Raw genomic sequence first — 115,343 nt, forward strand, 5'->3', positions numbered from 1 at the left:
AAGCGCGGGACGCCGTCGACAAATACTTGAAGACGAACTCGCGCCGGTATCTCGACATCCTCGAGAAAGCGAGCGACGTGGTGGAAACCATCCGCCGCGGCTCCAAAGGCATTCTCATCGCCGACGCGTACACGCGCGCAAAGAAGCAAGGCGGCGAGGAGTTTAAGGACCGCGCGAAGATCATCCACAAACTGATAGAAGGCCGGGCTGCGGACGCCAACTTTCGGATCGACAACATCGCCGACATGGTCGGAATGACGGTCGTAGTCTTCTATCCGGACCAGATCAACGCGTTCATCCAGGTCTTCTCGTCGGAAGCCAAGAAGGAAGGCTTGTTCCTGGACAAGTTCAGCGACGGGAAGATCAGCAAGATTCATAAGGATCGCGGATACCACGCCACCCATCTTCGCATCGGGTACAAATCGGTCGATACGGAAAGATTGAGGATGGAGATACAGGTCAAGACCATGCTTCACGATGCGTGGGGCGCTAAGACTCACGATCTGACCTATAAGCCCATCGGCGACCTGGACCCGCGACTGAAAGCTCTGATGGAAAGCTTCGGCGAAAGCCTTCAGGCGATCGAGGTGCAAAGCCAGACGCTGCGCGACTCGATTCTATCGAGGGTACAACTGATGCATTCCAAGCGGCGCGATGCGAGGTTGGAGCTGATGTCCAAGCTCACCCGCCATCGCATCAGCTCGCCGGAGGGCAGTGCGGCTTATGATGGGTTGATCGCACGCATCAAGATGGACCATGTCCACCTTTCAACGTGCGCGGCGCGCGATGCGGACTTGGCGGACCTGCTCGCGGCAATCGAGCGCCTCGAAGAGGTCGGCGTCAATGCAAAGGACCGCTTGAAGCTGACGGTTGCGTTGGCATCCTACCGAGACGACGGCATCCTCGACCCGCGGATCGACGACGCGATCGATGCCTGGAAGAAGGAAGAGCGCGATGAGGGGGTTGCTGAGCCGATCATGCAGGTATGGATCGAAAGCTCGGCACTGTACCAGACCAATCGGGTCTCGGACGCGATCGCCATCCTGCGACGATTTTTGGCCGAGAATCCGATCGACGAGCGGACAGCGGTGTTGGCCAACAACCTGGCTAACTACGTCACCGAAGTTTGCCTGGATCGGCCGAAACTCGACAAGGACGCTGAACAGGAGGTTGCGGCGCTACTTACTGGAATTGAGCCTTTCATCGACAAATTCGAGCGCACTGCGTATTTGAATACGAAGGGCGCCTATCTGGTGGTGTTCGGGGACGACAGCAAGCTCGATGACGGACTCGACCTCATTTGGGAGGCATCGAAGCTGCTGCTGTCATCCGGGGAGGCTGGGCATGGTTACTGCGAGCTCTATCAGGCTCACGGGTGGCGGCGCAAACTGCACCTATGAATACTACCAAGGGAAGATAGGACGACGAGCCATATAGCACCTTTTGTTCGAACCGGAGGGCAAGCCCCGTTTGGGCTTGTCTCGATTCACCTCGAATGTGGCGACCTCGACTCTACAAGTCAACGCGCTACCAAGGGGTTAACCCCTGTTTGTTAGAGGTTGTGTGCGGCTAAGCACACATCCTCGATCTGTCTAAACGATACTCTCACGCGCTGGCGAAACCGTGACGACAGTTTGTCCTGCGACAGCGTGACAATCACGTCGGCGCGATGTTGTTCGATCGAAGCTAGATCGCTGAGAAGGGATGTCGAGGCATTGCGACCCAGGCTTGCCCCAAGAATTTTCCTTAGGTTTCTCCGGGAAAGGATCACACCAAATAAGCCACTGACAATATTGGGATATTTGGTTTGGGGCACCGTGGCTCGAACCTGGGACCCGCTGATTAAGAGTCCTGAAGATCAGCAGTCTCAACAAGGTAACCGCAAACCAGAGCGATGAAGGCCCTTTGATAATTACCGGGAGAGCAAACCGGGATCATAGCGCCCATAGGCATGACGGCTTCCGGCTATCGCATCGATCTGGGCTCGAGGCCGTGCTCCCGGAGAACCTTGTGCATCAGCTCGCCCTTGATCTCACGTGCGATTTCGCTGAGGATCTGTGCTCCGACCATCCGCCGGGCATCAACATCATCCGTCAGGCCATGCTCCGCGAGCCGCTCGTTCAAGCGCGTCGGAAACTCATCTTCCAGCGCATCGGCAAGCCGGTCCTGCATAGCGGCATGATCATCGGGGGCGATTCGCCTCACCACCGTATCCCAAGGCTCCCAGCTCGTTGCTAGAAAATCCTCCAAACCCGTCGCTTCCTGTTCCCGCACCGACGTCTCTGCCCTGGCAACGTCCTCCGGAGTGACGTCAGAGAGATTCAAGAAGCGCATATCCGGGGCGATGTGACGCAGTTCCAGCCGATCCCGTAGCTGGGTCTGATAGGCAAGATAGACCTCGATCTCGTCGATATTGGCCTGCGGGTCGGCACGCCGAAGCGAGCTGACCGTCTCGCGTGCGATGTCGTCAAGCGCCCCCAAACGAAACATGACACGGCCATGTTGGAGCAGTTGGTCGAGCCGATTGTCATAGAGCCCATCTTTGACATCAGCGTTCAGGCGTGCGGTCTGCATGCCGTTCCAGGTCAAAGTGATGCGATCCTCGCAGGACGCAGTCGCTCCATTAGCCAGCTCGAAAAACTGCTTGCGCAGTCGCGGCCTCATCGCGGCCTGTAGCAGATTCTCGGCCACCTGGTCGCGGAACGCCTGATGACCATAGTTTACGGTGCCCGCAAGTCTTTCGAGAAACAGAGCGAAGTCCTGCGCACCCGGCTCTGCGGCGAAGCCCTGCCACGCGTCCACTGCGCCAGGCTGGTCCGCGAGCCAGTCCGCGACAACCTCGTGCAGGGGCCGCGACTGGTGTTCCATCGGTTGTAGCGACATCGACAGGAAGACCTGCGGGCCGGCATAGTCCGCGCCGCGCGTGGCTGTCGCCAAATCGGTCAGCACCGGGGCCGGTATCGGATTAGACCGCAGGTCGATGCTGGACGCGCTGCCGAGCTGCGTCAGCACGGTCGCGGGCAGGCCGGTCAGCTGGTTGTTACTGGCGCCGAGCATTTCAAGGCTGACGGGGAGTGTCTCGGGCAGATTGGTCAGCCGATTTTCGCTGACGTCCAGGTATCGAAGTCTGGCCGGAATGTCGGGCAGGCTTGTCAGCTGGTTGTCGCCTGCGTCCAGGTACAGCAGCCTTGCCGGAAGATCGGGCAGGCTCGTCAGCTGATTTTCGCTGACATCCAGGCGGCGGAGCCTGGCAGGAAGCTCGGGCAGACGGGTCAGCTGATTATTGCAGGCGGAGAACTCCTCGATCGTTGCCGGAAGGGCGGGCAGATCGGTCAGTTGGTTGCCATCGACGGTCAAGCTGCGGAGCCTGGACGGCAGCGCTGCCGGCAGGCTGGCCAGCTCGTTGGCCATGAGGTGGAGGTGCCGGAGCCTGCTAGGGAGGGCGGGCAGACTAGTCAGCCGGTTGTCAGAAGCGTAGAGGTCCCGGAGTCCGCCCGGAAGCTGGGCCGGCAGACTGCTCAACTGGTTACCGATGACATTGAGGGTTCGGAGCCTGGGCAGGAGTGAGGCTGGCAAGGCAGTCAAGGACAATGACGACAAATTCAGCTCGTCTCTGACATCACCCTCGTCCCGCCATGCCCTCGTCCGGCGGACTCCCTCTTGCCTATTCTCGCCTTCGCCCTGCCCCTCTTCCGCTGCCCAGCTCGCCAGGGTGCTGTCCTGCGACGAGACGAGGTCGGCGGCGGCCGCTCCTGTGGCCCACCGCGTCAGGGCTGACGCCCACTGGGTTAGGCACGAGGGGGACTGCCCGGCGGCCCCCGACGTTGGCTCGGTGCTTTCGGATTCGGAGGGTATGCCAGCGCGAGTCTGGGCCTGTTCTGTATTCATTGAACTTCATGACATGTTTGGTCTCAGCCGATAAGGCGGCTCTTTCGGCTAGATCGAGACGTTCGCATGCTAGGAAGCTCAGCTGTCGATAAGCTGACGAGGTCAGGTTATCCGATCGCCTGCGGCCCTACTTTGGCGCCGGGCCCCAAAGGAAGCAGGATCCGTATCATCCTCATCCCGATGACGCTCGCATCATCGATGGCATAGTCAATAAAACGCTGAGCAAGCTTAAAAAGAACGAGACTAACAAAAGGAAAGCTGCCTGGACGGCCAACATCAACGGAAGTTTAGTGCCGGCTGCAACTAAGAAGAAGGGGAGCATGCGCGAGCCGACAAAGATCGGCGGCACGAGCCTTTGCAAATTGGGTTATCGGCAACTCGGCGGCGAGGACTCCGCTCCCCGCGATGAATTGCAAGCAAGCTCAGCCGAGGAACTGACGGCGAACCACATGCTGTAGGCTCAGCTGCTGTGGATGCGAAGCCTCAAGTATGATCTCGCCTCTGTGGAGCCCTATCGGAAGTCATAAGGAACTGTTCGTGGTATAGTGAGAGCTGCCGCTAGACACAAATGGGCCGCCGTCGTCATCACTCAAATATCGTCGGCGCGAGAGTCTCCCCGATAAGGATTTACCTCGATGCACAGCTGTGTCAATGCAAGGCGGCGGAATACGTGGACACTTTCAGAATCTCGCGCCCATAGCGGGGCCGTCGTGCTTCGCTCGGCGCAATACGGCGACATTGGGTGCGGTTAGCCGACTTTGCCCAGCAAAGGATGCGAGCACGGCGCTGTGGGGAGAATGCCTCTAACAGGAGCCCGGCGAGCGCCGGGCGGTGTTGGAGCGCCTTCGCCGAGCCTTGCATGGCATCTCGACGAGGGATCATGATCGGATCCCGGTGAGAAAATGATCGGCTTCGCTTTTAAGGTGATGGCTGGTTCGGGCAAGCACATTGGCAGACCTCAACACCTGCGACGATGATGCACCTGTGATAAACGCCTTCTGCGCGACCTGCCGGATGTTGCCCGCGACAGTCATCGACATCGCGGCCGCATGCTGAATATTTTGGGCAATATCTTTCGTGACTGCGCCCTGTTGGTCGGTCGCCGCGGCAATCGCTGATGCAATTTGTGAGATTCTGCTAATGCTGTTTCCGATGTTTGTGATGGCGCTGGCCGACTCCAGTGTCGCTGCCTGAATGTCAGCAATCTGCTGTCCGATTTCAACGGTCGCGTTCGCCGTCTGAGTTGCTAACGACTTCACCTCGAGCGCCACAACTGCAAAGCCGCGGCCGGCGCCGCCGGCACGCGCGGCCTCGATTGTTGCATTGAGCGCCAGAAGGTTGGTTTGCCTGGCAATCGCTGCAATTAGGTCAACCACCCCACCCACTTTTGTTGCAGCAGCCGATAGCTGCTTCATCCGGCGATCCGTTTCTTCAGCCTGCCGCACGGCTTCGTGGGCGATTTCCGTTGATCGCGCGACCTGCCGGCCGATCTCGGAAGCGGACGCCATCATCTCTTCCGTTGCCGCAGCAACCAGCTGAACATTGGCTGACGCCTCCTCCGATGCCGACGCAACGTTATCAGAGATCTCCCGAGTAAGCTGTGCCGTCTCTGTCAGCTCCCGAGCGGAAGCCTCCAGTTCGGTCGATGCGGAAGACATCGTATCAATGACGCTGCTAACGGCTCGTTCAAATGTGCCGGCCAGCTCGCCAAGCTCCGCCTTGCGCCGCTTCGCGGCTACACGATCCTGCTCTTGATTCGCCGCAAGTTCCTCTTGCAATTTTTCCTTCGATCTCACCTTAAACGCTTCCATGGCCTGAGCCATATCGCCGATCTCGTCTGAACGGCCAAGACCCGGCAGCGTGACATCGAACTGCCCGGCCGCAAGTTGACGCATCGCCTCGCTCATCCGAATAAGAAGCCTTGCCAGCTTCTGACCGACAAGCACCGCAACGAAGCCGATCCCGAGAGTGGCAAGCCCGATTGCCCACCTCAAAGCCTCTCGAAGGCGCGACGCACGTTCTTCAGCAGAGCTAGCGCGAGCGTCCGCGCCTGCTATCGCTTTCAAAAGAAAGGGACGATTCCGACCGTAGATTTGGACGAGATCGTCAACTTGGTCGTCCAGCGCCTGCTGCGATACAAGAAACGCAAGAAAGCTCGATCGATAAGAAGCAACAAGCTTCTTCAGCTCACGCTTGGATTCCGGGGCAAGTTCTGAAGCAGCAAGTGCGGCCTCGAATTCGACGACGCGCTTTTCCAGCTCATCGCCATACCTCTCCTCATGACGTAGCATGAAATCCTTTTCATGCCGTCGCATCATCAACATCAACATCGTTAGGTGCGGCTCATTGAAATGTGCAAGTCGCGCTTCTGCCTGATGCACGGCTTCGCGAAGCTTACCTTGGAGTCCATCATTTTCCGTGAACCCGAGCACCCGCTGCGCGGAGACGACGTTCTTAAAACGAGTCGCATAAAGGTTGATTCCGGCGCGAAGGAACTTCACGTCTCTTAGGGGATCGTCCTCGGGCGAGGAAGCGGCCCGCTCTTCGATTTGGCCAAGGTCCGCCAGTGCGTTATTTACGCCCTCGGCTTGCCGCGCGACCACGGCTTCGTCGTTCTTGCGCAAAAACTCCAACGCCAGCTGCTGCGATTCAAGAAAGGCCTGAGAAAGAGACGTTAGATGGGCGCGAAGATTGGCGCTCTCGCTTACTTCACTCTGCGCCTTCGCGAGATAATTAAGTCCGGCAACGCAAGTCGCGCCAGTGACAAGCACGCCCGCGATCCCCAAAAACACAATCTGAGTTCGGAGGCTCGGTCGCAACCGACGAAGGACCGTTGATCGGAGCCGTTTCGCGATTGTAGGGGCGGTCATCAGACTTCCAATTGAATATGAGATCGACGGCGAACAAGGGGCCTGACAGCAAAGCAGCAACTTTCTTGGCTAGGGCCAAGAATGATGGCCCAGTCGGCGGGGAAGAAAGTTGTGACGCCGCTGTTGCGCCTTATGCGGTTGAGGCGTCAGCCGTCCTTCGGGCTAGATCAATCTATCGAAGAGGCCGTTGGTGCGCTCGGCCTGCAGAACTGACAAGGAGAACGCGGCAAGTTCGACCGCACCGCGAGGCCGGCAACTGAGTTCGATGGTGACAGGCGCTTTGTCCCTTCAGCAACGGACGGATTTGGGACCGTGATTACACATCGGCCGCGCCGCTCGTTCACATTTATTGTCGCCGTATCCATTGAGATGCGACCGCTTGGTCCATGCCTCTATGATCACCGTGACGAATCCGGGGCGCAAGCTTGTTGATCGGAGCTTCAACGGCCAGCCCGCTCTCGTTCGAATTCCGACGGTGAGGACCGCGAGCATTGCGGATATCTGGTGCGGTCCCGCCCGTCGACGCGACGCCTTCAGTGGCGCAATCATTGCCGGGCAGGTCCAGCTACGGCCATTCCAGTGAAGCGGATCAACGCTGTGATGCTGAGGGCAATGGCGCCCACGACGGCAAATATCGTCCGCCAGATTGGTGAAGGCACCGTCATCAGAGGCGATTCCATATGTGGCGCCATAGCCCGCTAGGGTAGCGGCGCGACGTAGAGAAGGATGGTCAGGAGCCGAACCCAAGCCCATGGCGCGAGAGCGAGCGCAAGCCGGGCGACACCAAAGCTCACACCGTCCGCCACAAGGCCCGTTACGATGCCTCCGTTCAAGCCGGCACGGGTATGGAAGCCGAACATGGCAATCATCATGCCAACGAAGACCGGGAGCGCAGAGGCAGCAAGCATGAACACCAGCCAACAGATCAAGCCGATAACAAGGATAATGAGTGGTGGTCCGAGGATGAACATGGCGGGTGGGTTCCGTCAGATAGAGGTCTGACGGCTGCGCCTTCCACCACCACCACGGCGCGCGCGATACTATAGCAGGACACTCAGCGATCCGATCGTCACAAATCCAGTTGCGGGATTTTTGTCATTAGCGCCGAGCTTGCGCTCAAAGGGCTCGTGCAATCGGCATTTGATCCTTTGATCTTAAAGTGGGCGCCTGCCTTTTGAAATCACCTAGCGCAATCAGTTTCAGAAAAGTCCCGTGTTCTTCTCCATTTCGGCTGCCACTCCGTCGTGTGTTGCTTTTGCGCATCCGGGGTCACAATCGCCATCACTCCCAAGCCTTGGCTGTCTTCCGTTTGGCGGCGCTTTGGCACGCAACTATTTCCACGCAAACATAAACGTTGCGCATTGGATCTGCCCTCGCAAATGTCGGGTGTGGAGAGACTGTCGAAAGCTCAGATTGTCAAATTTGACAACGTCGGCAAGTTGACGCGACAAACACTTCCGAAGACCCCGCAAAGCCTACGAGTTCATTCGGCACGCGGCTTGCCTATTCGGGAAATCATCACCAATCGTAGTGCGGTGATCTTGGGGACGGGCCCGGCGCGCCCGCGTGTCTGGTCTGCTCCGACGATTGTCGTGCGGCGATACTTGAGGAGGCGGGTCGTGAACTGGCAAGTTCCGGGGCAAACTTTGATGCGATGTAACATTTTTTTGTGGTGCGACAACAATTGCGCTCCTCGCAAGCAGCGCAGCGAAGCCGGCGGATCTTGAGCAACTTAAACCGCCACAAGCGGTGTGGAACTGGTCTGGAGGCTATATTGGCGGGCATGCCGGCGGTGGGTAGGAGAGCAAATGTCATGCCGCGATAGCAGAACGATGAAGGATAAAAGTTGTGACTGTCTCAGCTGGCTAGCGATTAGAACGATTTGGCTGGGCGTGTAGCCAATCTAACAAACTGGCGAGATATTGGCCGAATACAAACAGGTCCTCGAGCGAGAACCGGTCGAGCAGAGCGGAGCGCCAAGACCCCCAAACCGCTTCAATCCGCGCTTTTAGAAGTTGCAAACTACTCCTGGCGTCACGCTAGGAAAACTCGTTGTGAACGGCGGAAATGTTGGCACAAGCCGCGCCGCCCTGTGGCTGCCCTTGAGCTATTTCTTTTTTTTCGCAATCTTGCGCTTCGGCTTCCGAGCTCTGGTCGCAGATTTAGCAGACTTTGACTCGGAGGGGGCCTTCTTCGCTCGTGGCGATCTTGGGCCGGTCTTCTTAGTCACAGGACCATCTTGAAAAGCGCTCTGCACTCGTCCGGCCAACACCTCGACGCGGTGTTGTAGGCTCGCTGCTTCATTTGTGCGACCAGCGGCGCGGAAATGGTTTGCGGCCCGTCGGAAACACGCCTCTGCGGCTTTGCGATCAGTCACGCTCTCAGTAAGCTCACTTCTGAGCAAGAGAGTGTCACCGAGGTGGCTCTCCACGCGCGCAATTTCAAGCGGGTCCCGCTCGACTTTGGGATAATATTCCAGAAGGCGCCGGTAGTGCTGTATCGCCGCCGAGAGGTTTTTTGCTTGGTTTATCCGGGAGGAGACTTCGACATAGGCAGCGGCGAGCCGTGCTTCTAAATGCATCCATGGGATGTCTCGTTTGCCATCTCTCGACAACAACTTTGCGACGTGTCCAAGCTCGCTCTCCGATTCGGCTGGAGACTGCGGCAAAGCGGCCAGGGCCGCGGTGAGGCGGCGTTCGAGCTGTTGTCGAACATCGAGGGCAACTGACGATCGGCCTTGCTCCTGTTCCGGCGGCTCCAGCAGAGACTGAACAAGTGCGCGCACGAACAACGACGCAAGCTGTCTATTGACCGTTAGATCCTGTCGCGGCGCATCGCTCAACACGCATACTGCTAGAAGATGCGCCTGCGGAAACTCCTCCTGCAGCTCGGCGATTTCGTCCATGCCGGACGAAAAGCCGGCGGCGGACAAAGCCGACCGGCCCCTTTCCATTCGCATATCGGCGAGAGTCCCGAAGGCTACATGCGGCGCCCCAGTGTTTGGAATGGAGATATACCGAGACCAGTCGTCGCCGTAGGACACTCTGTGCGCAGCATTGAGAAGTCTCATTGAAGGAGCCAGCGTTTCGCGCTCCTCCCGGGCGAACTCGGTCGCGACCAATAGTCGACTTCGGTCGGACTCGTTTGCTCGATAAGCGGTCCCGACCACGATGATTGCCTGAGGAGGATCGGCACGCGGCATGCGAAATTTGCTTGGAAACAGTGACAAGCTCATCCCGCCATCAGGTCCTTTGAGTTCAAACGAATCGAGCTCGTCCCGCGAGCTCCCAGTCCGACGAAATTCGCGGGCAAGCAGTTCCTTCACTTCGCCGATACTGGTGACAATCCACGTAGATCGGATTGGGCCTTGGGTCGGAATCATTGCGGCTAAAGGTCCGCAAATCGTGAAATCATTCCCGGATAGGCGAATCGAGACCTCGCTACTCAGACGCTTATGCAACCTTTGGGTCAGGGATCGCGTCGTCACGTAGCCGTTCACGGTCGCCGTACGCAAGGCGTCCAGTATCTCCGCCGTAAAGGACCGTGGTGCAACAGCCCGCCGCCCAAATCCCTGGGCAACAATTGTCAGGATGTTTGGGAGCACGGGATGAGGTATCCGCTGCACGAAAGACAGCGGCATGATGGTCTCGCTCCCCAATAGGGGCGCGCCTTCTCCATCGATTATGCACACGATATCGTCAAACGAGCCGTGATTTGCTGACTGAGATACAATCTCCGAGAGCGCAGTATCTTCCGGTTCTGACGAGCCCATCCTCAGAAAGAGCTGCTGCTGGCCGTCGACAACCGTATGTCCAGCAAAATAGATGAAAACTCGGCGATGGTCGCCAGCGCCTTTGGCGTGCTTGGCTAAGCTTTCGACCGCATCCAGCAGTTGAATTCGGTCGGGCTGTTCCAAATAGAGAACCTGCTCGCGCGCGATGCCTATTTCGCCGAGCCACCTCACAAAACTTTGCGCGTCGGCGTGAGCGTCGGCAATCAGCGGCATCCCCGGCACGCCGGGAGCGCCAATGACCAGGGCGAACTGGCTAACGGTGTTGAGGGGTGCAGTTGGAGCTTGCTCACCTTCATCGTCGGCCAGCGGCTCGACCGCGATTTCCTCCCACACTCCGACCCTCAGCCGCCATTCGCCACTCGAGTTCTGCCGTACGAGTCCGTTTTCAAGCAGCGCTTTCCAAGCGTCATCCTCTGTGTTTTCTGGGTCAAGTGGTAGATGGCGCCCGTATCGGAGCTTATCCAGAACGTCAGCAAGCCGGCGCTCGGAAAACCTGTTTCTAAATTGGTGAGCCCTCGTCTTCAAATCAGCGGCCGTTGCTGGATCGCCAAGCAGAGCCCGGCTCACTCGGGCGAATGCTGATGCGAAATCGGGAATTGAATGTTCACCGCGTTCGTCGAGGTATCTCACGGCGTATCTGCCCACGCGATCCTGGATATTTTCCAGATGCATCGAGACGCGCGCCTCCAACTCGGACGCAGCAGCTTCGGCTTCAGACTTGCGCAGAGACCGCATTAAGATTCTTCGAGCGAGCGCACGGACCTCAAAATAGGTGTGCTCCGGATCGCTGTTCGCCGCCGCTTCCGCGGTGCCGACGATCCCACTCAGCATAACCTGCGCAAGCACATAGGGAGAGGTATCTCGTCCGAGAACTGCTTCTTGGATCAGCCGCGCGACGGGAAGCGTGAAGGGGGTCGTGCACAATAGACGCGCAAGCCTGAGCGCGTCGGGTGACTGCACCGCGAGAGCTGAGATGATCTGCTCGAAATCGGACTCGGAACGGTTGGCCTGGTTCGGCTGCAATGACGTGATGCGCGAGGAATCCAGGAAGATCACCGGATTGCTTCCGCCGAGCCCCATCTGCATCTTGGCAAATCGGTGTACGCTCGCGGGATCGAGGCCTAGCACCGGCACGAAGGGACTGGTCGTTTCGTCAGAGATCGTCCACCAATAACGGCGTACGTCGAGCTGCGCTACGGGAAGCCCCGGCTTCACAGCCGAACAGAGGCCTTGAGGCTCTCCCAAGGGGGAGCGCTTGCGATCACCCTCTGGCAGTAAATAGATGAGAGCGACCGACGATGTGTCCAGCCAATCGCGCAGAAGCCGATCATAACTGCCATTCGTCCAATTCGGCGAAGAACCGTGCGTGGCGAGAAGGACCAGCCTTGCAACTCCGCTGCCGGCGACGAACTTCGTTGAGACGCGGGCGCCGGCCTGTGACACGAGCACGAAATCAGAACCCTCCGCATCCGTCGCGCGCGACCGCTTCTCAAGGTGCCAGAAACGCACATCGTCGAAAGCGCCGCTTTCATGCAGGATCTTGAAAAATTCGCGAAGTGTTTGTCGCCAGATTGGGATCGCCGGATCGTCCTCGAGCACGAGATCGACGGTAAACCAGCGCTGCTCCGACGGCTTGAGGATCGGAAAGGGAAAACCGATGGTCGCGGATGCGTCGACTGTTTGCTCCTCGTCCATTTCTGACAGCTCGGCAGATTTTCTACGGAGCGTGAACGGCCGTAAAGCGCGCGAGAAGTCTAGGCGGTTTGGTAAGGCACGCGCTGAAGGAACGGAGCCGAGCGAGGCCCTGCGCGTCCCCACCCCGCTCGGCGCGTCGGCCCAGACTTGGGCGGGCGCGGCGCTTCGTGGACCGGCGGCGGCTTCGCTGGTCCGCTCGATGACGGCAGCACCACCGAGCGCCGGCTGCGTTTGGACGGCCGGCGTGCGTTGCTGCACGTCTTCCACGTCGTCGAATAACTTGTTTCTGACGTGGTGGGCCAGCCAAAAGCAGTCGAGCATATGCTCAGCGGCTAGATCTACACCGCCCGAGCGCAGCCCCCTCAAAAGGTCGGAAAGCTGCATATCAGCTCGCGGTGAGTGAGCGGAGAAGGTTTTGCTTCAGTTGTTCGAGTTCCTCGTTGTCGAAGGATCTTGTACCATCGGCTAGCGAGACCGTCAGGAACATGGCGTTCAACAGCTGGTCCGTTGCGAGATCCTCATTTTTAGCCAGCCGTTCCGCGAATTCCTGGATGAGGTGACGTCTCTTATTCGTGCGATCCTCATCCTCGTACTTGCCCAGCTGTGATTCGACGATGTCAGCCAGTTGTGTCTCGGAGGGCTGGGTAACGTTCAATCTGATGCAGCGGCGCAGAAAAGGAGCAGGAAAATCGCGCTCAGCATTCGAAGTGATGACCACAAAGGGAAATTCGCCGCACACGATCCTTCCGTCGGCGATCGTGACCAGATCTCCAAAGTAGTCTCGCACCCGGACTTCATGCGCATTCGTGCCCCGCTTCCGGGATCGGGCTGTCGTCGGCTTCGGCTTCAGGCGCACGAGCTCGGGGATTTCATAGGTACCCTCTTCAATAACGTTCAGCAAATCGTTGGCGAAATCCAGATCGGACTTGTCGATCTCATCGATGAGGAGAGGCCGCGGCCAGGTCTGGCCCATCAGCGCTGTACCCAAGGGGCCAAGGCGGAGGAAGTCCTCCACAGGCGGATCCTTTGTCTTGCTCGCTTGGAGGCGGCCAACCGCATCATACTCGTAGATCCCGCCCTTCACTGTAGATTTCGAGGAGATCGGCCAACGGATGACAGATCCAAGGCGGAGTTCGTAAGCAACTTTTGAAATGAGGGTCGATTTGCCAGTTCCTGGCCTGCCGGTAAGGAGCAGCGGGCGCCTAAGATAGAGGGCAGCATTGACAGCCATCCTCATCGGTTCAGTGGGAATAAAGGGGTCGGCCCTCTTCTTCTCGGAGGCCAAGTCCAGCCCCGCGGGACGCGATAATTGGCTGTTGCGGCCAGCGAACCGCCATGGCGGCGCCGGCGGAAGATCGTAGAGCCTGTCGGTCTGTTCTGCGTCTTTGCCGGTAAATATCTTCCAGTCTTGTGTCATGTGCTCGTTCGCGAAGGAGATGAGAGTTTCAAAAATGGCTTGAAATCAGGATCGTCCCATAGCAAGGCCCCGTGCACCGCCAACTCGTTGCATTCCTGCCGTCCGTTACGAATCCAGCTTGGAAGGTCTTTGAGCTGACCCACACCGGCTAGGGCGTCTAGAAGATATTTCTTCAGTGCGATCGTCCAGTCTCCGCCGCAGGCCGGCTCCTTCTGAAGCCAATAGGCGTAACCAACTCCGCGCAGCACCACGCGTCTTAGAATATCGCGGCGCCCTGTTTCCGCGTGAGGATCGGGCCCGCAAATGAAGCCGGCATAGCAGAAGCCTTGATCACCAGAAAACATCTGCGGCAGCTTGGTTGCTTCGCTCGGAATCTGTACGAGCTTGATCTTGTCCGGAGAGCATTTCGCCATTGCCTGCTTGTAAGCCAGAACGGCTTGTGGCGGCGGATCTTGATAGGCTCGGTACTTGTCGCGCAGCAGAACGACGTAGTGCTCACCTAGTTCGCCCTCGTTGGGCCGCGGTATTTTGTGGAATTCGTGATGAAAGAGGAAAGGCCGCACCACGAATTGGATCTCGCTGATCTGGACTCCTTTCTGAACCATGGAGTCGAGCGCGCTGTTCACGGCAGCGCTCAGCTCATCCCAATCCGCTAGCTGCCGTTGGAAAGGCGGAACATTCAGCCACTTCCCCGCCCGCGTGCATGCAAATGCGGAAAGAAGCGAAGGGTCTGCGCGTTCATTGCCGTCAATTTCAACGATAAGCAGCTTCTCGTCTGCTTCGGCGGCTAATCTTTCCCTGACCGAGTTTCGCCGGTACGCGAGAGGTGCTGGCAACTCCTCGAGCCACCGTTTCAGAGGCGCGCCCTCGGGATCGAAACTGAGCCTCGTCACGAATTGCAGGAAGGCGTCCGATATGTCCGTAAGGTCCTCGGCATCGAACATTTCCGCGAGCTCGGCGAGCATCTGGACCAGGTCGGGATCACCTTCCACTGGCAGTCTCAAATCTGCAAGGGTCGCCTCATAGGAGTTGCGGATTGCTTGCGAACTCAGATTTGCGCTGGCAAGCAACGCCTGCATCTCCAATACATGGGGCGGATATGACCGTGCGGAGGCTCCGCCGAACCGTCGGCCTGCGATCGTCGTCGCCTCGTCATCGGCATCAAGCGTGAACGGCTTCAGCTTGGCTCTATCCAGCTCAGGTAGGAGTGTCTTGAGCACAATACCCGTGTCAGGCCAGGTTTTCTGCCGACCAAGCCAATCCAGCGCGACGTCAGAAAATCCGCCTCTGGAGTACCCGCCTTCTCGTGTGGCGAAAGCTGCGACCTGTCTTGCGTGCCGTTGCCCGCTGACCGAAAGCTGGTCCGGATCAATCACGTCGCTGTACCTTGCGCAGACGTCGACCAGAAAGATCTGCTCGGTGAAACAAGTGTACTCCGGATGGGAGCCGAGCCGGCGGAATCTCCGTGTGGCATTGAAAGTGCGGTCATCGCATCTCGCGGCATCGTAGTCGCTGCAGAGAAGGATCCGATCTCCTGCGCCGGCATATCCATGTCCGCACCAGTATAAGAACAGCCGCGAGTCCGGCGGTATCCCAGCTGGAACGGAGGCCAGTTCATTGAGAATAGCCGCCTTCGTCGGTTCCTCCAAGACTGTTACGCCCTCGGCCCGAAGTCTCTCGATGTCCACTTCGCCCCTATACCCGTCCGACGATGAGGTCCGATTGACGAGAAGGTGAATGTTCTTTGCCTTGGCGCCCATCCCCAAGAGGTGACGAGCAGCAGTCATCGCATTAGCAAACGGCGAGGAGATATCGATTCCGCTACGGGAATATTTCTCAATTCCAACGATTACGGCCACAATCTCTCTCATTATTCCTGCCCGGTGATGAAACTTCTGATCCTGGTCCAGACGACTTCGTTGCCAAAGTAGGCGCTGTGAGATTCAGGGAAGGGTTGCCCTGAGGCGACCTCGAAATCGATCGCATTGGGAAAAATTCTCGAGGCGAAGAAACTCAGAAAATCATTTCTGTCGAAGACATTCAGCCATCTCGGAAAGCCTTCGCGCAGCTTCTCTCCAGGTTTCAATGAGGAAAGCGAACCTATTTCGTGCATGAACGACGATTGGGAGCCGAGGGTCACGAGACCATCGACCTGCGGAATGTCGCCTAAAGCCAGCAGATCCACACAGGCCATGCCGCCGAGGCTATGTGCGACGATGGTCACTGGCGCAGGACAGGACTCAATCTTGCTCTTAATGAACGAGCGGATCTTGGCTCCGTTGGTCTGATAAAGCAGGACGTCTCCGAGAGGGAGAGCCGCGACCGCATTGAGCGCGTTGCGACGATCTCTGACGTATCTCGTCCCGGCGCGCGCCACAAATTTGAGAAATCGGTCGCTTATCCCGAACACCTGTTGCTTCCAGTCAATCAAGAGCCGCTGCACCAGCTTCTCGCGGTGAACGGCGGACAGAGCGGGGCGCGAGCGAGAGATGGCTTCCACATGCAGCTGCGCCACCAAAGCTCGGGCGAGCGCGCGGAACGCTTCTTGAGGTTCATGCTCGGACGCCTCAAATGCGCGCTCGGTGACCTTATCGGATAAAATCCGGGTTCGGGCGGGCTCCCAAACATCCTCAAGGCCACCGCGAGCGAGCAATTGCCGGAACTCCAGGCTGGGAGCGTACGCCCTCACCTGTTCGAGATTTTGCTCGGCCGGCGTTGGTCCTTCCGGATTCAGAACGCCTGCATTTGCAGCACTTTCATCGGGAATTCCGAGCAAGGAAAGTTCGACAAGCGGATCATCTAGGATCCAGATCCACTGAGCGAGATCCTCTTCCGCCTTGAGCTCGACTTCCGCGGTCGGAACATCCGGAAGAGAAAGCCCTTCGAATTCAACCCCGAGGGAGTCTCCCCAAGCACAGGGGAACAAATTCCGTCCCAAGCTGCACTCGCTGGCCGTTTTCTCGGCGACCTCTAAGCTCTTCTCGTAATTGCCAAGCCGAACACCAGTGCCGTGCACGAGAAGAATAGATCCTTGCGGCATGATAGGACTCCGCTGATCACCACCTGCACGAGCCTACCGCGCCCCCTGCACGTCTTCAATCGGTGGCGTGCTGTTTGAACGCGGACGGAACGCGCACGCTCAACCTACTGAGCCAGGCTATTCCCTTGCCAGCCCACTCGTCCCGACGACAGGGACAAACGGCCGCCGCTCGCGCGGCCATTTTGCTTCGATGAGTCGCGTGCGCGTCCCAGAAACACTCTAGCTAACATATTGATCTTTAACTCGATTTCGTCGGAAAAATTGGGGCATCCCTGAGTAGAACCAGGGTGCCACCGCGCCCCACGCAGGTCAGCAGATCAGACCGCCGGGGTTCCGGACGCGCACGTCGTTCGCGGCTCCGCGCCTAGCTCGCCGGCTCGTCCGCCCCCTTTCCGAAGGCCAAACGCGAGCGGGAAGGTTTCGGCCGAAAGAGACTCGAGCGCGATCTGCTCTTCGGTGAGGCGTTTTTCGATGAACTGACGCTCCACATCCGACAGGTTCGACTTCAGCAGGCGACGATAGCGGTGGATGTTGTTGCGGTAAGCACGAATGCGGGCGAAGTATTCATCGAGCATCCTGGACGCTCCTGACGTCGTCGCAATGTCTACGAAGAGATATTCAGGCGAGCATGTCGCTGGTTAACGCGCTGCCTGTCGTCGCATCGCGGAAACCGTTCGGCATGGCAGCTCGTAATATCATTCCTAGCATTTCCATTTCGACGATCCGCAGCGTTTTTCGCTCGCCATGCGCCGATTTTCTGCTCCGCTAGTCCCTCAAACAGAGCTGGACGCTTGTAAGACGCAAGGAACGGTTGGCAGGCCGCGGGTGGCGGAGGCTTATCGCCAACAAGCTCGTCCGTCGGTATTCTCTCCCGGCGAGCTGAACATCATCTGCCGATGTGCTATACGGAGCTTCGGTGAGAACAGGTTTGTTTGAGAGTTTCGATGTCTCTTTCGATTGGATTGATTGTGGACGGTTATGTGAAACTAAACAACCGCAGCGCGCTGGAGAACCTTCTGACGCATCGGCGGGAGCTACTGCTGAAGTTGAACCGTGTAACCGGAATTGATCCGACGGAAGCGATCGCTCAGGTCAGTCAAGAAATCACAGTGATCGAAAAGGCACTTGCGGCGCTCGCACGGGAGTAAAACCTCTGCGCGGACGGATACACCCCTGCGAGCTAGCCGGGTCGCCATGCCGCAGGCGACGCGACCGCGACCGAACCTAGAGAACAGGCCAGGATCTTCAGCACTGCGACTTGTAAATTCACCTCAATGACAAGCGAGGTCCTAGATCTATCGCCACATCGTTGGCGCTTTGGAAAGAGCTTCCTGACCTATCTGTCTAAGCAGATCGGGCCGCGTCTCACCTCTGGTGGCGGCCTCCAGGATTTTGGAAGCAACGTAGGCGCGGACACCGGCGTCATACGGTGAGACGTTCTCGCAAACCTCCTCCAGGATCGTGCGCAGGAGCGCGGTCGTGACACCGTCCAGCATTGGGAGATCTCCCTCATCCCATCGAGGAAGATAATGGACATTTGCTGGGCCGCAACGCAAGCACATCAGATCGCGTGAGGCTTTGTGACTGCAGGTGAGCCGATTTTCACGGCGGTGCAAATTGCGGCAGCTCGCTTAATCGGCCTGCTTTTGCTTTTCTCGTCGCCCCTCTCTGGCTTAACTGACAAGCTTGGCGAAGCCCAGAGCCCAATGCGACGCCCTGCGATTACGCAAGGCATGCTGGGACTTCTATTGCGCGCCGGACTGGCTGACCGGCTGCGGCTGGCCAATGTGTTCGGACGGCGCCACTTCGGTTGCCGATCTCATCAGGTTCAATTGCGGTCAGAGGATTTGCCGCTTATCGCGCCTGCCGCGTCCAACCAAGCCCGAGCGCTTCGCATCTTGCACTGCAGAGGGACGTCGCGATCAATTGTTGGGATGAAGTATATCTTCGCGTCAAAAACCAGCGTCAGCCCTGTGTTTGGCGCCGAAATCGCGCCAAGATCTGACGCCACGATCAGTGACCCGTGACTTGCCCCCTAGCCGGTCGGCTCGCGATCGTGAAGCGATTTCATGGTTACGGACGTGTGGCGAATAATTCATCGCACGTATTGGCAGCACACGATTTTGAGCGATCCTCCTTTGGCAATGCCCGCTTACAGGCGGATGATCTCAGTAGCGACTTGCGCTTTGGAGATATAAGCCTGTCGTAGCCGAAGGCCCAAGCACGGGCACGCGAACGTCGTGTGAAAATTCATCGGAGGCGCTGCCGTAATGCAGGATTTGAGCGCGGGAGCGGGGCTCGTCGCATTAATCGATATTGCCATTTTGTTACAGTCTCCGCCCAGAGCGATCACACGCAGCCGGAGCGCGGCATATTCCGCGGCCACATTGTAAGCCATTACTGCAACTGAGCATGAGCCATGAGCCAGATGGCGTCGCCGAACGTGCGGTCGCATCAGCGAGCTGGGCGCGAACCCTTTGGAGGGAGTGAGCTAGCAAACCAGCTCGCCGCGGCCTGCATGTGAAAACTCCAATCTGACGGCGAGGCGCCTCGTTCAGCGAAGAGAAGCGACTGGGCTGTTCAGACTTTCTGCTGTGTTTGTCGAATCGGAAAGGGAGCCACATGAATCATCTCGGCAGCAGCCAACGTCGCACAACATCTGTGATGACGGCCGAACAGTACGAGCTGGAGCGCTGCAGGCAGGAAATTGCGCGCCTCAAACAGCTGGTTGTACGACTTTCTGAAATTGCTTTGCGCCACGTCGTAGAAAGCGTGCAAAGCAGTCAGAATGGCCCGGAACGTCTGAGCGAGCCGCCAAAGTCATAATACGAAAAGCGAACCCGCGCTTGGCTGCTCTCTGCAGAGTGGAGCGGCTCCGTCTCGCTCCACTTGAGCGGCAGAGCCGATCAACCGACATCAAGTGCTCGAGTGTGGGGCAGTTATTTAGGACGTAAAGGAGCAGTTTCGGATCGCGTTCGAGAGCTCTTTCAGGATGTTTGAGGATTTCAGCGCCAACTGATCGGATTCGACTGCTTCTGAGCGCAGTCGCTTGCGGATCTGGCTACGGGCTAGCTCAGAACTACATTGTCGATCAACCGAGTCGAGCCGACGTACGCTGCGACACAGAGCACCGCCGGATAGCGCAGCGGGCTCTCGGCAATCCTGAGAGTCCCAGCGTCGACAAGCTCAAGGTACTGCAATCGATCGATCAATTCCAAATGCTTTGTTGCAAGCGCAATCAGCGTTGCCGCGTCGCGCTCCCCTGAGGCAAACTCTTGCGCTGCGGCGAACAAGCCACGGCTGATCGCAAGGCTCCGACCGCGTTCTTCCGGGCTGAGATAACGGTTTCGACTGCTCATTGCCAGCCCGTCCGGCTCCCGCACAGTTGGCACGGTGACAATCTCGATCGGAAGGTTCAGATCAACCGTCATGCGGCGTATCACAGCGCATTGCTGAAAATCCTTCTGTCCAAAGTACGCGAGGTCCGGCTGCACGATGTTCAATAGTTTGCAGACGACAGTCGCTACACCACGAAAATGTCCGGGCCTGAAACCTCCGCAGAGCGGTTTTGCGAGTTCGCCCGGCTCGACAAAGGTCTCGAACTGAGCCGGATAGATCTCCTCTGCACCTGGCGCGAAGATGATGGAGGCGCCGGCATTACGGCACAAGGCTTCATCGCGCGCGAAGTCGCGAGGGTACCTGCTGAGATCCTCATTTGGGCCGAACTGAGTGGGGTTGACGAAGATGCTAACGACAGTGACGTCGCAGTGTCCACGGCTGGCCGAGATCAGGGACAGGTGGCCATCGTGCAGGTATCCCATTGTCGGAACGAACCCAATGCGCTTACCGGCGTCGCGGACGTCTGCAAGGGCCCGACGCAGCTCAGCGAGCTTCGTAATTACTTGCATTTCTTACCTTGCTTCAGATTGAATTGGAGGGCACCCAATTGGCGATGGCATCGCGAAGCTGATCAGGAAGCCGATAGCACTCCTCTGAGCCCGGGAATGCACCTTTGCGAATATCGGCAGCCCAGCGCGACAGCGCTTCCTGGAACAGCTGGAATCCATTTGTATAGGCACGAACGAATTTGGGGCGGTGGCCTTCGGTTAGACCCAAAACATCATGGAACACGAGCACTTGGCCCGAGCAATCGGGTCCTGCTCCGATTCCGATGGTGGGTATCGTGAGAAATTCGGTCGCTCGCGCCGCGAGCTCGGCAGGGATCCCCTCCAGGACCAAAGCGAAACAGCCGGCTTCCTGCAGACGGTGCGCGTCGTCGAGCAGCCGCAAGGCGGTATCCGTTGTCCTTCCCTGCACCCTGAAGCCACCCATGACGTTGACGCTCTGCGGGGTCAGACCGAGATGTCCCATCACAGGAATTTCGCAATCGACCAAGGCGCGTACCATCTCGACGCGTTTGGCACCACCCTCGAGTTTCACAGCATCGGCGCCACGCTGCAGAAAACCTCCTGCATTGTGAATCGTATCCTCAGAACCGACATGAAAGCTCAGAAACGGCATGTCGGCCACAAGCAGCGCATGAGGCCTCGTGCGCGCAACAGCCTCCAGGTGATGATTCATCATGGCCACGCTGACGGGCAGCGTGTTGTCGAATCCCAGACAGACGTTTCCAACGCTATCGCCGACCAGGATGATATCGACAATGGGATCCGCGATGCGCGCCGCAACCGCATCGTAGGCGGTGGTCATCACGACACGACGTCCTTCATCCTTCCACTGCTGCAGTTCCGGAATCGTGACACGTTCTAGAGGCTGCTCTGAACTGTGGCTCATATCGAATCCGCTCCCCACACACCGTCGGCGCTTCCTAGAGAAGGCAGGAGAAACCTGTCAATGGCATGGAGGATGGAGATCCCAGTTCTCTAAAACTGGAGAACAGCGCAAAAACAGTCCAATGGTCGCGCAACCATGAGCCAAGACCTTCCTCATCACGATTTCACCACCCGATGGCTCGTCTTCCCCTACAGTTTCAGCGACTATGCCGGCCGGAGCCTCTATCGAGGAGCGGCGCTCGCGACGAGCCACCATCTGCACGCGTTTCTGGGCTGATTGCAGTCTCTCCAAACGGTGACGGCTCGACCGGACCCAGCTGGAGATGCGCGCAGTGGGGACTCCGTTTTGGGGGCCCACCTCCGTGCCTGCCCTAGGGGTACTCGTGAGGCTCCTGCTTCGGCGCCAGCGCGCCGAGCAAAGCGAACGGATGGCAGGCCAGGAACGTCCAAAGCTGACAGGCCGCTGTGAACGCAGCGAGAGTCGCGGTCGAGTAGACGTCGTCGCGAAGGCGCTCAGACCGAGCCAACCTGCCGGCCCTGTAGGCCCTGAAGTCGATTATTTTTGCCGATGCTTCTGTCACTTGATTTCCACGCGCTCTATAGGGCCACTCGAATTCGCAACAAGTCCGACCAGGGCGGTACCGGCACAGCTCGGCCCAGTCCTAAGCCGCTCGCAACCATCGAAGCCATTTCTGATCGGCCTCCCGTCGCGCCTTGAAGCGGTTGACGCATTTCTTGGAGCAGAGGGCCGTTCGCCACCAATAATGGCGGATCAGCCCAAACTTTCCGCCGCATATCGCGCAGCATACGGCTGAATAGTCGAGGGAATTACGGGAGCCAACGTGCATTTCTCGCCTCCTGTCGACATTTACTTGGGAAACCCCGCTGCCCCTCACGGCAGCACCACGCACGCACCAACGGTGCGGCCGCCCGGCGGTCCGTCTTCCTGGTCTTGCAGCCATCAAAGAGCCTTGACTCTGATGTGCGGCTGCCTTGCGAAGCAGTACTTTCCACAGAATGCCTCGCCGAGAATTTCCTCAAAGATAGTGGATTTCTCTATCGTGATTGAGACAATTCGCCCGGCATTTCAGCTAAATGCTGCGCGTTCATAGCCAGTCCGCAGGATTGCTGCGCCAGTTGGGTCAGGAGCGATTAAAGCAAGTGCTCAAAGCACGATTAGCCTGGTAGCCGTGGGCACAGCATCCTCCTTGCAATTCAAACGGCAGCAATACGGACACGCCGTGCAAGATCCTGGCACTGCAGACGATTGCAAACTTTATGGCACCTCACATCAGCAAGTCCGCAGCGTCCCGGATCGCAGCATAGATTTCATCAAGATCGGCCGCCGTAACGCAGTAAGGAGGCATCACGTAGATCGTGTTACCGAGTGGGCGTAACAGCAGATTCCGCGCTTGGAAGAAAGCCAAAAGCTTCGGCCCGATGTCCGCTAGATAGCCGGCATCGCTCGTGTTGAGTTCGAGCGCTGTGACTGCTCCTGTGCGTCGGACGTTTGCGAACCGTGAATCGGCGCAAAATGGCGCGAGTGCCTGTTCTTGCATCCTGGCCAAGGATGCCACCCGCCTGCGATATTCCTGTTGCTGCCACAGGTCCAGATTGGCCTTGGCAGCGGCGCAGGCCACTGGATTGGCCGTATATGAGCTCGAATGGAAAAACGTACGCGTGCGATCTTCAGAATAATGCGCGTCGAAAATATCGGCACGACAGAGTGTGACGGCGAGCGGCAGCGCCCCAGCCGTGAGGCCTTTCGAATAGCAGGCAATATCGGGCGTGACATCGGCCTGCTCACACGCAAACAAGGTACCCGTCCGCCCCCAGCCGGTCATGACCTCGTCCGCAATGAACAGGACGTCGAAGGCTTCGCAGATTCGCTTCATCTCTCTTAGCACCGAGGGAGAATACATCAGCATTCCACCGGCACCCAATATCAGGGGCTCCACGATAAAGGCTGCCGGATGTGCGTTTCGACACGCGTTTTCAAGCGCATCGAGCGCTATTTGCTCACGATCTCTTGCCGGGAACGGAATCGAGGTCACCTCGAACATCAGCGCCCCGTAAGCCGCATTGAAGACGCCTCGGCTACCCACCGACATCGCCCCGATCGTGTCGCCATGGTACGAGTGCTGCATCACCACAATTTGGGTTCGCTGTCTTCCGGTATTGTGCCAGTAGCCGAGCGCCATTTTCAGCGCGACTTCGACGCTGGTTGATCCGCTATCGGAGAAGAACACATGCTCGAGCGCCGGGGGGGTGACCTTCAATAGTTCCCTCGCAACTTGCTCAGCCGGGTCGTGAGTGTATCCGGCGAAGATGACCTGGTTGAGCTTGCCTGCCTGTTCTCGGATCGCGTTCACGATGCATGGATGGCAATGGCCGTGGGTCACGACCCACCAGGAGGAGATTGCATCGATAAGGCGTCGGCCATCTTCGGTGTAGAGATAGGCCCCCTCTCCCCGCAGCACCTTCGTCATGTCCCGCTGTAGAGCATGCTGCGTGAACGGGTGCCAGACCGGCGACCTCTTGGCTATCGTCATAGGTTCAGGAAATCACTGCCAAGAAAGGAGTCTTTGAAAGCGGCCTGCAGCCTTTCGTCCGTGAGGGGAACAAGCCACGGGAGCCGTCCCAACCAACGCACTCTCCCGATCTCGCAAATCGCGCTTTCAGTTTCGGCGTTTCTTTCGCCAATGAACGCAATTCCAAGGATTCGAATCTGACGCTTCCGCAGAGCCTCTATGGAGAGCAGGGAGTGATTGATTGTGCCCAGTCCCGTCCTGGCGCAAAGCACGACGGGAAGCTGCCAGCGTTCGAAGATGTCAATGTAAAGAGTGCGCGCTGTCAGCGGCACCATGAGTCCGCCGGCACCCTCAATCACGAGCTGCCGCTCGCCGCTGTCCGGCAGTCCAAGCGTCTCTGTGTCTATGCGAACGCCATCGATCTCCGCGGCGTAATGGGGCGAGGCAGGCGTCCGAAATCGATAGAGCTCCGGGACAATGCGATCGGACGAGAGGCAGCCGAGGCGGCGGACGCACTCGGAGTCGGTCTCTTGTTCGAGCCCGGCCTGGACCGGCTTCCAGTAATTCGCGCCTAGAAGGCCGGCGAGCCCTGCGGAAAATACCGTTTTGCCGACTCCGGTGTCCGTACCAGCCACGACGATCCGCTTATTCATCAAAACGAGCCCCTCGTCACCTCAACAAGCGCATCGAGCATTGCGCGCACGTCCGCCTCCCCAACATTGAGTGTCAACGAAATCCGCAAACGGGCGGTGCCTGGTGGGACGGTTGGCGGCCGAATTCCGCGGATGTCGAAGCCGCGCCCCTGCAGAGCAGAGGCTAGTCGCATTGCACGAGCATTGTCACCCACTATGTACGGCACGATCTGAGAGGTCGACGGCGTGTGCAAACCAAGGGAGGTGATCTGCCGATGCGCGAACGAAACAAGTTCGGCCAGCCGTTGCTGCCGCTCCGGCTCCTCCCGCAGGATGAGGAGTGCCTCTCGAACGGCAACGGCCAGCAATGGTGATGGGGCCGTGGCAAAGATAAACGGACGGCAGCGATTGACCATGAAATCGCGCAGGATGCCGGAGGCTGTAACAAGTGCACCCGCCGCACCGAGCGCTTTGCCGCAAGTATGAACGACGATGAGATTGTCGCGCCTCTCATAAGGGGCCGTGAGCCCTCGTCCCTGAAGCCCGTAAGCTCCTGTGGCATGAGCCTCATCCACGATCAGAAATGCGTCATGGCGATCGGCGATTGCCACCAGCTCTTCGAGCGGAGCGAAGTCGCCATCCATACTGTAGAGACTTTCGGCCACAATCCAGACGCGGCCCGCTCCACCTTTGGTTCGCCAATCGCGAATTGCGTCTTCGATTGACTGGGGATCATTGTGCGCGTGAATTCGGCAATCTGCGCGGCCGGCTCGCGCCCCCTCGTGAATACTGGCGTGCACGAGCGAGTCGAGAACGAGCAGATCGCCGCGCTGCGGTAGCGTTGTCAGGACGGCAAAATTTGCGATATAGCCGCCTCCAAAGAAAAGCGCTGCCTCCGCACCAAAGAACTGAGCCGCCTCCGCTTCGAGCCGTTCATGCTCTTCGCAATTGCCGCGCAGAAGCCGCGACCCGCCGGCTCCAACCGGAGTGCCCGCCTCGAGCGCGGCGACCATCGCCTTTTTGATGCGCGGGGCGCACCCGAGCGCCAGATAGTCGTTTGATGCGAAATCGATTCCCACGCGCGGCTTGAGGCAGCGCAGCCGTTTTTCTTCGTTCAAGGCATTCAACGCTGCGACGTAGGGACTAAGTCTAGCTGCTTGCATTGACCGCATTCATTGCTCCCAGGATCGCATCAAATCACGCAAAAGATCCGTTGGCCGTTGAAGAAGGATGGATGGCCCTTGAGGCTCAACTTGCCAGGATGCGATTGTCTTGGTCCACACGCACAATGAGTGGCTTGAATATCTTTGCTTCGACCTCGTCGAATGAGGCATATGCAACGATAATGATCTTGTCTCCGGGCATTGCGAGTCGGGCGGCCGCACCGTTCAGGCTTATCGTGCCAGACCTCGGCGGCGCCTCGATCACGTAGGTGGCAAAGCGCGCCCCTGTTTCGACGTTGTAAATTTCGACGCGCTCGTTGATCAGCATTCCCGCCGCCTCCAGGAGCGTACGATCTATCGAGATCGAGCCTTCGTAGTGCAAATCAGCTTCGGTTACTGAGGCGCGATGGATTTTTCCCTTCATCAAGGTTATCTGCATTGTTCACCTAGGCGGGATGTAGGGGCAACTGCGCGCACTTCCCTCCGGCGAGCCCGGACGTGATGCCGAGCCGGGCCAGCAGATCCGCATCACGATCAACTTTCGGGTTTTTGGTGGTCAAGAGCACGTCGCCGATGAAGATCGAATTTGCTCCGCCCAAGAAGCAAAGCGCCTGCAATTCATCGCTCATGTATTGCCGCCCGGCGGACAAGCGAACCACACTCCTTGGCATCATGATCCGCGCGGTCGCCACCAGGCGGACCAGCGCGATCGGATCGGGAGGCTCCGCGTGGTCTTCCACCGGCACGCCTTCGATCTTGTTCCACAGGTTGATCGGCACGCTTTCGGGATGGTTGGGAAGATTGGCGAGCAGCACGAGCATACCTAGGCGGTCCTCGATGTGCTCCCCCATGCCGATAATCCCGCCGCAGCAGATCTTGATGCCGGCATCGCGCACATGCGCCAGCGTATCGATGCGGTCCTGCAGGCTACGGGTCGTAATGATCTTGCGGTAAAACTCGGGTGATGAGTCAACGTTGTGATTGTAGAAGTCAAGGCCAGCCTCGGCGAGGCGCGCGGCTTGGTTCGCTGTCAGCATGCCGAGCGTGACGCACGTTTCCATGCCGAGTCGCTTGACCGCGTCGACCATGTCGCAGACGGAATCGAGATCGCGATCTTTTGGCGTGCGCCAGGCCGCGGCCATGCAGAAGCGCGTCGCGCCCGCATCCTTCGCGCGCCGCGCGCTCGCAACCACATCGGCGCAATGCATCAGACGGGTGGCCTCCAGGCCGGTCTCGTAATGCGCGCTTTGCGAGCAGTAGCCGCAGTCTTCCGGACAGCCGCCGGTCTTGATGCTGAGCAGGCTCGCGGTTTCGACGTGGTTTGGATCGAAGTTCTTGCGATGAGCGCGCTGCGCCTGAAACACCAGGTCGGCAAAAGGCAGGTCGTAGAGCGCCTTCACCCGTTCGACGTCCCAATGATGACGTACCTGCGCCCCTTTGCTTGCCTCCTTCCGGCGGACTTGCGCAGCAGCATCCATGATCCAATCCCGCTCAATTGTAGATAATCGCATGAATTATCTATAGTCATCACTCTCGAAGAGATGCTAATCGAGCTGCCTCGCAAATGCACCGACTATTGCGGTAGATAATCTATGATCACTGCTGACAACATGACGACGGTCGCGCGCATCGCGGATTCAATCGCTGAGCGCATTATCAGCGGCGCCTTAGAGCCAGGCGCGCCACTGCGTCAGGATCACGTTGCACGAGAATTCAATTCCAGCCACGTCCCGGTGCGCGAGGCCTTTCGGCAGCTGCAGGCACAACATCTTGTTGTCGCTGTGCCACGCCGCGGTGTTCGGGTTGCCCCGCTCGATACCCATTCAGTGAAGGAGATCGCCGAAATGCGCGCTGCGCTGGAAGTGGTGGCATTGCGCCATTCGGGGCCAAGGCTCACAACAGCTCATTTGGCTCGGATCGAGCTCACCGTGATTGAAGGAGACAGCGCAAAGACGATCGAGGAGTTTGAGATGGCCAACCGCGCCTTTCACCAAGCCTTGGTCGCGCCGTGCGGAATGCCGCGTCTGCTCGCGAGCCTCGATGGACTGCAGCTTGCCAATTCTCGATTGGTGTTCGCGATGGCGCGATCGGTGGGCTGGCGACCGCGCTCCAATCAAGATCACCGCCTGATTCTGCAAGCCCTGCGAGCGCGCAATATCGATCAAGCCTGTAACCTGCTGACGCGGCACATTCAATCCATTGAGCGCCTTACCCTTCCGGCGTCCTGAACAAATCTGGCAAGCTTCATTGCGGATCGCAGACGATCGCAAGCGACGATCATGCGGTAAGCGACTGGCCTCATTGCAACGGGTTCTATTCCCAGATAGTTATGCCCCGCTAGCGACATCTCCGGACGGCCATGATTCGTCACATCGTCTTCTTCAGCGCCAAGGACAAGGCGCATATCGACCAGATCATCGAAGGTCTTTCGCGTCTCACCGCGATACCACATGCGCGCCGGCTTGAGGTTGCCCGCAACCGCAAGACCGATCAGCTCGGCAACGATATTGACATCGTGGTCTATGGGGAGTTTGACAGCGAGATGGAGCTCGCAGCGTACAAAGCGCACAATCTCTACCAGGAGGCGATCAAACGGGTCCGACCGCTCCGCGAGCTGCGGTTCGCGGCCGATTACGATGTATCACTAGATACTCCTTTCGCCTCAACGGCAGGATGATCGAGGTGCCGTGGCAGCAAAAGGTCCACCGCCGGCTTAACTTGGCAATGGCCTCAAGTTTCGTGCCATCGGAGACCGGCGTCGCTCTCATCGGGTGGGGCAACAGATGGAATGGCCCTTTCACGACGTCAGCGGCCGGCGGCCGATAATCCGATGTACGTTCGCGAGTTGCAGTGGGTTGAACCTTTCACAGCGATGCGACGTCTTGGGCATCGCTCGCATCTCACGTTTCTCGATAGCGCAGCAAGGCACGAGCTGCTTGGCCGCTACTCATATGTAACGTGCGACCCGTTCAGCACCTATAGGGTCGCGAACGGCCAAGCCAGATGGAACGGACTGACTCTCGAGGCCGATCCATGGAAGGTCCTTCGCACGCTACTCGCGAAGTACCCGCAAGATTATCGTCCCGATCTCCCGCCATTCCAGGGAGGAGCGGCAGGCTATCTTGCCTACGACATGAACAGGACATTGGAGCGATTGTTTGCGCCGGCAATTGCCGGTCTGGGTTTGCCCCAATCCATCCTGCATTTCTATGACGTGGTCATCAGCTTCGACCACCGGGATAACAAATGCTGGATCGTCTCGACCGGATGGCCGGAGCAGGATCGCGTGCGACGGAGTGACCGCGCGCGTCGTCGGGCCGATGAGTTTGCAGCATTGCTTGACGGTCCAATGGCGCCACAGAATGGTTATCCCAGCAAAGCAGGCGCTTGGAGCTCGAACTTCAGCCGCGAGGGCTACATTGCGGCGGTACAACGCGTGATCGACTTGATCCGGGCGGGTGACGTGTTCCAGACGAATATTGCGCAGCGCTTCAGCACCCGCCTGCCGACCTCGTTTGATCCGCTCGCCTTCTATTGCCAGCTACGATCATTGAATCCGGCGCCTTTTGCGGCCCTGCTGCGATGGGGAAAGTTGACCATCGCCTCAAGTTCGCCGGAACGATTCCTGAAGCTTAACGAGCAACAAGTCGAGACACGACCCATCAAGGGCACGATCGCACGTTCGCCTGATTTCAATGAAGACCACCGCCGTGCGGCTGTTCTCCTCGCTTCCGAAAAGGATCATGCAGAGAATACGATGATTGTCGACCTTTTGCGAAACGATCTGTCACGCGTTTGCACTGCGCATTCAGTCGAGGTTCCAGCCCTGTGCAATCTCGAGTCCTATGCCTCGGTGCACCATCTCGTGTCGATCGTTACGGGGGCACTTGCCAGATGGGAAGACGCCGTTAGCCTGCTCCGTGCTTGCTTTCCGGGGGGCTCCATTACGGGAGCGCCAAAGGTGCGGTCGATGGAAATTATTACAGAAATCGAGCGCATAGCGCGGGAGGTCTATTGTGGTGCGATCGGCTTCATCGGCTTCAACGGGCACATGGACACGAGTATTGCGATCCGCACTGTCACGATCGACGGCGACATGGCTGTGTTTCATGCGGGCAGCGGTATAACGGCCCTGTCGGAGCCCGAGGCCGAATACGAGGAAACGCTCGCCAAGGCAGAGCGAATCTTTGATGCATTTGGTTCTGAACGAGCTGGCGCATTTTGATTATCATCATCGATAATTACGATTCGTTCGTGTTCAACATTGCCCGCTATTTCCACAAGCTCGGTGAAGCAACGGAAGTGATCCGAAACGACGCTATCAGCATCGGCGAGCTCGTTGGTCTCAAGCCGCGCGCGGTGGTGATATCGCCCGGTCCCTGCACCCCAACTGAGGCAGGAATATCGAGAGCAGTGGTCCGCGAACTTTCAGGACGCGTACCAATTCTCGGCATCTGCCTTGGACATCAGTGTATTGCTAGCGCTTTCGGAGGACGGGTTGCGCGCGCACAACGGCCCATGCACGGTCGGCGCTCATACGTTGCGCATGACGGCCGAGGGTTATTCAAGGGGCTGCCAACCCCGCTTGGCGTTGGGCGCTACCATTCTCTTATCGTCGAGTTTGAGCAGTCATGTGCGCAGAACCTCATAGTGACAGCGCGTTCAGAGGAAGGGGAGATCATGGCCCTCACGCACCGCTATCATCTCACCTGTGGCGTCCAGTTCCATCCCGAGTCGATCCTTACCTCACAGGGGGACGTCCTGCTTATGAACTTCTTGCGACTCGCAGAGGATTTGCGAAACCACGCGGACGAATGAGAGGCTCGGCCTGCCGATCAAGATGGTGCACCGTTGGTGTCCGCGTCTCTACGAGCACCGCCATATGGTAGGCATTTTGTGGTAATCAGCGCTGTTCCGCGCTCGGCTCCGCAGTCAGCGGCGCGCCTCCGACAGAAACCGGACCTTGCGGTTTTAAGGGCCGGACGTCCCTCTTGGCCGGCTTGGATGTGGTGCGCACTGGTGGCGAAGAAGCAGCAGGAGCAGGAGACGCAACAAGCGCCGGATTCTGCAGCTGCTCGATTCTTTGGGTCAGGGCGGCGATCTGATCCGAGATCCGCTTTAGCTCGGCTTGCTGCGCATCGACGTTGCGATTGAGCTCGGCAATTTCATCGGCTGTCTTCTGCTGCCCCGATTGGATCCCTAAAAGCACGTCCCTATCATCAGGTGACAAGCCAAGCGTGGGAGGCACGACTTCATGTGCCGAGGGCGCCTCGGCAAACGTTTCGATATTCGTCAAAAAATAGACTCCTCCGGCGCAAAGAACGAGCAATACGGCTAGAAGAGCAAAGATCCACCGAAAGCCTTTCAACGGTCTCTGCAGGACCGGCAGCAACTCCGAAGCTTGGGATTGATCCGTCACAGCCACACCCCGCTCTCATCATCTCGATCTGCTTTGGTTGTTCTGGTTGCCGCGAGAGCAGAAGATGGTCAAGAGCTGCCTCGAGCCGCAACCCCCGCTGCATCGTTTTCAGCAATGTTGTCCCCAAAGCCGGGTCTTGATCGCATCAGGGTTTTTGCGAGCAACGCACTGCGCTGCAGGTGGTGAGGTAAATAATGAGGGCCGGTAGAGTGGATTACCCGTGAAGCACATTCATACCTGTGCTCTTGAGAGGGCCGCCTCACCGAAAGGCAATGCGCGTCGGGGATTTGCTAGGTGAGGCTTCCAGCGGTCCTGTGCCTGATTGTTCGAGGGTCGGTAGTCGTAGCGTCGAAGTTGACCTGGCGCAAAAATGCTGCGCAACCCACGCAACAAACGCGTGATGCGCAATCATAAGACTAACTATAACGACGCGAATCGAGGAAGCGGATCCCTACGGATTCCTGAGCAGATCATCTGCAAGCGCCGGGCCTCCATACGCGGAACACATACCAGCGCCCCTGTCCAGCTGCGTACCATCTTGCGTGAGGTCTCGCAGGGATCCTAGCGCGACCACAGGTCGGGCCGCGGGATGAAAGCAAATGCGAGCAGGCTCGAGCAAAGCGGCGCAAGCCCAGCCGCGGTCAGCGCCAACAGGCTGCCGGACACAATGTCATGATTGCGCATGAACCGTCCTTCATGGCGCCCGGAAGCAGCACGAGGGGGCGGCTGCCTTCGTGGTGAATAGCCAATCACCGGATTCCCACTCAAATTTGCTGCACTATTCCTGCAGTCTGCAAGGGGAAGAAGCATTTTTTAAGCGCAATCGCCCCACTGTTCGGCGGCTGCCGGCGAGAACGAACGGGTATCAAAATTTGTGGGGTGTTTGCTGGCCAATAGGCCGTGGGATGCCCCGTAAGAGCCGCCCCTCCTCCCAGGCCCGCGCTGTGAATCGTTTCATAATTGCGATATATCGTTTCGAGTAATCCTTGTTGCATGCGTGCTCTCCTAATCCTCCTCACGGCTTTTACGATCATGTTGGCAGCACGTGACCGGCACCAAAATGGCTTCGTGCCACGCCCGACGGCATCCATGCCCCCGGTCGACGTGCCGTAACCCAGGCACCTGCCTCTGTCCGCAAACGACTTGACGCAGTTCATCAATATTGGGCAACCACTCAGACCCATACTTGCGATCTGCACCGCTGCTGTAGGCAGCACATCTTCCCTAGCGTGGGGACAGCCACGTCATTCTATCATTGCGGAACTGGCGTAGCGGCACTTAAGTCCGGCAGCGCAGGCCCAAGCTCAAGGAGCCGATCGGCACACTTCGTTGGCCGCCATCTCAAACTGGGCGTACGACTATAAATTCAACGCCAGAAGGAAAGGACACCTACCGCTTGTCGACATCGACATCGATCGGCCGACATATGACGACGCTCTTGATTGCAAGGATGAACACGATCAGGGAACTTGCATCCTCGAAGGTCTTCCGGCGGCGATTGCGATCCTCAAAGACAATTCGCGCTCTGAGGAAGAAGGTTGCGCGCGCTGAAGCTTGTTGCCCATCTGGCTGGGGACCTGGAGCAGCGTTGCACGCAAGCGAACATAACGGCGATCAAGGCGTTAACAAACTGCATGTCATCTTGCACGCAAAGCGATACGACGGCACGTCATATACGCGCGCGCCGACATTCCACAGCATATGTGAGGACTCTCTGATCGATCTCCAGGCGTTTTCGTGGGGGAGTTAAACTGATGCGCTGGATGCCGATCTGCTGCCGACAGTCGAAGCCCCGACCCATGATGAAGCACGGGTTGCTGCTTGCGCGAACGATACGCACGCCCTGGGTATAAGAGCCTATCAGCTCCTGCCCCCAGGAACGCTGGACCACAACGATTCGGGCGACGCCGTAGAGTTCGGCAACGATTATGCCGTGGCCATCAAAGCGGACCTGGATCGCGAGCTGGTAAAGGGAGCCGCGCGGCTTGGCTATTCTGGAAGATGCACAGGGCAATTCCTAGACGAACTGCCTACCTTAGGTCGGCCGCAGAACACCTCCCGCTAATTCTCGATAATCATGATTTAACAAGATCAGTGTTGGATGCTTTGTACACTCGAAGTCCGCACGATATCCCGAGGACGGTTCTGCGCGATGAGGTCGTGCGGTTGAGGGCAATCGGCGCGCGAACCGCGTACTAAGGTTGAAACTCATTAAATCCACCATACACCAGATAGCAGCATCCAGCAGATACTATTGAGGACGCGTCGGTCGTTTTACCCGAGGGGCTCCACGCTGCTTGTTTGGTAGCATAGACTCGATAGCTGCCCATTCGTAGTCCGTTAGTTCATGGCGCATGATTCGAAGCCCCAGTTTGGGAGCTTGAATCACGGGCGCCGGGCCAATCACAATGCTTTTGCCATGTCAGGCCGACTTGTCCTCACGACTGCCCTCAAGCTTATCTCGCAAGGCCGTGATCACGCGATGGACAATCCGTATATCCTTGACCGACAGCCCTTCTGAAAGATCGTTGATCCAGGGAGCCTGCAACTCCATTGCGGCTTCGAAGGCGCGCTGTCCATTCTTAGTGAGCACGACGAGCTGCGCCCGTCGGTGATGCGGGTTGACCTCAAAAGATACGAGGCCCTCTCTGTGCAGATCATTGATAATCCGCTGCACGTTTTGACGATTGCCGCCGAGGTCACGTGCGAGCCAAGCGACCGGTTGGGGACGTTCGGCGGACACAATGGCGCCAAGCACCTGCCAGCGTGCGCTTGTTAGGCCGAGCGGGGCGACCAGACGGTCGCCGGCCGTCAGAAATAGGCTGTCGAGCCTGAATAGATCGAGAACAAGGTCGGTCAGGGCGTCACCCTCCGGGGTTCGGTTGGCTCTTTTCATTTGTCACCATTGTTTTGTATTGACATCATGATGTCAAAGTGGTATGTGGTCATAATACCAATTAGACATCACGTCTCAAATAGCAATGGAGGCACTCATGTCGCTGCTACGCCCACTCGACCCTTCCTTCCCGATCGACCGCCAGATCGCTATCGACGCAAATTCGGTCGTCCTGGTGAACCTATTCACTCTCGACAAAGCCGATGAGGCGGCTTTTCTCAAGACCTGGCAGGACGACGCAGCGTTCATGAAGCGACAGCCGGGCTTCATTTCCACTCAGCTGCACAGAGCTCTCGGCGACAGCTCGACCTATCTGAACTACGCCGTCTGGGAATCCACCGCACACTTCCGCGCGGCCTTCACCCATCCTGACTTTCTAGCAAAAATCGCCAGCTATCCGGCCTCCGCGATAGCCTCCCCTCATCTGTTCCAGAAAGTTGCCGTGCCCGGCATCTGCGTGGCCTAGCCCTGCTCTTTTTAGGAAGGGAAGATACTCATGATCAAGTTGATCCATCCTGTCGCTGGCGCCTTGGCTATCGGAACGATCGGCACATTTTGGCTGTCGACGGTACTGAGCGAGCTGTTCGCGTCCCATGCCACAGTTGCAGCGGTTAAGAGCACCATACCGTGGGGTTTCTTGTTGCTGATTCCGGCGCTCGCTGCGACCGGTGGTACAGGTGTCATCTTGGCAAAGGCGCGCCGGGCCGGACTGATCGGGACCAAATTCAAGCGCATGCCATTCATTGCAGGAAACGGCATCCTAATTCTTATTCCGTCTGCGCTCTTCCTTGCGTCCAAGGCTCAGGTGGCTGAATTCGATGCCACATTCTATGCTGTGCAGGTGATCGAGCTCGTGGCGGGCGCAACAAACATTACACTTCTTGCTCTCAACATGCGGGACGGTCTCAAAATGAAGGGATGGTTGCGCCACAAACCCGCTTGATCACCGGAACCAGAACTGCGCGGACAACTGATCTGAGGCCCGGTATTGTCGTGGCTTATCAGAACGCGCCCTAAAATGTTATAGCTCTCCCGCCGGAGAACAGGCCGGATGGTATCAGAATGCGTAGCCCGATCAGCAATTTAGAACGTTCGGCCCTTCAGTTTACCTTCGGCAGCATAACCCTGACCGTGGTAACACTGGCCTGCTTGTACCTTCACGCGCATTTCGCCGCGACGGCGTTCGCGTATTTGTTAGTGATCTTGCTGTTTTCGCTGATGGGCAGCTTCATCGCGTCGTCGGCGCTTTGCATCGTAACCATCGCTGGTCTCGCTTACTACTTTGCGCCGCCGGCGTTCAGCCTGCGTATCGATGACCCCCAAGATCTGCCGGTGGTTGTTGCATTCTTTATTGCCTCGATTGTGGGAGCGCACCTGATCGGAAAGCTCCGCCAGGAAAGAGAGGCTGCGCGTGTCGTTGCGGCCAAGCTTCAGCGGAGTGCGGCCGATTTGGAGGATCGCGAAAAGCGGTGGCGCGCCATCTTCGAGCACAATCCCGCCATGTACTTCATGGTCGATGAAGCCGGCACTATCCTCAACGTCAATTCACTCGGCGCGACACAACTCGGCTATGCTCCTGCTGAACTGGTCGGCCGATCAGTGCTGGACGTATTTCTCGAGGAGGATCGCCCTTTCGTTCGCGAATGCGTTCGGACGTGCCTTGAGGATGTCGGACAAACGCGCACGTGGGACGTCCGGAAAGTCAGGAAGGACGGCTCGGTGTTGTGGGTACGTGAAAACGCCAAAGCCATGCTTTGGGGCGATGAGCAGCCCATTGTCCTTATCGCCTGCGAAGATATCACGGAGCGAAGGCGGACCGAACTTGCCCTGCAGCGGAGCGAAGCACATTTAGCCCAGGCGCAGGAATTGAGTCACACAGGCAGCTTCAGCTGGAACCCCACTACGGGCGAGGCCTTCTGGTCAAAGGAAACATTTCGCATTTTCCAATTAGATCCTGACAGAGTGCAGCCGGGGCCGCAGCTCGTCGTTGAGCGCACTCATCCAGATGATAGGGCTTCGGTTAAAGAAATTATCGATCGCGCGATGCGAGACCCGAGCGATTTCGAGCACGAATACCGGCTTCTGCTACCGGACGGCTCGGTAAAGCACATCCATGCGCAGGCACGGGCGACGAGAACAGCCTCTGGTGGCATCGAGTTTGTTGGGGCAGCTACGGATATCACTGCGGCGAGGCGAGCAGAACAGCAGCTGCGCCGCAGCGAGGCCTATCTGGCCGAGGCCCAGCATCTCAGTCACACGGGCAGCTGGTCCTGGGACGTCTACGGTCTAGATTTCGTGTATCGCTCCGCCGAGGTCGATCGTCTGTTCGGCTTTAGCCCACAAGAGCCGGTGTCGATCGAGACCATTCGATCGCGCATCCATCCGGACGACTTGCCGCGGCTGGAGGAGGTGCAGCGCCAGGCGATTGAACACAAGGAGCGGCGGTTCGAATATGATTTTCGTATCCTTCTACCGGATGGCGGGATAAGACGCATACACTCCGTTGCGCACGTGGTGGTTGGCAGCGATGGCAACGTCAGCGAGCTGATCGGAACACATATGGATGTGACCGAGCAACACGCAGCTAGGGAACGCCTGGAAAACACACTTGCCGCGCTGCGCGAAAGTGAACAGCGCTTTCGCGACTACGCCGAAACAGCTTCCGACTGGCTCTGGGAGACCGGGCCGGATCATCAGGTCACTCACTTATCCGAGCACACCAGTGCTGCGGGAATTTTGGCGACAGGATTGATCGGCCTGCTTCGCTGGGACATTGCGTGCGACCTCGAAGAGGAACCCGAGAAGTGGCGGCAGCATCGGGCGACATTGGAGGCCCATCTTCCGTTTCGGGATCTCGTCTACCGCACCGTGAATCGGACAGGTTCTCCGATCTACGTCCGCACGAGTGGCAAGCCTTTTTTCGATGGAAAGGGCAATTTTCTCGGCTACCGTGGCGTCAGCACTGACATCACCGCCACCATTCGCGCCGATCAAGCCGAACAAGAACTACGAAGGGCACAGTCGGAGCTTGCGCATGTGACGCGTGTAACGACTTTAGGAGAGCTGACAACCTCCATCGCCCACGAAATAAACCAGCCACTCGCCGCTATTATCAGCAACGCCGATGCGTGCCTCGGTTGGATGGGCCGGGAAGCGCCTAATCTTTCCGCCGCCCGCTCTTCGGTGGAGTGGATCATCGAAGACGCAATCCGGGCAAGCGAGGTGATCCGTCGTATTCGCGCGCTCGCGAAGAAGGGCGAGATTGAGATGGCGCCGCTCGATATCAATGAGGTCGTTAAGGACGTCATTGCGACGGTAACACGAGAGCTGGTGAGCCACCGAGTGACGTTACGAACCGAGTTGACGGCAGGGCTGCCTAGGATCCTCGGCGATCGGATTCAGCTACAACAGGTGATCATCAATCTCGTGATGAACGGAATCGAAGCCATGGAGGCAGTTACCGACCGGACGTGCGAACTGCTGATTCAATCATCAAAGAACGATCTGGGGCACATCCACCTTGCCGTGACCGATTGCGGCGTCGGCATCGCCGAGAACGACGCGGACCGCGTCTTGGATCCTTTCTTCACCACCAAGCCGACTGGCCTTGGAATGGGTCTTTCAATCTGCCGGTCGATTGTGGAAGCTCACGGAGGACGACTGTCAATGGTCCACAAAAGTGGACCGGGCGCGACCTTCCAAGTTGCCCTACCGCCGCATAAGGAGGCCGTCTCGTGACTGCACGATTTGGCGCGCCAGGTGAAGGCAGCAATGCCGAGTCCTCGACAAGGGCGGTTGTCTTCGTCGTCGAGGATGACATCTCCATGCGTCGCTCGCTTACGAACCTTTTTCAATCGGTAGGGTTAGGCGTCATTGCATTCGGATCGGCGCACGAAATGCTGCAGAGCCCAATCCCGGACATTATTAGCTGCCTAGTTCTTGATGTCCGGTTGCCAGGCTTGAGCGGCCTTGACTTCCAGACCGAGCTATCGAGGTTGAACATGCATATTCCGATCATTTTCATTACCGGCCATGGCGACATTCCAATGACTGTCAGGGCCATGAAGGAAGGAGCGGTCGATTTTCTCAGCAAACCGTTTCGCGATCAGGAACTGCTTGATGCCGTGGTTGCGGCGACCGAACGCGATCGCAAAAGACGGGAGGCTCAGCAGACGGTCGCGAACCTGCAGTCTTTATTTGAGACCTTAAGCCCGCGCGAGCAGGCGGTGATGAAACTGGTCGCTGCCGGCCTGATGAACAAGCAGGTCGCCGCCGAGCTTGGGCTCGCCGAGATTACGGTCAAGATCTACCGGGGACACGTAATGAAAAAGATGCGTGCACGCTCGCTGGCCGACTTGATCAGAATGACTGAGACGCTGGGAGTTCGCACTAATCGTCCTGAACAAACGCAAGTATGATTTTACAAGTTCATCAGTCGAGCCCACTTTTCGCGCAAGGTGGCTAATGCTTGCAGCCGCTATTCCCGCTTCAGGAGGGCTCGTCTTGTCCACGCCTTTGATTTTCGTCGTTGACGACGACGCCTCAGTCCCTGCGGCGACAGAGACTTTTTTGAAATCGCGTGGCTACATCGCCCAAATATTTGCGTCGGCTAAACACAGGGGAGCCCGGAGCAGGCTAAAACGCTTTGAGAAGCCGTACGGTTGATTGCGATTACTGCGGTTTGGAATAACCGGCTTGGTTCCGCGCTCATCGAGTTCTTCACGCAATTCGGCGCTATCATAGGCTTTGTCACCGAGCATCCGTTTCGGCCGCTTGACCCTGCGGATCAGGCGTTCTGCGATCAGACAGTCGTGCGCTTCGCCTCCAGTCAACAGAATGGCGATCAAGCGCCCCTTAGCATCTGCGAGTGCGTGTATCTTCGTGTTGCGCCCTTCGCGCGAGCGACCAACAGCCTGCTTCTGCCCCCTTTTCCGCCCGCTGCCAAGCGATGCGCGCTTTGACGTGGGTGGAGTCGATCATCTGGGTGTCCGCTTTACACCGAGAACGGCCGGCCCGGGATCGCGACCCGCCTCATGATCGGGCTCTTGCTGCTCAAGCACATTTACGGGCTGTCCGACGAGGGGGTGTGCGAGAGCTGGGTTCATGACCTAGAGTTCTTCCAGCACGCTTTCACGCACGAGCGCTCGGACCTGAGCCATTGGCGCAAGCGGCTCGGCGACAAGCTGGAGCTGCTGCGGACCGAGCGCCTGCGGGTGGCGCACGAGGCCGGCACGTTACGCAGCCAGAACCTCAAGCGCGTCACGGTCGATACCACAGTGCAGCCGAAGGCCATCACCATTCCGACCGATGCCGAGCTGCTGCATGCGGGCATCAAGGGCCTCAATCAGTTGGCGAGAAGGCACGGGGTCAGGTCCGGCAATCCTATGCTCGCGTGGCCAAGGCCGCCGCGATGATGGCTTCCCGCTACGCTCGCGCCAAACAGTTCAGGCAGCATCAGGGACAGTTGCGCATCCTGAGTAGCAGGCTCGGGCCAATCATTCGCGACATCCGCCGCAACATCGAGGGCCAGCCGGCACTGGAGGAGGCCTTCGCCCTTTCGCTCGGCTGGGCCGCGCAGATTCGTTCGCAGCAGCAGCGCCAGCGCGGCTGGAAGCTTTATTCCTTCCATGGTCCGGAGGTGGAGTGCATCGGCAAAGCCAAGGCCGCCGCGCCTTACGAATTCGGCGTGAAGGCCTCCGTCGTCACCAACAATCGCCGCGCTCCCGGCGGAGTGTTCGTGCTGCACGCGAGCGCAATGCCCACAATCCGTATGATGGGCACCCCTGCGGGGTCATCGAGCGTACCGAGACGCTCACCGGCTGTCCGATCGAGCGGGCCTATGTCGACAAGCGGTACCGCGGCCACGATGCGCAGAATCCCCGTCGCGTCTTCATCTCCGGCCAGAAGCGCAGCATCTTCGGTGTCATCAAGCGCGAGCTGCGCCGTCGCTCCGTCATCGAGCCCATTATCGGGCACATGAAGGCCGAAGGCCACCCTCGGCCGCTGCTACCTCAAAGGCCGCGCCGGCGACGCCGCCAATGTCGTCCTCTCAGCCGTCAGCCACAACTTCCAGCCGCATCCTCGCCCGGCTCAGAGAACTCTTGGGCCTCTTCCTCGAGTTGCTAATGGCGAACGCTCGCCTCTCCAACACAGCTCAATCCGGCTTCTTAACTCAGGAGTTGGAGCCTGGAGTTCAAAGTGCGGTTCATTCGGCCACTGGATCCGGACGCGAAGAAGACGGATGCCGTACCACAAGCGGCGCTCTATCGAGTCGCTTGACTAGTCTCGTATCGAGTCACCTGCGTGCCCCGCGCTCCGTTCCGGCAAAAGGATACCCTGGATAGCCGCTAAAAGCGGAACCTAACAAGGACTTGCAGAACGCAGGCGTGAGCTTGCCGCGGTGGATCACGACGTCTTCGTGACCCGTTGCAGCTCGAGCGTTCTGCCAGAGGCGATTGTAGCCGCGCTGTTCGTTGGATTTCACGTGGCAAGCGGCGAATTCGGCGTCATCCAATGTCGTTAACTGCCACGCATAGACCGGCCGCTTCGTATGGATGTGCACCCACATCGGATTCACCGTACCATTGCGCAGTGGCGTAGGCTGCAGCTTGAGCTCGAACAGCGTTCCCGGCTCACCCTTCAGCGCGCGCGGTGACTCCAAGGGAGCCAACTCCTCGGCCGCCTGCAACCGTTCGAGGTACTTCTGCGAGGGAAACGCATAGGTCTTCATGCAATCGATCTCGATCGAAGCCTTTTGCGCCTTCGCAGTACGTGCCTGCCCCTTAACCTCCGACAACATCGCCTTGAGGCGGACTATTTTTTTTTGCACTTCGGGCACTTGGATAGGCGTGAGCAGGCCGCGTCGGCGAGGTTCGTCCAGCGCCTTTACACAGGCCTCAATCTCCGCGGATTGGCTCTGCAGCCGCTCAACCACGGTGTCCACGACGTGCTCGGCATCTTCGGGCTTCATGTGGCGCGCTTGCGAAACGGCTCTTTGCTCACTGGGCAGATCGAATTGCAAGAGTTCGTCCAATCGCACGAGCAGGCGCGTCAGTGTCTCCTTCGATGGCGGGGCCTGCCATATTGCCAAGTGTTCCCTCGCGGACGATGACATCCTCGTATGCGCCTCTTCCGCGCTCGCGAGTTTCTTCGTGCCCAGATCCGAGAGCACAATAACCTTGGTGGTTCGCGCCGTGTCGGCTTCGGGCCTAGCGAGGTGCGGCTCGGGCTGCCCGGCTGCCGAGCTCCCCGCACCTCCGGCCTGCCTCCGCTTGCCCTTCCCTTTCCTTCGCGCTGGACTGCCTTCGGCCGCCGGGTCGTTGCCGGCAGGGTCGGCCGGTAACGCAAGGCCAGCCTCCGTTGGCGGTGCAATGATGGCTGCTGTCTTCGGCTGCACTGCTAGCAGGCGCATGACCTCATGGGCCGTGACCCACGATCCTTCCACGATCTGATCCAACAGATCCAACGGAAGCTCGGGACTTGCTCCCTTATTCCTTAGCTCGGAAACCATGTTGGGCAACGCCGACGCAAATTCCGATAGCCGCTCCATGACCCCTTCCAGAACGGCGCAGTGCTCTGCGTCCAGGGCTTGTCCTTTGCTGTTCAGAACAGCGTCGCCCGTTGAGAGGAATGCCGGAACAACATCGCCCATGAAGGTTCCGAGTAGACGCGCCCGACCGTTCTCACCCAAGAGGATTTGCCTGACGGCCGGGTCGAGCGTGTTCGCGTGCGACTCAATCATGACCCGCGCCAGAAGGACTTGCGATTGCAGATGCACGCACCTCGTATTCAGTGCCCAGCCGGTATGCAGCCGTAGTGTCGCCTGTTCGGCCTGTCGCCTTTCGGCCGTTGCACTTGGCAAGCTGGCAGTGGCTGCGCAGACGGACTGCATCCGCTCAGAGCGCAATGCCTTCCTTTCCCACCACTCCGTGCAGGCCAAATAGTGTTTCGCCACACCGGAAGCCGCTCGGATCAGCTGGTCGGGCGGAGCATTAGATTGGCGCATCCGCTCGAGTATCCTTCCCGCATTCTCCCTACTCTTCTCCAAGGCGTAGATAGTCGGTTCGGCCAGCGCGTTGCACTCGTTCCCTGCATCCAGAGTCCGGTCACGAATTCGGCAAGCCTGCTCTTCGGACAGAATGCTGCGCGCCACATCTGGAGACAGGCTCGCGTAGTAGTCCAGAACTGCTGCGCCTGCTTTGACAACCTGATCGATCAGCTCTTGCGCCTCAGACGCGCTCTGAGCGCCCATGGCAGCACTGTGGCAAGCATCAAGTTCCTCAAGCAGGCCGTCCATATTTTGTTTCGCTGCCTTGATCCCCTCCTCGCTTGAGGAAATGGGGACTGCCACACCCGAAGCTGAGGGCAGGCTCGCGAGCGTCGCCATTCTATCTTCAGACGCTAAGCGCATCCGTTCCACGACGGAGTTGAAAACTCGGTCGCCTTCCGCAGGGACAAAATTTGGCTCCAAATGCGCACTGCTCGATACCGACGCGGTGTCGGCTCCCGCAGCCCCAACGTGCGGTTCGCCAGGTCGGCCAATGCCCGTCATGTTCCATCTCCAATACGGTCAACAATGCGCAGCGTCCCTGGATAGGCCGCCTGGCTGACGGCTGGCTGACGAAGGATGCTCTCCGAATGCACAACCCCGCCGTCCGAGTTCCAATTTCATGGAAGCTGTTGTGGTGCTGAGACAGCAATAGGGCATGCCCATAAGGTGCGGGATAGTCGATTGTAGCGCCGGTCCGCATTCCGCCGCCTCGCCGTGACCAGTATGGAAATGTGCGCTGCCAGAAATAGCCCTGCCAAAGTCCTTCCCGAATACCGAAAGCCGTCGAGCATGGCGAACCGCAGGGTCGATTCAGGCTTTCGGCAGCAGCAAAGCTCTTATTAACCGGGAGGAGATGCTATTGGTCGACCAAAGAGTCTCGGATCCAACTATGCGTAGATCTGGCTCGATGTGGAACGTTCCGTCAACTCGACCTCTTCTTCTCGCGTTCGAGTGAGCAGAACCTACGCTGCGCAAGTCCTTTTCAGAATAGGACCTCGCCGAGGATGCTGCCCAGTTAAGCGCACTTAGAATAAAAATAGCGCAGTGAGCGTGCCAAGCACACCGAGCGCCAATCTGATATCGGCGAACTACCGTTCGCCCGTCTCGAAACAGCAGAAAGCGTGAGAATCGGTTCCACCACCAAGATTGCTCCGACCGATATCGCGACTATTATGCAGATATTTCGAGATGCATGTATCCCAGTGCATGTCCGAAGACGAGAAGGATACCGCCGAAGGGCATTAGCAGAAACATCGGCAAGAGCGTTGTCAGGTCCCCGCCGGCCTTTCCAAACTGCTTTGAGGCAAACAACCTTGCGATTATCGAAAGCGCTACTAAGAAATGGCGTCCACCGCTCAATCTTCAATGCTGAACTCAGCGCCTGACGTATCGAAAGCGCTGTCAAGGTGGTTTCCAATCAATGGGCAGCATCTCCTGACTGCCTTGGACGGCTTGAGCGTCGATCTACAGGATGCATGCACATGATTTGAGGCTGGCGGCATGGGCCTGAACACGACCTCGGTCCGGATCAAGGTGATGTGAAACCGGAGGTGACGCGGCGGCTCTTCAATATCGTTCAGGAGATCGGCGCGAAGACGATCCATTATTTCTATGACTTCGGTGACAGCTGAGACCAAGTGATCAAACTCGAAAAATAGTTCGACACCACGACGATAGAGGGACTTCCCTCCCCCTCAAGGACATCGGCGGAGCCCGGCTATGCCGAATACCTCGACGCCAGCGGCGACCCTACTCATCTGGAATATGAAAATATGCGCCTCTGGGGCACGCACAGTTCGATCCCAACCTCGTCGCCCCGAGAATGCTCGAGGCCGGCGCCAGCGCATTGTCCAAAATTTGGAAGCCGCGGCGTCGCGGCACGCGGCTCAAATAGATGTCAAGCGTCAATCATCAAAAGGGCCGCAGAGCTACGCTTACAATCCGCTTACCGGTCTGGCAAGCCAAGTCGGCAATGAAGAGGCGAGGAACTTCAGCTCGTTCACTTCAGCCGGAGTGAGTTTCTGGCTGACGGAGCGCAGCGTTTGTCTTGCCGCTTTGGGACCAACCCAGGCAAGCGCGCGCACGCTCGACGGCTTGCGAGGGATAGCTGCCAACCGGGCGCATGCTTGAGCTCCAACATCTGCTTGCCGATGTAAAGCTTACGAGAAGGACCGGACGTTAGATATAATCTAGCATCCCAACGGAGCAATCGCGGTTGCTGCCACAGAGCAGATAACAGCAGACCTCCTCAACTTCCCGAGGTCCTCACTTAACGAGTAACGCACATTTGCTCTGTATAAAGTCCAACATCAGCAGAACAGGCAGCCGCAATAGTGTGGCCGGCAAGCCAGAGGAATGCAGTTCAGAACTGTCGAAGAGCTCAAGCTAAATGATCTCGAAGTATCTCCGACGTTCAAAGTCGGTGACCCGATGTTGAACGGCTTCCCACTCCCAACGGCGCGAGCAAGAAAACGCTTCAACAAACCTTTCTCCGAAGACATCACTTGCCGCCGCAGATTCTGCAAACCGAGAAGTTGCCTCTGATAGGCTTTGAGGCAGTCTCGCGGACGGCCGACACATTTCCGCGCTTGCATCACCGACGATCGAGGCCGGCAGTGCCGGACCTGTCTCGACACCCAATATTCCCGAACCAATCGCACTTGCGAGCGCGAGATATGGGTTCAGGTCTGCGCCAGGTAGCCTATACTCCAGGCGATGGGCAGATGGCTCTCCCGGAATGGCGCGAACTGCGCAGGAGCGGTTGTCAACTCCCCAGCTTGGACAGATTGGTGCCCAGCAGCCAGGTACCAATCTCTTGTAGCTGTTGAAGTTCGGCGCAGCGAGCACACAGAACTCATTCATGTATTCTAGTTGTCCGGAGATGAATTGCCTCATAAGCGTCGAGACGTTGCCGAACGCATCACTGTCGTAAAACGCATTCTGACCATCCGAGGACATCGAGATGTGAATATGCCCGGACTGGCCGGGCCATTCCTCGGAAACCTTGGCCATAAATGTAGCCATCATGCCTCGCGTTTGCGCCCAGGCCTTTATCATCGACTTGAATATGGTTGCTCGATCGGCAGCTTCCAGCGCATCACAATGACGAAGTGACGCTTCGACCACGCCGGGTCCCGTTTCAAAGTGCAGTCCGCTGAGAGGTATTCTAGCCTTCTCACAAAGCGCCAAGATCTCATCAAACAGCTCATGTTGCGCGACAGAGCGCGCAATCGAGTAGCCGAACGGGCCGCGAGTTAAAGGAGCCCACTCGCCGAACGGCTTTTCTTCAATCGTGTCTGCGCTCTCCTTAAACAGCATGAATTCAAACTCGAACCCGGCAGTGCAGTCGTATCCGTGTTCAGCAGCCCTTCGCAGGACCTTACGCAGAATACCGCGCGGGCAGATGTCCTCATGTGCGCCCGTGAACTCCGCGAGGTAGAGATATTGATCGCCAAGATGAGACACCGAACGGCCGGTGCCTGACAGAATACGAAGGTCAGCATCTCCGAACGCTGATAGCGGCTTTTGCGTGAAACTGGCCGGAATGACCCGGTCCGTACAATCCCACGCCAGCACCGCTTCAGAGAACTTGATAACTTTATCTCCATCCGAGAGATCTTCACCCAAGACGTGTTTGCCTCGCAGAACGCCATCGAAGTCGCTTGCGCCGACCATCGCCACGCGGGATGGATTCCCTCCGGTCAACCTGGGATCAGTTGGCATTAGTCGCGGTCCTGCATCACTAAATCGAACACCTGGTCCATCCGCATTGCTCGCAACTTGCGATAGTCACTCTCAAGCTGAGTCAAGTCGCTATTCACGAGATAAACGATGCCTGGTGTTGACGCCAAGTCGATCGTGGGAACTAGCTCTTGACCAATCGGAACGAATGCAATGGCATCCGCGAAACTTGGGAGCTTGCGGATTGCTTCGAGTCCCGGGTAGCCGGCAACGACACCGCCCATATCTGAGATCAGCGAGACGCAAAGTGCGTGAGCCTGCCGCTTGTAGGGCCCGCGCAGCCTCATATATTCACCAAAGCCGTTGGGATCTGCGTAGCGCCAGGCCGTCAGGGTCATATGGTTGTGCCCCAACGCCATTGTTCGTGCTTTTGCCGACATGGTCCCTTGAAGCCTCGCTCCGAAGTCCACCAGGACCGGTCCCCGATGATCGACGATGATCTCAGCATGAGCCGGTCCGTCGACGATCTGTAGTGCCTGCAACGCACGCCCCAAGTAGTCTGACAGTTCCTGAACGATTGGTTCGCTGCCCTCCAACAATCTCTCAAGTGAGCAGACCGATGATGCCCCCTCAATTGGAACCGTGTCATATGTCCAGGCCTCCGTAACGAAGGCTTCCCCGTCCATCGATACGGCATTGACCGTGTATTGCTGGCCATTTATTTTTTCTTGCCCAAGGGCAAAACGATTCAATGCTCCGACACGGTTCGTCTTCCCGACAATTGCGCTAAGAGCCCGCTGAATATCAGCATCTGTCGAGCAAAAGAATACATCCTCGGTACCCGTACTGTTCAGAGGCTTGATCACGATCTGATCGAACTTCGCTTCGCGCTTCCAGCTCGCGATCTCTACAGGACTGTCGGACACGATTTGTCTGATCGATCGCACGCCTGCGGAGGTGAGCGCGCAAGACAATCGCGCTTTGTCACGCCGAGCAGCGGATAGCGCGGTCCCATTTGATGGTAAGCCCAGCCGCTCCGACAAAGAATCGGCGAGTTCAACTCCGGTCTCGCAGCCCGCGATAACGAACTCCAATTCCCGGCCATGGAGAGCCTGAAGATGATATTCAACGATGTCGTCGTACCCCATGCGCTCCCTGGGGCGAATGACTTCACCATACAGATCCGCATTGAAATGCGATTGGAATATGGGCGGAATCTGTGCAGCCGACATCACATGCACCGTTCCAATTCCATAGCGCTTGAACTCTTCCGGTAGGTATCGGCCGGTAGAGTAGGCGTCTACGATTACACAATTCCGTTCTTTCATGCGGATCTCCGATACTGCAAGTAGATGTTGCCGACAGCAACAGCCGTAATGAGAACATTTCCAACGAACGTGTGTGACGAAGGCACGATGCGAGAATCGAAGTACTGGAACAGGAAGGTGATGATAGGGGCGGTGGACAGGACCATGTTGACGGTGAAGGGCTCTACGTGCCGAATGCCCTGCTGGATCAAGAGCAAAGGAATAAGGATCGTCGACAGCCCAATTGCGGCGATCGCAAACCAATGCTGCGAGATCTCAGGCAAGATAGATGAATGATCGACTAGTCCCAGCAGCAAGAGAATCGTTCCATAAAATCGATGCGCCAGGACTTGTCGGCCGGAAAGCCCACGATCGAAGAGCAGTTTGACAAGTATATTTGTAAGGGCCAGCGATAGGCCGGCCACGATGGCCAAGACGATGCCAAAGGACGATCGAGCCCCCCACTCCACGCCTGCGTTGCCGCTGGCCGAGATCCAAATCATGTAAGTTCCGATCGTTGCGATCGTGACGCTCACGACAATATCAGCTGCTGGAGGGGCACCCTGGCGCCTGATCAGTGCATTCAACCACGCTGTTGCGGTGGGCCCCAGCGCCACCATGAAGGCGACGACGATCGCGGGTTCTGCGTATTTCAATCCGATAAATAAGCCGATCCAGCTGATTGCTGTCACGACATTGAGCGCGACAAAGACCAGGAGCGACCATTTCGTCACCGTTGCCCCGCCTCCCCCGTGGCGAGCCAGGAGATTGAACATCAGACAAACCACAGCGAAGGACAGCAGGAGCGCGACGAACACATCCGCTTGCTGAAAATACGACGCCGCATAAACCTCGCCTGCCGCGCTCAGGACGACGTAAAGCGTTACAAAGAGAACTCCCAGAGCGAAGCGATTCGCCAATCGTCCAGTCTTCCTGTGCCCGCGAGGCGACGCACGGCCCTCGCAGGACCCGACGCGTGCGTTGGCTCCGAGGAAATGTCCTTTCGACGTGCACGGACCACGTTTGGTTCGAAATGTCACAATCCGCCTCTAGTTCTTTTTCGTTCGGTAGTATCCAACACACGCCTCTCCAAATGCCTTGAACAGTTGCTTGCTGAGGAGATCGGTTGAGACGTGCCATTCGGGGTGCCATTGCACACCGATTTGCAGGGTCGGGGCGCCAATCACCGAAGCCGCCTCGACTAAGCCGTCAGCCGCCCACGCCTCCCGCCTCAGCGCCGGCGCAAGCGCCTCGATGCCTTGATTGTGCAGCGAGTTGACTTGCGCTTCGATCGCCCGCGCGATAGGAAAGAGCGCGCCATCGGAACATATGCTGACGCTGTGCGCGGCGTCGTACTGACGGTCTCTTGAACGATCTGGCTTCTCGGCATGCATCGCGCCACTTTCCGGCCTCCACTCCGCAAGCGATGAGCGAAGCGTGCCGCCGAAATAGACGTTGAGTTCCTGAAGCCCACGGCAGATGCCCAGAATTGGCATTCCGAGCGCGATGGCGCTCTCTATAGTTACGGCAGAGAGCCTGTCCCGCGGACGGTCAAGGATCCCAACCTCAACGTCTTGCCGGTCGTCCTCCGCCAAGGACGCAGGCGCTCTCAGGACGGCGGGGTCGATGTTCGATTCATCACCTGTCAACACCAAGCCGTCGAGCCGGCGCATGATCGCCGGGGCGACCTCCTCCCTCGCATCTTCGGCGTCCACCGTCGGCAATATGACGCAAGCCACTCCCGCATGACGATGAAGTGCCTGCAAGTACTTGCGCCGCAACCAGTCGCGATGCACACCATCGACCAGAAGACGGTTCGAAGTGACGCCGACCACGGCTCGGGTGCTCTCCGGCCCTAGCAACGTCACGCGACCTGCCCTCGCGCGCGAATCTCGGCAACGGACTGCTCATACAAGCGTCGATTTCGCTCCTTCAACTGAGCTATGACACTAGGTTGATCCTGAGGCCCCTTGACAAAGAGCCCGCCCCAGGTCGCTGCAACCTTCGCATAGTTCGGATCCTGCATTCGGATTTTTTGAGCTTTGCGCAGCAACCAAAACGGGATACCCGGCGAAAGGTGATGCTCAAGGTGGTACTCATCCAAATTCTGCCCGAGGATGGCCCGCTCGAGGAAATTTCCTTTCCGATTCCGGGTGAGATAGACGTTCTGCGTCTCGGTTTCGCACATAGGTGAGTGCTCAGCGAGCTCGATGAACCATCCGAGGACCTGAAACGTGGTGAGATAGGGCACGATCCAGAACAGGACGACGATATGGAGCAGCCCAATAGCATATGACCCGGCCAGGATGCTGATCCAGAAGAGATAGAAGCCATACTTGTCGACAAGTATGGCTGAGCGGCTCTGATCCTCGACATCTGTGACCGAAAATCGATTCGTCCAAAGGTACTTCAGATACGCCACTGTCGCGCCGCCGAAGATCGGCTTCCAGATCATGTTGAAAGCGTACCGCTCCGGAGGCTGCACCTCGTAAACGCCGCTGGCCAGGAAGAACTTCAGGTCGGGGTCCTTGTCCGGGTCTCCAAGATAGGGGTGATGCAAATAGACGTGCGAAATCCGGTAGGCCCAGTGGCGCTGGAACAAGGGATAGGAAGCGAACAGAATGCCCAGGACGTAGTTCCAGGTCGTGTTCTTCGCGAGCGTGCGGTGAGCCGCATCATGAGCGATGGTTGTCAATCCGCGCTGATAGGCACCAATTAGAAGGACGGCCAGCGGGTAGAGCCACCATGAGACCCACACAGTCGCGAGCGTGCACGCAGTGATGATAGCGTAATCTTTGGCAATATACGCGGCTCCCGTTATGTTGTCGGGCCTCAGCTCAGAGAGCTGCCTATTGATCTCTCGGCTGAATTGAACGGCCTCATAACGTGATGACCTCAATTTCCAAGCGTCTGCCTGATTCATGAGAACCTCCTCCTGATCGCCTTGCAGGTTGTCAGATTGCGGAAAGCGCCTTGTCCAGATCGCGCAGGATGTCGTTGACATCTTCGATGCCGACGCAAAGCCGGATCGAGCCGCCAAATATGCCGGCGGCTTCGCGCTTTTCCCGCGGGACGGTGGTGTGGGTCGTCGAGACAGGATGGGTCACCAGCGTGCGGGCATCGCCTACATTCGAAACGTGATACATCAAGTCGACGTTCTGGATGAACTTGCGCCCGGCTTGCTCGTCCTCCACTTCGAACATGACCATCGCCCCGTGGCCGTATGCAGCACTCAGTGTCTGTTCGACGATTTCCCGATCGGCGCCTTCAAAGAGCCCCGGGTAGAAGACACGGCGTACTTTTGGATGCTTCTTGAGAACGTCGGCCACGATCCTGGCATTCGCGCAGTGCTGCTTCATGCGAAGTGGCAGCGTTTCAAGCCCTTGTATCAGTTGAAAGCTCGCAAACGGAGCGATGGCCGCGCCGGTATCGCGCAACCATGTCATGCGAGCCTTGAGAAGAAACTCGCTCTTTCCTAGATCGTCGACATCGCGCACCGCGTTATGCCAAACAATTCCGCCATGCGCATCGTCGGGACGGTTGAACAAGGGAAAGCGAGAGGCTCCCCGGTAGCTAAACTCGCCGTTGTCAACGATCAGTCCACCGAGCGTCGTGCCATGGCCGCATATATATTTCGTTGCGGAGTACGTCGTAATGGCAGCGCCGAGATCCGACGGCCGGCATACCAGTGGCGTCGTCGTATTGTCTACGACCAAAGGCACGCCGTACTTTCGGCCGATCTCGGCCAGCTGTTTGACGGGGAGCGGAATCAGACAAGGATTCGAAATCACCTCTCCGAACAGGCATATCGTGCGATCATCAATGGCACGTTCAAACGTCTCTGGCCTTCGAGGATCGGCCGTCCTCACGCTGATCCCAAGACGCTTTAAGGTGTTGTGAAGCAGGTTCCAGGTATTGCCATATAGATACGGAGAGGCGACGACATTGTCTCCCACTTCGCCACTTGACAGGTTGACGATAGCAAGGAACGTCGCTGCTTGACCTGACGCAACGGCGAGCGCGTCCTTTCCCATATCGACGGCGGCGTAGCGCCTTTCCAGCGCGCGCGTCGTTGGATTGATAATCCTTGTGTAGGTGAACCCATCGGCCTTGACATTGTAGACGTCGGCAATGTGGTTTAGATCGCCATCGAGTTCATAAGCCGTATTCTGGTAAATCGGCACTGCGACGGCTTTCGTTGCTACGTCCCGCCGATAGCCCGCATGCAGAACAGCAGTCTCGGCCGAAAACGGCAGTTGCCGGTCCCCAGCCGCTCGCGCCGGCATCGTTACTCGAGCCCCGCACGACTCTTGGGCCGACATCGGCGCCGCTGACCGAGCCTGACCGGACCGGAAATATGTACGAAAAGCGCAGCCTAACTGCTCGATCCAGCTGGATTGGATTTCCCCAATACAACCGACGCGGAAGCTGCGCGTCGCAACATGCAGCTTCGAGTAGATGTAAAGGTTGTGGGCCGCCAAGTGGCGATACAGCCCATCGAATCCTGCTTGGTCCACGATTCCGGATGGCGCACTGAACGCGACGCAGACCGGCGACTGCAACTCCGTGGACAGCAGCGGAGACACCACACCTTCGAGTTCTTTGACGAGATCGCCCCTGACCTTCTCATACCTGCAGCGCCTGGCATCAATGCCCTCCTCGTGCAGAATCTCCAGGGCCCTGGTCGTTGCCTGAACGATGTGTGTGGGAGGGGTCGATCGCCATTCACCCGTGCACTCGAGCGAGAGCCATTGATCTCTCACGTCGAGCACAAACGACCTCGGTTCTTGAACCGCATTCTCCAGCAGCTCGCGAGACGCGATGACAAACGCTACTCCCGGCGGCCCCTCTATGCACTTGTTGCTCGAGGTGACCAGGACGTCAGGTCCACTCTGGCGCAGATCAATATTAAGGGCGCCGAAAGAACTCATCCCATCGATAATGGTCTTTACGCCACGTCGCCTCGCCTCCTCCACGATCGCGTCCAGCGGATTGACGATTCCGGTTGTCGTCTCACAATGCACGAAACACAGGTGCGTAACGCCAGGATTTCGGCTCAGATGCTCGCCAATTTCTTGCGGATCCAAAGGATCGGTCGCTCGCTTGACAAGCCTCAGTGCTTCGACGCCCCACAGCCGCAAAATCTGCAAAATGCGCTCGCCATAGATGCCGTTTATGCAAACGAGCGGCCTGTCCGCTCGGGACACAAATGAAGAGAGAGCGGCCTCCATTGCAAAAGAGCCGCCTCCCTGAATAGGCACCACCGAATAGTCTTCAGCGTCTCCCAGCAAGCTGAGCATCAGCCGCCTCATGCAGGCGGTCACTTCCTTGAACTCGCAATCGCGCGACGCGAGATCAAGCAGCATCCGGCTTTTGACTGCCAGCGATAACGACAATGGACCAGGCGTCAGCAAAGAGCGCTGTCTTGTCAAACCATTCCTCCTCAAGTTGTATTGGTCAATGGATCTGGAGTATGCCCGCCCCACCAGGGAGACCCTGTGGCGAGCGTCGACTTCTTCGGTCAAACGCCGTAGATCGCGGCCGCGTTTCGGATCGGCCTCCGAAAAGCCTGCCGCATGACAAACCTCCATATCTCATCACAGATGCACGGCGATCTTTGCAAAGCTCTCCTCACCGATAACCATTCAAACCTCCAAGAATTTGGCTCCGCGCCCACGCCCTCGAAACGCAATTGGCGCCGACGCGCGCTCTTATCCAGCCGTCACGCATGCGCAGATTTGAGCGCGGCTGCCTTCTTGCGTCACGAAGCGGCAGGTTGGCCGACCGACTTACGTGTGAACCTGCGCCATTCAGGCAAACTTGACGTTAGAAAACAATGCAGTCGGATCATCGCGCCCGGATGCAGATCAAGGCATGGCACACTTGATCATCGTCGTTCGCAGCGGGAGTCTGATGCATGGGCTCAAGACTTGGTGCATTCACACTCCGTCGCTCGTTGGAGGGTTTGTGACGCCGATGGCCGTCGTCGTCCATTTCGAGATCGTACAACTTGACGTTAGGGGCGTTTCAACCCTCTCGCGGGATTTTCTCGCGTGAATTTTTCCTGACGTACTCCCATCTGGCGGCGACAAGCCGACGTAGGCAGCAGGGTGCGGAGATTCACAGCGAGCTACAGTGAGAGTTCGACATCAGGGCCGTCGGCATTCCGCCTGCAAGCGCGGTACCTGCAGGTAAGTGATGGCCCAATCTTCCGTTCAGGTACGATCCTGTCATACCCCCAGATGGAGGTACCGAGCTTCTCCGCCGTGCAGGCGAGATCCTCCTGGATGCTGGTGCCTGGAAAATGTACGCGCTCGTCGCACATGACTGCCGGTATCACGTCGTTGCGCTTCAATGGAGCGGCCTTCGTCGAGTCCGGCTAATTGGGGGCCTTGGATCGCTGGCCGTTTAGCAGATCAGTTCGAAACCTTTCGGCGAGTCGCCGTGAAGCAGAACATGTCGTCCTGCTTAGGACTACGTCGAGCCGACTCCAGGTGATGGCACGTGTCCCTCTCTGCGAGCAATCGCTAGGCTGGCAGCATCGAGGCGATCTGGTTGGACGGATCGCACCTCCGAGCCGTCCTGCTCGCGTTGGCTCCTCTGCAGCGCCTGCTCGTTGATGGCGAGCTTGCGTTCGCGGTGTACCGCGCGGTCGAACAGGTTGACGGTGGACCAGAGCGGATCATCAAGACATCGTCCTTGTCGCTTGTCATGGATGAACTTCCTTGCCTTTTCGGCCGCGCCCATCGCCGGCTTCATGGCAGGATGGCTAAGGATCGCGGCTGCTTTGTCTTGCGATGCGAAGGCGCGGCGCGTACGCGGGCCGCATCGGTCGACGAGCGGCGGGCCAAAAGGAAGCAAGCTTCCCGAAAGCTGGCAGGTCGCGACAGGAGAGAGTCGGGGTCGACGGCTAAGTTCGGATTCAATATACTCAAGCAAGCGCCCGCTCGCTGGATGCGGCCAGGCCCAGAAAACCGGGGCCCCACCCTCATACTGCTGCGCGAAAGATCGAAGCCGGCCGAGACGCTGCCTGGCTTGGCCAAATGGGAGCGCGGCGTCGCTGGCCGCACGCATAGGAAGAAACGCTAAGCGAAACTCAACCGACTGGGAGTCGGAATTCCTCTCTGGCCTTTGTCATCGTCGTAGATTCTCATCTGGAGCATGGAAGGCACTTCTTGATCTCCTCCGCTCCCGCCCATGCTCAATCTCTGCTCGCGTACTCGGTCTCGAATTGCCCGTCACTGCGAGCACGTAACCGGAAGCGGGCACTCGAGGAGTAGATGCGACAATTTTGTTCCTTTGGAGCGAAAAGTCCGATCGCGGGCCAGCCCGAGCCGAATCGTCTTTGGCCGGGCCCGCAGGATGTTCGATGGTGCGATGCGAGGGACATCTAACCATTAAGAATTGAGCGCGCCATCAAGACATCCACCACCGCTTCCGCTGAATGCTCTAGGGTCTGCTCCATGGTCCTCAGATGAATCTCCGGTGTTGTTGGTGCTTCGTAGCACGAATCGATCCCGGTGAAGTTCTTGATCTGGCCGGATTTCACTTTTGAATACAGGCCTTTTGGATCTCGCCGAGCGCATTCCTCGATCGGCGTATCGACGAAGACTTCTATGAACTCATCCTTGCCAACCAGGCCGCGCACCCTATCCCGTTCGGCCCTAGAGGGCGAGATGAAGGAGCAGATCACGATCAAGCCGCTGTCCGCCATCAACTTGGCAACTTCACCGACGCGCCGAATGTTCTCCACGCGGTCCGTCTCCGAGAAGCCGAGGTCCGCGTTTAAACCGTGCCGGAGGTTGTCGCCATCCAGCAGCATAGTATGCCGCGACATGCCACACAGCTTTTGATCAACCAGGTTGGCAATCGTCGTCTTTCCCGCGCCAGACAGGCCAGTGAACCAGATGACGCAAGGCTTCTGATTCTTGAGCGCGGCGCGCTCCCTCCTGTCCACGGATAGCGCTTGCCTAACTATATTGGTGTCCCGCCGTAGCGGAAAGGCGATCATGCCGGCCCCGACCGTACGATTCGTGTAACGATCGATGAAGATAAATGATCCGGTCTTTCGATTGAGCTCGTAAGGATCGAATACTGCGGGCATTGCGGTCGCAACATCGCAGAAGCCGATCTCGTTTAGGGAAAGCATCCCGGCGGCCAGATGCTCACAAGTGTTGACGTCGATCCGATGTCTAATTGCGGTAATGCTGCCGATAATCGTCTGCGATCCAATCCGCAGGACGTAATTGCGTCCGGGAGCGAGCGGCTCGTTGTCCATCCAGATCACATAAGCGGCGAACTGGTCGGCGACCTTCGGTCGGTCGTCCGGCCGCGACAGAATGTCGCCACGGCCGACATCGATTTCATCTTCCAGTGTAATGGTAACCGCATCGCCGGCTTCGGCGCCGACAAGGTCGCCATCGTGGGTCACGATCCGCTTGATGCGCGTGGTCCGTCCCGACGCGGCGACAACGATCTCGTCTCCTGCCGAGATCCTCCCGGAAGCCACCGTCCCGGCATAGCCCCGAAAATCCGGGTTTGGGCGGTTCACCCATTGGACCGGAAAGCGGAAAGCCTGGCCTGCGGTGCCGGACGGGATATCAATGCTCTCCAAATACTCGAGCAGGCAGGGACCATCGTACCAGTTGGCATGAGCGGAGCGATCCACAACGTTGTCGCCGTAGCGAGCCGAGATCGGGACCGGAACGATCGAGGTGAAGCCGAGATCGGCGGCAAAGGCCAGATAGTCACGGGCGATCCGATCGAAGCACTCTTTGTTGTATGCGACAAGATCGATCTTGTTCACTGCCAGGACGACATGACGAATACCGAGCAGCGAACAGATAAAGGAGTGGCGGCGGGTCTGAACCATCACGCCTTTGCGGGCATCGATCAGGATGATGGCGAGCTGGGCATGGGAGGCGCCGGTAGCCATATTGCGGGTATACTGCTCGTGGCCGGGAGCGTCGGCCACCATGAAGGAGCGCCGCGGCGTCGTGAAGAAGCGGTAGGCGACGTCGATCGTGATGCCCTGCTCCCGTTCGGCCTCGAGCCCGTCCACGAGTAACGCGAAATCGATGTCATTTCCGGCGCTACCGTGCTTGATGCTGTCGCGTTTCAGCACCGTGAGCTGATCGTGGTAGATCATCTTGCTGTCGTGCAGTAACCGGCCGATCAGCGTCGATTTGCCGTCGTCCACCGAGCCACAAGTGATGAATCGCAGCTGATCCTTTGTCCTGGCCGGGACCGCTTCCGTTGCCGGCTTTACAAACATCAAAAGTAACCTTCCCTCTTCTTCTTCTCCATTGAAGCGGCTTCATCGACATCAATTAGGCGTCCCTGGCGCTCCGACACAGTCGCAGTCCGCATTTCTGCGACGATGTCTTCAATCGCCATCGCGTTGGATTCAATAGCCCCGCTCAAAGGATAACATCCAAGCGTGCGAAAGCGGATCATCCGCATTTCCGGCGTCTCGCCGCGGTTAAGCGGCAATCGCTTGTCCTCGATCATGATCGTCGCACCATTTCGACGTACTGTGGGCCTTAGTTTGGCGAAGTAGAGCGGAACGACCGGAATCTTCTCGAGCATGATGTATTCCCAGACATCGAGCTCGGTCCAGTTTGACATCGCAAACACGCGCATGGTTTCACCCTGGCGTATCCGTGTGTTGAACAGGTTCCAAAGCTCCGGCCGCTGGTTACGGGGGTCCCATCCGTGTCCGGCCGAACGGAAGGAGAGTATCCGTTCTTTTGCGCGACTCTTTTCCTCATCGCGCCGGGCGCCGCCAAACGCGGCATCAAATCCGTGGAGGTCGAGGGCCTGCTTCAGCGCGTCTGTCTTCATCACCTGGGTATGAAGCGCGGAGCCGGATTCGATCGGATTGATCCCGCGCGCGATGCCCTCCTTGTTGATATGGACAATCAAGTCGAGGCCGAGCCGCTTGGCTGTCGCGTCTCGAAAGCTGATCATCTCACGGAATTTCCAGGTCGTGTCGACGTGAAGCAAGGGGAAGGGCAATTTTGCCGGATAGAACGCCTTGATCGCAATGTGCAGCATCACGCTTGAGTCTTTTCCGATCGAGTAAAGCATGACCGGCCGTTTGAACCCGGCGACCACATCACGCATGATTTCAATCGATTCAGCTTCGAGTCGGCGCAGATGTTTCGGCAGCATATATCTTCTTTTCGATGCAGGATCTCTGTTCTTCGCCGTTCAGCTCCGGCCCAGAGTGGAGAATATGCGCGGAGGAAACGGCCGGCCAAGCGGCCGGCTCGTCCATGAGGTCGAGCTCCATTGGACAGCAGACTTGCAGACGCGGCAGCATCTCGTATTCCTCCGCTGGTGCGGCGGCGCCGGCCTCACACCTGATCGGGAGATCAGCTCGTGCGGGTTAAGGATCTTGGCTAAATCAACCAACGTGTTTTGATCGCAAGCATTCAGATCGCCCTAGGAGTTATTGAGGATCCGCTCAAGCCGCTCGACTTCGCCTCGCAACATCTGGATAGCCGCGTCGCGGTTCTCCGAAACGTTCCAAGCAGTATGGACCGGCTCTCCAGCGTGAGAGGGACCGGATAATGCTCCGGCCTTGGTACTTCGCAAATCCCACCAGGTTCGGAATATGCGACGATAGAGTTCGGTTACCTCACTTCCCCTATCCAGCACTCCGGCTTTCTGTGCACGCACCAGTTCCTGCTCATATCCGAGTTCTAGCAAAAGCTCAGCGCCGACCAAATCAGTCACGGTTTGCATCTCTTCGACGCTCAATTGAGATTGCCATGATTTGACAGAGCTTTCGTCGACGGCCTTTCGTTCCAGGATATTTCGATCCCCAAAGCTGCTGGATCGAAGATAATCTGCTTGTCTCATCCCAGCCGATGCGACGGCCGCTGGGTCACAGCCGAGCCCCTTCAACAGACGCCGGATTTCCTCGTCCGGATGCGCCACGAGCAGCTCGTATTGCACGAACTGTGTCTGCGGGCGAGAGCGGTGCGCGGCGAGCTTGGGAAGGCCCAGAACCAAATCGGCGAGTGAAGTTATGATGACGTCGGGCAGACGGAGCATCAGATCGGTGAGACTGGATACGCTAACCGAATGCGGGCTTTCTGTCCGCAGTGGGACGCCCCACGTCGATTTCAGGGAAGCGGCGATGGCATAGGGATTGCGCATCAGAAGGATGTGTGGCGCTTCTGGATAGACAGATTCAACAAACTCAAGCACGGTCCAATACCGCGGTGTCTTGTCTATGATGATGCGCTTGCCCGCGTCCACCAGATACTGATCATATGCTGCATCGGCATAAGCGCGGCTGGCGATCGTGCGATCTATCCGCCCCAGAAACTCCGAGGTCGCGGTCTTGATCAGTGAGCTGCCCGCCGGATGGCGCTGGTCCACCTTGCCAAATGCTTCAAGCGCCAGCATCAACCAGGGTTCAGGCGGAGCCACAATGTCTGGATGGTGCTGGAGCAAATGCGCCAGGAGTGTCGTCCCGGATCGTGGAAGACCAAGAAGAAAGCACACCGCAGGCGAACGGCCGAAACGTCCGCTCATTGTTCAGACCCTCGTGCCTGAAAAGCAAACTCTGCCGGCGCTCGCTCGATTGAGCGAAACAAGCCAGCCGGGGGATCACATGGACAGCCGCTCCCGTGCAAAGTATCAAAACAAGACTTTTGTGTAGCACTCATGAGTTTAGTCCGTTCGGTTCGATTGATCGGCGGGATCACCAAAAGATAACTGCAATCGCCCCCTCGATTGCTCGACAGTTAAAACGACGTCAAGCGGCAGCTCAATCAAACGAACATCGATTGCGGATATGGGAAGGTTGGAAAGAACTATACGGACGTTTGCCGAAGACCGCCGCCGCTACAGGAAGGCTATTACGTGTAGTCATAAGTCGCCGTTGCTGGGGCATTGAAGCCGTAAATGCGACATGCACCTCGCTGAATATTCGGCATACCGGCGAGCGCGGCAAAGAAGCAGCCCACATCGCGGACATCTCACTTGGCGACGCGCAGCTATCTTGTCAGCGTGCATCGATCCTAACGCAACTTTGCCATGCATACTGCCGTTGGTCCAAGACACTGAGCCATAGCTCCGGCCAACCTGTTGTTCGCAAGCCCATCCGTCCGAACTATACCAAGTGTTTGATTTACCTGCTCTTACGGCACTGCCGCCCCCTAATCGGCGCTAAGGACGGTTGTAAAGGACGGAACCCGGCTTAAGATGGCTGATCCAGCAAGCGCGCTTGGCCGCATCTATACTGACGGAAACGAGATTGTCCGGCCGATCACATGGGAGGACCATTGTGTTGGGCATCACTGGCCCATGGTGGACGATCCTGATGGCGGTGACCTATTTGGGCAGAGAAAAAGGGTTGTACCGGCCAATCTGGTGTCACGATTGATGCACGTCGCCCCTTCCTTCGTGACGACCCACTCAAAGTTGCTAGAGAAAAACGGTTGCTGCGGCATAAGTCCTCCGCAAACGATGACCGGATCCTGCAGATGTCGCTGATGGCCAAAACGCGCAAGCATCTCGCGACTTTGGCGCCACGACAGACAGCGCAGGATGAGCTCACTTTTGATGAAAGCGGCATTGACCGATCAAGCGAGTTCATTGCCAAGGCTGCTACAATGAGACATCGCCTGGAATGGGCCCGCTCTGGCATTCAGAAGACCAAACGCACGATTGTCAGAGATGGACTCGCTAACCATAAGTCTCCCATTCTTCGAATATGTCTTGAAGCAGCGCGGTCGAAGGTGGTTGTGGTCCGTTCACAACGCCGACGGCGCGCAGGTGATGACGGGTTCAGGACGTAACCGCTCCGCCGCCATCTACCAAGGTAACAGAGCGCTTTTTCAATTGCTGCTGAGCGCGCCATATCGCCTCGGAGCTCGAGCTATCCGACAGGCTCGGCGAGGTCGTCTTACGCCCAAACTTTAGCCGCGCGCCTACGACGCAGCTTTCGATTACCCACATTTCCAGCAGCTTCGATTCTTTAAGCCACGCACTTAGCAAGTCGTGCAACCCGCTCCAGGGCAGATTTCCTTAGCTCTGTAGTCAGAACTTTAGGGGCTTTCAAGGATGAGAGCGGCGTCTCCGGGATCAATTTCGTATATCATCTTCAAGGTCGCAGCGAGATCGGTATCACCCCGCCTCGGCGGACGCTCAGGAATGTCAGTGGACGCAATCGGATCAGACTGCGCATCAACCAGCAACAGCGACCAGTGACTGCCGCGCTGATCTCTATCCGTATTGCTGGCATTGCTTACCATCCGCCTTGAGCCACCGCGCGTGAAATTCGTCCATCATCTTCAAGGCAGTCAGGAGGTTTTTATTGTTCGGAAACAGCTCTGCAGCGCGCTTGATGCGTGAACGCTAACATGCAAGGGGCCCCAATTGCGCCAGCAGAAGAACGGTTATGATCGCGGCGTCTTTGTCGTAGACGAGAATAGTAAGGTCCGCCCAGACATCGCCGCAAAACGACTTCTCAAAATCGATCAGGCCTGAGGCGGATACGCCGGATGCTATTTGATGAGGGCATCGACTTTCGGCCGCAATGCATCATCGAGCCGCCTGTAAGCGATTGCGGCAACTCCATGTCGCCCATATCCCGCCAGGCGTAAGCGGGACTGGCCAGCCCCATGAGGACGAAAACAATACCCGGGAACGCGCATGGCTTGGCTCCCCTTCCGCACAGCAATGGCTGGAAATAAAACCTCTCAAATCAGTCCGTGCTTCGTGCCGACGGGATCACTGCCTTGACGGAGACCAAACTGGCATTGATTCCTCAGAAAGGCACAAAGGTCTCTGACAGGCGATTTGGGACTTCAACGGGAATGACCATCGCCACGTGGGTCTGCTGTTTGCCCGCTCGAGGCAGCGAGCAACGCTTCTACAGCGCTGAAGGCAACAAAGTGGCCGGCGTGATCAATTGTACGGTCTACAAGGGTTTGCGAAAACTCCGACCTTTAAGAGCGACCGCGAAGGTCACATTTTCTTCGACAACTCCGTGCTAACCATCGTCTGATTGTCCCGGCCGGATGTACGCTGTGGCATGACGGGAGCCCCGGCTTTCATGCCGGGGTTTTTCGTTTCCATCGCGAGAAGTCCGCCGATTCACTTTGCGGAAGAGCGCCTTTCCGTATTTGCGCAAGAACAGGGCAGTGGCGGCCTCACAGCCTTCGTATGCCAACTTCCAATCCCAGCCTCCCCGGCGGGGGCCACCGCATGCGCGTGACAAATTGCAGTTTTGCGCAATGTCTACTTCCCTGGTGCTGTCGTGAGAGCGACCGGCATAGCCACCTTGCACCTCCCTAACCGTCACCCCGCGAGCATGGGCACGATGAGCGGATAACGTCCTGTTACCTGATCTTCTCCAGCCGTTGGTTGCCAGAGCGCATCAGGTGATTTTCGAGGTGAGACGATGGACTTCGGCCCGCCTCCGATGAACATACTGGCGCAGCAATCGGTCCACCAGTCACCTAAAAGAAGGTGCGCAGCGTGGCGTCAAGTTAAGGTGATATTTGCTGTCCGACCCAGCTGCGCAGTGATCGGATTGCGGGATGCACGGCGGGAGATGCAATTTTCTGACTTGCTCTCGCGGAGTATGAGCACGTCTTCCGTCGAGATCACGCCGGCAAGGCTCAAGTCTGCGTAGCAGACATACGCAAGCTGTCACTGCAATGATCCATCCAGCAATAAGTGTTCCACGAAGGCTTACGGGACAGTTACGATCACTCTGATCCCTCGTCAGCTTCTAGAAAGCTAAGCCTCTTAGCGTGAACGTACTTATCCAGACCGGCGTTAGCTGCTCAGATCTGACTAGGAGAGTGGGATGGATGCGTTTAATAATCTCAACCCATTCGAGACCCGTGTCGATCAGACGTACTACGATCGGCGGCAACAGCAGCAGGCCGACCAAGCCGGGTTTCAGCAGCACGTGAATGATTTGCGTCTTCACGGTCGCCTGCCTCCCAATCCAATTAGCCTCGGCGAGCCGCCCTGTGTTGCTTCGAACAGAGGTGCGGATCGTTTGGGAATGCCGCACGAGGATGTAGTCCGACAGGGCACCTCGCGGTCGCCGTCGGATTCGTTCGCCTGCTCTGAACGAGACGATCAGCATGTGCTTTTTCCGGTCGCGGATCGCGACGGGCAGTTGTCGGATGGCAACTTCAGTCTGACAGATGATTGGCACGCCATGGATTCAGCTGCCGATTGGCCACCGTATAGTGTCGATCAGGAGGAGCATTCGTGGGCCGAGGCCGGTGATGTAGCGCCGGAGTCGTCAACATTCGCCGCGAATCGTTCCGAGCAAAATTTGGGGGCATCGATTCTGGGCCGACAGCCCCGGCCGGGCGATGGCAATACCTCTAGACTGACCCCGGCCGCAGCGCAGTGGACCATAGCCTTGCAAACGGGGGCTCCGAGGCGCGCAAGCGGTCAGACGCATGAAGAACCTGTCTTCAGCGAGTCGCGGCTTAACCAGATCCTGGATGGTTGGGCCGAAGAGGAAGGGCAGTCGCAAGACGAGAACCGCAAAGAGGCTGTAAGACGAATAAAAGCCTGGAGTGAGGCAGGCGACGTCTATGCAGGGCTGGAGCTCTTAAATCTATCCCTGACGACACTGCCAGCCGCCCTTCCGCCTGGGCTTCAGTCGCTCAACGTGAGCGACAACGAGCTGGTGCACCTGCCTGACGCCCTCCCGTCTGGACTGCGGGCGCTCGGCGCCAGCGGCAACCGGTTGACCCGCCTGCCCGACACACTCCCTAACGGGCTTCAGTCACTTGCCATCGGGGGCAACCGGCTGACCAGTCTGCCTGAAAACCTTCCAGAGGGGCTTTTGACGCTCGCGGTCGGCAGTAGCCGCTTGACCAGCCTGCCAGATACCCTGCCGGATGGGCTGCAGGACCTCGACGTCCGTGGCAACCGGTTGACCAGACTGCCCGACGCCCTCCCCATCGGACTTCAGTCACTTGCCGTCGGCGGCAATCGGTTGACCAGCCTTCCCAACACACTCCCGCCTGAAATCCAAGAGCTCGAAGCCGATGGCAACCGGCTGACCAGCCTTCCCGACACACTCCCCGTCGAACTGCAGGTGCTCTTTGCGCGCGACAACCAGCTGGACAGTTTGCCCGAGACCCTCCCCCCCGACCTTCAGAGACTTCACGTCGGCGGCAACCGGCTGACCAGCTTACCCGACAATCTCCCCGTCGAACTGCAGGTGCTCGAGGCACGCAATAATCGGCTGAGCAGCTTGCCGCAGGCGCTGCTAACCCGGCTAGGTTTTGGGTGCATGGTTTATTTGGAGAATAATCCGCTGCCCGAGCGGGTGCGTACGAATTTGGCGGAAGCCCTCAATTCCCCGGGCTATGACGGCCCGCGGGTCTTCTTCTCGATGGGCGAGGGACCGGCGGTGGATCAGGAACGGTCGCTCGCCGAGGTGGTAGCGGACTGGATGGACGGGGAGCCGAAGGTGATCGACGCCTGGCAAAACTTCGCCGGCGAAGCGGGGGCGCCGGAATACGCGCTCTTCCTCGATAGGCTACGGAACACCGTAAATTATGATAATCCTTATCTCCGGGAGGCCGTCGCCGAGGATCTGCAGCAGGCTGCGATCAGACCGCACTTGCGCGAGCAGTATTTTCAGTTGGCTTTCGGGGCGAGCGAGAGCTGCCAGGATCGCATCACTCTGACCTGGAACAGCATGCAGACCGCACGCCTGAACGCTGATGTCGAGGACGGGGCCTATGACAATCGGCTCGGCGAGCTCATCCAGAAGGCCCGGGTCTTGTTCCGCCTGGGCGCACTCGAGCCGATTGCCCGTCAGAAGGTCAACTCACTCCAGTTCGTCGATGAGATCGAGGTCTATCTCGCCTATCAGGTCAAGCTACGTGACCGGCTGGACCTGCAGCTCATCGCTCCGGACATGCGGTTCTATGACATCTCGTACGTCACTGAGCATGACCTCACCGCAGCCGAGACGCAGGTGCGGAATGAGGAGGCGGCGGGGTTCGCCGATTTTATGGCAACTCGCTGGCAGCCCTGGGAAACGGTGGTGAGCCGGATTGCCCCCGACGCCCATGCAGAGATGCAGAACCGGCTCGCCGAGGCGATGGACGGGGAGTTTCCGAGCCGGCTCGAGCAGCGACTCGCCGACCATCACCTGACCGGAAACAGCGACGCCGAGTTGCAGTTCGGAGCCAAGATCCGCGACGAGATCGCCCGCGAGATCAAGGGCGCACTGATGCGGCAGGTGCTCGCGGATCATGCGCTTGAGCTGTGAAGCGGCCGTCCACTCGGCGAGGATTCCGGCGCGCCGAACGGGCTGTTCGTTGAACGTTATGCCGGCAGGATTAGGCACGTGGCAGTCACGAGGCGCGCAGAGGAGCTTCGACGACCGCTTGACGAGGAGCCCGCAGAGGAGCTTCAGGAATGGCGAGATGGATCACTTCACCTCGTCGGCTTTCGCGCAAGCCGAATTGCATTCAGAGCAGTTCTCTCAAGGAGAGCTTCGGCGAGTGCTGGATCATCTGGATGATGAAGCCGTGCCGTCGGCGGACCTCCGTCGCTTCAGAGGAGCTTCAGCGTCTGGAAAAACAATCGCATGATGAGCTTCACGGACTAGGAGACAATCATCCTGCTGCGTCGGTTTAGCGCTGTAACCGGCGACGGTCGCCGGTGCGACGTAAAAGATGATGACCAAAGAGTCGGAGCCAAGTCCATGTCACGAGGGCGAGCGCGAGCTGGCCGATGCTGAACGTCACGGCGCCAGCGACGAGGGCGACAGCGATGCCGCCCAGAGCGCCGGCTCCCGTGTGGAAGGCCCAAAGACCAACCGTTACGCCGGCGAAGATGGGCAACGCGAAGACTGCAAGCATGAAGAGCAGCCACGCGAAAAAGCCTATGACGAGGAAGACGAGCAGTGGTGCGAAGGTGATCATGGCGGTGGGCTCCGTGAGTCATAGGTCTGACGGTTGCGCCTTTCACCACCACGGCGCGAGCGTGAGTATAACCGCAAATAGAAGCCGTCGGGAATGGCATCCGTCGGATGTTCTGCGACGCCTGCAAAGCGATGCACCCGATCCGATGACGTGGCCTTCTCGCGTCATTGGCCTTCCGATGTCAGAACCCTGTTAATCGGCTCGGATCCAGAAATCACGTCCACTGGCTAAGGTGCTTGCATAAAACTCTTGAGCGGGCCCATAAGGCGTCAACGTTAGCTCGCACTCGAGGTCTGACTCAAGAACAGTAGTACAGAGACTCGTTATGAAGCCCGAAAAACATCGTGCGCATCGAAGGGACCTGAGACGTTGGAAGCTCCACCCGAATTGAATGCTCTTCGGAGCAGCATCGACAATCTGGACGCCGCCCTGATTCACATTCTCGCGGAACGCTTTAGGTGCACTCGAGAGGTGGGAAAACTAAAGGCTCGATTGCAAATTCCTGCTGCCGATCCAGGTCGGGAGGAGAGACAGACAGCAAGACTGCGTGCGCTCGCACAGGCCGCCAACTTTGACCCAGACTTTGCTGAGAAGTTCCTGGCCTTCATCATAACAGAAGTGATCCGGCATCATGATCTTGCTCGTGAAGAGATCGGTAAAGTGTAGAATTGCCTCGTTCAGCATGCGACGCGCGGTCCGTAAAGCTTGACAAGCAAATCCTGCTTCGAAGGATGCGCTGCTACTACGCGGATGTGGACGACTATCCTTGCGTTGCGGGCGACTCGGTTTTCCTCTCCGCATACTCGGCCAGAGTTGAACCGGCGTCGGATCGACGCTTGGACGTTCTGCGGTAAGGTTCATGTGGGGGATCAAAGCGGTGCGCGGGTTAGTCTCACTAGCTCGCCGCAGAAGCATTGCGTCAATGCCTTCCGGCAGCAGTCTCGGCAACGGAGCGCCAGATCGGTGTTCCAAGCCGGCAAGTCTCGCGGGAGGCGCCAAGCCTCATCGTCGGCAGAGGCCTAAAGAAGGTCGAACGTCGGCCCAGTCAATTGATGAAGGCGCCGCAACGCCGCTCAGTGGCGCGCCGGGTAAAGCGATCAGCCAATGAGTTCGGCCCAGCACCAAGACTGTCTCGCCGAATCTGAAAAAGCTGCTGGCCGAACGGATGTTAGATTCGGACCTAGGAGTTCGTTTAAGACTGGTTAGATTCTCGGAAGCTAACGCGCCTAGAACTGGGCGCTTTGGCCCCATCGCCCGCGTCCGGAGACGAGCGTTTCGGGGTTTCATCTTCGAGACAGGCCTATGGGCTAAGAGTATCTCTTCACTCGCGATCATACATCGCTAGCGGCCGTCGAAAGCGCCTTCCAAAAAACTTGATCAAAGATGAGGACGCGTGGGGGCCCGTTCCGCGACGTTGAAGGCCATCCAGCACGTACGTGAAAAACTCTCTCAGCGCGGATCGGCAAAGCTAATTTGCGACGAAGTTTCTACGACCAAAGAGGGCGGCCCGCAAGCCGCCCTACCGCCATTAGCCAATTGCTCAAAATTACCGCTGATGTCCGAGTCCAATTCCGAGATTTAAGGCCTTCTGGCGCAGCGCGCCGGCGCTGCGTTTGGTCATTTTTGCTAACTTTATGACCGGGGTCCGAGCCTTCGAATGAACTTTGAGCTCTTTGATATCTGCCTTCGTCCACTCGCGCCGCTTGACGCGTTTCTTTGTTGCTTTTTTCACGATGAATGCTCCTTCTGAGAAGAGCGCTTGTAACATAGTTTTTTCGCAGCGACGACCGTAAAAAAAGAACAGTCATCGGAACTCGCGCCAGGTATTAGCTCGGTCATGCTTTCGGAAGACAACGTCTGGACTAGTGCAGCTGTGGAATTGTAAACTTCGTACAGACGCTGTGTAGAGAGGCTTCGTTACAATTGAATGCTCAATCCACGCCTTTCTATTCGAAACTAAGCACGTAGACTAACATGTTCTGGAATGAGCAAGCCAATCGCGATGAACCTGAACAGCTGCATCTCGGGGAGGTTCGTGATTTGTATTAAGCCTAGAGTGATCAAACATCGAGGCCCTGAGAACATCGGGGCGGTCTCTTGCTATGGTCACCTTATGACGATTAGCGCGCTTTATCTAAACGCCAGAGCTCCCTTGGGGCGTGCGCGAATACTAGATCGGTCGGGTCTTCGTGTCGGCCCTTCGGGCTCGGCTCAACGCGTTGGAGTGCACGAAGACATCAGCTCCTCCATTCCGTAGGTTGGATGAAGCCAGTGGCCATCAGCAAGGGATTGAGCGGCAAGCCGTCACGCCGATAGCCCTTGCGCGTGCTCAATCGCTTGCCGGGGAGCGCTTTCTGCGCGCGCTGGTTCGTAGCTGCGAAGACACCGGGGGCGGCTACCCATCTTCGCGCTCTTGCGCGATCTCCCGCTTAACCTGACCCTGCATAGCACCCACATCCACCAATTCGAGCATTTCAAGAGTCTTCCTTCCCTCGTCGGTGATAATCCAGCACCCGGCCTCTCGCTCGATCAGCCTTTGGCCAAAAATATCGAGTTGGGGCGCTCGGCTCGCGATACGCTTCATACGCGCCGGCCACTCTGGGCCGCTGCTGTAATAAATGGCCAAATGCTGTTTAACGACTTCGATGCTCGCCCGTCCGTGTGCCTGGCCGGCAAGTATCTTCAGTATGGACAGCTGAAAACTCACGCGCGCACGCCATCGAGTCGGGGAAAAGTCCATAATACTTATCGGAGGGAAGCCGCAGCGCCGTGCGCGGCTTTTCAAAAGAAACCTTGCGCCATAAGCCTAATGAAGCAGAATACCCGCCTGCCGTCGACGCGGTAAACAAGGTTCTCGACGGGATCGGCGAGATCCTTCCAGAAGTGTTTTGAAGAATGGGTCAGCGGAGATAGCCGCGTTGGCTACGCGTCTGACGAGGTCTCGACTGCCGTCTTCGACCGATTCGAGATCAGACTACGTCGGTGGTAACCGCGCTGTTGCACATCTTGGCGAATAACATCGCTCACTGAACGCACCGCCCGCTTCTTTCGCTTCCAACTGCCGGCCAACCCCGTAGGGATCGCAAACCCTCGCGGAACGACCAAAAGATCGCGTCTTCCGTTCACATAAATATCGAACATGTCGTCCCTCGGTTGACACCAGCGTAGATTGCCGGTTCATACGTTTGGTGACATCGAAGCAACAGTTGCGCTTAAAGAACTACGCGAGTTGTCTCCTGATTTCGCCCGCACTTGAGAGTGCACGGCGCAATCTCGCTTCTCCTCCACGTGCTCCCGGTTGCCGAGAATGCAGGAGCCTTCGCGCGCGCCTTATTGTCGCTAACAGATTCCCCTTATGTGGGCGTCGTTGCAATAAGCGTTGCAGGCGACCTCGGATCGATAACGAGCCGGTGAACTGAATTGTCCTTTGGACAGAGGCCTGATCTGTGATGCGAGGGACTTTTGCCGCTCGGACGAATTCGATTGAGCATTTGTCTGCCGTGGCAATTCTCTTTCGTTCTGAGTTTATCCCTGATCGCGCGATCGAATCGTACTCGGATGCTGATGTTACAATGTACGTGAGGACTGTCGTGGGTCCGATGGTGCCGACGGACGCGAACGTGTTCACGTCCCAACTTACCGCCCGTTCATAGCGGTGATTGAGGATGACGGCTGCGCTGGCAAGCTGGCGGCGAAAGTGAGCAATACGCAGAAGGTAAACGCCGGATCGTATTCCCATCGCCGCCAGAAACAGCGAGTACAGACACAAGAGCTGTCGTGGATTTCGAGGCGGCAATGAGGCTTGTCCTGTGTCGACTCAGGGGCATTGATGTGTGCAGATTGGCTAACCACGCAGACCCTTTGAGACAGCCATGGCTGCCAGAGGCAGACTTGTTCTTGTCACGAATCAAACAAGACCGATTTGTGGGAGCGGATCCTTTGATCCGGATGGCCCTGCCGGTATGACGCTTTCGCTGTGGTCGACGCGACCCTGTCCGGGACAACGCTTAGATTACAGATGGACCCACAATCCAATTCGCAGACTCCCTCCGCCAAAGTCAAGCTAACCAGCCCATGCCGGCGGCAATGCAGTCGGGGTTCGGAGCTCTATCACATCGGCGAAGACGGTCCAATCGCGAACACTCTTTTGCTTGCAGAAATCACTCTCCGCCTGCTGTGCAGCAGCGCACAGCGAGGTGGCATTAACCTTGAACGTCGCCTGACAGGCACGATGTTCGTGCCCGGTATCGTCAGAAACGATCTTGATGAACCGAACATCAAATGAAATCATGGCATCCTCTTCTTGTGGGTTTGCTTATCCACCATTCTGCCATTCGCTCCACAAGTGTATTTGATCTGCCTCAAGCGGCATCCCCAACCGGTTGTCCGGTCCTCCATCGAGATAGTTCGAAGCTTTGGTAGCGCGTCTCGCGCGCTCCTGTTGTCGCGCAGACCACGCGGCCACTACTTTTCCAGCTTGGCGGATCGCACTCTGTTTTGCGAAGAGGGATAACGCCTTCTGGTCTGCTCATGCCCTCGACTTGACAAAATTGAACGACCGATGACTCGAGGAACGTCTGAAGAGACGCGCCGTCATGCCCGAGATGCCGGCTATTGATCTCTATCGATCCATACCCAACCCCTGGCAATATTGAGAGGCCGCTAACTTTACACGCGATACTTGGTGGTCCCACGAGACATTGCCGCAAACACCAGGTCGTCGCGCCAATCGCCGAGCAAAGCCATTTCCGAGGCGCGCCGGCGGCCGAGACAATCGATGGCGAGACCTATGCGCACGTGATCGTGGGCCAAGATAAGGCAAACTGCCCCTGCGGCCGCGACAGCACAGCCGATGATCACGCTTGTCGCAGCCAACGTTTCGATGAGCCCAGGGCTCAGACTTCAGCGCCAAAGCCTTTGGCTGGGATCTGCCCGGCAAGGCCACCGATATTGCGAGGCGAGCGATCAATTGAACATCCGCTTGCCGGCTATCGCAACATTGAGGACAAATGCCGTCGGGGCCCATTCGCGAGTGGTGCGCCTCAAATCAACCCCGCTACACGCTGGCGTGTCCCCTCGCGGATCGCCCGACTTGGGACATGTCGCCAGCCAACGCGGGCCTGTGGGCCCGCAGCAGCCGCTGGAGCTCGGCCATTCTGGATGCGCATCAGCTCTTTTTGACCTGTATCAAATACTGCAGCGACTGCCTACTGATAGAAGTGAGCTTCCCGTCCAAGGTCACACACATGGCAGAAAGAAAGACTTGGCGCCCCATCATCTTTTCATGTCCAGATACCGGCGACCGAGTTCAAGGACTGCTGCCGGACGTGCCCGAGCCGCGTGCCGATGACCTACACACAATAACCTGCGCCGCGTGCGAAGGCGTCCACTTCATCGACCCGCGGACGGGCGCGATGATCGGCGCCGAGCGCAGCTAGGCTCATCCGAATGGGTGTCAAGCGAGCTCCGGCGTCTTCCGGTTCTCGGGGATGCCGCCCCGCTCACAAGGGCGCGGCTGACGTCCTCACAACCCAACGCCCCACGTTGACGCCGTGGGACAAAGAGATTTTCCACCAACGAAGGATGTTCGACATGACAGACCACGGGGACATTCGTCCCGCCGCCGGCGAGATCGCGGGAGCGGCAGTCCAGTTCTACTTCTGCAGAACAGCGGTTAATACCAAGCGCCAAGGACCTGAGCTGATCCATATCGATTCCACCAAGGCCCGGGAGTTGTTTCGCGGGGCCAATCCTAATATTTCGGGTGGCGTGCCGATCAAGTCCCGGTACGATAGGTTCAACGGCGCCGCGGTCGATAAAACCCCGGCCGCGGCTGGCGCAATCGGGACCACGCCGCCTGGGCAATATTGGGCTGAGCCAGCTCTCGCGGCGGCCAAGCCATCTCGTGCGTAGTTCAGAAGGTTGCCTGAATTTGTCAGCCGGCAGCGATGAACACCGTCCAAGATCTACTGGCGACCTGACCTGGGAGCGGGTCGAAACGGCGCCGCCCTTTGATCAGGATCTGGAGATTGCCGTGATCGAGGGGAATGCCATTCACCGGGTGGTCTTTCCTTGCCGCCGGGCCTTCGGCGGCTGGATCAAGGCCAAGACCGGAGAACACGTAGCCGTGCAGCCAACGCACTGGCGCATATGGCCAGATGGCGACGGCCGTCCTGCACAATAGATTGGTGTGAGCTGAGGCGCGTTCTGCTCCGGTGGCCCTCGTGGGAAACAATGTATAGTCGATCGAATGAGAGGGTCTATCAGGAAGCATGTCGGACCACATCTGGTAAGGCTATGGCACTGCCGCGGCAGCCGCCGCGCTGCCTCTCGTGCTGTCGTCGACAAGATCGAGATGCAGAAGGTCGCGGTGGACTTGATACGCAATGCAATCGAGGCCATGGCTTCCTGCCCACGCGCTGAAGTTGCTGTCGACAGGTTTACAGTTGCTAATAAGGGCCCCGGCATCAGCGCTGATATCGCCGACCGACTGTTGCAGCCCTTTGTCACGACTAAAAGGCATGGCATGGGTGTGGGGCTATCAATCTGCCGGACGACCATCGAGTCATGGCAGCCATATCGTCGCGCAAGCAAATCCGGGTGGCAGCGCGATCCTTCAGTTCACCGCGCCATTTGTCGAGCTTAGCGAACAGACAGCATGATTGGGCGGCGCATTCTTGTGATCGACGATGACGCCGCAATGCGGGACTCGCTCGCGTTTCTTCTTGATGTTAACGGTTTCTACGTAGCAACCTATGAGACGGCGACCGCGTTTCTTAATGACGTCGCGAGCGGTCCAGTTGATTGTATTGTGTCGGACATTCGCATGCCGGGCATGAGCGGTCTCGAGCTAGTCGGTAAAGTGAAGGCCAATCGTGTCAACTGCCCCGTCGTCTTAATAACTGGTCATAGCGACGTATCGCTCGCAGTTGAAGCGATGAAAGCGGGTGCGGCCGACTTCCTCGAGAAGCCGTTCGTGGAGGAGGTGCTATTGCGTGCGATCAATAGTGCTCTGGAAGCGCGACCAACAAAACCAGCCGATGACGCAGCAAAACTCCAGGCGGAAGCCCGCCTCGCGTGCCTCTCGTCGCGTGAGCGTGACGTCCTGCAGGGACTATTAGCGGGCAAGATTAACAAGGTGATCGCCTATGATCTCGGCATCAGTCCCAGGACAGTCGAGGTTTACCGTGCAAACCTCATGGCCAAGACCAATGTCCGCAGCGTGTCCGAGTTGATGCGGATCGCCATTGCCGCGGGACTCTAGCGCCAGCGCAAATGCCGCGAATGGCTTATTCATGCATTCAAGCTGCGCACTGCAGACGAACGGACGGTTTTCAGGCGCACCGCACCGAGCGGGTCATGTTATCGATAACGGCTACCGATGCAACACACGCTGCTGGTTTCTCGCATCACGACGGCACATGAAGCAGATCAATTACGTCGGCCCACATTTGTGCTCCGATGGACAGCGGATCTATCGGCCCGGAGAAGGGGGCTACGGCAGCGTATCGCATGATCATCGAGCGCGTCGACCACGTCGGTCAGCGTACATCGATCGGAATGCCGTCAATATCTGCCTGGTCACCTCCGCGGCCGACCGATGCTGACGGGGGTCAGAGCCAAGGCGCCCGAACAAGACTTCCTGCGGCAAGCCGAAAGTGGCTGTGGACGACAACTTTTCGGCCGGCTGGAGCTCTTCACGGGTGCGGCGGTGCGTTTCCGGCTGTTTCCATGGACGCGGCCGAGGAAGCAGCATGCAGCTTTCTAATCCGGTTTGGCCATGTTTGAGCAAACAAGGGACCGCCCCGCCCCCATTCAAAACGCCGTGCTCATGGCACTTACGGGTAAATACTTAGGGACTTCTACCTAGGGAAAACATCCAAATTTTCGAGTTCGTCAGGAGCAGCCAATCTGCGTCCCATCGATGTCCGCAAGAAAGGGTCCGCCATGCACGCCCAGGCCGCCAAATTTACCGAAACCAGCCGTTATCCGACCGGCGTCTTGCGGGGGCAACCTCAACACTTCGGCGGCTAAGTTGATTTACGCCGGCCTCGAACGGCGCAGAAAACTGCGGCGTAGAAGGACACCGAATCGGCTTGGGCGATCTTGTAAGTGGCAGAAACGCTTCCGGCCTACATTGTGCCTCCAGGAGCACCGGAATGACCATCGACCTTTTGCTTCGAGAGCATCGCAACATTGATCTGCTTCTGGCCGCTCTTCAACGCGAATTGGAGATTTTTGAGGGAGGGATCGGTCCCGATTATGAGGTCATTCGCGCGATTATCAGCTATTTCGAGGTTTACCCCGAGCTGTACCATCATCCACAGGAAGACTTGATTTTTTCGAAGCTCAAGGCTCGCGATCCCGATGCAGCTGCAATCGTTGGCGATCTCGCGCTTGAACACCAGGAAGTGGCCGACCGTTTGCACCACTTCGCGCGAGCTATTGACGCCATCCTCGCGGATCGTGAACTCTTTCGGCGAGACGTCGGCGATATCATACGCGACTTTATAGTATGCGAGCGGCGCCACATGATGTGGGAAGAACAAGATTTCTTTCCGGCCGCACTGAAGGCTCTCTCGGCACAGGAATGGACCGAAATCGCTTCCGCCGTCACCGATGATGGAGATCCCCTGTTCAGCGAGACAGCGGCAGCCACTTCCGATGCGCTAAGAGCGCATATTCTGCAATTGGAGCAAGAAGCTGAGGCCGAACGGAGCTCGGTCGCATTTTCGTCCGCCAAGGCCGGCAACCCGTGACACGGCGCCGAGACGTAGGGGCCATATTGATCGGCGCCGTGTTACAGCAGGAATTAGACCTCATGCTCATCCTGTCGAATGAAAATGGGGGTGTTCGCGGGCACGTAGGCTGCCGCACCGCCAAGATGGCTTTCTCCGCACGATGATCGCTTCCGGTGCCAACGGCATGGCCGAGCCTTCCTGAGCTCTGGTTCCGGCACGTTCCACAATGTGATGTCGCAGGTCTGGCAGTTGCGCAGTGACATCGCGCGAAACGGATGCCTCTCATGCCCGCCGCCGCACAACGACGGACGATTACCGCCGCGCGGGTGGGGCGAAGCACTCCCAACCTTTCCCAGCCTGGCAGGCTCTGAATGATCCGACCGCGACCGGTTTGACCCACAGCACGTCAATTGCCAGGCACTGCTCGCCCGGGTACGTTTAGCACGAACGGCAAGGCGCTGGACGACGTCGGGTCTAACTCTGCGCCGAGCCGTGCCGGATCGGAGATCGCCATCATTCAACTGGCCCTGTGCTGAGGGCAGGACCAGGCTCACGGCTGAGGAGCACCCTGTCGGCACCAGTGCCATCTTCAAGCTCGTGACATCCTCCGCGTGGTCCGCTCATAGACTCTCAAACAGAGACCCAAGACGAAACCCGACCGCCGGCTGGAACCGGTCGAGCAAGGACTGCCTTAAGCAGGGATCAAATCAATAGCAACCGCTCAGGCATTGTCTACGCTTGCAAGATCCTTGGAGCCGGGTTTTTCGTATCGTCGCGCTGATCGAGCATAAGGTTTTCAGACAGGAAGCGCACTGAGTTTGCGGCTCGTGCCCTGCTGTGACCGCCCGGCATCACCGTCCTCGTCGCCGTCGTAATCGTTGCCGACGTGCTCTTGATCGACAAACTTTGGTGTAACTTTATAAACCTCAGGCTAACGGTCGCATACCACGGCATAATTGAGCTACGCTGAGCTTGTGCTTCAACTGAGCTCAGATTTTCGGCGAATGTCCTTGCCGTGATCGAACCGGCGGTTGTCCTCTCTCCGCCGATGGAAGTCCGCGCGATGCGTCAGCGTCGCTCCTCCCGGACTTTCGCCCGGCCCGCTCAGCGAGGCCGGGCCTTTTTTATTCCCAAGGCTCCATCGATCATCGACAGCGCAAATGACCGCAAGAGGATCCGCTTTGTCGAGAAGAGACCCAAGCCCGGATCAATGGCCTCGCGGATCGGATGCAGCGCGTAGTTGGCGGGCGGCAGCGACCATGTTCGCTAGCGCCGGACGCACTTCCTCCCATTTGCGCGTCTTCAGGCCGCAGTCCGGATTGACCCAGAGCTGCGAATCCTGCAGCCGGGTCCGAGCCAACACCATCAGTTCCTTCATTTCGCCCGCCTCGGGAACGCGTGGGGAGTGGATGTCGTACACGCCCGGTCCAATCTGATTTGGATATTCGTAGTTCCTGAACGCGTCGAGTAGTTCCATTTTCGAGCGCGACGTCTCGATCGAGATGACATCTGCGTCCATTGCAGCGATCGCAGCGATGATGTCGTTGAACTCCGAGTAGCACATATGTGTATGAATTTGCGTTTCATCGGCGACGCCCGATGAGCAGATGCTGAAGCAATCCACGGCCCAGTCGAGATAGGCCGTCCACTCCGATCGACGCAACGGCATTCCTTCGCGCAGTGCGGCTTCGTCGATCTGGATCATTGTCGCACCAGCATTCTCGAGATCGCGGACTTCGTCTCGGATCGCGAGCGCAATCTGGCGACAGACCTCGCTATTGGGAATATCATCGCGGACAAAGGACCAGTTCAAAATCGTCACCGGTCCGGTCAACATAGCCTTCATCGGCTTCCTCGTTAGTGATTGCGCGTAGCGCCACCAGTCCACGGTGATAGGCTTCGGCCGCACCACATCGCCAAACAGGATCGGCGGCCTGACGCAGCGCGAGCCGTACGACTGCACCCATCCGCTCCTGGTAAATGCGAAGCCGGCGAGGTGCTCGCCGAAGTACTGCACCATGTCATTGCGCTCGAACTCGCCGTGCACGAGGACGTCGAGACCGATGTCCTCCTGCCAACGTACGGCGCGCGCAGTCTCCTCCTTGAGGAACCTGTCGTATTGCTCGTCACTTATCGCGCCTCGCGCATGCGCCGCACGGGCATTCCGGACCTCTGTGGTCTGCGGAAACGATCCGATGGTCGTGGTAGGAAAAGCCGGTAGTCCGAAACGATTGCTTTGGATCTCGGCACGACGGGCAAATGGGCTCCCGCGTCGACGCATGGTCTGATCGATCGCTTTCATCCGGACAGCGACATTGGCATCACGGATTTTCGGCGAAGTCCGGCGAACAGTCGCGGCACATTCCGACTCGGCAAGAGCTGGCGCAACATTCTGGTCGCCTGCGAGTGCCCGCGCCAGGATCGCAAGCTCCCGCATCTTCTGGACCGCGAAAGCAAGCCAGCTCTTGACGTCGGAAGCGAGCCCGGTTTCAAGTTCAACATCGACCGGTACATGAAGCAGCGAGCAGGATGGGGCAATCTGTACACGGTCCTTGCCGAGCTTCGCAATCGCGGGTTCGAGCCGCTGGCGCAGCGATGACAAATTCGACCGCCATACATTCCGGCCGTCGACGACACCGAGCGACATGACGAGATCACCTCGGCCGCCAGCGATGATCTGGTCCAACAACTGTGGCGCTCGAACTAGGTCGAGGTGTAGTCCGGCAACTGGCAGGCTCAACGCGGTGTTCAGATTGTCCCCGAGGTCGCCGAAATAGCTGGCAACTAAGATCTTGATGGCCGGCACCTCCTTGGCGAGCCGATCATAGGCATGTCGCAAAGATTGCCGCGCCCTCTCATCCAGATCAAGAACCAGGCAGGGCTCGTCGAACTGAACCCAATTTGCCCCACGTTTGGCCAATTCCTGCAGAACCTCGATATAGATCGGTATCAGTTCATCCAGCAGTGAGAGTGGCTGGAACGCAGGATCGAGACTCTTGCCGAGCTTTAGGAATGTGACCGGCCCGATCAGGACAGGACGGGTCTGAAAGCCAAGGGCCTTGGCTTCCTCATACTCCTCGATCGGCTTGCGAGAGCATAGCCTGAAAGTCTGCCCTCTGCGAAACTCGGGGACCATGTAGTGGTAGTTGGTATCGAACCACTTGGTCATCTCCTGAGCGGGTGCGCCAAATCCGCGCGGTCCGCGACCGCAACTCGCATCCTGATCGTCGCATTGTGATCCCCGGGCCATGGCGAAGTACGTCTTCAGCGAAACGGATTCGGCGTTCGAAGCGTAGATCTCTGGGATGGCGCCAACCATGACACTTGTGTCGAGCACCTGATCATACAGCGAGAAATCGTTCGATGGAATGACGGTGACGCCGATAGATTTCTGACGAGCCCAGTTTGCGGCACGCAGGCCAGCTGCGTCCTCGAGCAACTGCAGTTCGCTGCGTTTTCCCGCCCAGTAGCTTTCAAGAGCGAGTTTGAGCTCGCGCCTTGGACCGATGCGTGGCGTTCCAAGCGTGGCAACCGGAAGGGAGAGAAGAGACATAGCGTTAACCCCATATTGGGGGCAAAGGCCGTGGCGGACGCAGGCAGGGGAAGTCGCGCGGTGCGACGGCTGCTTGGCGCACCACCGGGACACCCCGCCCGTGGACGAATAATTGTCGGGGCAGGTCTCCTGGCTCGCGGGTCATCGCTTCTGTCCGGCCTTCCCGAAGCCGCGCAGGCTTCAGTGACATCGTTGGACAGCGGCTTGCCGCTCACAGTTGCGGGGGCAGCGCCGGCATTGTCACCGGCTTCCCTCTTAGCTCCGGATCAAGTGGGACCGGAGAACCTCGACGACTTGGATTATCGGCAAGACAAGTCTTCCGTCAACCTCTCAGATTATGTCGCAAGCTGGTGCTGCGACATCCGCTACGCGAATGACCGCGCATCCTTATCGCTGAGTCGATGTAGATGCGCTCTGCAGTCAGCGATATTGTGATGACCATCGCAGCTGCCCTCTGGCCGCACGCCAGTTCGGTGGAAGGGATAAAGCGGCTTCCGCGGTCGGGACTGCTGCCTAGAGCAGAACGCATTTGATGCGTGTCCCAGGCTTCCCAGCAGGTTCTTCGAGCGCGTCCGCCATCCAGCTGCCCTCTCGACCAGCTGGATCCGTGCTGCATAGGCCTAAGACACGTGGCAAAGTCAGCAACATACCTGACCGGCACGTTGATTTGCAGTGCCAGCCAGACTCCAAATGCTCGGCGCGAGTGCCGGTTGTCGCGAAAGAAGCGTCAAACGCGCTCTGGCCTCTCGGCCGCGAGTACCCAGAGGCATGCCAGAGGTCGAAAGCTGACACTCCGGTAACGATAGCGAGCCAAACAGTTCTGTGGCGGCAAACGTGCTCCCAATTCTCATCAGGAACTTGGTCGAGGCGTTCAGCTGCGCCCACCGAACATTCGGCGCGTTGGCATAAGCCGCGCTGAACGGAAACATCGAGACGCCCGCATGTCGGAAAGCCGACAAAGAGGACATAGAAGCGGTGCGAATTGCCGTCTATTAACCTGGCACGAGGAATGCAAGTCTTCGGCATGCCCAGTCTCCTCCTGCTGGGCATGTCTAGCACAGCAACTTGAGGCTGTCGCCGGCAACGAAGTTAGCGGCGCGTGATAGAGCGCCTGCTCGCACGGGACACCATCGGTCCCCCGTCGCGTCGCCGCTAACTTCTTGCGCTCGCGCATAACAGGCTGAAGTTGCCCGCTCTGCAATGACGTGTGGATGAAACCAGATAGGCCAACAGTCATGAGAAAAGTGTCTGGAAGACGCGCGTTATTGTTTTGTCTCGGTCGATCCCTGATCTGTCTGGCCGGGCTGGCTGCGACTGGCGACCGTGCTCGCGCTATCGAGAGCCCCCATATCGAAAGATTCAAGTCAACGTGGCGAGCGCAAGACGGTGAGACAATAGAACAAATTATCTCCAACGTCTCGAAAGTTGCACGGTTCGTCCCTCGAATGTGGGGCGTCGCCGAACTTGACGGAAACGACTATGTTTTCGTTTCGTGGACCAGGCACGCGGATGATGTATTAGACGAACAGTACGTTATCACCTGGAGGATCGCGCTCGACGGCACGTTTCAACTTGCGTCGACCTATGCAAAGCCGATCGAATTGGGCTGGCACGCCCTGGCGCTCGGGTTGATCGCCAGTGAAGTCAAGGATGGCGAAAGGGACGCAAATCTTCGCTTTCTGCATGATCCGAGCAACTTCAACTTCGTGACGACCACGCAGGGCCGGCTCGGCGATCTCCTGCGGCAGGGCCGCTGCACTATCGTTGAGCCTGTTGGAGTGGACTACTTGCCGAAGCAGAAGGACAAGCCGACCGAAAAAGGTGATCTGTGGCGCGTTTTGCTTTTAGTGAACTGTAATATCCCAGGGCCCCGTTTTTACACCCATAACGGGGTCATCACTTTCGAGAAGAGCGAAGGGCAAGATTGGGAGCCGCAATCCTCCTTTGCCCAGCGTATCGCGGCCTTTCCTCCTGGCTCCTGGTTCGCTCGGATGGAGCCCAAGGAACGGGAAGAGTAAGAAGGAGCGAAAGCCCTCGGTTTAATGGTCGCGCAGAGCAAGATCGCGCCGCAGCTCCTGACCGCCTCAGAGTAACTGCAAGACATATTAGCCCTAAAGTGTCGGTGCTTACGCCTTCGCAACAGTCGCGAGCCTTTCCCCGCAGCCTTCAGCCCGTCAGGCAAAAATCGGGCAGCACGATTACTCGAGCCTCCCCGCGACAGTCGAGCTCAGCGGCGCGTACCAGTTGGCGAGATTTTGCTCCCAGCGCACCTGACGCCGTGAGAGAACACCGATCTGCGAGGGAACCAGCTCTCCATGCCACTCTTCAAGGGACCGGGCCTGGAGATGCCTCGGGCCCAAGTCTGATCCGGCGTGCAGGCCGCGCATCGCGCGATTGACTGGTGAGCATGCCGACGCCGAGCCGGCACGATCGAGTGCTGCGACAAACCCATTAAGAGGGTAATGCGGCAGTGTCGGCATACCCTTGAACATCGGCCGTTTTCCGAGTGGCCCCGGCGACGAGTCCCGGAGCCGTACGCGAGGCATCGAGGAACGACTGATTCGGCGCTAAATTTCCTCGCGCGCATTCGTCTGCGCGTCATAGATCCGGACTTGCAGCATGGGAAAACGCTTCTTTAGTTCTGCTCCGCCTGCCCTGGCGCCGTCTTTAGTTGCGAATTCAGCTCTGAGTCGGCCATCCACTTCAAGCGCGTAAGAAGAGACCGGCAATTCCCGTGGAGCTGCAGCCATTTGATTCCTATTGTGTAGTGAGGTCGTTGAGAACGATTTGTAGCTTGAGTCGGCTAAACCGCGCCAGAGCAGCCTGCCCGAGCGCCGCGATGAGGCAACCATGATGCGGATTGACGCCTCCTACCGAATGGCATCAGGATGGTGCTCGCGATCGTCCGAACACGCGGGCGGCATACCCCTCGTGCGGTGCGTGTCAAACGCCATCCGGAACTGCCCCCTTTGCGTCATGAAGAACTGCCCCACCCTCGGGTTCATGATGTCAGTTGAAGGTTGGCTCCGCCGCTGACGGGACGGAGGAAGGCGGAGCCGACCGGAGGGCCGTCAGCGGCGGGCGCCTTGATGAGGCCGCTCTTTCGCTTGGCGCGGAGCCGATAGCTGTCGCCGCGGATGGTCAGCACGTGGCTGTGGTGCAAGAGCCGGTCGAGGATCGCAGTGGCGACGACCGGATCGGCGAACACGGTGCCCCATTCGGCAACGCTGCGGTTCGACGTGATCAGCATGGCGCCGGTTTCGTAGCGGCGGCTGACCAGCTGGAAGAACAGATGCGCCGCGTCGGGCTCCAGCGGCAGGTAGCCGAGTTCGTCGACGATCAGCAGCTTTGGCTTCGCCAGCGCGAGCAGTTTCTCGTCCAGGCGCCGCTCGCCGTGCGCCTTGGCCATGCCAGCGACCAGGGTCGTCGCCGTGGTGAACTGCACCGTGTAACCGGCCAGGATCGCCTCTCGCCCGAGCGCGATCGACAAGTGCGTCTTACCGACGCCCGGCGGGCCGAGCAGCAGCACGTTCTCGCCGTTGGCGATCCAACGTGACGCGGCCAGGTCGCGGATCTGCTTCGGATCGATCGACGGCTGTGCCTCGAAGTCGAAGCCCGCAAGCTCCTTCACGGCCGGGAAGTGTGCGAGTTTGAGCGCCATCTCGATGCGGCGATGATCCTTGCGCGCGATCTCGCGCTCGCACAGCAGGATCAGCGTCTCACGCGCCGATAGGTTGGCGCGCGCCGCCTCGTCGAGCAGGTTGTCGAGCTGGTCGCGGATGCCGGAGAGCTGCAATCGCGCCAGCATGGCGTCGAGCCGATCGGTTGGTGCTTCGGTAGCCTTCCTTGTGCGCGCCATCAGAAGCTCCCTCCGATCACTGCTTCGTATTCGGCAAGAGGACGCAACAACGAGGGCAGTGGAGAAGGCGCCGGCACTGTCGATGCCGCGATTGCCGGTCGGCAGACCGCGCCGTTGCGACCGGCAACCCCGTCGAGGTGGGCGGAATCGACGATCCGCAGCCGGCGCCCCTCCGATTGCTTGTGGACCGCAACCTCGCGCATGCCGTGGCGGATGCGCACCTCGCCGGCCGCAACCGTCACCGCCACGCGCTCACCGATCAGCCGCCACGGCACCGAGTAGCTGTTCGTGTCGACCTCGACGGCACAATCGTTGCCGACGACGCGGGCCAGTTCACGCAACGATCCAAACGACGGCTGCCCGCTGAGCGGCTTCAACCGGTGCGCCTCGTCACGCGCAAAGCGAGCGATCGGCGCCTCGCCGGTCGTGCCGTGGATGCGCACGTTCGCCACCTCACGCTCCCACTCGGCGAGATGCGCCTCGAATGCCTCCCAGCTCGCGAAGGAATGCCCCGCGATCGCGTTCTTCTTGACGTAGCCGACGCCACTCTCCGTCTTGCCCTTCGTGCGCGCCCGATACGGCGCGCAGGCGCGAGGACGGAAGCCCCAATGCTTCGCGAACGCGATGAGCTTGTCGTTAAACTGAACCGACCGGCTCACCGCGTCGTGGCGCGCCACGAGCGCGCGTGGATTGTCCATCAGCACTTCCTCCGGCACGCCGCCGAATGTCGTAAATGCACTCTCAAGCCCGGCGAACCAGTGCTCTTGCTTCTCGGCCCGGAACGCACGGACATGCAGCCGCCGCGAATGCCCGAGCGTCGCCACGAACACGAATGCTTTGATCTTCACCCCGCCGATCTCGACCAGACGCTCGCCAAAGTCGATCTGCAGCTGCCGCCCCGGGGGCGTCTCAAACCGCGTCGTCGCCAGCGCTTCGGCCTTCAGCGCCTGGCGATAGGGCTGCACGGCGCGTTGCAACGTTCGCCGGCTGACTGCCACGCCTTGCTCGGCCAACAGGTCCTGGCGCACCACATCCGCATTGCCGCGATGCCGAATGAACCTCTCGCGCAGCCAACCCTCGAGGCCAGGGAGTCGTTTTGCCCGCTCAGGCGACTTGAACGGCTTCACCCCGCCCGCCGTCACGTAGTCCTTCACCGTGTGATGGCTGCAGCCCAGCTGCCGCGCAATCCGCTTCAGACCCCACCCGCACGCCCTCAGGCGCAACATCTCCGCCACGTCATCCGGCGTCTTCATCACCTGCCCCCGTGGATCAATCCACGACGAGCCTTCCGTGATTCGTTCCTCGTTCATTCGCTCTCTCCTCGGCTATCCAAGGAGGGGCAATTCCTCGTGACGCCGAGGGGGCAGTTTTCCATGGCGCGCGACAGTGCGTATACGACGAAGCCACGCAGGTTGCCGTTCCACATCTTCTGGCGCAAACGCACGCCCTCGTGCCGGGCTTGCTGGGTCAATCTTCACCTGTGATCGGGGTGAAGCGCACTACGACAGAGCGGCCGCCAGTCGCGCCGCCCATGACATCGGGTTCTTCTATGAACGGGGCGGCGGCACCACGAAGATTGTGGCGCACAGCAGAGGTGCGAAAGGCCACAATGCGATTGGCATCCACGCGTGGCTCTCCAAAAGATGGCTTGGGGATTGGCGGTTTGAGCAAACGATACCGATTCATTTACGCAGCGAGCCTCGAGCTGAACTCCGCGGCGCCTTTGTCCAGATCTCAAGGGAAGCGAGATCAGATTTCTTTCGAACATCAATCTTGTCCTGACAAGAACTTACAGCGAAATGTCATCCCCCTCCCTGAAACCGTCGGCAGCCCTTGCCACAAAGCATAGCCAGGTTGCTCCTCCCCGCCTGACTTCCACTCGACGTCAAGATTCACACGCGACTTCATCTTCAAGTGCGTGAGAAAACAGCGTTCGAAGCTTGGCTTTCTCCCGCATACCAAGTTTGCCGCCGAGCGATGGAGATCTCCTCCTCAGGTCGAGAGGGTGCAGTACCCGCCCCGTGAGAGAGACCGACGAGGCTAAGGATACCGCGACACGCACACCGGAAGAAATCGCTTGAACCTCACGCAGCGTCAGGTCGTAGCTTCGAAATGAAGGCCACGCTTTCATAGATCAAGCGTCGAAAGATGCGGCCGAATAATGGACAAGCATTTAAGCAGCCGAATGCGGCGGCGCCGGATCGTGCGTGAACATGAATCAAGAGCGAGAGGTTTTTGTCGGGATGAAACACCGCGTAATGATGGTCGCATTGTTCGCTATCATCACATCTCCGGTCTGCGCGGCGAAGCTCCGTGGTCCTCCGCGCATCCTCGACGGCAATACGATCGAGATCGAGCGATTCAAGCTTCGGCTCTCAGGCATCGAAGCTCCCGAAACTGACCAGATTTGCCTCGACGCCCACGGTCGGAAATGGGCTTGCGGCCTAGCTGCTCGCGACGAGCTGATCAAGCATTCGAACGGACGAACGTGGGATTGTCATACCACAGGAGGTGATGAATACGGCAGGTCACGCGGCAGTTGCTTCATAGAAGGCGAGGACGTGAACGCCTGGATGGTACGCTCCGGTTGGGCACTCTCGTCGGGGCCGTACGTCATCTATGAAGTTGTGGCGAGCAAAACCTGCGCGGGGCTGTGGTCGGGGGCGTTCATCGCCCCCTGGGACTGGCGTCGCCGCAATAAGGGGACGATCATCATCGGCGCGAGCTCGGTTCCCGCCGACGCTCAGGCGCTCCTGCTCGGATCCGCGCTGCTATCGGACCCGCCCTCCTCCGAGTGTGTGATAAAAGGCACTGTGGGCCGCAATGGCGAGCGCATTTATCACCTGCCCGGGCAACTCAGTTACGAACAAATCGACATGACGAAGCCCGGTGAACGCTGGCTCTGCAGCGAAGCGGAAGCCGAAGCCACCGGGTGGCGTAAAGCCGCGCGATGAGGTGAGATGCATGAAAGCAGGCTGTTCTCTGACCTATCTGACCAAGATCGCGCCGTCGCGCCGCTCGCTGTTGCTGTTCGCTTTTTCGGCGGTTTGCCTACGGGTTGGCAACAACATTGTCGATGCAAAGGAAGCAAAAGCGCCGCCCAAGCCGAATAACCTGATCTCGCCGGAGGCTGCCCTGAAGCGGCTAATGGAAGGGAACGATCGCTATGTCCAGGGCGTATCACGACGCGACGATTTCAAGCGCGAGCGTGAGGTTTTAGTGGATGGGCAAAATCCATATGCCGCGGTTCTGAGCTGCGCCGATTCTCGCGTGGCGCCTGAACTTGTCTTCGGCAGCGGACTTGGTGATCTGTTTGTCTGCCGCCTAGCCGGTAACTTCGTCAACGATGACACGCTCGCCAGTATGGAATATGCGGTGGCCGTGCTGAACACGCCGCTGATCCTGGTACTTGGCCACGATCATTGCGGTGCGATAGACGCCACGATCAAGTCGCTCCACGACGATAAGCCGCCGCCGGGGCACATTTCATCCCTCGTTGCTGCGCTTGCGCCTGCGGTAAAAGGATCTCGCCAGCAAACCCGTGACACGTTCGCCGAAGTAACCCGACAAAATGTAATCGATAACGTCAACAAACTAAAATCGACGGAGCCGATTCTGAACGCGGCAGTTGAGCAGAACAGACTAAAGGTCGTCGGGGGCCTGTATCGGCTCGACACCGGCAGGGTCGAGTTGCTGAACTGACGCTGGCACCCTCGGCGGCCCGCTATCGTTTGCCGCCTGTTGCAGAGCTTCGGTCGAATTCCGGTAATTCACTCGTGCATCAGCTTCCTCAAATGCACCGAATACAACCGCTCCACAATTGTCACAGCTTCGGGAAGATCCTTGGTATGCGCGGCCTCGTAATTCTCCTTGCATTCTACGTGCTCATATTGGCAACGCGAGGCCAGCACCAGGAATCACTCATACCGCGGGCGACAGTATTCATGCCTGCACGTTAATGCGCTAGACCCACAGAGGCGGTGCAAGCGGCAGATCGCGGTGCGAGGCATGCGGGTCCGGGCTCTCGGCCTAACGGAACACGTGACGATTCCGGCAGGCTCTCACCCGCGACCCGGCAAGCCACTTATGGTCCTGCTATGATCACCAGGCTCAGCCAGGTCGGAAGATCAAAAAGAGCGGAATTGCGACCACGACGACTGCCCAGCCGACCGATGTAAAGAAAACTGCTATTCGCGTCGGCATCGGACAGTCTCTCCTGCAGGCGCTCATCCGAAACTCCCGAACGCTGCCGCCACGTTTGTTGAATACTGCCGTGTGATGTTCACATCCAACCAAAAGCTTACCCACAGTCGCGCGCACGGTAAATTGCGCTGTTGGTAATGTCTGGAAATCAGAGCGGGCCTGAAACTCCAGCAGGCAAGCCGAGCCCGACTGGTTCGCGCTCGAGGTCCACTTCAGTCGCTCTCCTTCCGCCGTGTCCGGTTGATGACGCGTTGTGCCTGGAATCAGACACGGAGGCGCGAACATTCTCCCGGCGCGGCTGCACGAGCCAAGTGATCTCGCTCGATTCAGACACGGCCGGCAGACCATGATTGATGGTACGTCGATTGCTGGGGACATGCAAAAGAGCCGCAGGGCCTCGCCGACCTCGCGGTTGCCAAGTCAGGAATTCACAACGTGGTTCGACCCGGCCGGGCGCGAGTGTGACAAATCTCCGTTGGAGGACACATGGCAAAACCAGCACCAGAGACGATCACTCCAGTAACCGACGCTACGGCCGCGACCTGGGATACTCTGTCGCCGCTACTGGCTGATATCCGCGCGCGTCGAAACGAATTCGCCCGAACGCAGAAGATTCCAGACGAGATCATCGACGGCTTCAAGCGCGTTGGCGTCTATCGAGCTTTGGTCGCCAAGCGATTCGGCGGCGAGGAGCGAACGCCGGCCGATTTTTGTCACCTGATCGAGCGCATTTCCGAAGCCGACGGCTCCGCCGGTTGGGTCGCCAGCTTCGGCGATGGGGCTCGCTACCTCGCTGCTCTTCCGGAGGACACGCTTCAAAAGGTATACGCGAATGGGCCTGACGTGGTGTTGGCAGGCGCGCTTTTCCCGCTCCAGCCCGCCAGGCGAAGCACCGACGGGTTTGTCGTGAACGGCGTGTGGCCATTCGCCAGCGGCTCACCGGGCGCGGATCTGATAGGGGTCGGCATCACTCTGGAAGACGATCCGACCGGTGGCCTTGCGCGTGTAGCCGTGATGCCGGCCGAGAAGGTGACAATCCGGCCCAATTGGGACGTCATCGGTCTGCAAGGTACCGGCAGCCACGACGTCGTTGTCAACGATGTCATTGTGCCGGAGGAATGGACCTTGATCCGCGGCGGTCCGCCGACACTCGACGCGCCGATCTATCGTTATCCGTCCGTGACTTTTGCTGCCCAGGCGCATGCGATCGTCGGCATCGGTATTGCGCGCTCCGCGCTAGACGAGGTGGTCGCGATGGCCGGAAGCCGCGCCTCAATCACAGGAGCGCCCGTGATGGCAGAGCGCGGCTATGTCCAACTGGAGATGGCCAGAGCCGAATCCATGCTGCGTTCCGCCCGTGCCTTCTTCTATGAGGCCACCGAGGAGCTGTGGAAGGAAGCGCTAGAGGATGAGGTAAACCAGAGCACCGCGACCCTGATGCGACTCGCCGCCACAAATGCCGCGCGGCAAAGCGCTGAGGTCTGCAACATTGCGAGCGTTCTCGCTGGAAGCGCGTCGCTCTACACAACCAGCAATCTGGCGCGAGCGATGTGCGACAGCTTCGTGGTTGCCCAGCACGCAGCTTTAAACGAGGGAACCCTCCAGAGCGCCGGCCGACTCCTGCTCGGAAGTGCAGCACAGCCGGGATTTCCATGAAGTGGTTCATCCACGTTCCGCACCCCTCCCACCAACTGATTGCCGCATCTGCGATATCATGCTGTCTGCAACTACAGAACCTAGCGGCCTGGCGGCCTTCTTCAAAGGAAGAGTAGAGAGAGAGAGAGAGAGAGAGAGAGAGAGAGAGAGAGAGAGAGACAGAGACAGAGAGCCTTGCAGTCAGGCTCTTCTCAAAAACACCACTTCATATCCGTGGAGCAAGCCTCCCCTCGCAGTCGCAAACATAACGAGCGCCTCTTCATAGGTCTCTACACACCCGCCTCTATCACTGGCGTGTCGAGCACGATCCACATGCAACAGCGCAACGGCTCGCGGTTCAACTCACAAAGCTTCCGAGTCCGACTTTTTTTGATGTCGCACTCCATGCGCAGCCGTTCGCTCTCCTCGCGTAAGAGGCCGATGCCCGAATCCTGGTCCGCCGACATTGGCCTCGCCTACGTGGTGGAGCGCCACCACGCCCCCGGACACGACTCCTGGAGCTTATCCAGCGTCGCAGCACCTAGTCGCGCAGACCGAGTTCGTTGACGAGGTTCCGATCGGTCGATCGCTAGATATTTGCTGGCGTCTCCTTTGTGCGCATTGGCGGTATCGAATACTCCATCTGGGTAGGCACCCGCTGAGCTAATTAAGAAACGCACTGTTCTTCTTCTCGGTGAGTTGTGCGCCGAGTTGAACTTCGCGCTTAATTCCTTGGGCTTCCTTGAGACTCCAAACCTGAGCCGAATGGAATGACGTAGCGCAACGGCAACGTTCGATCTGACCTCCGACCACGAACAACGGGGTGTCGACGTCACCATAGATTGAAGGACTATAGGGGTCAGTGAACGATGTCCGGCCGTAAACCCCGCCAAAGTAGCCCCCAACGTATCCGCCGGTCCAGCTCTATATTGCTGCGGGCGCCTTTACTGTGGCTCCACAATCGGCCGAATGAGCGGCGGCGCTTGCAACGATTGCGGCTGTTCCGGCAACACAACGAGGACGTTTGAATCGCATATCACCTCACGCGCCGCCATCTTGCAGCGGCGAATGATCCGGCTCGCTGGCGTCACGGCGGGGTGCAGGAGTTATGCTAGCGGCCGCAATGCGCGTTCCTATGCGCTTGTGCCATCGCACTGTGGTATTCGCGATAACAGGTCATTTGGCGAAGGTCTGGTGTTTTGATTAGGAGAGAATTCGCAGGACGAACGTCGGCGACCGCAGATCACTCGGCTGGGCCAGGAGAACGGACGACTGCGCATGGCGCGCGACCTTTCAACACCGGTGATGCCAGTCGGAAGCCGACAAGCTCGAAATGATGACTTGACGATACATGATCGCCGACGCACGCGATCTTTTGGGCAAGACGAACACACGACATGCCCATATGACGTGCAATGTGTCTGGAGCGCTCACGTGCATATGCCCATCCAAAACGGTATGCGGGACGCATGTCGACCGGTCGCGGATCACTTACTATCGGCGAGAGGTCGGCGGCTTGAGTTTTATGCGGGTCAGCTCAAAAGACCTTGAATCGCACGTAGCGTCACGTTGTAGCATTTTGAAGTAGCTGACGGGGATGGCTGGCAAGCCAACCGGGCCGCTGTTTGCCGCCGACGTCGGTGAGACGATGATACTAGTGCGTTCGATGTGTATACGGCAGAGGGGGACTCTGGTGCGCCAATCACTGCCTTCGAATTGCTCTAACGCGCTCCGAATGCTCGCATGCGAATAACAAGGTACTTCTGCCCAGACACCGGGGATGGTGGGTCGCTACGCTCTTCGGCCGGCACGTTGATGGCATACGAACAGCCGCGGATCAACTCTGTTCAGCGCCACTCACTTAATCAGCATGACTTTGACGATCCTCAGGACAACGGACAATACCTCCTTCCAGCTGTGCGAGCCAGTGTTGAGCCGCATTACGCCAATAGTCGGCGGTTTTTGAAAAAAGGAATGAAGCCAGGTTTCTGCGACCATTGATCACTCCGTAATTAGAATTTGCGGCGAACGTTTTGCCGCAAATCATCGTCGGCAGCGCTCCCTCTGTCGACGACTAACTTCCGCCCGGCCATCGACATGAGGCCGGGCGCTTTTTTTTGCGTCGATGAATGACCGTTTGGAGGGTTCTGGTCCGCGGTGCTTGATGATTGCGAAGGGTTTAGGGAGAGAGACAAACCTAAGCGATCGATTGGGAGGATAGTTCGTCACATAATGAAATCGATTGATCCGATCCTAGCGCCCGCGTTGCTCTGGCCTCTCGCATCTATGGTCCATGGCCACGACCTCGTGGCCGTCAACGCCAACCACCCGGCCACCCGCATCGCCGCTGTGGCTCTGCGCGGAGCGACTGATTTAGCTGCCGCGCATGAGTTATGGAGAGGACCGTCCGCGTCAGCTTAACGCTCCATCCGCGCGTCGATCTCGTCGGTCCCTGCGCGTGATGATGGACGACCCGACCGTGCGCCCGGACGCAGCGCGCGGTGCTGCCCGGAATCGACCGCTCGGTCGGCCGTCCCATCTGTCCCGGTAAGCTCTCGTGTGCGGATTTTTCGCGCTACGGATTCGACGTCGTGAGGTGGGTGACAGCAGGGATACGCGCGCTTTTTGATCAGGAAGGGCGTGATCAGAGAGCACTTCTCCTCGTGATCACGTGAAACTCTGCACCCACATTTAAATGGCCTTCGCGCAACCGAGCGACTATTGTCGATCCATGTCTCGCCTTTTGTATCTAACTGCTACTATCATCCTGCCGATGCTGCCGGTCGTCGCGAACGCTGCGCCAATTAATGAAAAGGGGCCAAAGCCGGTCTGGAAGGCTACGGCTTCCTGCCCGGCTATCGCCAACCGCCGAGCAACAGCATTCCGCTCTACAAGCAGAAGGACTTGATACGCCGGTTCTCGCGCGCCGACCGACGCCACTGGTATATCGACTCGGTTCCTCAGTATTACGGTTGGGACGGCGAGTGGCACTATTTCGGCCAACCCGGCTTCCGCGGCGGCCGCTACAATGGAGGCAGTTTCGGACCGTGCTGGACGCGGACGCCGATCGGGCCGATCTGGAATTGTGGATGATCGCGCGCGCCGCTAGGAGAAACTTCACGCCATTGCGCCGGAATTACGTCGCGGCGTTTACTGACGTCCTGCCCCGATCTTCGCCATCGCGCTGCAGCCCCAGAGGCAGAGCGTGCTCGCAGATTCGATGATCAGGTCCGCCTGCGGCAAATGAGCAGGCAAGTAACCGCGATTGCGATGACGATCCTGATCCGATCCGCCGCGAAATCGGCCGCTGTTGATCGCCGCCTTTCTGCGCTGCGGCCCAGGACCCTTTGCCGGAGACAAACGGCCGCTGCAGTGATGCTGAACTCTCGCGGCAAGTTATTCTGGAATGAACACATCCTTCGGCTCGCATTCCCATTGACACAACAACAGGGACGCCAGGCGCGTGCTGAAATCCGCTCAGCTCAAGGAACTATGAGAACCGATGCAATTGTTTGGCATTTGTTCGAAGCAGTGCACCAGCTCCTCGAGGACAAGGCCATGCGGCAGCCGCTCAGACCATTCAATGCTTCGAGCGCCGGTTGGCAGTGTTAGAAATTTACCACCCGCCCGATGTTGACGTCGTGCGCCGGGTCTGTAATGGCAACCCGGAAACTGGAGTGCCCGTCCGGCCATCGATATCCGCTCAAATGATCACCCGTTGTGCAGCTTTGGGCGGCTAAGCGCGATTGTCAGGTCCTTCAGCGATGAATGAGGCGCTCCAAGAGTCCTCACTAGAAGCGCGTATTTTTGAGCAATACATCACCCTCCACCGCGCGGGGATAGTGGGACGCCACCTCGAATGATGGCAATAGGTCAAGAATAGCTTGCAGCGACAACTGCCCTTCGTAGAGCTCGCGGTCGCTATATTCCGTGTACACGAAGCGCGTGTTGCTCAAGGTCTGCATGCCGCCGGCGATAACATCGGCTTCGGCTCCCTGGACATCCATCCAGATGAAATCGATCATATTCAGCTTGGCTTCGCTGCACCAATCGTCCAGCCGCCGCGTTTCAACCGAGACAGGGCGATCGAACCGAACCCAATCATACTCAGTAAGATGATTCTTCGGGCGGCGTATTGAGCCGGAGAGGTCCCATTCCTTCGCATCACCATCTGCATTGCTTGGATGGAAGTCGATCATCCCATTTCGATCACTGATCGCGATTTCAAGCAGCTTCACCCTATTGAGGGATGGCCCCAGCTTCTTCTTGAAGCGCGCGATCGCTCTGGGGTCCGGCTCAAAGCAGTAGAGCTGAGCTTGCGGGCAGAGGTTGAGAAACTGTTGCGTATCGGTCCCATCATTACAGCCGATATCCAGGATGACGGGATTCGGCTTCTGAAGAAGTGAAACAATGTGCTGGTGTACTTCGATAGACGACACGGGTGCTTTTTCCATTGGGCGCGGTGATCGGTTGAATTTTGTCTTTGACGCCGCAATCACACGCCAGACGCGCCGGCACAACGCATATCAATGTATATGATTCATATACCTGTCGGTTCCCTTGAATTATGACAGCCATTTGGAGGCCATCAACATCAAAAGGGAATCCTGTCGAACCGCGGCCTGCAGCGACTGCCCTGCAATGCAAATTGCACCCTCTATCTCGGGAGACGAGGCAACTGCGAGCTAGATCGTCGTCTCCGGTCCGCCTTTCGGAGCGGTAGAAAGATCGGCTTCGTACTAATGTAAGTCGTCGGCTATTCTCCTCAAAGCGTGCCCGCCAGACTGATCTCTCGTGCGCAGGAATAGCCAATCAGCTCGATCCCGGTTGCGACAGGCAAGATGTGCCTAGTCGACCGACCGCTGCCATCCCAGATTCGCTGACGCAACGTGTGAACCACCCAGTGGAATCACCTGATCCCCGGAATACCGTACGAGGTCAAGGGACCGACGCATGGGTTGCTGCGCGCAAGCAAAACACTGCACGGCGGTCGTCGCGGATCTCTTCGATTTCTGGCAGGACACCTTGCAGCGGATCTCCGGCAAATCAAAGCTGGCCGTGGCGATCCGCTATGCCGTCTCTCGGCGCGCCCTCTTCGAACACTTCCCACCGGCGGCCGCATTGAGCTCGACTCCACCACCGTCGAACGCGCCATTAGCTCCAACAATTCGAAAAGCTTTTCGCGGGCAGCGGCGGCGGGACAAACCTTGGCAGCCATTCGCAACCTGCCGCAAACGACGTAAATGACAATGTCGATCCATTCGCGTAATTTCAGATGACGTATTGCCAACGGCTTACCTTGAAACGAAATCGACGCGCTTATGCCATAGGACCACGCCCTCTGACGACCTCAGCTTGCCGACGGCGTAGTTCAACTCGAGATTTCACATGCCTTATGGTTGAGTTCGCGCACGCTGTCCCGATGCTTGCAACGTCGGTCCTCAGGCGTGGATCGCTGTTGAGCTGCCGATCTCGCTCCATCACCGACCGTGGTATACAATTTCGAACGTCGATCAGCACGGTCAGTTTAAGTGGACGAGCTCTGCATGATTTCGCCGAATTTTGCGATAGGCCATCATATGCAACTTTAGGGCTCGCCGGTTTACGTCTGCCACAAGCGCGCATAAGCGCTTTCAGCCAGCAGATCAAGATGTCTGCCCTCCGCGACGATCCGGCCCCTGTCTAAGACGACGATCTTGTCGGCACCACAGATGGTGCTGACTCGGTGAGAGATGACAACGACAGTCTTGCCGTCCCGACGCAAATTCTCAAGGAGCCGGTGCACAGTGGCTTCGGCAACCGAGTCGAGGGAGGAGGTCGGCTCGTCCATCCCGGTCCCGGTATAGAACTCGTGCTAACGAAAGGCGCTGCTTCTCGCCACCAGACAAGTTGGCCTACAGTCAGTCTCGTCTCAATCGCCGGAGAAAATGCCTGTAGCGTTCTCTCAACTCTGTTCACAATCCTGCTAATGTGGTGTGGCACGACGCTTGTTCTGGACCGGACCGTCACTCGAGGTGAGTTGCTCTCCTGCTATGCACTGCTCGGCTATATCAACCGACCGGTCGCCGACCTGCTCCAAACTAACAAAATTGTGCTGCAGGCCGGCCAGCGCCGTCGAAATACGCGACGCTTCGATCGGTGTAAGGGCCGTGAGAAACCCTGGGCTCAACCGGTGTTTCGGCGAAAGCAATGTCATTTCCGCAACAGCTTGTCGGCGGTGTATCTAAGCGCGTCTGCTTCCGGACAAAGACACGTGCAGGCCCCCCAACGGATCAGCAGACCTGCAGGCACGGATCGTTCAGCTCATTTTTGGCCTGACTCTTGCTGTAATTTGGTTTGTCACAATGTGACTATCACCAACTTGAGCTCAGGAGACCTGTATGAATTTTCGTCCGCTTCCCGACCGCGTCGTGGTCAAGCGCACCGACGCCGATAAGAATACCGCTTGCGCCGTTATCATTCCCGACACAGCCAAGGAAAAGCTGCAGGCATGGGTCGTTCAGCTCATTATTGGCCTGACCCTTGCTATAATTGGACTTGTCACAATGTGACTATCTGCAACTTGTTCAAAACGCTCAGGAGTCTTGTATGAAATTTCGTCCGCTTCACGACCGCGTCGTAGTCAAGCGCATCGACGCTGATGAGAAGACCGCTGGTGGCATCATCATTCCCGACACAGCAAAGGAGAAACCCTCGCAGGGCGAAGTCATTGCAATTGGCCCGGGCGGCCGCGATGAGACCGGCAAGCTGATTCCGATCGACATCGAGGTCGGAGACCGCGTGCTGTTCGGCAAATGGTCGGGTACCGAAGTCAAGATCAATAGCGAGGAGCTGTTGATCATGAAGGAGAGCGACATCATGGGCGTCCTCACAGATGTGTTTCCCAAAAAGAAAGCCGCCTAACCCAGCGCTCGCACAGCTCACTCCCTGAAGAGCGCCCACTTAGGCGCGCTGAAGGGTGAGAAAATAAGAACTGAGGGAATTCTTAATGTCAGCCAAAGAAGTCAAATTCGGAGTAGACGCGCGGGACCGCATGCTGCGCGGCGTCGACATCCTCGCCAATGCCGTGCAGGTCACGCTTGGTCCGAAGGGCCGCAACGTCGTGCTCGACAAGTCGTTCGGCGCGCCTCGCATCACCAAGGACGGCGTTGCCGTCGCCAAGGACATCGAACTCGACGACAAGTTTGAGAACATGGGCGCCCAGATGGTGCGCGAAGTCGCTTCGAAGGCGGCGGATGCTGCCGGCGACGGCACCACCACTGCGACCGTCCTGGCCGCCGCGATAGTCCGCGAAGGCGCCAAGTCAGTTGCCGCCGGTATGAACCCGATGGACCTCAAGCGCGGTATTGACCTCGCGGTCGAAGCCGTCGTTGCGGACCTCCAGAAGAACTCCAAGAAGGTCACCTCGAACGAGGAGATCGCCCAGGTCGGCACCATTTCGGCCAACGGCGACCAGGAGATCGGCAAGTTCCTCGCCGACGCCGTGAAGAAGGTCGGCAACGAAGGCGTGATCACGGTCGAAGAGGCCAAGTCGCTCGAGACCGAACTCGACGTCGTCGAGGGCATGCAGTTCGACCGCGGCTACATCTCGCCCTACTTCGTGACCAACGCCGACAAGATGCGCGTCGAGATGGATGACGCCTACATTCTCATCAACGAGAAGAAGCTCTCCTCGCTGAACGAACTGCTGCCGCTGCTCGAGGCCGTGGTGCAGAGTGGTAAGCCGCTGGTCATCGTCGCCGAGGACGTCGAGGGCGAAGCGCTCGCGACCCTAGTCGTGAATCGCCTGCGTGGTGGCCTGAAGGTCGCGGCCGTCAAGGCTCCGGGCTTCGGCGATCGCCGCAAGGCCATGCTGCAGGACATCGCGATCCTGACCGGCGGCCAGGCGATCTCGGAAGATCTCGGCATCAAGCTCGAGAACGTCACGCTCAACATGCTCGGTCACGCCAAGAAGGTGATGATCGACAAGGAGAACACCACGATCGTCAACGGCGCCGGCAAGAAGGCCGACATCGAGGCGCGCGTGGCCCAGATCAAGGCGCAGATCGCGGAGACAACCTCGGACTACGACCGTGAGAAGCTCCAGGAGCGACTTGCCAAGCTCGCGGGCGGCGTCGCGGTGATCCGCGTCGGAGGCGCGACCGAGGTCGAGGTGAAGGAGCGCAAGGATCGCGTTGATGACGCAATGCATGCGACCCGTGCGGCTGTCGAGGAAGGCATCCTGCCGGGCGGCGGCGTCGCCCTGCTCCGCGCTTCCGAGCAGCTCAAGGGCCTGCGCACCAAGAACGACGATCAGAAGACCGGCGTCGAGATCGTGCGCAAGGCACTGTCCTGGCCGGCCCGCCAGATTGCAATCAACGCCGGTGAAGACGGTTCGATCGTGGTCGGCAAAGTCTTGGACAACGAGCAGTACTCTTATGGCTTCGATGCGCAGACAGGCGAGTATAGCAACCTTGTCTCTAAGGGCATCATTGACCCGACCAAGGTCGTGCGCATCGCTGTCCAGAACGCCTCCTCGGTGGCCGCTCTCCTGATCACGACGGAAGCGATGGTTGCCGAGCTGCCGAAGAAGGCCGCGGCTGGTCCAGCAATGCCTCCAGGCGCCGGTATGGGCGGTATGGACTTCTGATCTACTCTGCCAAATTATCAATGACCATGCAAAACCCTGGCGGGAATGCCAGGGTTTTGCGTCGGCGGGCTTGCAATATAGCCCTAGCAAGCCGCTGTGTGTCAGAAGGTTGCGTAATCGATGCTGTTGCGCATACGGTCGGGCAGATCACGGGGAATGACTTTCTTGAGGATGCTAACGACTCTGAACGTGCTAGCGGGCTGGCTGGGCCACGTGGTTTTGCCGTAAAATTGGCGATTTGTTGCCGATTGCTCTCTAGGGGCTTTTTTGTTGTAGTGTTTGCGCAAAATCTCCGCCCTTTTCTGTGCGTCTGCAAGGCGGAGGCACCGATCGTCGCTGAAATTCCGCCCGGAAGCGGCCGTTGAAAGCCTGGATGAACGCATCATCGTTTGGCTTGCCGGGCAGGCAAGCCAAGCATAACGCCGCGCTGTCGCCCTCAGTCAAGATTGCGCGAGACAACTCGCTGCCCTGCTCGATGCGGATCGTCGATATCCCACTTCTTTGTAGGCCCTTTCCGGTATCTCCACGACGCCGCTGCCGAAGGCTCGTACTGCGCAAATGCCACAATAGATGCGGATCGGCTTCATAGAGTTCTCTCCCGTGTCGGCACGCATTTTCATTCGCTCCTTTCGCAGAGCAGCAGGCCACGTCGTAACTGTCATCAGCCGCAGGCCAGCCGAGAAGAACATCAGGAAAGCCACAGTTCTGATCGATCGCGACTTCACCATTGGTCACACGAATTCTCGTCTGTTTGGTGCTTTCGTCGAACATCGGGGCCGATGCGTCTATGGTGGCATCTACGAGCCCGGCCATCGGAGCGCAGACGGTGCGGTTCATCGTTGCGCAACATACCTAGTTTTGGCCAATGGGAAGAAACGGTCCTCGAACACAGCTTGATTACGTCGACTAAATTTCAATCCATACTTAACTCGGGAATTACAGTCAGGACATCGCCTCGTTTCTCGCGAGCACCGACGTGAGGACTGCTTTACTGATGAGGTCGTCGTCCTAGCTGATGCGGCTGCGGCCACGCGGCGCTCCAAAAAAAGCGTCTTATGCTCAGCTTCGACGAATGGAACGTCTGGTATCGAACGCGCAACGAGGCTACCCCGGCGGTAGACCGCTGGCTAGTGCCCCCCCATCCTTGAGGAAATCTATACAATGGAGGACGCGCTCGCCTTCGGCGGCGCCTGCATTTCCCTTCTGAATCACGCCGATTGGGTAGGAGTTGCCTGCCTGGCGCAACTCGTGAACGGCATCGCGCCGATCATGACCAAGACAGGGAGGTGCGTGGCGCAAGACCATCTTCTTTCCTTTTGCGCATATGAGCCGCTTTGGTCGCGAAAGACTTTTGCACGCGCAAGAGCCACGGAGGACATGTTTTGAATGCCATATTTCACGTTCGCCTCGCTATGCCGCCCAATGTTGCATGACAGACCTCTCCTCGGTCGGCTCACTTTGGGACGAGACACCAATCGACAACGCAGAGCGAGTCTTGAGAAGAATGGGAGGTTACTGAAACGAGCGTGTGCCTCCGATAGGTCCGACAAGACTTATCTTAATGAGAGCCCACGCAGCGGTTGCAATAGGTCGAAGTCCCGCAGAACGTGCTTATACTGCACTTACATCCACACTATACCAATGTGTAACCGAGAGGTGCCGCGTTCTTACGTGCTCTCTCGCGATCAAGACGGCTGGGGCGCGGCTTCATCTAGCATGAACCGCGGCCGTATCGGTGTGGCTGCTATGGGTCTTGGAGCCCTTGAGCGCGCTATCCAGGTCGCAGCCTCTTATGCAAGCCATCGCCGGCTCGGTAAACTGACGCATGATCGAGAACAGCTACATCGAGCAGTTATTTGGACAGATGGTGCTGCGGCGGAAAGTCGTGAAGGCGATGCTGGCCGCATCATGCCAACTTGTTTCAGCGCAAGGCGCGCCAAACGTCCACCTTGCGTCGGCAACGAAGGTTTTGTCCTCGGAGTGGTGCGGCCTTGTCGCTGATCAATGCGTCCAGCTGTTAGGTGGCCGTGGTTACGACGAAGGAGCGCCTTTAGCCAAAATCTATCGAGACGCTCGCATCCTTCGCATCTTCGAAGGTCCGACTGAGGCGCTCCTATCACATCTCGGCCGCTGCCTCCTTTCTAAAGCCACGCGTGACGAAATAGCCGATCTCTTTCGGTCAGTTGGAGCGGCATCAGTCCATGCTGCTGCAATTGAGGAGCTCTCTGGGCTCAATGAGACAGATGGGGCCGTGCTGATCTATGCGGGTTGGCTCACCACATTGGGGCTGGCAAAAGCTGTCATGTCTGCTGGCTGCTTCTCTGCCTTAGATTGCGCCGCAGCGGCGGCTCACCTGGTCAGTTCCGAACTTGCAACTCTCCGTACTCGCGCGCCGGCCCGGCAATCTGTCGAAGTGCGCAATCTGGCTAGTCGGACTCTGACCACCTTCCTTGAAAGATGAGGCTTGTTCGATTCGCTCACCTGTCCTCACGGACGATTACCTTAGATTGGTGCAGTATGTCTGACAGCTGGCCGATGCCGGACGTCTTTCCACCTGCTGGTTCCGCGCGCGGACGATGCAACCGCGGAAAGGCGAAGCATCCCTGATGCACTGCCACATCGAATTCCGACAGGCTGCTATGAGGGCCTAACCTAATCTCGCTCCGGTCAGACACCTCGATGTCGAGATCGAGCGCACCATCAACGGCCGGGACGCCGACGAGCGTCCCGCTGTGCGCGACGAAAAGAGCAAGCCGCGTCTTGAGTACATGCGCGACTTGTTGTTGCGCGGCGCGAAACCCTCTCGCCCTCCTCCGAGGTCCTGAAGCTTATGAATTACATGCTCCGCTAGATGACTTCGGCCGCTTCCTCGACGATGGCAGGATCTGCTTAACCACGGATGGTGTTGAGAAGTCCTTACCTTCAGTTCGTGGCAGCTTTTTTTGGTTTTTCCTTCCAGGCAGCCACCATGCGTTCGTAGGCCTGCTCGACGCGTGCGACGTAACCAGCTTCCCGTTCGCGGATTTCCTTGATCCAATAGTCCCGGCCCGGGCCAGCCTTGCCGTAGGCATGGGGAGCCCCAGCCTTCAGAGCCACCTTCCGGAGTTTCATCGCCGTGAACGCTGGCCGCGCGTAAGCGTAGTCCTTCCCGGTCGTCAGGACGTGCCAGATCATGACTGCGAGCTTGCGCGCCGTCGCGACGGCTGCGACCCCGGCCCCGTGCTTTTTCTGCGTTCGGTTGAAGAATGCTCGCAACGGACCCGGCGCCGTCTTGGCTGACCACGCCGCCTCAACCAGCATCTTGCGGGCGTCACGGTTGCCCTGCTTCGAGATCCGGCCATGCCGTGCCGGGTGCTCGCCTGACTGCCGAACCCGCGGAGTCAACCCGAAATAGCTGCTGAGCTTATCCGGCGACGGGAAGCGTGCGATGTCGCCGATGGAGGCCAGTACACTCGATGCGACAACCGAACTCACGCCGGGGATCGTCATCAGCTTGAGAGCCCGTGGATCGTCCAGAGCCTGCTGGGCCACGACTTTGTCGATCTCCGACAGTTGCTTCGTCACGCGTTCGAGTTCCACGATCAGACGCCAGAGCATTGCACGCTCCTCCGATGGGAGAGGCAGACTGTCCAGCCAATGCTGTCCGCGCTTGCCGAAGAGATAGCCTTTGTAGGGCGGGATGAGGTGGGCATGCAGGATAGCCTTCATGCGTCCTTTAATCCGGATGATCTGCGCCAAGACGCCAGCGCGCTCGGCCATCTGGCGCCGGCGGCTGTAGGTGTCCTCGTCAGCAACCCAGACCTCCGGCAAGAAGCCGGCAGCATGCAACTTTGCCAGGGTCCCAGCATCGACCTTGTCCGTTTTGACTCGCGCATAGGCAATCGCCCGAACGAGCCTCGGATTGGCGACCGCGACGCGCTTAACGTGCGGGCGCAGAATACGTTCGACAGCCGCGCTGTTGCCCGTCACCTCGATGACCACCTCATCTTCGAGGCTGAGTGTCTTGGCAAAGGCGACAAGCCGATCGTGGACGAGATCTACGCGGAGCTGTCGGATTATTGTTCCGTCCTCCAGGATCGCCACCTGGGCGAACGATCGGTGGATGTCCATGCCGACGATTTGCATGCTTGGTTCTCCTTGTCTCAGGAGCCAGTGGCTTGCAGGACATCTACGGATCCGCGCTCGCAGCGCAGCCGGGCAAGTCGTAGGGGGCGGCCAAGTAACAAAGCGAGCTCACAGCTCATGGTCATGGCGGCCTGCCACCGTTTCGTGCTCCAGCGCCCCTATCCCGGCTTCGACAGACTAATCCGGACGACCAGTCCTCTCCACCGGGTTTGAGCGCTGAAAACATCATGCCCTTTAACAATTGCGCTGAGCGCGCATTGAGAGGCATCGCCTTGGGAGCGCAACTGGACCTTCGCCGGTAGCCGGCGGGGACCGACCGTGCCGCCATCATGCTGACGATAGTCAGGACCGAACGCCTGCCAAGTGCTGCTCAAAGCCCTCTTGCCCGGCATGCCACCCTGGGGCTCTTCCGAGACCGCATGCCTACCTGGGGCCAAGCTGTTACATTGGATGGATCGAAATTGCACGATTCCACGCTAGCCTCACGTCCAAAAACTCAATTGAGCTGACCCTATTATGGATAGGCTTTCCAGAAGCTGTCGAGGCCGTCGCTCGTGAAGCAATGCATCGCCACATCGGCAAAAAGGAAACTGCCCCGCAGCTCTCAATCGTCGCGGGGCTTCCGCTCTGGAGGGCACGCTTCGCGAGCGGCTTGCTCGGACTCGCGGCAGCTGTTTCAGGAGAGACTACCGTGCGATTTCGGCCACAATATCGACAAACAATGAGTCGTGAACAGTAAGCGTAGATCGGATCCCGTTTTGATTGGCGCTTCACGGTTATCTTGGCCCGCGTGATGCGCTGACGCGCCTTCCAGCTTCCGGACAATGCGAAGACACCGGCATCACTGTCCGCAATGAAGCGGCGATAAAATCTATGGGCCGCACGGGCCGCATATGTACGTGCTCGGGAAAAGACGGGTCACCTGTGACATCGAGCTATTCGACATCGTCCGACACACCGCCGACAACCTTCGGAGGACGCGACCGAGGGCATCGGATAACAGTGAAAGGCCGCCCGTTGGACTGGTTTCCGATCCCTTTGCCTGGCTGTCGTCGAAGTCGCGGAGGTAGAGGATCGTCTTTCGTGAATGATGTCGCAGAGCCGCGCCTTGCAAATATCGATGGGCTTCTGCTGACACCTTCTCGCGGCACATGGCATATGCGAGTTTCACGACCTCTTTGAAGAGATCGGCTTATGTCTATGCTCAACCATACCCTTAGGTCGGACGTCCGCTGGACAGATGGGTGGCTTCCAGCCAGGATGGCATCGCCCCACACCGGCCGCTTTCGTTTTGTGAATCGCGTCGGGTTCGTCAGCTTTCGGAAAGCTAGTCCTTCTACAGTGACATGGAAGTTAGCGGCGCGTGGTAGGGACAGCGCTTGCCCCGTGTATGCGTGGGGCTTTCGGGCGCCGAGTCACGTTTCTGCTAACTTCAACCAGTGCGGGCGTGGCAGCGACAGCGTCTGATTCACCGTCCTGACCAGCGCCGAGTCGCGCCCGCGCTGCTTCCGGTGCAACACTGGGATCATATGTAAGTCATCGGATCTTCCAGATCAAACCAACAGCCAGCTCAGCAGAGAGGGGGTCCAGGCCGTAAATTCGAAAATTGTTGAATGAGCTTGTAGTCGGCTCGCCCCAAAAGTTTGCCGTTAGGCTTGGAACGAACATAGTGCATAGTTTTCACTTTCGGTTCTGATGTTGAGATCTTCAAGCAGATCCGGACCACAGCAAAAGCGGAATGACGAGGACAAGCACGGATTGTTGCCGAGCTCATGGCGAGCGTCGACTCGGTCGTGCGCTGGTGCGACGGCACGCATTGTCGTTGACAGCAGCTGCTTGCCTGGCGAGGTCAGTGGAGAAGCGGCCGGCGAAGATTCCAAAGCAGACGAAAATACAACTTGTGCCGATTGTGTTGGATGCGTGATGCCCGCCCTTAGCCCTGAGCGCAAGGGCTAAAGGCGTCGAAACCCACACGAAGAGCTTAGCCAACTTTTAGAAAAGTCTAACGGGCCGCCGGTCCTGCTTAAGTGCAAGCGCAGCCCATCCAGGCTTTGACGCGCCAGGGCACGAGCTCATCAATCTGAGTGACCGGCCAGCCTCTCTCTGGGCATTTTCCCCTCGCTGCATTACTTCCAGAGAGCTTCCGTCGAGCATGGCGCTCCAACGTCCGAAGGGGCGCCCTGAGCTCTGCTTCACGTCGGGCGCGCGTTGAGGGCGCCACAATCCGTGTTCCCTGCCGTGGTTGCAATGCCGGACCCGTTGCGGATGTCCGGCATCGATCGCGAAAGAATCCGCTCGCGGGCCTCGGCCAAGTATCTTTGCAACGTCCCAAACACTCACGTCATCCTTAGTGTGACGACAGTCGATATATCATGTCGGTTCGGGTTCCTGTAGCGGTCGGCGAGACTGTTGAACAACTCACCCATCTGATCTGAGCGAACAGTAAATTCCCCATAATTGGGATCAAAGAGGGTCGTCATTCCATTCGATGTCGACGTTACGATTGTGTGGGCGCCACCTGCGGCGAAACGCAAGCTGACGAAGTAGATCGACCTATCGTCGGCGACCTCATTCACGATCTGCTCAATGCAAGATGTACCAGACCTATATCGCGTCTCTTGGGCGAACGGCTCTAGGCCGGCTTCGCGTAACATCGTACTTTTTGCCTGAAGGTCGTGGGAACCTTCGGCCCTATTCCTTCGCAACAGACGCTTGAGGTCTTCATACCGCTGCTGCCGCATTGCCGCCGAGCTGTGATTTTGAGTCCCCGGGCGCAGCGCCCTCATCCGGGATGATGGGCTACTCGGGAGATTGAGGAGCCACTCCGCCGCCAAGCCAACGCAGATTCCGTTGACATTGGCACCGGATAATTCCGCAGTCCTGTATTCGAACAGAGGACGAATAGGTCTCGCTGGAGACGATGGATTTGAGCTGGAGGACAGAGAGGATGTGCTGGGCTCCGAGGTGCTTGGACTGTAAATGATTGCATTTGAGGTCTGTGGCTTGCTGCAGCAGAGGCCCATCTTGTCGGACAATTCCCCGCATGGCGGGCTCTCCCGTTGAGCGAGATCCGTCATTGCTTGAGCAAATTGGTAACTGTCCGCCGACCCACTCGGTTCGTCAGCTTGATTAGGGCGCGTGGATCGGTCACTAACTCGATTATACATGCCGGTTCGCCTGCTTCTTCAGCGTACGTTTCCTCAGAGCGAGCGCGGGCTGCTTACGCTCTGCCTGCGAATGATCTTGTGGCAAGCTGACGACGAGCTGACAACCAGATAAATTAGCGAAGCTACCGCCCCGCGCCTAATTAGTGTCTCGACCGACGCTGCTCACGAGCCCCGCTCAAGATGTGGGATTGTGGCCGGCGAAGCACAGTGACGGCAGGCGCGACCTTCTGCAATTCCGGATGCAGTCAGGCGATGGGGCGAGAGCGCCTTCGTCACTGAATGCGACCGTCGCCTTGGCCTCGATCTCACAACCATCGCGACGCCGCCGGTCGGCACACACTGCTCGCTCCAAAGAGTGCGCAATTCGCGCCGTCGGATCGCCCAGTGATGCCTTGTGAGGATGATCGTCGGCCTGGCGAAATGCTGTTGTTGCCGCCGATCCGCGTTCAGCACCGCTCCGCGAGCTTTACCGGGGATCAGTGCACTGTTAGCTTCTCCCGGTCGATGGTAGCTAATTCGGCTGCCCCCCGCGCACGCTACGGTCAATTGATCCTAACATATACACGCTCTTGGCGCCTCGGTTCGGCGGCGCCGAATCGGTCTTCTGCAGCCGCTCGGCGTCACCTTTGCGCTTGGATATTCCTAATCAGCTCATCATGGTGCCGCGCTCATCCGCGCGAACAACATTGCTGCCTCCGAGGGCCCTAGTCCAACGATGCCTACAAAGCTCGGCGGCGGCATCGGGATGTCCCGATGAATGGGTCTCCACAGGTGAAGGCAATATCGGCTGTTATTTACATACTGCGAATATGGCGGATGCAGTTGCATGACGCATTCCTCTTCATCCCAGAACAGGTCTTTTACAAAGCACATCTCTTCCCAATTCGGACAGCGCCGCGGCGTCGAGACCGCAACATGCTCCCAACCAGGACGAACAAATCCACTTATCTTTAGTTCACACCCGCAAGGCCCCTGCACAAGGAACACGCCGCAAGGGCCTGATCCCGGAACCGTAGCGAACCGGCCGTGTTGCACGCGGCCGGCCTCCAGCTTCTCAATCAACTGCGCTCGCACGCCCGCTCCTTTGCCTTTCGAAGGGCCTTGAAACCGACGCGGCTTACGTTGTCTCGCAAATCGTTACTGTACCGCTCTTGAGAGCACCATCTGAGCAAGCCGCAGATGTCCATCATCACTCGTTCTCCTGCTATAGTCTTCTAACAATCGCATGGTGGGCAGAACGCTCTCAGGAGCCACCGATTACGTGAGTACGGGCGGTAGCACGATCTGGGCGATGGCGAATCGGTCCGCCGACCGCACCTTCCCGGCTCATAGTACAACTCCGTCATCGAGCCCCTTTCATGCGAAGCATCTTACTCATGGATGCCGGCCAGTATTGCTCGCACATCGCCGAATACAGCGCGCATCAGCAACACTTCTGTCTGCCATCGCTCTCCCGCCCTTCAAGCAAGCGTTAGTACGCATTCATGTCATGGCGCTTGAGCGCAAGAGACTGGCGGCCCCCTCTCTTCAATGAATTGGTCGTCATCATGGCATTCTCTCTATAGTGGGCCTTGACATCTAGATTCCATGATGTCTCGCAAAGCCAGTGATGGCTCCAGCTGAACCGACGATATTACTGCTTGGCGAGATCGTACCTGATCATTCATGGCTTTCTCGTCGAGTCTGAACAGTGGCAATGCGCCCGACACGATAGAAAGAGGGTGCGCGAATCGGCCTGCACCCAGAGCCGCGGACGCCTGGTATGAACTGACGTCGAACCAACGACATCGAGCGGATCGCCTGCCATCTCGGCCTCTCCTCGTAAGCTAACGGTCAGGAACAATGATTAGTCGATCTCAATCATCGTCGGCCGATCTTCACGCGGCACTACGATGCGAGTTCCAACTCATTGCTCAGGGTATGGCGCTCGCGATACGCTCAGCCTTTTGCAGCTAATGCGGGTGTTGTCTTTCAGACATGGACGTCGCGAATCCGAGCTCTGGCAGCGGCTCTGTGTCGCCAACGCCCGACATACGCGCTTTTGCTGGCATCAAAGCGGTGCGGATACTTCTGCGTCGTGGCATGTAGATTGCTGCGGTGACGGAAAGCGACGCTAACTGTACCGATGATACGCGAGCATACCATCGGACGGAGGCTCGCCGCGCAACAGACAAACATTCCGATACTCTCCTTGCAAGAGGACTGCGAGATTATGAGTGGTACGAGGCATGCAAAGTCCGGCATTTCTCAGCGGACCAGCGCGACGTCTAATGAAATGACGCATTGGCGCGCACCAAAGCACCCACCGATCAGGCATTACGGCGCCGATTGTCGCTCCCGGTCGGCGCAAAGGAGATGGAACCCTTGGCCGCTGGCCGCACTCCTCATAAATGTGCTGCTTTGGGCCGGGCTCTACTGGATCATCGCAGCGTTCTTCTGAATAAGCTGGCGGATGCCAGAGCAGCTAGGGGCTTTGCCACGCCTCGCGCATGCCGCGGCCGCTCCGTATACCCACGCACCATCAATGACGCAGATAGCTCGAATTGGCGAAACTGATACGCCATTGCAGCCGCAACGAAGTTCCACACACTGACCTGTAACAGCTGAACGGTCTGGCGCGGATTGGCTCCGGGCTTCCGCGTTACTGCGACGCATAGACTGCAAATTGAGGTCTAGGCTGCGCTTTTTCTTATGAGTATTTGATTTCGAGAAGCTGACTAAGGAAGTAGGACTGAAGGAGCGTTGGGCAGGCGGATCGCTCCGCCTTATATTTCGCTATCTGGAGCGCGGGACAGGACCGTCAGGATGCCCCGCCCTACGGTGCCCCTCAACGTCACTTCCACGCACTGACTTGCTTGCTGTGCGACATCTGCGTGGCCATTGGGTCGGATAGCGATCAACACTTTACAGCTCTTCCTCGCGTCACGTATCGTCCTCGTCTTTGTGCATCTGCCACATGTGGGCGCGCCGAGCTAGCTTGTCGTATTCCACGGCAATTTTGAGCAGCCTGTCTTTGGCTCTCCCGTCAGCGAGCGCTTCCGCTTTCTTTCGCGTTGCTTCCGCACGGCCTCGCCAGTGCTCGGGTTGGTAGAGTTTACTTTTCGCATTCATGCCGAGAGCATGCAATTCGCAGATCAAAGAAATGCGACACCGGCGCTCCGTATAATCACGTAACAGCGACGCTCGAAGCCTCGGGTGCTGAAGGGGCAGTCGCCACGCACAGCCGCTATTCTGAAGCGCCACAGTGCGCGTTGCAGCCGAGGCGCGCGCGAAGAATGCACAGCGTCGACATCCTCAGACGATTAGACGCACGAAGGGACTTGAATCGCACGTAGCGTTAGATTGTACGATCCTAGACAAGTGGGAACCACCTCCGACAATCCAGGCCGTTCCAGACACGCCAAGCGAATCACGAATGTTTCAGATATCCAAACTCACCTGGCGCGACTCGATCAGGACGCTAAGATGCTCAAGGTGCATCCTTGTCCGGGCTGCGTCGGAGCTGCTCCTATCGCGACTGGACGAAATCGCGCGTTTCGAGCTCTACACGGCGGGCGCTCCCATCACCCCAACCTCAGCACAACGCCAGACGGAGACTCCGTCCCAGATACCTCACCCGACGTCTTCACATAACGCGGAACACAGGCGCGACTACAGCAAACATAGTCTCGGCGCGCGTCATCATGGTTCGCTCTGAACGATCGAATGCATCATGAACAGTGGCTTGGGCGCACCTGCGGTTTTTGCCTGCTCTCCCTGCCTCGCGATAGGGCCATGCCCTTCATCCCGTCGTCGCGCCGGCTACGGAGTCATTGGTCAGTTGATGGTAGGCTGAGCCAGAGTACCTAAGCACATGTCAGGCCCAAACGGTGCATCGCCACATCCAGGCATGCACCGAACCACTGGATGCTCCCGAATGATTACTTGCTGGGCCAGCTCAGCCGCCAGTACTTCGACTCTTCGTGGTGCTCCGCCACTACAGCAGGTGTGGTTTCTGTCGTGCCGGACGGATGACCAGCACCGCACGAACGCAAAAGCGGAAGAACGAGCATGCCGGCACCTTCCTTAAGCAGTTCCGGCCTGTTTCCTGGCTCATAGGTCACGTTGCGCTTCGCGCAGGAAGATCAATAACGCAACCAACCGGACTTGAATGGATATCATGACTCAAAATCAACGAAGTCAGTTGGCTTCGCGCCTCACAATCTCCCGCTGCGCCATTGCTCTTGTCGCCGCAATGACCGCTGTAATCCCAGGGCCGGTCAACGCGCGCGATGAAACGCCGACCGCAGAAGAGAAAGAGGCTTGCATGGAGGACGTGTTCCGCCTTTGTAGCAGCCACATACCAGATCGCACCGCTATCACCGCCTGCCTCAGATCCAAGCAAGCGAGCCTCAGTCAGCGATGTCGCTACGTTATCTCGGTGCGAGACACTAGCAAGAAAAGCAGCGACTCGAAGTGAATGTGGCGGCCTGTTCATTCGCCTATCCGGGGAAGTGATCCCAGGGTGACCTGCAGGATGGTCACCCGCGGTCAGGTGACGAGCATGGCCGCCTACAATTGACCAACGCTATGGTCAGTCGCGCGTGTCGAGATAGGCGAATGCAGAAGTTACCCTTCGATATGTTCTGATTGCCAATAGGGGTGTGGCGCACGTTATCAAAACGCTGCACAAGCTTGAAATTGGCTCTGCAATCCTACCATGAGGTTGATGCGGGGCCCCTTTTCAAGCGCGAATGTTCGGTGCAGCCCGTTTGCAGAAGTTCATCCAGGACCTGCACTTTCGCAGTCCGACATTGTTTCAACTGGGCATGCAATCGAGCTCAGGCCGTTGCGCGGCGGCTCCCGATACGCGTATACGTCCAGACCAAGCAAAGTACTTCGTCTTCGATCCGCATAAAGTATGGATCGACAGCGGCATCATGCAAGGCAGGCACATCACGCCATTCGATGTTCTCCAAAATCATCTTGCCACCGCAGAGGCTGCTCTGAAAACCGATCGCCTCGACGCGCCACAGCAGGGCGTATTCTGCTGCAAGGCAGAACCGAACATGACCGGCCCTCACGCAAGCGGATCAACGGGACGCGTCCATCGCACTATGAACGGGCACCTTCATTTGCAACCAGGTGGGGTTATTGGGTAGAGCCAGCTGAGATCGGGGCTCGACCGCCCCATCACGGATAGCCTGGAATCAGTAGATGGAGCCGCTTCAATGGTTCGCCACCGCGGCGATGGCAGGCTATAAGAAGGATGAGGTGATCCGGCCGGAACACCGCGGCAAAAGGCCATTGCCGCCAAAAAACAGCGTCATCAGTCCTGCGACAAGCAACTCCAGTGTTCTAGCTGACCGACGATCTCCTCTCGACGGCACCACCGAAATGGAGAGCTTGACCCTCACGTAGCGTCAGGTTGTAGCCTCACCAAGCATGCCCACACTCAACCGCCGCCTCAAGCGTCAATGAGGCCATGTCACGCGGGACGGGCCACTGCATCAAGGCAATCGGTGCCGGGTCTCTTCAACGATGTCTTGCGGAAGAGCTCGAGGTTTGGACAGGAACGTGTAAAGTTCGATGGAAGTGCTTAGATCGATCATGGGCAAAGTTGCCACAGGCGCCACTCTGACGCGTGAGGAAACTGCGTCAGCCTTCGACAGCATGATGTCGGGTTACGCGACTCCCTCGCAAATCGGCGCCTTGTTGATGGGGATGCGGGTCCGGGGCGAAACGGTCGAAGAAGTCACTGGCGCCGCCTTGGCGATGCGGAATAGAACGCCGCGGGTCGAGCCGACATGCGACCCCGTCGGCCTCGCTGGCACGAGCAAGACCACTATGCATTCGGTCAACGTGTCGACGTGTGCTTCCTTCATCGTCGCCGGGGCCGGCATTCCTGTGGTCAAGCATGCCAACCGCGCTGCGTCTTCGGGTTCAAGCGCCCCAGTCGTGTTGGCGCGCCTCGGTGTAAAGGTTGATCTCAAGCCTGACGCGATCGCACGTTGCGTGCAGGAAGCCAACATCGGCTTCGTGTTTGCGTCAGCCCATTATCCGGCGATGCAGCGCATCGGGCAGATCCGGGCCGCAGTTGGAACCCATACGACCTTTGATCTGATCGAGGCTCTGTGCAATCCGGCCGGGGTCAAGCGACAGATCGTTGGGGTATTGTCTGCCCAATGGGTGCAGCCTCTGGCGTACGTCTTGAAGAACCTTGGTGCCGAGTCGGTATGGGTTGTTCATGGCTCGGACGGGCTCGACGAAATAACCCTCACCGGCCCAACGTTTGTTGCTGCGCTTGAGGCGGGTATAGTCCGCACCTTCGAAGTGACGCCGGAACAAGCCGGGCTCCCCCGCCGCCGCAACGACGCGCTGGAAAGCAGCGATGCGGAGACTAATGCCGTTGCGCTGCAAAATGTGCTTGATGGCGTACCAGGTCCATTTCGCGACGCCGCACTTTTGAACGCGGCAGCGGCGTTGGTCGTGGCTGGGCGGGCCTCGACCCTGCAGGAAGGCGTAGCACTTGGACAAGAATCACTCGATCGCGGCGCCGCAGCCGCTCGACTGAAGCGCCTGATCGCGGTTTCGAACGCCTGACAGCCGAGCTGGCCGATGTTCCAGTATTGCGACCAGGTGCTGCTGTTCACGAGCGCGACAATATTGGAGCCACGAATGCACGTCATTTCTGCGGGATTTCAAGGAGCCTGCGTCGCCAGCGCTCGTCCTGACGAAGGCAATTCGCGCCGAGCCCGGGCGCGAGAGCTAGCCTTCTTAGCGATGAGAGCCTGTTGCAGCCCACATTGCCGAGGTGAGGACCCGCGATGAAACGCGCTGCGCGCCTAAGGAGATGATGATGTCCCGGCAGAGGATTGAAACACTCGGATCTATTGCTGCGATAGAACACATCATACGGAAGTTTCGGGAATTGATCGATACGGATAGCTCAATCCCACCGGAGTTGCGGGGTGTGCTGCACGCGACGCTCGATGAGCATCTTCTCGCGGCAAAAGCACGTGTTCTCCTAAAAGTACATTAGGCGCGCGCCGATGCCGTCTACATGCGGAGAAACTCTGGCAGGCGCGCTGTTACCGCAATCGGCATCATTCCCTCCCCACGGGGCCGAGCCAGATTCCAGCCCAGCTGTTTGGATCGCGACCACAATTCCCTGTGCACTGGCGCGTCGCCGGGCTGCTCAGCGCGGTTTGCTGTTTAATGGACGCCCTGTCGAAACAGAGGCGACGGCAATTCTTAGACTGCCGCTCCGATCGCCATCCGGCGTAACCACGCCGAGATATTGCACGTCCGTCCGGCTGTGACTCTCAGCTAATCCAGAGGGACATCGAAGTCGTACCCGATCTCCATCTGAGCCTACTCGTCACGCAATTTCGACACCGGCTCCCCCATTACAAGCCCCATGGGGATCAAAGTCGTCTCTAGATGTGGAGACACTAGAAGTGAGCCACCAGTTCCCTCCTGCGATCCGGGATATGCCATCTATTCAACCGGCAGAGTTCCGCCATGCCATGCAAAGCCTGGCGAGCGGTGTCGCTATCGTGACGACCGGGACGGCAGCCGGACGACGTGGACTGACGGTGAGCTCTGTGACGTCCATCTGCATGGAGCCGGCGTGCCTGGTCGTTGGCATCAATGCCCGCTCCGAGGCACATGATGAGATCCTTGCCAACGGCAGCTTTGGGGTCGGTGTTCTCCGCAGTGACCAGGAGGACCTTGCGCTGCGTTTTGGCGGTGGGGAGGGGGCGAAAGGCGTTCACCGCTTCGACACCGGGGCCGGGGACCAGGGTGCCCTCGATGTACCGCTATTGCCCAACGCATTTTGCGCGCTCGAATGCGTTTTGTATGACCACAAGTTGCTTGGCACACACACCGTCTTTATCGGACGAATTATCGCCACCCGACAAAGCGATGGAAATCCATTGATCAACTTCCGGGGCGCACTTCGTACTTTACTGCTAGACTGAGTGCGGTTTTGCGCAGACCCCGTCGGGACAGCAGAATGGTCGATGGCCTCACTCCCTAGTCGCTTCCACGACCGCGATCCAACAATTGCCTGGGCTGCGACTGGTTCCACAGATTAGGCTCGTATTGAAAGGTCTCATCAGCCCCCGGCGATTTCGGGCGCTTCGCCTGTCGATCTATGCTTGTGCCGGTCTGCGACCTGCCGCGCCACGACGCGTGCGAATACCTGGTCAGGACAACTGCATAATCCTCTCGAAAACTACCAGCTTTGGTAGATCAGTTGTGAGCGACAGGCGAGTAAGCATCGTTGCCGCAGCAGGATCGGGTTCATAGGCACGCCCCGGGTCAAAATGGTTGGCGCTTCTCTAGATCTTTCGGCTCGATTCTGACGTGAGGACACAGGGACACTATGATCTTGCAGAAGCGATGACAAATCGACTTCAAAGGCGTCAGACAATTCTGTCCAGCAACGGGTTCGAAATCGCCCAGATTCTCGAGGGCATTCGCCGCTGGGTCCTGATTGAATCTCCGACGGAGCGGCCGGATCAGATCAACAAACTCGCTGATGTCGTCGCAGCAGGTTATCGCGACCTGCCGGCCAGTGTCGAGCGCGTTGCGGGGCGTGACGGCTGCGGCGATCATTTGGTCAGCCGCTCTTCTTGGGGGCAGGGCGTACCGGGCATTCTGGTGTTAAGCCATCTCGACACAGTTAATCCGATGGGGTCCATCGAACGGCTACCATTCAAGATCGAGGGCGACCGCGCGTTCGGCCCTGGCATCTACGACATGAAAGGCGGTGCCTACCTCGCCTATCACGCCTTCCGGCAAATCTGCGCCGATGATGCACGCCCGCCGCTCGGCATCACGCACCTCTACGTTTCGGACGAAGAAATCGGCAGCCCAACCTCGCGCGCGCTGATCGAGGCCGAGGGCCGCAAGGCCAAATACGTACTGGTAACCGAGCCCGCTCGCGACGGGGGCAAGGTCATCACGGGACGCAAGGGCGTTGCGCGCTTTGACGTATTCATCAAGGGCGCTCCGGCGCATGCAGGTACGCGGCCCGAGGGCGGCCGCAGCGCGATCCGGGAACTCGCCCATGTGATCCAGACGCTGGAGGGGATGAACGATCTCACGCGCGGTATCACCGTCAATGTCGGCGTCGTCCGCGGCGGCACCAGGCCCAACGTCGTCGCGGAACTGGCCTATGCGCAAGTCGACGTGCGCGTCCCCACCATGGCACATGCCGACGAGCTGGTGCCCAAGATTCTCGGCATCACCTCGCGCTCCGACGGCGTCAGCGTGAAGGTATCAGGCGAATTGAACCGTCCGCCATATGAGAAGACCAGCGCCGGCGCCGCACTTTACGCACACGCCAAAACGCTTGCCGCCGAACTTGGCTTCGAGCTGCTCGACGCGTTCAGCGGCGGCGGCTCCGACAGCAATTTCACCGCGCCGCATACCGCGACTCTTGATGGCCTTGGCGTTGACGGCACGGGCGCGCATACGCATCATGAGCAACTCTACATCTCGTCGATTGAACCTCGCGCGCGTTTGCTGTACCGCCTGTATCAGACGCTGCGATAATCCTGACGCCAAGCGAAATCAGTGACCGCGACGTGCGTTTGATGACGGCCGCCGGCACATTCGCAGGACCGTTCCTCGCCCACCCTCACGGCACTCATCGAAAACTATCGGTCAGATGCCGGATTTGGCATTGCAAAATCATAGAAGTGACTGAGCTATCCAATGACGGCAGCGGAGGTCAGGCGGGCAATCGGCTGCAAAGGGCGCGAGCCCTTGGTCGCGAAAGGGCGAACGTTTCCGAGAATTGGCTTATCGGCAGCGGCCCTCATCTCAAAGGCAAACGAACTTTCTTGACGCAAATCGCAGCGCTGAATGCGTGCGACACCAGACCGGCCGGCGAGCCGATTTAAGAGCTTGGCCACGTTCAGAGCGTGCATAAAAGGGCTTGAATCGGACGTAACGTTAAGTCGTACGGTCTTGAGGTGGGCACCTGTCTCGGTCTGCTGCCGAGATCGTGAAGGATTGCGAATGTCTCAGCTGGTCAGACCCTCGTCCCCATGGTCAATCATGATCCTCATCCCCCGTGGCGGGGCGGTCGGAAGGGTTCTGCAGCCAGTCCTAATTGCGGCGCTATGGCTCGAACGTGGCTTTGAAAGGCCCGCCATTCCGAAACCGAGACCACGTGGCTGTTCTGGCCCGGGGCACCAGAGAACCGACGAGGTCAGAGTTGAGCGACGTAGACCTCCATTCGCCCCCCCTAAGTCGGGGACGCTGCCGGCCGAAGCTGAACAAAGCCCCTCCTCTGGCGCGACACCGCGCCAATATCAGTTCGCCGAACTGGCTTTCCGCTCTGTCACTGCTTTCTCGTGGTGGCAAGGCATGGCGATCGCGCAAAGGTGCGACAGATGGCTGGCCTGCGCAGGTTTTCAAGGAGCCTGAGCTGCAATTGTCGCTCCGCTTGGCCCGCGCGGCATCGCAAAATATTGCTTGGCATTATGGAGCAGCAAGTTGAAAGAGCCCGACGGCCTCAAGAAGGTCCTGTTGATCGACCATATTGAAGGCCAATGCCGCTGCATCATCGGCTTCAAAGATGGAGATGCCAGAGAGGCCTATATGTGCGGCGAGCCTGTATATCAAAGACGCGGCAAGAAACTGTCTTCGTGGTGTTTTTATCACTACGGACAGATGCACACGACCGTCGCGCAGCAGAACAGAGAGAGTGATCAATCGGCCGAGATCCCTCAAGCAATATCCATTGTTCGCAACCCATGAGAACCATCATCCCTCCAAGGCCGTCTGATCATAGCCTGTATAAAGGCCAACCGAATCATGTCATCGGAGACTCGCCAAGCAATTCCGGGTTGCGGCGGAAGCCACTCGCTGCAAGCGTACTATGCGGCCGTGAGGCGCTTGAACATCGAGTTGAATCTCCGCAGCCTGACCGACCGAAAAGCTGCGTATACTCCCGGCGAAACTGCGGTCCATTTCGAAGGGCAGCCTCTCAGCTACGTCGGCCTCGGCCGACAGACTGACCATATCGCTCGCGCTCACCGACCTCGCCTCTCTCGGAGCAGGACGGCGCCAAATCAAGCTTCGCTCAGTGCTCAACGCGGCGCAGCAGGTTCACCATTGTTGGCATCACGATTCCTCTCTGATCGCGCCCAAATGCCCGGAGGTCGCGGATGCCGCGGATCCTGATCATGAATGCCGGTACGGCTCAAATGTCGGGCTCCGATCTGACACCAGCTCAACTTTCGCTGGCCGCCAATTCGGCATACCGTTCAGCGTGGTTTGCTCATGAGGGTGACCTGATAGTCTCTCCGGTGGTCATCCCCGCGGATCTGCTATCCTTCATTGGCGCGACGCTCAATTTCGACGCATCGAGTCTCTGTCTGCTTGTACCTCAAGGCGGCAGCCAATCGCCGGTGCTCGATGATTGCACACTCCTGTCCAAGACTGTTGTTGAGCGAATCAACAGACATATTCGTCAGAAATCAACCTGGCGATTGTATCCCTGCTACTCTACTGAAGGCGTCGCACGCCTGGCGGCCATGCTCGGCATACCGCAGACAGGCGACGACTTCGCGCTGCAGCGGGGGCCTGATCTGTTGAACCGCAAGAGCCACTTCCGTCAATTGGCGACAAGCGTCGCACTTCCACTGCCGAATGGATCTATCACGACAGACTCAAACGAGTTATTCAGAGCGGTCACTTCACTTAGAACCGCGACCGGCAGCGTTATTGTAAAGCTGGACAATGGAGCCGGCGGAGTCGGAAATGTCATCCTGACCGGCAATGAAAGCGATCCACTACCTGGGGCAAGAGAGACCCGGCGAATTCCATGGCCGTCGTTTGATCCTGACGCGCTTTGGTCCGAGATGACAACGGCGTCATGTAAGACGCTGGTCGTGGAGTCGTACCACCTGGCGACGTCTTTGTTCTATCTCGAGTATGAAATCGAGGATGATGGTTCAATCGTTTTCATGAGCAGTGGAAACATACGTCTGCGTAAAAGCGCCGACCGATCCGAAAGAGCTCTGATCTGGACAGGACTTGAGCTACCAAGCGACCTGAGGAACGAGCAATGGTTGACTGCCCAGGCGCACGCCTACCGATTTGTGGCGCTTGCGCGAAACCTAGGATATCGCGGAATGATCAACATTGACGCCATTTTCGCGGATGACGGACGGCTGCTGTTTAACGAAGCGAACGGCCGTTGGGGTGGCGGCTCGGTGTTACACACCATTGCCGTACGGCTGCTGGGTTTCGACTATTCCGGTTGCAACGTTCTTTTATCCGTAAGAAATGTTCGATCAGAATCCCTACAAATA

84 protein-coding genes, 5 pseudogenes and 1 riboswitch (2 of these 90 running past the window's edge) are annotated in these 115,343 nt (G+C 58.2%); of the genes and pseudogenes, 43 read left to right on the forward strand and 46 right to left on the reverse strand.

Annotated features, from left to right (window positions below; translation table 11 throughout):
• Window positions 1-1,400, forward strand: partial view of a hypothetical protein gene (locus tag XH96_RS31660; RefSeq protein ID WP_194389440.1) — the 3' portion only. It extends 58 nt beyond the left edge of the window; 1,400 of the gene's 1,458 nt are visible here — the last part of the coding sequence; the start codon falls outside the window, past its left edge; it ends in the stop codon at window positions 1,398-1,400.
• A 565-nt stretch (window positions 1,401-1,965) separates the two neighbouring features.
• Here XH96_RS31660 and XH96_RS31665 read toward each other — a convergent pair.
• Window positions 1,966-3,888 (reverse strand): NEL-type E3 ubiquitin ligase domain-containing protein, encoded by a 1,923-nt coding sequence (locus XH96_RS31665; RefSeq protein WP_194389441.1) that lies wholly within the window; start codon window positions 3,886-3,888, stop codon window positions 1,966-1,968.
• Window positions 3,889-4,208: 320 nt separating this feature from the next.
• On the opposite strand from XH96_RS31665, the gene XH96_RS31670 reads away from it, so the two are divergent.
• Window positions 4,209-4,346: a hypothetical protein gene (locus XH96_RS31670; RefSeq protein ID WP_194389442.1), complete on the forward strand. Its 138-nt coding sequence runs from the start codon at window positions 4,209-4,211 to the stop codon at window positions 4,344-4,346.
• A gap of 420 nt (window positions 4,347-4,766) precedes the next feature.
• Here XH96_RS31670 and XH96_RS31675 read toward each other — a convergent pair whose 3' ends face one another.
• The 7 genes from XH96_RS31675 to XH96_RS31705 all read right to left on the reverse strand — a co-directional run bounded on the left by XH96_RS31675 (window position 4,767) and on the right by XH96_RS31705 (window position 17,278).
• Entirely contained in the window at window positions 4,767-6,659 is a 1,893-nt protein-coding gene (locus XH96_RS31675; RefSeq protein ID WP_194389443.1) for a methyl-accepting chemotaxis protein, read from the reverse strand.
• A 797-nt stretch (window positions 6,660-7,456) separates the two neighbouring features.
• Entirely contained in the window at window positions 7,457-7,729 is a 273-nt protein-coding gene (locus tag XH96_RS39310; RefSeq protein WP_244553995.1) for a hypothetical protein, read from the reverse strand.
• Between the two features lie 1,136 nt (window positions 7,730-8,865).
• Window positions 8,866-12,630, reverse strand: a complete 3,765-nt coding sequence (locus tag XH96_RS31685; RefSeq protein ID WP_194389444.1) for an SAV_2336 N-terminal domain-related protein — start codon at window positions 12,628-12,630, stop codon at window positions 8,866-8,868.
• 1 nt (window position 12,631) lies between these two features.
• Window positions 12,632-13,663, reverse strand: coding sequence for a MoxR family ATPase (locus tag XH96_RS31690; protein ID WP_194389445.1), 1,032 nt, complete (start codon window positions 13,661-13,663; stop codon window positions 12,632-12,634).
• On the reverse strand, window positions 13,660-15,522 hold the full coding sequence (locus tag XH96_RS31695; RefSeq protein WP_194389446.1) for a caspase family protein: 1,863 nt from the start codon (window positions 15,520-15,522) through the stop codon (window positions 13,660-13,662). Before XH96_RS31695 ends, XH96_RS31690 begins: the two co-directional genes overlap by 4 nt.
• A gap of 11 nt (window positions 15,523-15,533) precedes the next feature.
• Entirely contained in the window at window positions 15,534-16,703 is a 1,170-nt protein-coding gene (locus XH96_RS31700) for a hypothetical protein (RefSeq protein WP_194389447.1), read from the reverse strand.
• A 317-nt stretch (window positions 16,704-17,020) separates the two neighbouring features.
• Window positions 17,021-17,278, reverse strand: coding sequence for a hypothetical protein (locus tag XH96_RS31705; RefSeq protein WP_167336577.1), 258 nt, complete (start codon window positions 17,276-17,278; stop codon window positions 17,021-17,023).
• A gap of 369 nt (window positions 17,279-17,647) precedes the next feature.
• Between XH96_RS31705 and XH96_RS31710 the strand changes: the two genes are divergently transcribed.
• A complete protein-coding gene (locus XH96_RS31710) occupies window positions 17,648-17,851 on the forward strand; it encodes a hypothetical protein (RefSeq protein ID WP_194389448.1) in 204 nt (67 codons plus the stop codon).
• Between the two features lie 147 nt (window positions 17,852-17,998).
• On the opposite strand, the gene XH96_RS31715 is transcribed toward XH96_RS31710, so the two are convergent.
• Complete coding sequence (locus XH96_RS31715; protein WP_167381163.1) at window positions 17,999-18,199, reverse strand: hypothetical protein; 201 nt, start codon at window positions 18,197-18,199, stop codon at window positions 17,999-18,001.
• A gap of 1,126 nt (window positions 18,200-19,325) precedes the next feature.
• Here XH96_RS31715 and XH96_RS31720 point away from each other — a divergent pair.
• Window positions 19,326-19,529 carry a hypothetical protein gene (locus tag XH96_RS31720; RefSeq protein ID WP_092220172.1) on the forward strand — a complete coding sequence of 68 codons (204 nt, stop codon included), beginning with the start codon at window positions 19,326-19,328 and terminating at the stop codon, window positions 19,527-19,529.
• Between the two features lie 242 nt (window positions 19,530-19,771).
• Here XH96_RS31720 and panC read toward each other — a convergent pair whose 3' ends face one another.
• Together panC and panB are read right to left on the reverse strand one after the other, a co-directional pair.
• On the reverse strand, window positions 19,772-20,611 hold the full coding sequence (panC, locus tag XH96_RS31725) for a pantoate--beta-alanine ligase (RefSeq protein ID WP_194389449.1): 840 nt from the start codon (window positions 20,609-20,611) through the stop codon (window positions 19,772-19,774).
• 13 nt (window positions 20,612-20,624) lie between these two features.
• On the reverse strand, window positions 20,625-21,497 hold the full coding sequence (panB, locus tag XH96_RS31730; protein ID WP_194389450.1) for a 3-methyl-2-oxobutanoate hydroxymethyltransferase: 873 nt from the start codon (window positions 21,495-21,497) through the stop codon (window positions 20,625-20,627).
• 135 nt (window positions 21,498-21,632) lie between these two features.
• Between panB and XH96_RS31735 the strand changes: the two genes are divergently transcribed.
• A complete protein-coding gene (locus tag XH96_RS31735; protein WP_194389451.1) occupies window positions 21,633-21,773 on the forward strand; it encodes a hypothetical protein in 141 nt (46 codons plus the stop codon).
• Between the two features lie 1,009 nt (window positions 21,774-22,782).
• Here the strand turns inward: XH96_RS31735 and XH96_RS31740 are convergent.
• From XH96_RS31740 to bioB, 5 genes are all read right to left on the reverse strand, one after another.
• On the reverse strand, window positions 22,783-24,048 hold the full coding sequence (locus tag XH96_RS31740; protein WP_194389452.1) for an adenosylmethionine--8-amino-7-oxononanoate transaminase: 1,266 nt from the start codon (window positions 24,046-24,048) through the stop codon (window positions 22,783-22,785).
• Window positions 24,045-24,680 carry a dethiobiotin synthase gene (gene bioD, locus XH96_RS31745; protein WP_194389453.1) on the reverse strand — a complete coding sequence of 212 codons (636 nt, stop codon included), beginning with the start codon at window positions 24,678-24,680 and terminating at the stop codon, window positions 24,045-24,047. Before bioD ends, XH96_RS31740 begins: the two co-directional genes overlap by 4 nt.
• Entirely contained in the window at window positions 24,680-25,831 is a 1,152-nt protein-coding gene (locus XH96_RS31750; protein WP_194389454.1) for an 8-amino-7-oxononanoate synthase, read from the reverse strand. Before XH96_RS31750 ends, bioD begins: the two co-directional genes overlap by 1 nt.
• A gap of 76 nt (window positions 25,832-25,907) precedes the next feature.
• Window positions 25,908-26,261, reverse strand: a complete 354-nt coding sequence (gene panD / locus XH96_RS31755; RefSeq protein ID WP_194389455.1) for an aspartate 1-decarboxylase — start codon at window positions 26,259-26,261, stop codon at window positions 25,908-25,910.
• A 7-nt stretch (window positions 26,262-26,268) separates the two neighbouring features.
• Window positions 26,269-27,300, reverse strand: a complete 1,032-nt coding sequence (gene bioB / locus XH96_RS31760; protein WP_194389456.1) for a biotin synthase BioB — start codon at window positions 27,298-27,300, stop codon at window positions 26,269-26,271.
• A gap of 114 nt (window positions 27,301-27,414) precedes the next feature.
• On the opposite strand from bioB, the gene XH96_RS31765 reads away from it, so the two are divergent.
• The 4 genes from XH96_RS31765 to XH96_RS31780 all read left to right on the forward strand — a co-directional run bounded on the left by XH96_RS31765 (window position 27,415) and on the right by XH96_RS31780 (window position 30,640).
• Entirely contained in the window at window positions 27,415-28,050 is a 636-nt protein-coding gene (locus XH96_RS31765) for a GntR family transcriptional regulator (RefSeq protein ID WP_194389457.1), read from the forward strand.
• 131 nt (window positions 28,051-28,181) lie between these two features.
• Window positions 28,182-28,499, forward strand: coding sequence for a Dabb family protein (locus tag XH96_RS31770; protein WP_194389458.1), 318 nt, complete (start codon window positions 28,182-28,184; stop codon window positions 28,497-28,499).
• Between the two features lie 153 nt (window positions 28,500-28,652).
• Entirely contained in the window at window positions 28,653-30,047 is a 1,395-nt protein-coding gene (pabB, locus tag XH96_RS31775; RefSeq protein ID WP_194394337.1) for an aminodeoxychorismate synthase component I, read from the forward strand.
• Window positions 30,044-30,640 (forward strand): aminodeoxychorismate/anthranilate synthase component II, encoded by a 597-nt coding sequence (locus XH96_RS31780; protein WP_194389459.1) that lies wholly within the window; start codon window positions 30,044-30,046, stop codon window positions 30,638-30,640. Before pabB ends, XH96_RS31780 begins: the two co-directional genes overlap by 4 nt.
• A gap of 85 nt (window positions 30,641-30,725) precedes the next feature.
• Here XH96_RS31780 and XH96_RS31785 read toward each other — a convergent pair whose 3' ends face one another.
• A complete protein-coding gene (locus tag XH96_RS31785; protein ID WP_246789811.1) occupies window positions 30,726-31,118 on the reverse strand; it encodes a hypothetical protein in 393 nt (130 codons plus the stop codon).
• Window positions 31,119-31,802: 684 nt separating this feature from the next.
• A complete protein-coding gene (locus XH96_RS39695; protein ID WP_256439322.1) occupies window positions 31,803-31,925 on the reverse strand; it encodes a hypothetical protein in 123 nt (40 codons plus the stop codon).
• Between the two features lie 645 nt (window positions 31,926-32,570).
• Here XH96_RS39695 and XH96_RS31790 point away from each other — a divergent pair.
• Window positions 32,571-32,792, forward strand: coding sequence for a hypothetical protein (locus XH96_RS31790; RefSeq protein ID WP_194389461.1), 222 nt, complete (start codon window positions 32,571-32,573; stop codon window positions 32,790-32,792).
• Between the two features lie 871 nt (window positions 32,793-33,663).
• On the opposite strand, the gene XH96_RS31800 is transcribed toward XH96_RS31790, so the two are convergent.
• Complete coding sequence (locus XH96_RS31800) at window positions 33,664-34,137, reverse strand: MarR family winged helix-turn-helix transcriptional regulator (RefSeq protein ID WP_194389462.1); 474 nt, start codon at window positions 34,135-34,137, stop codon at window positions 33,664-33,666.
• A 97-nt stretch (window positions 34,138-34,234) separates the two neighbouring features.
• On the opposite strand from XH96_RS31800, the gene XH96_RS31805 reads away from it, so the two are divergent.
• The 4 genes from XH96_RS31805 (at window position 34,235) to XH96_RS31820 (ending at window position 38,555) form a co-directional block, all read left to right on the forward strand.
• The gene (locus tag XH96_RS31805) at window positions 34,235-34,603 is read left to right on the forward strand and encodes an antibiotic biosynthesis monooxygenase (RefSeq protein WP_246789812.1); all 369 of its coding nucleotides are present in this window, start codon (window positions 34,235-34,237) and stop codon (window positions 34,601-34,603) included.
• 30 nt (window positions 34,604-34,633) lie between these two features.
• Window positions 34,634-35,080 carry a hypothetical protein gene (locus XH96_RS31810; RefSeq protein ID WP_194389464.1) on the forward strand — a complete coding sequence of 149 codons (447 nt, stop codon included), beginning with the start codon at window positions 34,634-34,636 and terminating at the stop codon, window positions 35,078-35,080.
• Window positions 35,081-35,199: 119 nt separating this feature from the next.
• Window positions 35,200-37,875, forward strand: a complete 2,676-nt coding sequence (locus XH96_RS31815; RefSeq protein ID WP_194389465.1) for a PAS domain S-box protein — start codon at window positions 35,200-35,202, stop codon at window positions 37,873-37,875.
• The gene (locus XH96_RS31820; RefSeq protein ID WP_194389466.1) at window positions 37,872-38,555 is read left to right on the forward strand and encodes a response regulator transcription factor; all 684 of its coding nucleotides are present in this window, start codon (window positions 37,872-37,874) and stop codon (window positions 38,553-38,555) included. The genes XH96_RS31815 and XH96_RS31820 overlap by 4 nt, the downstream gene beginning before the upstream one ends.
• A gap of 165 nt (window positions 38,556-38,720) precedes the next feature.
• On the opposite strand, the gene XH96_RS31825 is transcribed toward XH96_RS31820, so the two are convergent.
• A complete protein-coding gene (locus XH96_RS31825; protein ID WP_194394338.1) occupies window positions 38,721-39,014 on the reverse strand; it encodes a transposase in 294 nt (97 codons plus the stop codon).
• Between the two features lie 108 nt (window positions 39,015-39,122).
• Between XH96_RS31825 and XH96_RS31830 the strand changes: the two are divergent.
• Window positions 39,123-40,308, forward strand: a pseudogene (locus XH96_RS31830) (IS5 family transposase); the annotation flags it as partial.
• Window positions 40,309-40,432: 124 nt separating this feature from the next.
• Here XH96_RS31830 and XH96_RS31835 read toward each other — a convergent pair.
• The 11 genes from XH96_RS31835 to XH96_RS31885 all read right to left on the reverse strand — a co-directional run bounded on the left by XH96_RS31835 (window position 40,433) and on the right by XH96_RS31885 (window position 58,722).
• A complete protein-coding gene (locus tag XH96_RS31835) occupies window positions 40,433-42,688 on the reverse strand; it encodes a hypothetical protein (protein WP_194389467.1) in 2,256 nt (751 codons plus the stop codon).
• 1,884 nt (window positions 42,689-44,572) lie between these two features.
• Window positions 44,573-45,814, reverse strand: coding sequence for a glutamine synthetase (locus XH96_RS31840; protein ID WP_246789813.1), 1,242 nt, complete (start codon window positions 45,812-45,814; stop codon window positions 44,573-44,575).
• 95 nt (window positions 45,815-45,909) lie between these two features.
• Window positions 45,910-47,196: an ATP-grasp domain-containing protein gene (locus XH96_RS31845; protein WP_194389469.1), complete on the reverse strand. Its 1,287-nt coding sequence runs from the start codon at window positions 47,194-47,196 to the stop codon at window positions 45,910-45,912.
• On the reverse strand, window positions 47,193-48,095 hold the full coding sequence (locus XH96_RS31850) for a DMT family transporter (protein ID WP_194389470.1): 903 nt from the start codon (window positions 48,093-48,095) through the stop codon (window positions 47,193-47,195). Before XH96_RS31850 ends, XH96_RS31845 begins: the two co-directional genes overlap by 4 nt.
• A 129-nt stretch (window positions 48,096-48,224) precedes the next feature.
• A complete protein-coding gene (locus tag XH96_RS31855) occupies window positions 48,225-49,010 on the reverse strand; it encodes a gamma-glutamyl-gamma-aminobutyrate hydrolase family protein (RefSeq protein WP_246789814.1) in 786 nt (261 codons plus the stop codon).
• Window positions 49,011-49,039: 29 nt separating this feature from the next.
• Window positions 49,040-50,098 carry a dhydrorhizobitoxine desaturase gene (rtxC, locus tag XH96_RS31860; protein WP_194389472.1) on the reverse strand — a complete coding sequence of 353 codons (1,059 nt, stop codon included), beginning with the start codon at window positions 50,096-50,098 and terminating at the stop codon, window positions 49,040-49,042.
• Window positions 50,099-50,129: 31 nt separating this feature from the next.
• Window positions 50,130-52,607, reverse strand: coding sequence for a 2-aminoethylphosphonate--pyruvate transaminase (locus XH96_RS39905; RefSeq protein WP_194389473.1), 2,478 nt, complete (start codon window positions 52,605-52,607; stop codon window positions 50,130-50,132).
• Between the two features lie 1,042 nt (window positions 52,608-53,649).
• Entirely contained in the window at window positions 53,650-54,114 is a 465-nt protein-coding gene (locus XH96_RS31870; protein ID WP_194389474.1) for a hypothetical protein, read from the reverse strand.
• A 451-nt stretch (window positions 54,115-54,565) separates the two neighbouring features.
• Complete coding sequence (gene cysN / locus XH96_RS31875; protein WP_194389475.1) at window positions 54,566-56,449, reverse strand: sulfate adenylyltransferase subunit CysN; 1,884 nt, start codon at window positions 56,447-56,449, stop codon at window positions 54,566-54,568.
• The gene (gene cysD, locus XH96_RS31880) at window positions 56,449-57,348 is read right to left on the reverse strand and encodes a sulfate adenylyltransferase subunit CysD (protein ID WP_194389476.1); all 900 of its coding nucleotides are present in this window, start codon (window positions 57,346-57,348) and stop codon (window positions 56,449-56,451) included. Before cysD ends, cysN begins: the two co-directional genes overlap by 1 nt.
• 273 nt (window positions 57,349-57,621) lie before the next feature.
• Window positions 57,622-58,722 carry a sulfotransferase gene (locus XH96_RS31885; RefSeq protein ID WP_194389477.1) on the reverse strand — a complete coding sequence of 367 codons (1,101 nt, stop codon included), beginning with the start codon at window positions 58,720-58,722 and terminating at the stop codon, window positions 57,622-57,624.
• Between the two features lie 3,286 nt (window positions 58,723-62,008).
• On the opposite strand from XH96_RS31885, the gene XH96_RS31890 reads away from it, so the two are divergent.
• Together XH96_RS31890 and XH96_RS31895 are read left to right on the forward strand one after the other, a co-directional pair.
• Window positions 62,009-64,456, forward strand: a complete 2,448-nt coding sequence (locus XH96_RS31890) for an NEL-type E3 ubiquitin ligase domain-containing protein (RefSeq protein ID WP_246789815.1) — start codon at window positions 62,009-62,011, stop codon at window positions 64,454-64,456.
• Between the two features lie 157 nt (window positions 64,457-64,613).
• The gene (locus XH96_RS31895; protein WP_194394419.1) at window positions 64,614-64,781 is read left to right on the forward strand and encodes a hypothetical protein; all 168 of its coding nucleotides are present in this window, start codon (window positions 64,614-64,616) and stop codon (window positions 64,779-64,781) included.
• A gap of 42 nt (window positions 64,782-64,823) precedes the next feature.
• Here XH96_RS31895 and XH96_RS31900 read toward each other — a convergent pair whose 3' ends face one another.
• On the reverse strand, window positions 64,824-65,114 hold the full coding sequence (locus tag XH96_RS31900; protein WP_246789816.1) for a hypothetical protein: 291 nt from the start codon (window positions 65,112-65,114) through the stop codon (window positions 64,824-64,826).
• 369 nt (window positions 65,115-65,483) lie between these two features.
• Between XH96_RS31900 and XH96_RS31905 the strand changes: the two genes are divergently transcribed.
• Entirely contained in the window at window positions 65,484-65,780 is a 297-nt protein-coding gene (locus tag XH96_RS31905) for a chorismate mutase (RefSeq protein ID WP_194389478.1), read from the forward strand.
• Window positions 65,781-66,660: 880 nt separating this feature from the next.
• Here the strand turns inward: XH96_RS31905 and XH96_RS31910 are convergent.
• From XH96_RS31910 to XH96_RS31920, 3 genes are all read right to left on the reverse strand, one after another.
• Entirely contained in the window at window positions 66,661-66,846 is a 186-nt protein-coding gene (locus XH96_RS31910) for a hypothetical protein (RefSeq protein ID WP_080138904.1), read from the reverse strand.
• A 663-nt stretch (window positions 66,847-67,509) separates the two neighbouring features.
• The gene (locus XH96_RS31915; protein ID WP_194389479.1) at window positions 67,510-67,821 is read right to left on the reverse strand and encodes a hypothetical protein; all 312 of its coding nucleotides are present in this window, start codon (window positions 67,819-67,821) and stop codon (window positions 67,510-67,512) included.
• 1,356 nt (window positions 67,822-69,177) lie between these two features.
• Entirely contained in the window at window positions 69,178-69,405 is a 228-nt protein-coding gene (locus XH96_RS31920) for a hypothetical protein (protein WP_092219380.1), read from the reverse strand.
• 808 nt (window positions 69,406-70,213) lie between these two features.
• Here XH96_RS31920 and XH96_RS31925 point away from each other — a divergent pair.
• Both XH96_RS31925 and XH96_RS31930 read left to right on the forward strand, forming a co-directional pair.
• Entirely contained in the window at window positions 70,214-70,552 is a 339-nt protein-coding gene (locus tag XH96_RS31925; RefSeq protein WP_194389480.1) for a hypothetical protein, read from the forward strand.
• 154 nt (window positions 70,553-70,706) lie between these two features.
• Window positions 70,707-71,027 (forward strand): hypothetical protein, encoded by a 321-nt coding sequence (locus XH96_RS31930; protein ID WP_194389482.1) that lies wholly within the window; start codon window positions 70,707-70,709, stop codon window positions 71,025-71,027.
• 22 nt (window positions 71,028-71,049) lie between these two features.
• Here XH96_RS31930 and XH96_RS39910 read toward each other — a convergent pair whose 3' ends face one another.
• Window positions 71,050-71,388: a hypothetical protein gene (locus XH96_RS39910; RefSeq protein ID WP_194394420.1), complete on the reverse strand. Its 339-nt coding sequence runs from the start codon at window positions 71,386-71,388 to the stop codon at window positions 71,050-71,052.
• Between the two features lie 126 nt (window positions 71,389-71,514).
• On the opposite strand from XH96_RS39910, the gene XH96_RS39330 reads away from it, so the two are divergent.
• The 3 genes from XH96_RS39330 (at window position 71,515) to XH96_RS31950 (ending at window position 73,873) form a co-directional block, all read left to right on the forward strand.
• Window positions 71,515-71,760: an ATP-binding protein gene (locus tag XH96_RS39330; protein ID WP_246790202.1), complete on the forward strand. Its 246-nt coding sequence runs from the start codon at window positions 71,515-71,517 to the stop codon at window positions 71,758-71,760.
• A gap of 12 nt (window positions 71,761-71,772) precedes the next feature.
• The gene (gene fixJ / locus XH96_RS31945) at window positions 71,773-72,378 is read left to right on the forward strand and encodes a response regulator FixJ (RefSeq protein ID WP_194389483.1); all 606 of its coding nucleotides are present in this window, start codon (window positions 71,773-71,775) and stop codon (window positions 72,376-72,378) included.
• Between the two features lie 895 nt (window positions 72,379-73,273).
• Window positions 73,274-73,873: a hemerythrin domain-containing protein gene (locus XH96_RS31950; RefSeq protein ID WP_092219369.1), complete on the forward strand. Its 600-nt coding sequence runs from the start codon at window positions 73,274-73,276 to the stop codon at window positions 73,871-73,873.
• A gap of 1,189 nt (window positions 73,874-75,062) precedes the next feature.
• Here XH96_RS31950 and metE read toward each other — a convergent pair.
• The gene (gene metE, locus XH96_RS31955; RefSeq protein ID WP_194389485.1) at window positions 75,063-77,408 is read right to left on the reverse strand and encodes a 5-methyltetrahydropteroyltriglutamate--homocysteine S-methyltransferase; all 2,346 of its coding nucleotides are present in this window, start codon (window positions 77,406-77,408) and stop codon (window positions 75,063-75,065) included.
• A gap of 101 nt (window positions 77,409-77,509) precedes the next feature.
• Window positions 77,510-77,712, reverse strand: a riboswitch (cobalamin riboswitch).
• Window positions 77,713-78,643: 931 nt separating this feature from the next.
• Between metE and XH96_RS31960 the strand changes: the two genes are divergently transcribed.
• The gene (locus XH96_RS31960; RefSeq protein ID WP_246789817.1) at window positions 78,644-79,426 is read left to right on the forward strand and encodes a nodulate formation efficiency C protein; all 783 of its coding nucleotides are present in this window, start codon (window positions 78,644-78,646) and stop codon (window positions 79,424-79,426) included.
• A gap of 549 nt (window positions 79,427-79,975) precedes the next feature.
• Here the strand turns inward: XH96_RS31960 and XH96_RS39335 are convergent.
• From XH96_RS39335 to XH96_RS31975, 4 genes are all read right to left on the reverse strand, one after another.
• Window positions 79,976-80,260 (reverse strand): hypothetical protein, encoded by a 285-nt coding sequence (locus XH96_RS39335; RefSeq protein WP_246789818.1) that lies wholly within the window; start codon window positions 80,258-80,260, stop codon window positions 79,976-79,978.
• Between the two features lie 149 nt (window positions 80,261-80,409).
• Window positions 80,410-81,267 (reverse strand): IS21-like element helper ATPase IstB, encoded by an 858-nt coding sequence (istB, locus tag XH96_RS31965; protein ID WP_194389488.1) that lies wholly within the window; start codon window positions 81,265-81,267, stop codon window positions 80,410-80,412.
• Window positions 81,267-82,577: an IS21 family transposase gene (gene istA / locus XH96_RS31970; RefSeq protein WP_194389489.1), complete on the reverse strand. Its 1,311-nt coding sequence runs from the start codon at window positions 82,575-82,577 to the stop codon at window positions 81,267-81,269. The genes istB and istA overlap by 1 nt, the downstream gene beginning before the upstream one ends.
• A 157-nt stretch (window positions 82,578-82,734) precedes the next feature.
• Window positions 82,735-82,893, reverse strand: coding sequence for a hypothetical protein (locus XH96_RS31975; RefSeq protein WP_194389490.1), 159 nt, complete (start codon window positions 82,891-82,893; stop codon window positions 82,735-82,737).
• A 587-nt stretch (window positions 82,894-83,480) separates the two neighbouring features.
• On the opposite strand from XH96_RS31975, the gene XH96_RS31980 reads away from it, so the two are divergent.
• The 5 genes and pseudogenes from XH96_RS31980 to XH96_RS31995 all read left to right on the forward strand — a co-directional run bounded on the left by XH96_RS31980 (window position 83,481) and on the right by XH96_RS31995 (window position 90,717).
• Entirely contained in the window at window positions 83,481-84,221 is a 741-nt protein-coding gene (locus XH96_RS31980) for a thermonuclease family protein (RefSeq protein ID WP_194394340.1), read from the forward strand.
• A 10-nt stretch (window positions 84,222-84,231) separates the two neighbouring features.
• Entirely contained in the window at window positions 84,232-84,969 is a 738-nt protein-coding gene (locus XH96_RS31985; protein ID WP_194389491.1) for a carbonic anhydrase, read from the forward strand.
• Window positions 84,970-85,956: 987 nt separating this feature from the next.
• Entirely contained in the window at window positions 85,957-87,126 is a 1,170-nt protein-coding gene (locus XH96_RS31990; RefSeq protein ID WP_194389492.1) for an acyl-CoA dehydrogenase family protein, read from the forward strand.
• A gap of 2,710 nt (window positions 87,127-89,836) precedes the next feature.
• Window positions 89,837-90,198: pseudogene (locus XH96_RS39340) on the forward strand (hypothetical protein).
• 177 nt (window positions 90,199-90,375) lie between these two features.
• On the forward strand, window positions 90,376-90,717 hold the full coding sequence (locus XH96_RS31995) for a hypothetical protein (RefSeq protein WP_194389493.1): 342 nt from the start codon (window positions 90,376-90,378) through the stop codon (window positions 90,715-90,717).
• Window positions 90,718-90,896: 179 nt separating this feature from the next.
• Here the strand turns inward: XH96_RS31995 and XH96_RS32000 are convergent, their stop codons facing one another.
• Both XH96_RS32000 and XH96_RS32005 read right to left on the reverse strand, forming a co-directional pair.
• Window positions 90,897-91,544, reverse strand: a complete 648-nt coding sequence (locus XH96_RS32000; RefSeq protein ID WP_194394341.1) for an FkbM family methyltransferase — start codon at window positions 91,542-91,544, stop codon at window positions 90,897-90,899.
• A 1,163-nt stretch (window positions 91,545-92,707) separates the two neighbouring features.
• Window positions 92,708-92,993, reverse strand: a pseudogene (locus tag XH96_RS32005) (peptidase C39); the annotation flags it as partial.
• A gap of 17 nt (window positions 92,994-93,010) precedes the next feature.
• On the opposite strand from XH96_RS32005, the pseudogene XH96_RS39345 reads away from it, so the two are divergent.
• The 4 genes and pseudogenes from XH96_RS39345 to groL all read left to right on the forward strand — a co-directional run.
• Window positions 93,011-93,208: pseudogene (locus XH96_RS39345) on the forward strand (hypothetical protein); the annotation flags it as partial.
• Between the two features lie 277 nt (window positions 93,209-93,485).
• Window positions 93,486-93,656 (forward strand): hypothetical protein, encoded by a 171-nt coding sequence (locus tag XH96_RS39915; protein ID WP_092219353.1) that lies wholly within the window; start codon window positions 93,486-93,488, stop codon window positions 93,654-93,656.
• Window positions 93,657-93,693: 37 nt separating this feature from the next.
• Window positions 93,694-94,008, forward strand: coding sequence for a co-chaperone GroES (locus XH96_RS32015; protein WP_194389494.1), 315 nt, complete (start codon window positions 93,694-93,696; stop codon window positions 94,006-94,008).
• Window positions 94,009-94,093: 85 nt separating this feature from the next.
• On the forward strand, window positions 94,094-95,734 hold the full coding sequence (gene groL, locus XH96_RS32020) for a chaperonin GroEL (protein ID WP_092219351.1): 1,641 nt from the start codon (window positions 94,094-94,096) through the stop codon (window positions 95,732-95,734).
• A gap of 255 nt (window positions 95,735-95,989) precedes the next feature.
• On the opposite strand, the gene XH96_RS32025 is transcribed toward groL, so the two are convergent.
• Window positions 95,990-96,571, reverse strand: coding sequence for a hypothetical protein (locus XH96_RS32025; RefSeq protein WP_194394421.1), 582 nt, complete (start codon window positions 96,569-96,571; stop codon window positions 95,990-95,992).
• Between the two features lie 324 nt (window positions 96,572-96,895).
• On the opposite strand from XH96_RS32025, the gene XH96_RS39355 reads away from it, so the two are divergent.
• The 3 genes and pseudogenes from XH96_RS39355 to XH96_RS32040 form a co-directional block, all read left to right on the forward strand.
• Window positions 96,896-97,120 carry an alpha-L-arabinofuranosidase C-terminal domain-containing protein gene (locus tag XH96_RS39355; protein ID WP_246789820.1) on the forward strand — a complete coding sequence of 75 codons (225 nt, stop codon included), beginning with the start codon at window positions 96,896-96,898 and terminating at the stop codon, window positions 97,118-97,120.
• Between the two features lie 439 nt (window positions 97,121-97,559).
• A complete protein-coding gene (locus XH96_RS32035; RefSeq protein ID WP_194389495.1) occupies window positions 97,560-98,195 on the forward strand; it encodes an acyl-CoA dehydrogenase family protein in 636 nt (211 codons plus the stop codon).
• Between the two features lie 196 nt (window positions 98,196-98,391).
• A pseudogene (locus XH96_RS32040) lies at window positions 98,392-98,686 on the forward strand (transposase); the annotation flags it as partial.
• Here the strand turns inward: XH96_RS32040 and XH96_RS32045 are convergent.
• Window positions 98,657-99,844, reverse strand: coding sequence for an IS110 family transposase (locus XH96_RS32045; protein WP_194394342.1), 1,188 nt, complete (start codon window positions 99,842-99,844; stop codon window positions 98,657-98,659). The pseudogene XH96_RS32040 and the gene XH96_RS32045 sit on opposite strands and share 30 nt — an antisense overlap.
• A gap of 2,351 nt (window positions 99,845-102,195) precedes the next feature.
• A complete protein-coding gene (locus tag XH96_RS32050; RefSeq protein WP_194389496.1) occupies window positions 102,196-103,026 on the reverse strand; it encodes a YopT-type cysteine protease domain-containing protein in 831 nt (276 codons plus the stop codon).
• Between the two features lie 4,733 nt (window positions 103,027-107,759).
• Here XH96_RS32050 and XH96_RS32055 point away from each other — a divergent pair.
• The 7 genes from XH96_RS32055 to XH96_RS32085 form a co-directional block, all read left to right on the forward strand.
• A complete protein-coding gene (locus tag XH96_RS32055; RefSeq protein WP_194389497.1) occupies window positions 107,760-108,167 on the forward strand; it encodes a hypothetical protein in 408 nt (135 codons plus the stop codon).
• Window positions 108,168-108,222: 55 nt separating this feature from the next.
• On the forward strand, window positions 108,223-108,426 hold the full coding sequence (locus tag XH96_RS32060) for a hypothetical protein (protein ID WP_194389498.1): 204 nt from the start codon (window positions 108,223-108,225) through the stop codon (window positions 108,424-108,426).
• Between the two features lie 168 nt (window positions 108,427-108,594).
• A complete protein-coding gene (gene trpD / locus XH96_RS32065) occupies window positions 108,595-109,608 on the forward strand; it encodes an anthranilate phosphoribosyltransferase (RefSeq protein WP_194389499.1) in 1,014 nt (337 codons plus the stop codon).
• Window positions 109,609-110,465: 857 nt separating this feature from the next.
• Window positions 110,466-110,990, forward strand: coding sequence for a flavin reductase family protein (locus XH96_RS32070; RefSeq protein WP_246789821.1), 525 nt, complete (start codon window positions 110,466-110,468; stop codon window positions 110,988-110,990).
• 424 nt (window positions 110,991-111,414) lie between these two features.
• Entirely contained in the window at window positions 111,415-112,572 is a 1,158-nt protein-coding gene (locus XH96_RS32075) for a M20 family metallopeptidase (protein WP_194389500.1), read from the forward strand.
• Window positions 112,573-113,520: 948 nt separating this feature from the next.
• Entirely contained in the window at window positions 113,521-113,784 is a 264-nt protein-coding gene (locus XH96_RS32080) for a hypothetical protein (RefSeq protein WP_194389502.1), read from the forward strand.
• A 410-nt stretch (window positions 113,785-114,194) separates the two neighbouring features.
• On the forward strand, window positions 114,195-115,343 hold the 5' portion of the coding sequence (locus tag XH96_RS32085) for a peptide ligase PGM1-related protein (RefSeq protein ID WP_092219336.1). The gene runs 168 nt beyond the window's last position; 1,149 of the gene's 1,317 nt are visible here — the first part of the coding sequence; it begins with the start codon at window positions 114,195-114,197; the stop codon falls past the right edge of the window.

The organism is Bradyrhizobium sp. CCBAU 51765, from assembly GCF_015291725.1.
Taxonomy (GTDB): domain Bacteria; phylum Pseudomonadota; class Alphaproteobacteria; order Rhizobiales; family Xanthobacteraceae; genus Bradyrhizobium; species Bradyrhizobium liaoningense.

What these genes read in the sequence shown, in the direction of transcription:
- panC (WP_194389449.1), bottom strand. Translation starts at nt 20,611, where the DNA reads ATGCAAGTAATTACGAAGCTCGCTGAGCTGCGTCGGGCCCTTGCAGAC.
- XH96_RS31805 (WP_246789812.1), top strand. Translation starts at nt 34,235, where the DNA reads ATGTCGCTGCTACGCCCACTCGACCCTTCCTTCCCGATCGACCGCCAG.
- XH96_RS31980 (WP_194394340.1), top strand. Translation starts at nt 83,481, where the DNA reads ATGAATCAAGAGCGAGAGGTTTTTGTCGGGATGAAACACCGCGTAATG.
- XH96_RS32075 (WP_194389500.1), top strand. Translation starts at nt 111,415, where the DNA reads ATGACAAATCGACTTCAAAGGCGTCAGACAATTCTGTCCAGCAACGGG.
- XH96_RS31885 (WP_194389477.1), bottom strand. Translation starts at nt 58,722, where the DNA reads ATGAGCGGACGTTTCGGCCGTTCGCCTGCGGTGTGCTTTCTTCTTGGT.
- XH96_RS31700 (WP_194389447.1), bottom strand. Translation starts at nt 16,703, where the DNA reads ATGCCGCAAGGATCTATTCTTCTCGTGCACGGCACTGGTGTTCGGCTT.
- XH96_RS39355 (WP_246789820.1), top strand. Translation starts at nt 96,896, where the DNA reads ATGGAGGACGCGCTCGCCTTCGGCGGCGCCTGCATTTCCCTTCTGAAT.
- cysD (WP_194389476.1), bottom strand. Translation starts at nt 57,348, where the DNA reads ATGCTGCCGAAACATCTGCGCCGACTCGAAGCTGAATCGATTGAAATC.
- istA (WP_194389489.1), bottom strand. Translation starts at nt 82,577, where the DNA reads ATGAACGAGGAACGAATCACGGAAGGCTCGTCGTGGATTGATCCACGG.
- XH96_RS39310 (WP_244553995.1), bottom strand. Translation starts at nt 7,729, where the DNA reads ATGTTCATCCTCGGACCACCACTCATTATCCTTGTTATCGGCTTGATC.
- XH96_RS39915 (WP_092219353.1), top strand. Translation starts at nt 93,486, where the DNA reads ATGAATTTTCGTCCGCTTCCCGACCGCGTCGTGGTCAAGCGCACCGAC.
- XH96_RS31710 (WP_194389448.1), top strand. Translation starts at nt 17,648, where the DNA reads ATGTCTCTTTCGATTGGATTGATTGTGGACGGTTATGTGAAACTAAAC.
- XH96_RS31770 (WP_194389458.1), top strand. Translation starts at nt 28,182, where the DNA reads ATGATTCGTCACATCGTCTTCTTCAGCGCCAAGGACAAGGCGCATATC.
- XH96_RS31685 (WP_194389444.1), bottom strand. Translation starts at nt 12,630, where the DNA reads ATGCAGCTTTCCGACCTTTTGAGGGGGCTGCGCTCGGGCGGTGTAGAT.
- XH96_RS31665 (WP_194389441.1), bottom strand. Translation starts at nt 3,888, where the DNA reads ATGAATACAGAACAGGCCCAGACTCGCGCTGGCATACCCTCCGAATCC.
- XH96_RS31890 (WP_246789815.1), top strand. Translation starts at nt 62,009, where the DNA reads ATGGATGCGTTTAATAATCTCAACCCATTCGAGACCCGTGTCGATCAG.
- XH96_RS31810 (WP_194389464.1), top strand. Translation starts at nt 34,634, where the DNA reads ATGATCAAGTTGATCCATCCTGTCGCTGGCGCCTTGGCTATCGGAACG.
- XH96_RS31900 (WP_246789816.1), bottom strand. Translation starts at nt 65,114, where the DNA reads ATGATCACCTTCGCACCACTGCTCGTCTTCCTCGTCATAGGCTTTTTC.
- XH96_RS31740 (WP_194389452.1), bottom strand. Translation starts at nt 24,048, where the DNA reads ATGACGATAGCCAAGAGGTCGCCGGTCTGGCACCCGTTCACGCAGCAT.
- XH96_RS32025 (WP_194394421.1), bottom strand. Translation starts at nt 96,571, where the DNA reads ATGAACCGCACCGTCTGCGCTCCGATGGCCGGGCTCGTAGATGCCACC.
- XH96_RS32035 (WP_194389495.1), top strand. Translation starts at nt 97,560, where the DNA reads ATGATCGAGAACAGCTACATCGAGCAGTTATTTGGACAGATGGTGCTG.
- fixJ (WP_194389483.1), top strand. Translation starts at nt 71,773, where the DNA reads ATGATTGGGCGGCGCATTCTTGTGATCGACGATGACGCCGCAATGCGG.
- XH96_RS31800 (WP_194389462.1), bottom strand. Translation starts at nt 34,137, where the DNA reads ATGAAAAGAGCCAACCGAACCCCGGAGGGTGACGCCCTGACCGACCTT.
- XH96_RS31995 (WP_194389493.1), top strand. Translation starts at nt 90,376, where the DNA reads ATGACGATCCTGATCCGATCCGCCGCGAAATCGGCCGCTGTTGATCGC.
- XH96_RS31705 (WP_167336577.1), bottom strand. Translation starts at nt 17,278, where the DNA reads ATGCTCGATGAATACTTCGCCCGCATTCGTGCTTACCGCAACAACATC.
- XH96_RS31750 (WP_194389454.1), bottom strand. Translation starts at nt 25,831, where the DNA reads ATGCGGTCAATGCAAGCAGCTAGACTTAGTCCCTACGTCGCAGCGTTG.
- XH96_RS31690 (WP_194389445.1), bottom strand. Translation starts at nt 13,663, where the DNA reads ATGACACAAGACTGGAAGATATTTACCGGCAAAGACGCAGAACAGACC.
- XH96_RS31920 (WP_092219380.1), bottom strand. Translation starts at nt 69,405, where the DNA reads ATGATTTCATTTGATGTTCGGTTCATCAAGATCGTTTCTGACGATACC.
- trpD (WP_194389499.1), top strand. Translation starts at nt 108,595, where the DNA reads ATGGAAGTGCTTAGATCGATCATGGGCAAAGTTGCCACAGGCGCCACT.
- XH96_RS32055 (WP_194389497.1), top strand. Translation starts at nt 107,760, where the DNA reads ATGTTCGGTGCAGCCCGTTTGCAGAAGTTCATCCAGGACCTGCACTTT.
- XH96_RS31670 (WP_194389442.1), top strand. Translation starts at nt 4,209, where the DNA reads ATGCGCGAGCCGACAAAGATCGGCGGCACGAGCCTTTGCAAATTGGGT.
- XH96_RS31815 (WP_194389465.1), top strand. Translation starts at nt 35,200, where the DNA reads ATGCGTAGCCCGATCAGCAATTTAGAACGTTCGGCCCTTCAGTTTACC.
- XH96_RS32050 (WP_194389496.1), bottom strand. Translation starts at nt 103,026, where the DNA reads ATGTATAATCGAGTTAGTGACCGATCCACGCGCCCTAATCAAGCTGAC.
- XH96_RS31990 (WP_194389492.1), top strand. Translation starts at nt 85,957, where the DNA reads ATGGCAAAACCAGCACCAGAGACGATCACTCCAGTAACCGACGCTACG.
- XH96_RS31950 (WP_092219369.1), top strand. Translation starts at nt 73,274, where the DNA reads ATGACCATCGACCTTTTGCTTCGAGAGCATCGCAACATTGATCTGCTT.
- XH96_RS39330 (WP_246790202.1), top strand. Translation starts at nt 71,515, where the DNA reads ATGGCTTCCTGCCCACGCGCTGAAGTTGCTGTCGACAGGTTTACAGTT.
- metE (WP_194389485.1), bottom strand. Translation starts at nt 77,408, where the DNA reads ATGTCTCTTCTCTCCCTTCCGGTTGCCACGCTTGGAACGCCACGCATC.
- XH96_RS39695 (WP_256439322.1), bottom strand. Translation starts at nt 31,925, where the DNA reads ATGCGCAATCATGACATTGTGTCCGGCAGCCTGTTGGCGCTGACCGCG.
- pabB (WP_194394337.1), top strand. Translation starts at nt 28,653, where the DNA reads ATGTACGTTCGCGAGTTGCAGTGGGTTGAACCTTTCACAGCGATGCGA.
- rtxC (WP_194389472.1), bottom strand. Translation starts at nt 50,098, where the DNA reads ATGAATCAGGCAGACGCTTGGAAATTGAGGTCATCACGTTATGAGGCC.
- cysN (WP_194389475.1), bottom strand. Translation starts at nt 56,449, where the DNA reads ATGTTTGTAAAGCCGGCAACGGAAGCGGTCCCGGCCAGGACAAAGGAT.
- XH96_RS39910 (WP_194394420.1), bottom strand. Translation starts at nt 71,388, where the DNA reads ATGCTTCCTGATAGACCCTCTCATTCGATCGACTATACATTGTTTCCC.
- XH96_RS32045 (WP_194394342.1), bottom strand. Translation starts at nt 99,844, where the DNA reads ATGGACATCCACCGATCGTTCGCCCAGGTGGCGATCCTGGAGGACGGA.
- XH96_RS31930 (WP_194389482.1), top strand. Translation starts at nt 70,707, where the DNA reads ATGACAGACCACGGGGACATTCGTCCCGCCGCCGGCGAGATCGCGGGA.
- XH96_RS31845 (WP_194389469.1), bottom strand. Translation starts at nt 47,196, where the DNA reads ATGAAAGAACGGAATTGTGTAATCGTAGACGCCTACTCTACCGGCCGA.
- XH96_RS31985 (WP_194389491.1), top strand. Translation starts at nt 84,232, where the DNA reads ATGAAAGCAGGCTGTTCTCTGACCTATCTGACCAAGATCGCGCCGTCG.
- XH96_RS31925 (WP_194389480.1), top strand. Translation starts at nt 70,214, where the DNA reads ATGTCGCCAGCCAACGCGGGCCTGTGGGCCCGCAGCAGCCGCTGGAGC.
- XH96_RS31895 (WP_194394419.1), top strand. Translation starts at nt 64,614, where the DNA reads ATGGATCACTTCACCTCGTCGGCTTTCGCGCAAGCCGAATTGCATTCA.
- XH96_RS39335 (WP_246789818.1), bottom strand. Translation starts at nt 80,260, where the DNA reads ATGGTTGCCTCATCGCGGCGCTCGGGCAGGCTGCTCTGGCGCGGTTTA.
- bioB (WP_194389456.1), bottom strand. Translation starts at nt 27,300, where the DNA reads ATGGATGCTGCTGCGCAAGTCCGCCGGAAGGAGGCAAGCAAAGGGGCG.
- XH96_RS31960 (WP_246789817.1), top strand. Translation starts at nt 78,644, where the DNA reads ATGAGAAAAGTGTCTGGAAGACGCGCGTTATTGTTTTGTCTCGGTCGA.
- bioD (WP_194389453.1), bottom strand. Translation starts at nt 24,680, where the DNA reads ATGAATAAGCGGATCGTCGTGGCTGGTACGGACACCGGAGTCGGCAAA.
- XH96_RS31765 (WP_194389457.1), top strand. Translation starts at nt 27,415, where the DNA reads ATGATCACTGCTGACAACATGACGACGGTCGCGCGCATCGCGGATTCA.
- panB (WP_194389450.1), bottom strand. Translation starts at nt 21,497, where the DNA reads ATGAGCCACAGTTCAGAGCAGCCTCTAGAACGTGTCACGATTCCGGAA.
- groL (WP_092219351.1), top strand. Translation starts at nt 94,094, where the DNA reads ATGTCAGCCAAAGAAGTCAAATTCGGAGTAGACGCGCGGGACCGCATG.
- XH96_RS31735 (WP_194389451.1), top strand. Translation starts at nt 21,633, where the DNA reads ATGAGCCAAGACCTTCCTCATCACGATTTCACCACCCGATGGCTCGTC.
- XH96_RS32015 (WP_194389494.1), top strand. Translation starts at nt 93,694, where the DNA reads ATGAAATTTCGTCCGCTTCACGACCGCGTCGTAGTCAAGCGCATCGAC.
- XH96_RS32060 (WP_194389498.1), top strand. Translation starts at nt 108,223, where the DNA reads ATGGAGCCGCTTCAATGGTTCGCCACCGCGGCGATGGCAGGCTATAAG.
- istB (WP_194389488.1), bottom strand. Translation starts at nt 81,267, where the DNA reads ATGGCGCGCACAAGGAAGGCTACCGAAGCACCAACCGATCGGCTCGAC.
- panD (WP_194389455.1), bottom strand. Translation starts at nt 26,261, where the DNA reads ATGCAGATAACCTTGATGAAGGGAAAAATCCATCGCGCCTCAGTAACC.
- XH96_RS31720 (WP_092220172.1), top strand. Translation starts at nt 19,326, where the DNA reads ATGAATCATCTCGGCAGCAGCCAACGTCGCACAACATCTGTGATGACG.
- XH96_RS31715 (WP_167381163.1), bottom strand. Translation starts at nt 18,199, where the DNA reads ATGCTGGACGGTGTCACGACCGCGCTCCTGCGCACGATCCTGGAGGAG.
- XH96_RS31835 (WP_194389467.1), bottom strand. Translation starts at nt 42,688, where the DNA reads ATGACGGGCATTGGCCGACCTGGCGAACCGCACGTTGGGGCTGCGGGA.